Origin of the sequence: Flavobacterium cauense R2A-7, assembly GCF_000498475.1 — a bacterium.
In the GTDB taxonomy this organism is placed as follows: domain Bacteria; phylum Bacteroidota; class Bacteroidia; order Flavobacteriales; family Flavobacteriaceae; genus Flavobacterium; species Flavobacterium cauense.
The window spans coordinates 1-115,343 of sequence record NZ_AVBI01000001.1; the positions used below are offsets into that span (position 1 = coordinate 1).

At 39.0% G+C, this 115,343-nt stretch carries 101 protein-coding genes and 1 riboswitch (1 of these 102 running past the window's edge); of the genes, 39 read left to right on the forward strand and 62 right to left on the reverse strand.

What is annotated here, in order from left to right:
• Positions 1–22 precede the first annotated feature (22 nt).
• Positions 23–1,255, reverse strand: a complete 1,233-nt coding sequence (locus FCR2A7T_RS00005) for an ABC transporter permease (protein WP_023569204.1) — start codon at positions 1,253–1,255, stop codon at positions 23–25.
• A gap of 5 nt (positions 1,256–1,260) precedes the next feature.
• On the opposite strand from FCR2A7T_RS00005, the gene FCR2A7T_RS00010 reads away from it, so the two are divergent.
• On the forward strand, positions 1,261–2,499 hold the full coding sequence (locus FCR2A7T_RS00010) for an exo-beta-N-acetylmuramidase NamZ family protein (RefSeq protein WP_023569205.1): 1,239 nt from the start codon (positions 1,261–1,263) through the stop codon (positions 2,497–2,499).
• Positions 2,500–2,526: 27 nt separating this feature from the next.
• Here the strand turns inward: FCR2A7T_RS00010 and FCR2A7T_RS00015 are convergent, their stop codons facing one another.
• Genes FCR2A7T_RS00015 through FCR2A7T_RS00025 form a run of 3 tightly spaced genes read right to left on the reverse strand, consistent with a single transcriptional unit; the run spans position 2,527 to position 3,798 of the window.
• Positions 2,527–2,895: a VOC family protein gene (locus FCR2A7T_RS00015; protein ID WP_023569206.1), complete on the reverse strand. Its 369-nt coding sequence runs from the start codon at positions 2,893–2,895 to the stop codon at positions 2,527–2,529.
• Between the two features lie 2 nt (positions 2,896–2,897).
• Positions 2,898–3,299 (reverse strand): PH domain-containing protein, encoded by a 402-nt coding sequence (locus tag FCR2A7T_RS14550; protein WP_023569207.1) that lies wholly within the window; start codon positions 3,297–3,299, stop codon positions 2,898–2,900.
• Between the two features lies 1 nt (position 3,300).
• The gene (locus tag FCR2A7T_RS00025) at positions 3,301–3,798 is read right to left on the reverse strand and encodes a YkgJ family cysteine cluster protein (RefSeq protein WP_023569208.1); all 498 of its coding nucleotides are present in this window, start codon (positions 3,796–3,798) and stop codon (positions 3,301–3,303) included.
• A gap of 122 nt (positions 3,799–3,920) precedes the next feature.
• Here FCR2A7T_RS00025 and FCR2A7T_RS00030 point away from each other — a divergent pair, with 122 nt between their 5' ends.
• Entirely contained in the window at positions 3,921–4,631 is a 711-nt protein-coding gene (locus FCR2A7T_RS00030; protein WP_023569209.1) for a class I SAM-dependent methyltransferase, read from the forward strand.
• A 56-nt stretch (positions 4,632–4,687) separates the two neighbouring features.
• Here the strand turns inward: FCR2A7T_RS00030 and FCR2A7T_RS00035 are convergent, their stop codons facing one another.
• The 10 genes from FCR2A7T_RS00035 to FCR2A7T_RS00080 all read right to left on the reverse strand — a co-directional run bounded on the left by FCR2A7T_RS00035 (position 4,688) and on the right by FCR2A7T_RS00080 (position 12,271).
• Positions 4,688–5,095, reverse strand: coding sequence for a DUF2059 domain-containing protein (locus FCR2A7T_RS00035; protein WP_023569210.1), 408 nt, complete (start codon positions 5,093–5,095; stop codon positions 4,688–4,690).
• 25 nt (positions 5,096–5,120) lie between these two features.
• Positions 5,121–5,753, reverse strand: coding sequence for a 7-carboxy-7-deazaguanine synthase QueE (locus tag FCR2A7T_RS00040; protein ID WP_023569211.1), 633 nt, complete (start codon positions 5,751–5,753; stop codon positions 5,121–5,123).
• A 265-nt stretch (positions 5,754–6,018) separates the two neighbouring features.
• Positions 6,019–7,695 (reverse strand): tetratricopeptide repeat protein, encoded by a 1,677-nt coding sequence (locus FCR2A7T_RS00045; protein ID WP_023569212.1) that lies wholly within the window; start codon positions 7,693–7,695, stop codon positions 6,019–6,021.
• A 31-nt stretch (positions 7,696–7,726) separates the two neighbouring features.
• On the reverse strand, positions 7,727–8,656 hold the full coding sequence (locus FCR2A7T_RS00050; protein WP_023569213.1) for a PstS family phosphate ABC transporter substrate-binding protein: 930 nt from the start codon (positions 8,654–8,656) through the stop codon (positions 7,727–7,729).
• A 19-nt stretch (positions 8,657–8,675) separates the two neighbouring features.
• Positions 8,676–8,975 (reverse strand): energy transducer TonB, encoded by a 300-nt coding sequence (locus FCR2A7T_RS15105; protein WP_131473136.1) that lies wholly within the window; start codon positions 8,973–8,975, stop codon positions 8,676–8,678.
• A gap of 107 nt (positions 8,976–9,082) precedes the next feature.
• Positions 9,083–9,304 carry a hypothetical protein gene (locus tag FCR2A7T_RS00060; RefSeq protein WP_023569215.1) on the reverse strand — a complete coding sequence of 74 codons (222 nt, stop codon included), beginning with the start codon at positions 9,302–9,304 and terminating at the stop codon, positions 9,083–9,085.
• A gap of 1 nt (position 9,305) precedes the next feature.
• Positions 9,306–10,121 (reverse strand): energy transducer TonB, encoded by an 816-nt coding sequence (locus FCR2A7T_RS00065; protein WP_023569216.1) that lies wholly within the window; start codon positions 10,119–10,121, stop codon positions 9,306–9,308.
• Between the two features lie 29 nt (positions 10,122–10,150).
• A complete protein-coding gene (locus FCR2A7T_RS00070) occupies positions 10,151–10,717 on the reverse strand; it encodes an ExbD/TolR family protein (protein ID WP_023569217.1) in 567 nt (188 codons plus the stop codon).
• 18 nt (positions 10,718–10,735) lie between these two features.
• Positions 10,736–11,350, reverse strand: coding sequence for an ExbD/TolR family protein (locus tag FCR2A7T_RS00075; protein WP_023569218.1), 615 nt, complete (start codon positions 11,348–11,350; stop codon positions 10,736–10,738).
• Positions 11,351–11,440: 90 nt separating this feature from the next.
• Positions 11,441–12,271 (reverse strand): MotA/TolQ/ExbB proton channel family protein, encoded by an 831-nt coding sequence (locus FCR2A7T_RS00080; protein ID WP_035116704.1) that lies wholly within the window; start codon positions 12,269–12,271, stop codon positions 11,441–11,443.
• Between the two features lie 337 nt (positions 12,272–12,608).
• On the opposite strand from FCR2A7T_RS00080, the gene FCR2A7T_RS00085 reads away from it, so the two are divergent.
• Genes FCR2A7T_RS00085 through FCR2A7T_RS00095 form a run of 3 tightly spaced genes read left to right on the forward strand, consistent with a single transcriptional unit; the run spans position 12,609 to position 14,866 of the window.
• Positions 12,609–14,126 carry a helicase HerA-like domain-containing protein gene (locus FCR2A7T_RS00085; protein WP_023569220.1) on the forward strand — a complete coding sequence of 506 codons (1,518 nt, stop codon included), beginning with the start codon at positions 12,609–12,611 and terminating at the stop codon, positions 14,124–14,126.
• Complete coding sequence (locus FCR2A7T_RS00090; RefSeq protein WP_035116706.1) at positions 14,126–14,494, forward strand: DMT family protein; 369 nt, start codon at positions 14,126–14,128, stop codon at positions 14,492–14,494. Before FCR2A7T_RS00085 ends, FCR2A7T_RS00090 begins: the two co-directional genes overlap by 1 nt.
• 9 nt (positions 14,495–14,503) lie before the next feature.
• Complete coding sequence (locus FCR2A7T_RS00095) at positions 14,504–14,866, forward strand: cupin domain-containing protein (protein ID WP_023569222.1); 363 nt, start codon at positions 14,504–14,506, stop codon at positions 14,864–14,866.
• Positions 14,867–14,885: 19 nt separating this feature from the next.
• Here the strand turns inward: FCR2A7T_RS00095 and FCR2A7T_RS00100 are convergent, their stop codons facing one another.
• The 5 genes from FCR2A7T_RS00100 to kynU all read right to left on the reverse strand — a co-directional run bounded on the left by FCR2A7T_RS00100 (position 14,886) and on the right by kynU (position 21,631).
• Complete coding sequence (locus tag FCR2A7T_RS00100; RefSeq protein ID WP_023569223.1) at positions 14,886–16,229, reverse strand: FAD-dependent oxidoreductase; 1,344 nt, start codon at positions 16,227–16,229, stop codon at positions 14,886–14,888.
• Positions 16,230–16,373: 144 nt separating this feature from the next.
• On the reverse strand, positions 16,374–16,775 hold the full coding sequence (locus FCR2A7T_RS00105) for a glycine zipper family protein (RefSeq protein ID WP_023569224.1): 402 nt from the start codon (positions 16,773–16,775) through the stop codon (positions 16,374–16,376).
• Positions 16,776–16,913: 138 nt separating this feature from the next.
• The gene (locus FCR2A7T_RS00110) at positions 16,914–17,990 is read right to left on the reverse strand and encodes an agmatinase family protein (RefSeq protein ID WP_023569225.1); all 1,077 of its coding nucleotides are present in this window, start codon (positions 17,988–17,990) and stop codon (positions 16,914–16,916) included.
• Positions 17,991–18,181: 191 nt separating this feature from the next.
• Positions 18,182–20,266 (reverse strand): T9SS type A sorting domain-containing protein, encoded by a 2,085-nt coding sequence (locus FCR2A7T_RS14565; RefSeq protein WP_023569227.1) that lies wholly within the window; start codon positions 20,264–20,266, stop codon positions 18,182–18,184.
• A gap of 87 nt (positions 20,267–20,353) precedes the next feature.
• Positions 20,354–21,631 carry a kynureninase gene (kynU, locus tag FCR2A7T_RS00120; RefSeq protein ID WP_023569228.1) on the reverse strand — a complete coding sequence of 426 codons (1,278 nt, stop codon included), beginning with the start codon at positions 21,629–21,631 and terminating at the stop codon, positions 20,354–20,356.
• Between the two features lie 253 nt (positions 21,632–21,884).
• Here kynU and FCR2A7T_RS00125 point away from each other — a divergent pair, with 253 nt between their 5' ends.
• Positions 21,885–22,325, forward strand: a complete 441-nt coding sequence (locus FCR2A7T_RS00125) for an SRPBCC family protein (RefSeq protein WP_023569229.1) — start codon at positions 21,885–21,887, stop codon at positions 22,323–22,325.
• A 50-nt stretch (positions 22,326–22,375) separates the two neighbouring features.
• Here the strand turns inward: FCR2A7T_RS00125 and queA are convergent, their stop codons facing one another.
• Positions 22,376–23,425, reverse strand: a complete 1,050-nt coding sequence (gene queA / locus FCR2A7T_RS00130) for a tRNA preQ1(34) S-adenosylmethionine ribosyltransferase-isomerase QueA (protein ID WP_023569230.1) — start codon at positions 23,423–23,425, stop codon at positions 22,376–22,378.
• Between the two features lie 117 nt (positions 23,426–23,542).
• Positions 23,543–25,414: a LamG-like jellyroll fold domain-containing protein gene (locus tag FCR2A7T_RS15285; protein ID WP_023569231.1), complete on the reverse strand. Its 1,872-nt coding sequence runs from the start codon at positions 25,412–25,414 to the stop codon at positions 23,543–23,545.
• A 195-nt stretch (positions 25,415–25,609) separates the two neighbouring features.
• On the opposite strand from FCR2A7T_RS15285, the gene FCR2A7T_RS00140 reads away from it, so the two are divergent.
• From FCR2A7T_RS00140 to FCR2A7T_RS00150, 3 genes are all read left to right on the forward strand, one after another.
• Positions 25,610–26,053, forward strand: a complete 444-nt coding sequence (locus FCR2A7T_RS00140) for a two-component regulator propeller domain-containing protein (RefSeq protein WP_023569232.1) — start codon at positions 25,610–25,612, stop codon at positions 26,051–26,053.
• Between the two features lie 71 nt (positions 26,054–26,124).
• Positions 26,125–28,464, forward strand: coding sequence for a sensor histidine kinase (locus FCR2A7T_RS14575; RefSeq protein ID WP_023569233.1), 2,340 nt, complete (start codon positions 26,125–26,127; stop codon positions 28,462–28,464).
• Between the two features lies 1 nt (position 28,465).
• Complete coding sequence (locus tag FCR2A7T_RS00150; protein ID WP_023569234.1) at positions 28,466–29,212, forward strand: LytR/AlgR family response regulator transcription factor; 747 nt, start codon at positions 28,466–28,468, stop codon at positions 29,210–29,212.
• Here FCR2A7T_RS00150 and aroA read toward each other — a convergent pair.
• From aroA to FCR2A7T_RS00195, 8 genes are all read right to left on the reverse strand, one after another.
• Positions 29,202–30,434, reverse strand: a complete 1,233-nt coding sequence (aroA, locus tag FCR2A7T_RS00155) for a 3-phosphoshikimate 1-carboxyvinyltransferase (RefSeq protein ID WP_023569235.1) — start codon at positions 30,432–30,434, stop codon at positions 29,202–29,204. The two genes, FCR2A7T_RS00150 and aroA, sit on opposite strands and share 11 nt — an antisense overlap.
• Positions 30,435–30,436: 2 nt before the next feature.
• Positions 30,437–30,763 (reverse strand): nucleotide pyrophosphohydrolase, encoded by a 327-nt coding sequence (locus tag FCR2A7T_RS00160; RefSeq protein ID WP_023569236.1) that lies wholly within the window; start codon positions 30,761–30,763, stop codon positions 30,437–30,439.
• A 196-nt stretch (positions 30,764–30,959) separates the two neighbouring features.
• Entirely contained in the window at positions 30,960–31,412 is a 453-nt protein-coding gene (dtd, locus tag FCR2A7T_RS00170) for a D-aminoacyl-tRNA deacylase (RefSeq protein WP_023569237.1), read from the reverse strand.
• 23 nt (positions 31,413–31,435) lie between these two features.
• Positions 31,436–32,416: a ribosome small subunit-dependent GTPase A gene (gene rsgA / locus FCR2A7T_RS00175; RefSeq protein WP_023569238.1), complete on the reverse strand. Its 981-nt coding sequence runs from the start codon at positions 32,414–32,416 to the stop codon at positions 31,436–31,438.
• Between the two features lie 78 nt (positions 32,417–32,494).
• Positions 32,495–33,574 carry a bifunctional 3-deoxy-7-phosphoheptulonate synthase/chorismate mutase type II gene (locus tag FCR2A7T_RS00180; protein WP_023569239.1) on the reverse strand — a complete coding sequence of 360 codons (1,080 nt, stop codon included), beginning with the start codon at positions 33,572–33,574 and terminating at the stop codon, positions 32,495–32,497.
• 36 nt (positions 33,575–33,610) lie between these two features.
• Positions 33,611–34,432 carry a prephenate dehydratase gene (locus tag FCR2A7T_RS00185; protein WP_035116714.1) on the reverse strand — a complete coding sequence of 274 codons (822 nt, stop codon included), beginning with the start codon at positions 34,430–34,432 and terminating at the stop codon, positions 33,611–33,613.
• A gap of 236 nt (positions 34,433–34,668) precedes the next feature.
• Positions 34,669–35,976 (reverse strand): ABC1 kinase family protein, encoded by a 1,308-nt coding sequence (locus tag FCR2A7T_RS00190; RefSeq protein ID WP_023569241.1) that lies wholly within the window; start codon positions 35,974–35,976, stop codon positions 34,669–34,671.
• A 5-nt stretch (positions 35,977–35,981) separates the two neighbouring features.
• Positions 35,982–36,659, reverse strand: coding sequence for a TetR family transcriptional regulator C-terminal domain-containing protein (locus FCR2A7T_RS00195; RefSeq protein WP_023569242.1), 678 nt, complete (start codon positions 36,657–36,659; stop codon positions 35,982–35,984).
• 118 nt (positions 36,660–36,777) lie between these two features.
• Between FCR2A7T_RS00195 and gldA the strand changes: the two genes are divergently transcribed.
• Entirely contained in the window at positions 36,778–37,677 is a 900-nt protein-coding gene (gene gldA / locus FCR2A7T_RS00200) for a gliding motility-associated ABC transporter ATP-binding subunit GldA (protein WP_023569243.1), read from the forward strand.
• Here the strand turns inward: gldA and FCR2A7T_RS00205 are convergent, their stop codons facing one another.
• The 11 genes from FCR2A7T_RS00205 to FCR2A7T_RS15150 form a co-directional block, all read right to left on the reverse strand.
• On the reverse strand, positions 37,678–38,418 hold the full coding sequence (locus FCR2A7T_RS00205) for a head GIN domain-containing protein (RefSeq protein WP_051369477.1): 741 nt from the start codon (positions 38,416–38,418) through the stop codon (positions 37,678–37,680).
• Entirely contained in the window at positions 38,415–39,506 is a 1,092-nt protein-coding gene (locus FCR2A7T_RS00210) for an acyloxyacyl hydrolase (protein ID WP_023569244.1), read from the reverse strand. The genes FCR2A7T_RS00205 and FCR2A7T_RS00210 overlap by 4 nt, the downstream gene beginning before the upstream one ends.
• A gap of 137 nt (positions 39,507–39,643) precedes the next feature.
• On the reverse strand, positions 39,644–40,078 hold the full coding sequence (locus FCR2A7T_RS00215; protein ID WP_035119081.1) for a hypothetical protein: 435 nt from the start codon (positions 40,076–40,078) through the stop codon (positions 39,644–39,646).
• A gap of 191 nt (positions 40,079–40,269) precedes the next feature.
• Complete coding sequence (metF, locus tag FCR2A7T_RS00220) at positions 40,270–41,226, reverse strand: methylenetetrahydrofolate reductase [NAD(P)H] (protein ID WP_023569246.1); 957 nt, start codon at positions 41,224–41,226, stop codon at positions 40,270–40,272.
• Positions 41,227–41,246: 20 nt separating this feature from the next.
• Entirely contained in the window at positions 41,247–43,925 is a 2,679-nt protein-coding gene (metH, locus tag FCR2A7T_RS00225; protein ID WP_035116718.1) for a methionine synthase, read from the reverse strand.
• Positions 43,925–44,911 carry a homocysteine S-methyltransferase family protein gene (locus FCR2A7T_RS00230; RefSeq protein ID WP_023569248.1) on the reverse strand — a complete coding sequence of 329 codons (987 nt, stop codon included), beginning with the start codon at positions 44,909–44,911 and terminating at the stop codon, positions 43,925–43,927. The genes metH and FCR2A7T_RS00230 overlap by 1 nt, the downstream gene beginning before the upstream one ends.
• Before the next feature lie 209 nt (positions 44,912–45,120).
• Positions 45,121–45,224: riboswitch (SAM riboswitch) on the reverse strand.
• Positions 45,225–45,348: 124 nt separating this feature from the next.
• Positions 45,349–46,521: a trans-sulfuration enzyme family protein gene (locus tag FCR2A7T_RS00235; RefSeq protein ID WP_023569249.1), complete on the reverse strand. Its 1,173-nt coding sequence runs from the start codon at positions 46,519–46,521 to the stop codon at positions 45,349–45,351.
• Between the two features lie 141 nt (positions 46,522–46,662).
• Entirely contained in the window at positions 46,663–49,080 is a 2,418-nt protein-coding gene (gene thrA, locus FCR2A7T_RS00240) for a bifunctional aspartate kinase/homoserine dehydrogenase I (protein ID WP_035116719.1), read from the reverse strand.
• On the reverse strand, positions 49,077–50,075 hold the full coding sequence (locus FCR2A7T_RS00245) for an alpha/beta fold hydrolase (protein WP_023569251.1): 999 nt from the start codon (positions 50,073–50,075) through the stop codon (positions 49,077–49,079). Before FCR2A7T_RS00245 ends, thrA begins: the two co-directional genes overlap by 4 nt.
• 589 nt (positions 50,076–50,664) lie before the next feature.
• Positions 50,665–51,123: an OsmC family protein gene (locus FCR2A7T_RS00250; protein WP_023569252.1), complete on the reverse strand. Its 459-nt coding sequence runs from the start codon at positions 51,121–51,123 to the stop codon at positions 50,665–50,667.
• An 11-nt stretch (positions 51,124–51,134) separates the two neighbouring features.
• Entirely contained in the window at positions 51,135–51,311 is a 177-nt protein-coding gene (locus tag FCR2A7T_RS15150; protein WP_023569253.1) for a hypothetical protein, read from the reverse strand.
• Positions 51,312–52,029: 718 nt separating this feature from the next.
• Here FCR2A7T_RS15150 and metK point away from each other — a divergent pair.
• The gene (gene metK / locus FCR2A7T_RS00255; RefSeq protein WP_023569255.1) at positions 52,030–53,280 is read left to right on the forward strand and encodes a methionine adenosyltransferase; all 1,251 of its coding nucleotides are present in this window, start codon (positions 52,030–52,032) and stop codon (positions 53,278–53,280) included.
• 68 nt (positions 53,281–53,348) lie between these two features.
• On the opposite strand, the gene FCR2A7T_RS00260 is transcribed toward metK, so the two are convergent.
• Positions 53,349–56,060 (reverse strand): carboxypeptidase-like regulatory domain-containing protein, encoded by a 2,712-nt coding sequence (locus tag FCR2A7T_RS00260; RefSeq protein WP_023569256.1) that lies wholly within the window; start codon positions 56,058–56,060, stop codon positions 53,349–53,351.
• A 37-nt stretch (positions 56,061–56,097) separates the two neighbouring features.
• Entirely contained in the window at positions 56,098–56,985 is an 888-nt protein-coding gene (locus tag FCR2A7T_RS00265) for a GLPGLI family protein (RefSeq protein ID WP_023569257.1), read from the reverse strand.
• Between the two features lie 114 nt (positions 56,986–57,099).
• Between FCR2A7T_RS00265 and FCR2A7T_RS00270 the strand changes: the two genes are divergently transcribed.
• The 3 genes from FCR2A7T_RS00270 to FCR2A7T_RS00280 all read left to right on the forward strand — a co-directional run bounded on the left by FCR2A7T_RS00270 (position 57,100) and on the right by FCR2A7T_RS00280 (position 58,959).
• Entirely contained in the window at positions 57,100–57,891 is a 792-nt protein-coding gene (locus tag FCR2A7T_RS00270; RefSeq protein WP_035116720.1) for a hypothetical protein, read from the forward strand.
• Positions 57,891–58,505 (forward strand): deoxynucleoside kinase, encoded by a 615-nt coding sequence (locus tag FCR2A7T_RS00275; RefSeq protein WP_023569258.1) that lies wholly within the window; start codon positions 57,891–57,893, stop codon positions 58,503–58,505. Before FCR2A7T_RS00270 ends, FCR2A7T_RS00275 begins: the two co-directional genes overlap by 1 nt.
• A 61-nt stretch (positions 58,506–58,566) precedes the next feature.
• Positions 58,567–58,959, forward strand: a complete 393-nt coding sequence (locus tag FCR2A7T_RS00280) for a hypothetical protein (protein WP_131473135.1) — start codon at positions 58,567–58,569, stop codon at positions 58,957–58,959.
• A 1-nt stretch (position 58,960) separates the two neighbouring features.
• Here FCR2A7T_RS00280 and FCR2A7T_RS00285 read toward each other — a convergent pair whose 3' ends face one another.
• The 9 genes from FCR2A7T_RS00285 to FCR2A7T_RS00325 form a co-directional block, all read right to left on the reverse strand.
• Positions 58,961–61,426, reverse strand: a complete 2,466-nt coding sequence (locus FCR2A7T_RS00285; protein WP_035116722.1) for a beta-mannosidase — start codon at positions 61,424–61,426, stop codon at positions 58,961–58,963.
• Complete coding sequence (locus FCR2A7T_RS00290; protein WP_035116725.1) at positions 61,426–62,094, reverse strand: copper homeostasis protein CutC; 669 nt, start codon at positions 62,092–62,094, stop codon at positions 61,426–61,428. Before FCR2A7T_RS00290 ends, FCR2A7T_RS00285 begins: the two co-directional genes overlap by 1 nt.
• Complete coding sequence (locus FCR2A7T_RS00295; protein WP_023569262.1) at positions 62,094–63,122, reverse strand: isoaspartyl peptidase/L-asparaginase family protein; 1,029 nt, start codon at positions 63,120–63,122, stop codon at positions 62,094–62,096. Before FCR2A7T_RS00295 ends, FCR2A7T_RS00290 begins: the two co-directional genes overlap by 1 nt.
• Before the next feature lie 12 nt (positions 63,123–63,134).
• Positions 63,135–65,402: a glycoside hydrolase family 20 protein gene (locus FCR2A7T_RS00300; RefSeq protein WP_023569263.1), complete on the reverse strand. Its 2,268-nt coding sequence runs from the start codon at positions 65,400–65,402 to the stop codon at positions 63,135–63,137.
• A gap of 97 nt (positions 65,403–65,499) precedes the next feature.
• Positions 65,500–68,229, reverse strand: coding sequence for a sodium-translocating pyrophosphatase (locus FCR2A7T_RS00305; RefSeq protein WP_023569264.1), 2,730 nt, complete (start codon positions 68,227–68,229; stop codon positions 65,500–65,502).
• 115 nt (positions 68,230–68,344) lie between these two features.
• A complete protein-coding gene (locus FCR2A7T_RS00310) occupies positions 68,345–68,875 on the reverse strand; it encodes an inorganic diphosphatase (RefSeq protein WP_023569265.1) in 531 nt (176 codons plus the stop codon).
• Between the two features lie 109 nt (positions 68,876–68,984).
• Positions 68,985–69,587, reverse strand: a complete 603-nt coding sequence (locus FCR2A7T_RS00315; protein ID WP_023569266.1) for a DNA-3-methyladenine glycosylase family protein — start codon at positions 69,585–69,587, stop codon at positions 68,985–68,987.
• A complete protein-coding gene (locus FCR2A7T_RS00320; RefSeq protein ID WP_035116727.1) occupies positions 69,587–72,067 on the reverse strand; it encodes a DUF5686 and carboxypeptidase-like regulatory domain-containing protein in 2,481 nt (826 codons plus the stop codon). Before FCR2A7T_RS00320 ends, FCR2A7T_RS00315 begins: the two co-directional genes overlap by 1 nt.
• A 93-nt stretch (positions 72,068–72,160) precedes the next feature.
• Positions 72,161–73,141, reverse strand: coding sequence for a pyruvate dehydrogenase complex E1 component subunit beta (locus tag FCR2A7T_RS00325; protein WP_023569267.1), 981 nt, complete (start codon positions 73,139–73,141; stop codon positions 72,161–72,163).
• Positions 73,142–73,884: 743 nt separating this feature from the next.
• On the opposite strand from FCR2A7T_RS00325, the gene FCR2A7T_RS00330 reads away from it, so the two are divergent.
• The 8 genes from FCR2A7T_RS00330 (at position 73,885) to FCR2A7T_RS00365 (ending at position 80,140) form a co-directional block, all read left to right on the forward strand.
• Positions 73,885–74,631, forward strand: a complete 747-nt coding sequence (locus FCR2A7T_RS00330) for an electron transfer flavoprotein subunit beta/FixA family protein (RefSeq protein ID WP_035116932.1) — start codon at positions 73,885–73,887, stop codon at positions 74,629–74,631.
• A gap of 71 nt (positions 74,632–74,702) precedes the next feature.
• Positions 74,703–75,671 carry an electron transfer flavoprotein subunit alpha/FixB family protein gene (locus tag FCR2A7T_RS00335; RefSeq protein WP_023569269.1) on the forward strand — a complete coding sequence of 323 codons (969 nt, stop codon included), beginning with the start codon at positions 74,703–74,705 and terminating at the stop codon, positions 75,669–75,671.
• 271 nt (positions 75,672–75,942) lie between these two features.
• A complete protein-coding gene (locus tag FCR2A7T_RS00340; RefSeq protein WP_035116730.1) occupies positions 75,943–76,572 on the forward strand; it encodes a bifunctional nuclease family protein in 630 nt (209 codons plus the stop codon).
• Positions 76,573–76,649: 77 nt separating this feature from the next.
• Positions 76,650–77,474, forward strand: a complete 825-nt coding sequence (locus FCR2A7T_RS00345) for a thymidylate synthase (protein WP_023569271.1) — start codon at positions 76,650–76,652, stop codon at positions 77,472–77,474.
• Between the two features lie 10 nt (positions 77,475–77,484).
• Positions 77,485–78,456, forward strand: a complete 972-nt coding sequence (locus FCR2A7T_RS00350; RefSeq protein ID WP_023569272.1) for an extracellular catalytic domain type 1 short-chain-length polyhydroxyalkanoate depolymerase — start codon at positions 77,485–77,487, stop codon at positions 78,454–78,456.
• A 178-nt stretch (positions 78,457–78,634) separates the two neighbouring features.
• A complete protein-coding gene (locus FCR2A7T_RS00355) occupies positions 78,635–79,240 on the forward strand; it encodes a hypothetical protein (RefSeq protein ID WP_023569274.1) in 606 nt (201 codons plus the stop codon).
• A gap of 76 nt (positions 79,241–79,316) precedes the next feature.
• Positions 79,317–79,655 (forward strand): 2TM domain-containing protein, encoded by a 339-nt coding sequence (locus FCR2A7T_RS00360; RefSeq protein WP_035116732.1) that lies wholly within the window; start codon positions 79,317–79,319, stop codon positions 79,653–79,655.
• The gene (locus tag FCR2A7T_RS00365; protein ID WP_023569275.1) at positions 79,655–80,140 is read left to right on the forward strand and encodes a dihydrofolate reductase; all 486 of its coding nucleotides are present in this window, start codon (positions 79,655–79,657) and stop codon (positions 80,138–80,140) included. The genes FCR2A7T_RS00360 and FCR2A7T_RS00365 overlap by 1 nt, the downstream gene beginning before the upstream one ends.
• 76 nt (positions 80,141–80,216) lie before the next feature.
• Here FCR2A7T_RS00365 and FCR2A7T_RS00370 read toward each other — a convergent pair whose 3' ends face one another.
• Complete coding sequence (locus FCR2A7T_RS00370) at positions 80,217–80,534, reverse strand: hypothetical protein (RefSeq protein ID WP_023569276.1); 318 nt, start codon at positions 80,532–80,534, stop codon at positions 80,217–80,219.
• A 220-nt stretch (positions 80,535–80,754) separates the two neighbouring features.
• Here FCR2A7T_RS00370 and ubiE point away from each other — a divergent pair, with 220 nt between their 5' ends.
• Both ubiE and porT read left to right on the forward strand, forming a co-directional pair.
• Positions 80,755–81,486: a bifunctional demethylmenaquinone methyltransferase/2-methoxy-6-polyprenyl-1,4-benzoquinol methylase UbiE gene (gene ubiE / locus FCR2A7T_RS00375; protein WP_023569277.1), complete on the forward strand. Its 732-nt coding sequence runs from the start codon at positions 80,755–80,757 to the stop codon at positions 81,484–81,486.
• 1 nt (position 81,487) lies between these two features.
• On the forward strand, positions 81,488–82,192 hold the full coding sequence (gene porT, locus FCR2A7T_RS00380; RefSeq protein ID WP_023569278.1) for a type IX secretion/gliding motility protein PorT/SprT: 705 nt from the start codon (positions 81,488–81,490) through the stop codon (positions 82,190–82,192).
• On the opposite strand, the gene FCR2A7T_RS00385 is transcribed toward porT, so the two are convergent.
• Entirely contained in the window at positions 82,189–82,917 is a 729-nt protein-coding gene (locus FCR2A7T_RS00385; protein ID WP_023569279.1) for a TrmH family RNA methyltransferase, read from the reverse strand. The genes porT and FCR2A7T_RS00385 overlap by 4 nt on opposite strands.
• Positions 82,918–82,954: 37 nt before the next feature.
• Between FCR2A7T_RS00385 and tamL the strand changes: the two genes are divergently transcribed.
• From tamL to accD, 3 genes are all read left to right on the forward strand, one after another.
• Positions 82,955–85,516 (forward strand): translocation and assembly module lipoprotein TamL, encoded by a 2,562-nt coding sequence (tamL, locus tag FCR2A7T_RS00390; RefSeq protein WP_081709352.1) that lies wholly within the window; start codon positions 82,955–82,957, stop codon positions 85,514–85,516.
• 46 nt (positions 85,517–85,562) lie between these two features.
• Positions 85,563–86,630, forward strand: a complete 1,068-nt coding sequence (fbaA, locus tag FCR2A7T_RS00395; RefSeq protein ID WP_023569281.1) for a class II fructose-bisphosphate aldolase — start codon at positions 85,563–85,565, stop codon at positions 86,628–86,630.
• A 64-nt stretch (positions 86,631–86,694) separates the two neighbouring features.
• The gene (accD, locus tag FCR2A7T_RS00400; RefSeq protein WP_023569282.1) at positions 86,695–87,549 is read left to right on the forward strand and encodes an acetyl-CoA carboxylase, carboxyltransferase subunit beta; all 855 of its coding nucleotides are present in this window, start codon (positions 86,695–86,697) and stop codon (positions 87,547–87,549) included.
• Between the two features lie 220 nt (positions 87,550–87,769).
• Here accD and FCR2A7T_RS00405 read toward each other — a convergent pair whose 3' ends face one another.
• The gene (locus FCR2A7T_RS00405) at positions 87,770–89,035 is read right to left on the reverse strand and encodes an ABC transporter permease (protein WP_023569283.1); all 1,266 of its coding nucleotides are present in this window, start codon (positions 89,033–89,035) and stop codon (positions 87,770–87,772) included.
• 290 nt (positions 89,036–89,325) lie between these two features.
• On the opposite strand from FCR2A7T_RS00405, the gene purH reads away from it, so the two are divergent.
• Genes purH through rodA form a run of 6 tightly spaced genes read left to right on the forward strand, consistent with a single transcriptional unit; the run spans position 89,326 to position 96,545 of the window.
• Positions 89,326–90,852: a bifunctional phosphoribosylaminoimidazolecarboxamide formyltransferase/IMP cyclohydrolase gene (gene purH / locus FCR2A7T_RS00410; protein WP_023569284.1), complete on the forward strand. Its 1,527-nt coding sequence runs from the start codon at positions 89,326–89,328 to the stop codon at positions 90,850–90,852.
• Positions 90,853–90,907: 55 nt separating this feature from the next.
• On the forward strand, positions 90,908–91,936 hold the full coding sequence (locus tag FCR2A7T_RS00415; RefSeq protein WP_023569285.1) for a rod shape-determining protein: 1,029 nt from the start codon (positions 90,908–90,910) through the stop codon (positions 91,934–91,936).
• Between the two features lie 11 nt (positions 91,937–91,947).
• Positions 91,948–92,775 carry a rod shape-determining protein MreC gene (gene mreC, locus FCR2A7T_RS00420; RefSeq protein ID WP_023569286.1) on the forward strand — a complete coding sequence of 276 codons (828 nt, stop codon included), beginning with the start codon at positions 91,948–91,950 and terminating at the stop codon, positions 92,773–92,775.
• On the forward strand, positions 92,768–93,274 hold the full coding sequence (locus FCR2A7T_RS00425) for a hypothetical protein (RefSeq protein ID WP_035116734.1): 507 nt from the start codon (positions 92,768–92,770) through the stop codon (positions 93,272–93,274). Before mreC ends, FCR2A7T_RS00425 begins: the two co-directional genes overlap by 8 nt.
• Entirely contained in the window at positions 93,271–95,292 is a 2,022-nt protein-coding gene (mrdA, locus tag FCR2A7T_RS00430; protein ID WP_023569287.1) for a penicillin-binding protein 2, read from the forward strand. The genes FCR2A7T_RS00425 and mrdA overlap by 4 nt, the downstream gene beginning before the upstream one ends.
• Complete coding sequence (gene rodA, locus FCR2A7T_RS00435; protein ID WP_035116736.1) at positions 95,289–96,545, forward strand: rod shape-determining protein RodA; 1,257 nt, start codon at positions 95,289–95,291, stop codon at positions 96,543–96,545. Before mrdA ends, rodA begins: the two co-directional genes overlap by 4 nt.
• Before the next feature lies 1 nt (position 96,546).
• Here rodA and FCR2A7T_RS00440 read toward each other — a convergent pair whose 3' ends face one another.
• Entirely contained in the window at positions 96,547–97,356 is an 810-nt protein-coding gene (locus FCR2A7T_RS00440) for a DNA/RNA non-specific endonuclease (RefSeq protein ID WP_035116741.1), read from the reverse strand.
• An 80-nt stretch (positions 97,357–97,436) separates the two neighbouring features.
• On the opposite strand from FCR2A7T_RS00440, the gene FCR2A7T_RS15065 reads away from it, so the two are divergent.
• On the forward strand, positions 97,437–97,940 hold the full coding sequence (locus FCR2A7T_RS15065; RefSeq protein ID WP_023569290.1) for a hypothetical protein: 504 nt from the start codon (positions 97,437–97,439) through the stop codon (positions 97,938–97,940).
• Positions 97,941–97,992: 52 nt separating this feature from the next.
• On the opposite strand, the gene FCR2A7T_RS00450 is transcribed toward FCR2A7T_RS15065, so the two are convergent.
• Positions 97,993–100,164, reverse strand: a complete 2,172-nt coding sequence (locus FCR2A7T_RS00450) for a carboxy terminal-processing peptidase (RefSeq protein ID WP_023569291.1) — start codon at positions 100,162–100,164, stop codon at positions 97,993–97,995.
• Between the two features lie 164 nt (positions 100,165–100,328).
• Between FCR2A7T_RS00450 and surE the strand changes: the two genes are divergently transcribed.
• The 4 genes from surE to FCR2A7T_RS00470 all read left to right on the forward strand — a co-directional run bounded on the left by surE (position 100,329) and on the right by FCR2A7T_RS00470 (position 104,583).
• Positions 100,329–101,093 carry a 5'/3'-nucleotidase SurE gene (surE, locus tag FCR2A7T_RS00455; protein ID WP_023569292.1) on the forward strand — a complete coding sequence of 255 codons (765 nt, stop codon included), beginning with the start codon at positions 100,329–100,331 and terminating at the stop codon, positions 101,091–101,093.
• Positions 101,094–101,121: 28 nt separating this feature from the next.
• Positions 101,122–101,394 (forward strand): hypothetical protein, encoded by a 273-nt coding sequence (locus tag FCR2A7T_RS00460; RefSeq protein ID WP_023569293.1) that lies wholly within the window; start codon positions 101,122–101,124, stop codon positions 101,392–101,394.
• Between the two features lie 2 nt (positions 101,395–101,396).
• Positions 101,397–102,509: a lipid-A-disaccharide synthase gene (gene lpxB / locus FCR2A7T_RS00465; protein ID WP_023569294.1), complete on the forward strand. Its 1,113-nt coding sequence runs from the start codon at positions 101,397–101,399 to the stop codon at positions 102,507–102,509.
• A 61-nt stretch (positions 102,510–102,570) separates the two neighbouring features.
• Entirely contained in the window at positions 102,571–104,583 is a 2,013-nt protein-coding gene (locus FCR2A7T_RS00470) for a ComEC/Rec2 family competence protein (RefSeq protein WP_158634624.1), read from the forward strand.
• On the opposite strand, the gene FCR2A7T_RS00475 is transcribed toward FCR2A7T_RS00470, so the two are convergent.
• From FCR2A7T_RS00475 to FCR2A7T_RS00500, 6 genes are all read right to left on the reverse strand, one after another.
• Entirely contained in the window at positions 104,580–105,059 is a 480-nt protein-coding gene (locus FCR2A7T_RS00475) for a thioredoxin family protein (RefSeq protein WP_023569296.1), read from the reverse strand. The two genes, FCR2A7T_RS00470 and FCR2A7T_RS00475, sit on opposite strands and share 4 nt — an antisense overlap.
• Before the next feature lie 4 nt (positions 105,060–105,063).
• Positions 105,064–105,540 carry a thioredoxin family protein gene (locus FCR2A7T_RS00480; RefSeq protein ID WP_023569297.1) on the reverse strand — a complete coding sequence of 159 codons (477 nt, stop codon included), beginning with the start codon at positions 105,538–105,540 and terminating at the stop codon, positions 105,064–105,066.
• 52 nt (positions 105,541–105,592) lie between these two features.
• A complete protein-coding gene (locus FCR2A7T_RS00485; RefSeq protein WP_023569298.1) occupies positions 105,593–107,098 on the reverse strand; it encodes a peptide MFS transporter in 1,506 nt (501 codons plus the stop codon).
• A 1-nt stretch (position 107,099) separates the two neighbouring features.
• Positions 107,100–108,752: a peptide MFS transporter gene (locus FCR2A7T_RS00490; protein WP_023569299.1), complete on the reverse strand. Its 1,653-nt coding sequence runs from the start codon at positions 108,750–108,752 to the stop codon at positions 107,100–107,102.
• Positions 108,753–108,822: 70 nt separating this feature from the next.
• A complete protein-coding gene (locus FCR2A7T_RS00495) occupies positions 108,823–110,766 on the reverse strand; it encodes a peptide MFS transporter (protein WP_023569300.1) in 1,944 nt (647 codons plus the stop codon).
• A 34-nt stretch (positions 110,767–110,800) separates the two neighbouring features.
• Entirely contained in the window at positions 110,801–112,972 is a 2,172-nt protein-coding gene (locus tag FCR2A7T_RS00500) for a S9 family peptidase (protein ID WP_023569301.1), read from the reverse strand.
• A 230-nt stretch (positions 112,973–113,202) separates the two neighbouring features.
• Between FCR2A7T_RS00500 and FCR2A7T_RS14580 the strand changes: the two genes are divergently transcribed.
• A protein-coding gene (locus FCR2A7T_RS14580) for a PAS domain S-box protein (RefSeq protein ID WP_023569302.1) crosses the window boundary here: on the forward strand, positions 113,203–115,343 show its start. Its footprint extends 4,384 nt past the window's final position; the window shows 2,141 of its 6,525 coding nt (coding positions 1–2,141); the start codon lies at positions 113,203–113,205; its stop codon lies off the right edge, out of view.

Consider the following 115,343-nt stretch of genomic DNA (forward strand, 5'->3'; position numbering starts at 1 on the left):
AAAAAGCCCGAAACTTTCGCTTCTAATCGAATCGAATAGCTTTGACCGGAGAAATTTTGGTAATTATATAAGAAGGAATCAATAAAACCAAAAGACAAACCAAAACAGTTCCCAAGTTTAAGGCGACTATATAAGGTATATCAATGGCGACAGGCGCCTGAGTTACATAATAGTTTTCGGGATTTAGTTTGATTACTCCGAAATACTTCTGAATCAACAGCACTCCTATTCCTATAAGATTACCGAAAAGGAGTCCGCGAAGAATTAAATAGCCGGCGTTGTACAAAAATATTTTGCGGATACTCCAATTGTTGGCACCAACCGCTTTTAAAATTCCAATCATTTGAGTGCGCTCCAAAATAAGTACCAACAATGCCACTACCATATTAATGGTCGCCACCACAATCATGATGATTAATATCACTACAATATTAAAATCGAAAAGTTTCAGCCACTCGAAAATGTTGAAATATTTCTCTTCAATTGTTACACTATTATAGGTGGGTGGAATTTCGGCATAAATTTCCTCGCCTTTTTCTTTTATCTTGGAAAAATCATCCACGAAAACCTCAAAAGCGCCCACCTGATCTTTTTGCCATTTATTGATGCGCTGAATATGACGAATATCTCCTATTATATAGGTAGCATCAAACTCCTGAAACCCGGAATTGTAAATCCCGACAATTTTAAAATTACGAAGATTGGGCAACTTCCCTTCTTCCTTCATAAAAAAGGTATTGAATTTATCGCCTACTTTTAACTGAAGTCGGTTCGCCAGATATTCGGACAGGATAACTTCCGGATTGAGATTTGATTTCAAATTCGGAATTCTACCCTTAATAATATACTCCTGAAGGTTTTCCCACTGAAAATCTTTCCCCACACCTTTGAACACAATTCCTTCAAAAGCTTTTTCAGTTCTTATGATACCGGCTTTGGTTGCTACCGCCTGAATATGACTGATTCCTTCCACGTTTTTAAACTTCGGATAGAAATTCTGATGCAGTGAAATGGGCTCGACGCTCACTTCCGATTGGTTATCGTCATAATTGGTAATAATCACATGACCGTTGAAAGCCGATACCTTTTGGCGTATTTTTTGCTGCAAACCCATACCGGTCGCAATGGAAACAATCATCATGACCATTCCGATGGCAATGGCTGCTATGGCAATTTTTATAATTGGCGCAGATATACTACTTTTATAGTTTTTAGTAGTAATAAGTCTTTTAGCAATAAAATATTCTAATTTCAAAGTATATGATTTCAAATTCGGTTTTCAAAAATACAGTTTTATTCTTGTTTTTATCGATAGTCGCCTGCGGAAATTCCGTTAAGACACAAGAGAAAAAGGAAAAGAAAAAAGAAGAAATCCTTTCAACGAACCTAAAACCGATATCCGAAATTATAACCGGGGCACAAAATACCGATGCATACCTTCCGTTATTGAAAGATAAAAAAGTAGGCGTTGTGACCAATCAGACCGGCATTCTGTCTGAGAAAGTCCATTTAGTGGATTTTATGTTGGAAAAGAAAATAGCCGTTCAGAAAATTTATGCTCCCGAACACGGTTTTCGCGGCACTGCTGATGCCGGAGAATTAATTAAAGACGGAAAAGACACCAAAACCGGTTTGCCGATTATTTCACTTTACGGCAACAACAAGAAACCCAAACCGGAACAATTGGCAGGAATTGACATCATGGTTTTTGACTTACAAGATGTGGGAGCTCGTTTTTACACTTATATATCATCTTTGCATTATGTGATGGAAGCCTGTGCGGAAAACAATATTCCGTTAATCGTTTTAGATCGGCCAAATCCGAACGGTGGAATTGTTGACGGTCCTGTTTTAGAAAAAGAATTCACAAGTTTTGTAGGCATGCACCCTATTCCTGTTTTACACGGGATGACGATTGGCGAATATGCCAAAATGATTAACGGTGAAAAATGGTTAAAAAACGAAGTACAATGTAAACTGACTGTAATTCCGTGTTTGCATTACAACCGAAACATGCCTTACAGTTTACCGGTAAAACCATCGCCCAATTTACCCAACGATCAGGCTATTAATTTATATGCGAGTTTGTGTTTGTTTGAAGGTACTAACGTTAGTGTAGGAAGAGGAACCGACAAACAGTTTCAGATTTACGGTTCTCCATACCTGCCTATTACCAATTACAGTTTTACACCTAAACCAAACCTTGGCGCCAAAGATCCGGTTCACAATGGCCAAATTTGCTTCGGAGAAGACTTGTCCAAAATTGAAAAGGTAAAACAATTGGAACTAAAATGGCTGATTAAAGCCTTTCATACAACGGCAATGCCAAAAGACAAGTTCAAATTTTTCAATGATTTCTTTACGAAACTGGCAGGAACCAAAACACTGCAACAGCAAATCGAGTCGGGAACGCCGGAAATCGCCATTCGAAAAAGCTGGAACAAAGGCATCAATGAGTTTAAAGCGATGCGGAAACCTTACCTTATATATGGTGAATAAAAAAAGAGCTCTGTCCGAGCTCTTTTTTTATTCGTTTATTTCCTGACCAAACTGTAATAAGTAGCCGTTGTTATCGTAAACGGCAAATTCCCGCATGCCCCATTCGAAATTTTCAATCTCATAACAGATTTTACATTTGTCTTTTATGGTGTTCCAAAGTTCGTCAACAGCATCCACATTAAAATAAAAAGATCCGGTAAACAAGGGTTTTTCAAACGAACTGTGCTCATTGGGTTTTGCCAACATGATTTCGGCCTCGTCTTTATGCAAAGCGGCCCAGCCCCAATCTTCATTATATTCTCCGCAAGTAAACCCTAGTACATTTACATAAAATGCAATGGTTTCTTGGAGTTCGTTGGTCCAAAGCATCGGACGAATGGGCTGGAATTTGATCATAATTAAAATTTCACTTCAATATTAGGGTTAATTGTTAAAAGTTCGTCAATGAATTCCTGTTTCTCGTTTGGGGAAATCAAAATATCATCAAACTTATTATAAATCAATAAAAGTCGGTCTCTGGATAGTGCAGGTGCACTGATTATACTTTTCGAATGTTCAATTTTTCTGATGGTTTTTACATCAATTTTCTTATTAACCAGGAATCCGGATTTCACATTCAAAATACCTTCCGAAAGGGTATATTCCGTTTTTTGAATCATTAAACCGATCAGTACCAAAATAATTAATGTAATTACCGATATCAAGTAGTGTCCGCGAACAAAACCGCTAACACACAGAAAAATAGGATAGGCTAATGGCAAAAAGAAGAGCCAGTCTACTTTAGATTTGTATATTTTCATTTTACAGCGGTAATTTTTTCTTCATTTCTTCCACAATATTGTAAGCTGCCGGACAAATGGCTACATTTTTCAGTGTCAGATCAGAAATCTGCTGAAACTTTTTCCGGTCGGTGTGCGGGAATTCACGACAGGCTTTTGGGCGAACATCGTAAATCATGCAATAATTCTCAGCGTCCAAAAACGTACACGGCACACTTTGCAACACATAATCCTTGTCTTCATCGATTCGCAAATACTGATCGATAAACTGTTGGGGTTTCAAACGAAGGTGTTTTGCAATACGCTCAATGTCGGCAAGAGTAAACAGCGGCCCAGTGGTTTTACAGCAATTGGCACATTCCAGACAATCTGTTCGTCTGAATTCGGCATCGTGTAGATCCTGCATCACATAATCCAAATTCTTGGGCGTTTTCTTTTTCAGCTTATCGAAATACTTTTTGTTTTCGTTATGCTTATCTTTGGCCAACTTTTGAAGTTCGTTTAAGGAAGGTTTGAGCATTTTTGATTTGGTTATTCGTTTATTCGAAAAATAACACTGCAAAATTACTCAATTCAGACAAACACACGAGCAATTTATTGCGAACTGATGAAGTAAATAACCACCGTAAAAAATTTACAAGCATGAAAGACCTTTTCGGAAAAGCCATATTGGATTATCAAACCAACAATTCACCTGAAGATTTAATCACGGAAACCTCCATATCAGAAGCCGATGAAATGAGCGTTGCCTATTTGTTCCGCGGTTATGCCGAAATGCCGAAAATGGAACAAAAAACGTTGAATTTGGCGAAAGGAAAAGTATTGGATGTGGGTTGTGGCGCGGGTAGTCACGCTTTGTATTTGCAAAATGAGCGTAATTTAGACGTAACTGCCATCGATATTTCGGCCAATGCGGTAAAAGCCTGTGAACTGCGTGGGGTAAAAAAAGCCCTAGTACAAAATGTGATGGAACTCGAAAACGAAACATTCGACACCATTTTACTGATGATGAACGGAGCCGGGATGTGTGGGAAGCTGAATAAAATATCCGGATTTCTTCAAAAACTGAAATCACTGCTGAACGAAAACGGTCAGATTTTATTGGACAGTTCTGACATCATTTATATGTTTGATGAAGACGAAGACGGCGGCAAATGGATTCCGAGCGATAATGACTATTACGGGGAGGTAATTTTTAATGTTTCCTATAAAGGAGAGAAAGAAGAACCGTTCGACTGGATGTATATTGATTACAATACGTTACAGAATGCTGCTTATGCCAACGGATTGCAATGCGAATTGCTTTTGGAAGGCGAACATTTTGATTATCTGGCAAAACTGACACATGCTTAAATAAAAAAATCCCACCTGATTTTAACGGGTGGGATTTTTTTATTCCTTTAATGCGACTATTGCATGTATTTCATCATCATGCCTTGTAAGCTCATTGCCCATTCCTGACTTGCAGCCATGTTTTTCTCGGCAATAACTCCTGATTTTTCAGTCATTTTTTTTCCAACCGGAGTTTCATAGAACTTTAAAATCGCTTTTATATCCTCGTGTGTGTACTCAGACATCATTACGCCAGCCATTTTATCATACAAAGCAGGCAATGTCGATTCAAATTCCACCAAAAAGGCCGCTTGTTTTTCTTTTGGAACCATTTTCAGGATTTGATCTTTGGCCAATTTCATCTGACCGGCCGAACCTGTAAGTTCAATCATTTTCAATACATCTTTTTTGAACGCTTCGTTTGTTTGAGCCATTCCTAAATTCGCTACTAAAACAAGTGCGAACGTTACAATTAGTTTTTTCATTGTTTTGTTGGTTGATTATAAAAAATTATGGAATATTCAAATATTTATGGGTTTGTAAAGATACGCGCCATTTTGGATTTTGCATCACATAATCTACAATTAATGGGGTCATTTCTTCTTTTTTACTCCATTCGGGTTGTAAAAACAGGATAGCGTTTTCGTTCACTTTAGCAGCTTGCTCTTCGGCGAATTGGAAATCGTGTTTGTTGTGGATGATGACTTTCAGTTCGTGAGCAATTTCATAGGCTTCTGCTACCGGAAGTTTTGTTTTTTTCGGGGAAAGACAGAACCAATCCCAGGTACCCGAAACCGGATAAGCGCCCGAAGTTTCGATGTGCACTCGAAGATTTTGGTCTTTTAGTTTTGCCGTCAGTACGCTCATGTCCCATGTTAAGGGTTCTCCGCCGGTTACCACAACCGTTTCGGCATATTTTTTGGCGTTGGCTACAATAACATCCGTGTTTGTGGGCGGATGCAGCTCGGCATTCCAGCTTTCTTTCACATCGCACCAGTGGCAACCCACGTCGCAACCACCGATTCTAATGAAATAGGCTGCCGTACCGGTATGGTATCCTTCGCCCTGAATGGTATAAAACTCCTCCATTAAAGGCAGCATTTCGCCTTTTTCCACCGCAATTTGTATTTCTTTCTTTAACATTTGAATTTTAAATAGTCTGCAAAGATAGTTATTTTACCAATGATTCCCGACAATTCGATTTGTTTCCTTTTTAGCCCTGATGGAAGCGGCATCCTTTTTTCGGTGGCAAAGGTGATATGCTGAGCTTGTCGAAATACTCTCGAAGCCACCGAAAAAAGATATAGCGTACAGCAGGAATAGGGTTCCCAAAAACACGCCAACCATTCGCTCCAAAAAAAAAACCGACAACTTTCGTCATCGGTTTAATAATTTATATCAGAAAAACTTATGCTTTAAGCGCTTTTAAGGTTTTTGTTGCATAAACATTGGCAGGATCGATTACCAATAATTTCTCAAGGTTTTCGATGGCTTTTACTTTTTCTGCATTATTGGCATAGTGTGCACCAACAAATGTGTATGCTTCAATTAAATTTTTCTTCACCACCGGTTTTGCTTTTTCAGCATCTCCTTTAGCATTTACCAATTTCACATATTCTTCATAGCTGGCAAGTGCGATTTTTTTAGATTCCGGAGTATCCATTGCTTCGTTAGCTCTTGCTTTGAACAAATGAGCATCCTGAGTAGCAGGGTTCAATTCGATTACTTTTGAAAAAGCGGCATCGGCTTTCACCAATTGATCTTTAGGTGATGTTTTCGGGTCGTAATCGAAATACAATGCATAACCCAAATAGAAATTATCGGCGAAGAAGTTTTTCGATTTTGGATTTTTAATAGCTACTTCAAACAATTTAGTTGCGTTTTTGTATAATTTCTCTTTGAACATTTTTTGTCCAAGAGGATTTAACTCACTGGCAATAACCGGATCTTTTTCAACCGCTCTGTTCAATTCGACAACCCCTTCGTTGAAGATTTTCTCATCATAGGTTCCATCCGCTTTTTTAGCTTCTGCCATTTTAGTCAATCCTAAATAAAGGTAATCTCTGGCGATAATTCTTTTTGGCTCCACTTTGGCGAAAAATTCGGTAATCGCTTTGGAACTTTCTGCAAAGTTTCCGTTTTCATAAGCCGCATATCCTAAATAACGTAAAATACGCGGGTTTACTTTATCCAGTTTTTTCATTTCATTCGCTTCCGCTTCCAAGGCTTTGTAATCTTTTGCTAAGATTAAGAAATCGGCATGACGCATACGGGATTCTAAAGAATAATCGGTTAAGCTCATGTATTTTTCATAATACTGTAACCCTTTCTTAATGTATTCATCGTATTTAGCCGGTTCATTGCTTCCCCAGAAATAATACGTTTCAGCCAATTCACGGTAAGCTGGACCGAAATTCGGATCGGTAGTGATTACACCGTTCAGCAATTTAACAGCATCGGTGAAGTTTTTAGCACTTTTATTAATCGCTGCATATTTAACGCGTGCAATTAATAACGACTTATCAAAATCATAAGCGGTTTCATACGCTCTGAACGCCTCTCCCGCATTTTTATCTCCAAACTGAGCGTCTCCTAAGGTTAAAAAAGCCACAGGATTTTTGTCTTCAATCAACAATGCCTTATTGGTCACTTCGATTGCTTTTTTATAATCCGGGTTTTCAGAATTGTTATACGCTTTGGCAATCAGCAACAATTCTTCAACATCTTTTTTCTTGATATTAGCAGCCGCTTTGTCAAAATTGGCTTGTGCTGCAGCCACTTTTTTACTGTCTAAGTCGATTTGACCTAATCCGATATAATTTAAAGTTCCTTTGTCTTTTGCGGCCAATCCTTTATTAAAAATCACGACAGCAGAATCTGTCTTACCTTCTCTAAGGTATACATCTCCTAAATAAAAGAAGTTTTTTCCGTTATCCGGACTTGATTGCACTAATCCTTTTAATATCTTTTTTGCCTTGTCGTATTGTTCCGCATCAATAGCTTTTTTTGCCTGCGATAAATCCTGAGCAAAAGCTGCCGTTGTGATAACAGACAATAATAAACTTAAAACTTTAGCATTTTTCATTTCTAAACACATTTTATGGTTATTCAATATTTTATTCAACTTCATCCCTTACCGAAATCTGTCTGGTCGGGAAATGGGTAGGAATCAACCCGGACTTCAAAACAATACGTTGTCCTTGCTGTCCTGCAATATAAGAAGCAAATCCCATGCCTAAACCAGTTGCTCCCTGAAAATTTAACAAATATAATTTCCGTGTTACCGGATAACTGCCATCTGCAATATTAGTTTGGTTCGGTTTAATAAACTTGTTTTTTGCGTTAATTTTAACATTTTCAACGGCCAAGACTTGAATTTTCGAAGTATAAGGCAGTAAATCATCGGTAGGTTGTAATAACCAATTTATGCCTATAATTCCAACGGCACCCTCATTCTCAGTAACGTATTGCACTACCTCTTTATTGGAATGGGCCGAAAAAACATTTTGCTTGGGTAATTCTTTGATTCCAGCAAGTTTTTTCAACTCCCGTAGGGTACTTGAATTGGGATTGTCAAAAACCAATGTTTTTATTTTTCCGTTAGGTGTTCCTTTAAGCGCCAGTAGTACATCATTCAATACAAGGGTAGAGTCGGTGCGGTTTGTGCTTCCAATGAAAGCAACGGCATCTTTGGCAAACTCCGTTACTCTTGGATAAACTTTTTTTGTGTTGTTGTAATAGTTGATTTCCGTGGAATCCAAATCTTTTGCCAAAATGGCAATGCGTGCTTTGTCCTGTTGAATCATTTGAATGATTTCATTTTCAGGTTTGCTAACCAGATGTACTTTAGCGCGTTTGTATTCGTTTTCAAAAAGAATCGCAAGATCTTCTACCAGAGGAAAAATGGTTTCATCCACCAGAATCGTTGTAGAACCGGCTACCGCAGTTTCTTTAATCTCAGCAGGATCGGAAGGTTTCTTTTTACATCCGTTAATTGAAATCAACAGTGAAGCAATTATAACGGAGAAAAAAACATTTTTTTTCATATTTTTTTTAAAACTTAAATTATCGCACTTTAATGGTGATTGGAAATGTAAATTGACTACGTACCGGTTTTCCTTCCAGCAGACTTGAAGTCCAACGCGGCATCAACTGCAGTACACGAATCGCTTCTGCTCCGTCACCAAAACCAAGATCTCGCAGCACTTTTATATCACTAAAACTTCCGTCTTTTTCCACAACGAAGGCCAACATTATACGAAGTTGGGTAATCGAGTTGTCAGGAACATGCGGTGTTTGGAATGCTTTGGCAAAATCATAATAGAATTTCTGCAATCCTCCTTCGGGTGATGCGGGTATATCCACACCAGCATAAATCCGTTACTGTTTCGATTATCAATTGTGTTTACATCCTGTGCAAAACTGCCATAGGCCGCAAACATAAAAAACAAAACGATACTTTTAATTTTCATTTACTCTTGTGATTGTTGCAAACGCACAAAACGTATTGCAGCATAAACAATTAAAATAGTCCCCAAAATCATTCTTCGGGTATACGATATTTCTACCGGCATACTTTTCCAAACAAACAAAGTTACGCCTAAAAAAATATACAATCCTAAAAAGACAAGCCCTAAAACAAACAGAAATCGCTGTTGTGGCGATTTCTGTTTAAAATTTTGAAATATTTTCATATTACTGTGCTACCTGAATTGTAATCGGCAATGTAAATTGCGATCTAACCGGACGTCCGTTCTGGATAGCTGGTTTCCAAGCAGGCATACTTTTCAATACTCGGATCGCTTCTTTACCAGCTGCCTGATAACCACCGTCTCTAAGTACTTTTACATCTGTAAATCCACCATCTTTCTCAACAACGAAACTTAACATTACTCGGATTTGAGTAACCCCTTCGTCTACATCGGGAGCTACGAATGAATTCGCAAACTTCTTGTAAAACCCTTGCATACCTCCAGCAGGACCAGCCTGTACTTCTACAGCTACATATACTTTGTTATCGTCGACGATTTCAGCATTTTTATCTCCTTCACCGGTTGGCTGGTCGATAACAATTTCTGCATTTTTATCTCCTTTAACATCTTTTTGTCCTGGATCGGCATCTTTTAAATCTTCCACAGTAGGTGGATCTTCATCACGAACCAATTCCTTTTTCACTACCTCTGGCGGTGGGAATTTTACCTGATCGTTCACTGATTTAGGTGGTTCAGGTGGTGGTGGTGGTGGTAAATCTTCTTTTGGTGGCGGCGGTAATAATGCTGTTTCAACAATCTTGTCCTTACTTTCCTCTTCCCCTTTTGCCAATTGTTCGCTAATGATGTTTTTTACCACTGGACCTGCAATTGCAGCAGCAAATAAAAACGCACCGATTAGCAAAGCTCTTGTGGTAGTTTTTGGATTTTCAGAACGCAACTGATAAGCACCATAGGCCTTGTTACGGCCTTCAAAGACCATATCAATCCACTCGGTGTTAAATATGTTTAATTTTGACATAATTTTAATTTTTAATGATTGAAAAGAGATTATTTAGTAAACAATCCTTCTTTTTCTAACATTGCGTTTTCTTCCGGAGTAATGTCAACAATCGCATAGGTTGGTACTTTAGCGATAGCCATCTCATCCAATACATCCACCAAGTTTCTGTATGTGGATTTCTTACTTGCCTTGATAAGAACAATTAACCCTTTTTTAGGATCACCATATTTCGCCAAAACTGTTTTTTCTTTCGCTAACAGTTCTTTTCTGATTCCGTTTTTTCCGTAACCAACTTTAGTGGGTCCTTCAATAGGGTTATCCGGTAAACCGTAATACCAAACAATTTGATTTTTTTCACCTAATAACAAAGTCATTGATCTGTCATCGGCAACATCTAATTGCTCTTGTTGGTCTTTTGGTTTGTCTTCTTTATCCGGCATTGCCAAGTTCATGGACTGTGGTTTCGACAATGAAGTCGTTAGCATGAAGAAAGTAATCAAAAGGAATGCCAAATCCACCATCGCTGTCAAATCGACACCGGCGTTTTGTTTTTTACTCCTTACATGACCTTTCTTTTTGCCACCGCCGCCATCGCCGCTATTTAATTCTGCCATTTTACAGTATTTTTTTAATTAAAAATCATCACTTCTTAAACCGGTTACCAAGAAAAACTTGTTTACCTTCTGTTGCTGTAAAATATCGATTACTTTTTTAATAGTAGGATATTCTTCTTTCGCATCACCTTTGATTGCAATTTTCAACTCAGTCTGATGAGCATCTTTTGCAGCTAAACGTGCCGCCAAAACCCATTCTCTCAACTGATTGTCCAAAGAATCATAAGGAATCCCCGGCTGAACACCTGGCTTATTTCTCTCGTCACCTTTCAGTGCAATCAATTGTTTCAGATTTCCAACCGGAACTCCAAAACCATCAATTAAAGAAAAACGCTTGGTCTCTTCCTCAGTAAATGTTACACTGTATTTTTCAGCAATATTTCCCAAAGCCTCTCTTCGAAGATCTTGACCGGTAATTCCGAAGAATACTTTTTTATCTCCTACTGTAATAGTAGCCAAATCCGTATCCGGTAATTTGGTTTCTCTGGTAGAAGCCGGCGTATCAACAGGAAGTGGCTCGGGTATTTTAGCTGTAGATGTCATAACGAAGAAAGACAATAATAAGAACGCTACGTCACACATAGCCGTCATATCAATCTTCGTACTCTTTTTTGACATTTTTACTTTTGCCATTTTCTTTTGGTTTTAGTCGCAATTCAACAACGTCCCAAACGGACAGCCCCAATTGCAACAAATTAATAATTAACTCTCTTTATCGTGTAATTATACACGAGCTTTCATACGTCTGTAAGCTTGCGTGATAGCAAAACCAGCCTCGTCGATAGAGTAAGTTAATTTATCAATTTTAGAGGTAAACACGTTGTACATGATAATTGACAATGTAGAAGTACCAATACCTGTAGCCGTATTAATAAGTGCCTCAGAGATACCTGTTGCTAATGCAGCCTGGTCAGGAGCACCTGCAGCAGCTAATCCAGAGAACGCTTTGATCATCCCCGATACCGTTCCTAATAACCCCATTAACGTACCGATAGATACTAATGTTGCGATGATAGTCATGTTTTTCTCTAACATTGGCATCTCCAAAGAAGTAGCTTCTTCTATTTCTTTTTGAATTGTCTCAGTCGCTTTTTCGCTGTCGAAACCTTCTTTTTTCACTTCTTGATATTTAGTCAAACCAGCTCTAACTACGTTAGCAACTGAACCTTGCTGAACATCACACTCAGCAATAGCTTCATCAATTTTACCTTGACCGATTAAAACCTGTACGTTTTTAACAAAACTTTCAACATTTCCTTTTCCTGCAGCTTTAGTAATAACGAAGAATCTCTCAAAAGAGAAAACTACCGCCATTAAAAACAATCCCATTAACGCAGGTACGATAAATCCTCCTTTATAAACCATTCCTAAATAGTTTCCTGGTAGCGGGTGACCAGTATTGTCTCCATTTTCAAAGTTTGATGGGTGACCCATTACGAATTTCCAAACAAGGAATCCGATTACTAAACAGATTACAATTGCTAAACCTGCAAACAAGTTTGACCCTTTAGAGCTAGCTCCATTTTCAACAGTTTCGTTAGATACGTTTGTCATTTTTTTAATTTTTAGTTTTTTCGATTTATTTAACTGTTCTTATACACACAAAATATATATAAGTGTCGCAAATTTATGTTTTTAGAATAAATAAAAAAACAAAATCGCTTTTTTTTACGGCTGTTTTATAATTTATTTAACCGTGTAAACACGTTTTGTTTTAAATCGTTTAGCCTATATTAACACAAGTTTAATTTTATAACGCTTAATTGTTAATTTTATTCTTATTCTAATTTAGAATTTTTCACAATTTATTAAAAAAATCCAATTTTGAGTACATTTATTACTATTATATTTGTGAATAAAATCATTCTTACAAGAAAAACACTTTCAGAATATGTCAAACATAAATTTTTCAGAACATATTAATTCCGGTTACAACTGCAGTGGCGACCACATTATTTTGGGTGGAGCAATACTAAACGGGGAAGCAATCCCGGATACTCCAATTAAAATACCGCTCAAAACCATTAACCGTCACGGACTCATCGCCGGGGCCACCGGTACAGGAAAAACAAAAACCATTCAGGTATTGTCCGAACAATTGTCGCAAAACGGCATTCCGGTGCTAATGATGGACATTAAAGGGGATTTTTCAGGAATCGCAGCCAAAGGGGAAGAAAAACCTTTTATCACCGAACGTCATGCTAAAATCGGCATCCCTTATGAAACCAAGGCATTTCCGGTTGAGTTAATGACCTTATCCGAACAAAACGGAGTGCGATTACGAGCTACCGTTTCGGAATTCGGACCGGTATTGTTTTCCAGAATTCTGGATTTGAACGACACTCAGGGCGGTGTAGTGGCCGTTATATTCAAATATTGCGACGACAATAAAATTCCGCTTTTGGATTTGAAAGATTTCAAAAAGGTACTGCAATACGCCACCGATGAAGGAAAAGACGAATTCGAATCCAATTACGGAAGGATTTCCACTGCCTCCACCGGTTCTATTTTGAGAAAAGTCATCGAATTGGAGCAACAGGGTGCCGACCTCTTTTTTGGTGAGTTGTCTTTTGATATCGATGATTTAATGCGGATTGACGAAAATGGTAATGGCTACATCAATATTATCCGTCTGACCGATATTCAGGACAAACCCAAACTGTTTTCAACTTTTATGCTGAGCCTATTGGCAGAAGTTTATCAGCAGATGCCGGAAATTGGCGATAGCGGAAGACCAGAATTGGTTATTTTCATCGATGAAGCCCATCTGATTTTCGACGAAGCCAGCAAAACCCTTTTGGATCAGATTGAAACGATTGTAAAACTGATTCGCTCCAAAGGCATTGGCGTTTATTTCATCACCCAAAACCCTACCGATGTTCCGGCTGGCGTTTTAGCGCAATTAGGTTTGAAAATCCAACATGCCTTACGTGCCTTTACCGCGAATGACCGAAAAGCCATTAAAATGACAGCTGAAAATTATCCCTTATCTGATTTTTACAAAACCGAAGATGTGATTACACAACTCGGAATCGGAGAGGCTTTTGTAACAGCATTGAACGAAAAAGGAATCCCTACACCACTGGTAGCCTGTATGATGCGTGCACCCATGAGCCGAATGGACATTTTAACCGATGCCGAAATCAGCGCCATTACCAACAACTCTAAACTGGTCAAAAAATACAATCAGGTTATTGACAATGAAAGCGCTTATGAAATTTTATCCAAAAAAATAGAAACCGCAACAGAACAGGCCGAAGAACAGCAGGCTACCACAGCGGAAGAGAAAAGAAAAAAAGAAGAGCCCAGCACGGCAGAAGTAATTGGCAAATCGGTTACTAAAGTTGTAACGAGCGCTTCATTTATAAGAGGAGCATTTGGAATTTTAATGAAATTACTCAAAAAATAATGAGAGCTTTTTTCACCATCGGCTTATTGATTTTATCCAATGTTTTCATGACACTCGCATGGTACGGTCATTTAAAGTTCAAAGAACTGAAGTGGTTTGAAAACGCCGGCTTAATCACCATCATCCTTATTAGTTGGGGATTGGCGTTATTTGAATACTGTTTTCAGGTACCAGCGAATAAAATAGGTTTTGAAGGCAACGGAGGACCGTTTACACTGATGCAACTAAAAGTGATTCAAGAAGTGATCACCTTAATTATTTTTGTTATTTTCTCGATGCTGTTTTTCAAAAATGAAACGTTCCGCTGGAATCACGCCGTGGGCTTTTGTTTTTTGGTATTGGCGGTATATTTTATATTCAAAAAATAATGTAGTCTTATGAAAAAATATTTTATACAACGTAATCCGTTTGTGGTTCCTACGACTGACGGCAAAGTTATCGAAGAACACCACGGTTTGGCAACTACCAATAACAAGGAAATTTCCATTGCGCACATGATTGCGCCACCGGGATGGAGTGAACCCTTTCAAACTCCGGAATTTGACGAATACACCTATATCATCAAAGGCAAAAAGCAATTCATCATTGATGGGGAAACCGTGATTTTAGAAAGTGGTCAATCGATAAAAATTGAAAAAAATACCCGTGTACAATATTCCAACCCGTTTGCTGAACCTTGCGAATATCTTGCGGTTTGTACTCCGGCTTTCAGCATGGATTTGGTTCATCGGGAAGACTAAAAAAGAGGCCAAGCCTCTTTTATTTTTTTAACAATTCCAATATTCTTTGCTCGATTACTTCCGTTTCCCAGATTTGTTCGATGCTTTCCATATTCAGGATTTCTTCCATAATCCGGTTTTGTTTATCGCCTTCTGCTAATGCTTCTGAATACGGCTGATGGCTGAAGGTAACCCGACTGTACAACGGAACCCATTTGTCTGGATGTTTGTCTGAGAACCATTTTTCTATCTTTTTCTGCAAATGAAATTTAGCATCGGCAGTTTTCGAACTCATCTCCATAAAATTGCGATAGGAAAGTTCGGCGATGGCGTCGGCATTGGGTTTACGGGACTCCTGATATTCTTTAAAAATGGCCGTCCAATCGTCGCCATGTTTCTCCATCAACTGACTCAATATCGTAATATCTTCAAAACCGGCATTCATCCCATGCCCGTAAAACGGAACAATAGCATGTGCGGCATCACCTATAAGGGCCACTTTGTCCGCATAAGTCCACGGATAACATTTCATAGTAACCAGATAACTGGTTGGGTTTTTAAAGAAATCTTCGACCAAATCAGGAATAACATCTTTAGTATCGGGAAAATGTTTGGCAAAAAATGCGACTAAGGTTTCTTTGTCTTTTAGGTTTTCGAAGGAATTTTCCCCTTCGTGCGGCATAAAAAGCGTACAGGTAAAGGTACCGTCAGGATTGGCCAATCCCATCAGCATAAATTCGCCTCGGGGCCAAATGTGGAGCGAATTTTTATCGATTTTATGCGTTCCGTCTTCATTGGCCGGAATGTGAAGTTCCTTGTAACCCACACGGATAAAATCCTGCGAATAGTTGAACATGCTTTGGCGTTGCATACGGTGACGTACTCTTGAAAAAGCACCATCCGCCCCAAAAACCATATCGTAATCCAGCTCTTCCCACTCACCTCTTTCGGTATCGCCTTCATGCAGTGTTGCCGTTGCCAGCGTCACATCCCACACTTTTTTATTGAAAAAAAACTCCACTCCGGCGGCTTCGGCCAAATCCACCATTTTACGATTGAGTACTCCTCGTGATAATGAAAAAATAGCTTCGCCGTCTTTTCCGTAGTACTGATAACTCAACTCCTTGTCCAACATGTGAATGGCGCGCTTGTCTACCGGAATTCCGATTTTTTTAATCTCATCATCCAGTCCGATTTCCTGCAAAGTTCTCCAGCCTCGGTCCGACATCACCAAATTGATGGAACGTCCCGAAAACGCAACATTTCTAATATCCGGACTTCTGTCGTAGACATGTACAGTATGACCTGCTTTTTTGAGGTAAATTGCCAATAGCGTTCCTACTAATCCAGAACCGACTACGGCTATTTTTTGGGGAGTTTGCATTGCAGAATTAACTTTTTACAAATTTATGTTTTTTCAATGAATGTGGAGTTCTTTTTGGATTTATTTGCTTTGAAAACGAGTCCGATACCTAAAATAAAAAAGTGCATCTAAATTAAGATGCACTCTAAAAAATGACGAAACTATTTATTTTTTCTTATTTTCATCGATGATGGCTCCTGTACCGGCACCAACTCCGGCACCTGCAACCCCACCGATGATAGCGCCTTCGGCTTTTTTATCACTTACAATCGCTCCGGTTACCGCTCCCACTCCGGCTCCAATCAATGCTCCTTTGGCTGCACCACTCATTTTTTTTCGGGGAGCCGTCGATGTGTTCGATTGCGGACTGGTATTGTTTACCACAACGACTTCTTTTTTACTGCTTTCGGCCATTTTAACGGAATCAATTATTCTTTGTTTTTCCATTGCCATCTTCATCGAATCAATGGCAGCCGTTTGTACCGTCAGTTCCTGATTTTCTTTCTGCATGTCTTTACAAGAAACCAGTGCAAAGAAACTCATCACTATTATCAATAACTTTTTCATAACATTTAACTTTAAAATTACATTACAAAGTAAACTCTTGAAACCTTAATAAATGTTACAGGATTTTCGGTAAAGTTTATATTTTTTCAATCCACACCAAAAAAAAAGCGAACCTTTTCAGCTCGCTTTCTTCATGTATTATCTGTTGAATTGTATTTTCTTACCTACCGCTAGTTTTTGAGATTTAGCAAAAACACCACACATATGGAACAACATTCTGGCCCCTACATTTCCATCCCAATCATCGTCACCCGGAGCGACCTCTACCAAATCGAATCCGATAATTTCTTTATCGGTTTCTGCCAAGCGGCTCAACAAATAAGCTGCCTGTTCATAGGAGAACCCTCCAGGAACCGGTGTTCCCGTATTCGGACAATACCAAGGATACATTCCGTCGATATCAAACGAAACTGCAACTTTTCCCGGTAATGAAGCAATGATTTGGTCACATTGCGCTTCCCATGTTTTTCCTTCAAACGTTTCCTGTTTTAAATCCATATCAGTATGCACTAAAACACGATCTTTCAGGGCGACTTCTACTTCCTGTTCGCAGAAATCACGAATACCCACCTGAACGATTTTTGAGATTTGAGGAATCTGTAACGCATTATACATAATTGATGCATGAGAATACGTAAATCCTTCATAAGCGATACGCAAATCCATGTGTGCATCCAGGTGCAGGATTCCAAAACTATCATATTTTGTTGCCAATGCCTGATAATACCCAAGCGGAGTACTGTGATCACCACCTAAAAGTGCTACTTTTTTTCCTTGGTTCATCCAATGCAAAACACGGTCTTTTACTTCGGCGTTCATTCCCTTACAAGCCAAGTTGATTTTATCCAAATCCGATTGTAATGCCGGAAAAGCAGAAACATCTTCCCCTGCTTCCAGAGCTTCTATAATCGGCTGTGCCAATCCTTTGAATTTATGGGAATTTTTACTCCAATGTGCCGGAGCTTCATCCATATAAATCCCAAGTTTCCACAATTCCGGAAATTCCTGATGGTTTAAATCCACCTGAAAAGAAGCATCCATAATCGCTTCAGGGCCTTCCGAAGCACCAGCTCCGTAACTTACCGTCACTTCCCAAGGCACGGGAACAATGATAATTTCACTTTGTTCCGCTGAAAAAGGCAATCCAAAAACGGTTGCATCGGCCAAGCCGGGTTGACTCGGGTCAAAATTCTCTAAAATCTGTTCTTTTGTCATGATGTGTTTACTGCATAATTTCGAACCACAAAGATACTTTATTTCATATATGTAAAATTTATTTTTTAGCGGTCATATATGTTATCGCTTTTATTTTTTAGTATTTGCTTGCGCAAACCTTTTGTTAATGGCGATTTCACAAAAAAAGCCGAACGTTTTGTCCGGCTTTTGAAATATAAAATTAGCGTTGTTTATTGTTTCACAAATTTGTGAGACACTTTCGCATTGACAAAATAAACGGTATAAACCCCATTAGCCAATTTTGAAATATCAAGTACAGATTCATTGGTAACCAAAGCGCGCTGCATTACATTTTGGCCAAGCATATTGTAAATTTCCACTTCTTCATTATCGAAATTATCTCCTTTAATCGTAATGGTCGAAGAAGCCGGATTAGGATAAATCATAAAAGTGTTTTTAACAAAATCATTGACTCCTAAATTGGATTGTACAACCAAGCTGAAATTACAGTTTACAGAAGTTCCGCTGGTGGCTGTCATTGTAATTGTATGGGTTCCCACTCCAACTACACTACCCGGTACCGGACTTTGTGTTACAACCGCATCACAGTTTGAGTTGATGGCGTTGGCCAATCCAGAAAAATTAGGAATGGTATAATTTCCGGCACCGTCAGCCGATACCGTTTGTGTTCCGGGACAATTGATTCGCAAAGGAATTGCCGGCATTACATAACCTGTTGCCGTAAATTTATCGGTAAACACTTTTACATCGGCACAACTGTAATTCATATCGATAGCCGCCTGTCTTACAGCAATTGCTGCATTTTGCTGGTTTGTTGAGCTGTTTGTTAATGACAATCCTTCTAAGAAAGCCTTATCTGTTTTCTCGCGACCGATTACATCCCAAATTTTCATCAATGCAGTAGCCCATATCTGACCATCCGTATGGATCTGATTCACCAAACCGCCGGGGTACAATGCGGTATAGTTGGTTATTCTTCCACCCCAACAGGCATTGTGACCGTCCCAGTTAAACATCCAATGATAAGCTGCATCAGAAGAAGTCCACTGACCTAAAGCTCTACTGTTCGATTGTGCCCAATAATCACCACTCCCTTCACTCAGACCGTTAACTTGTGACAAAGAACCACCGGTAACCCAATCGTGCAAACCATGTCCCAGCTCGTGCCAAATTACATCCCCGTCTTCACCATCGTCTACACAACCTTCTCCAAACACCAGTGTTCCATTGGTATAATGGGAGTTATCCGCACCATTTTCACCAGAAGGATCAAACCAAAGCACACCGGAATTGGTTAAAGGCCTACAAGGAATCCCTAAGGTTTCATTGATATAGCGCAAACTTTTGTCGGTATGATAGAATACATTGGTCGCCTCGAAAGCATCATTGTTCCGATTAAAACTAAAATCGCTGGTGGCTTGCGTAAACAAACCTTTATTTGGGTTCTCCAGATTTTTAATTTCCACGTAAGAGCTTTTCAATTTATAAACCCCAGCCGTTAAATCAATTTCAGGCAAGGTTACTGAAGATCGTGCAGCATCCAGAGAAGCATTTGTAGCATCATTTCCGTCCACATAATTACCTCCGTAGGCAACATGTGCAACCGAAAGCGGGTCGGAACTGTAAACCATTCCCGTACCGCCTACAAATCCTAAAGCTGTAGCGCTTTCTTTAGGCATAAAATATTTCTGCTCTTTTTTATCTGACGCTTTAAAATTGTGATCGTGTGAAGCAGTACAGCTGTTTCCGCAGTAAATCGCTATATCTTTCACGCTGATAATTTCCCCTGTATTAGCATCAACGATGGTTTCCCAACTTCCGGATTTAGTTTCAAAATTGGTCACTACCCGGTATACTAATTTCGTAGCACCGGTTTTGTTATAAACAAATAATTTAGTTTCCTGATAAGTTACCATCCCGGAAACCTCTACGGCTTTGTCTGCCAATTCGATAGCTTGTTCTTTGGAAATTTGAGGTATGGTATTGATAACGTTCACACCTTTATCAACATTAAAATCGGAATGTGTAATTGCTCCCGAAGGCGAAAAATGAATTACGATTTCCGTATCAAAAACAGGAACTTCATTTATCATCTGCTGAAAGCGCAAAGTTTCCCCTGATACACTTTTGCGAACGAACCGAAGAGACAAGTCACGTTCTGAGGCAAGATTTAATTCTTTCGCATTGGATTTAATCCATTCGCGTGCAGTTTTTTCCTTCTCGGATGTTTGGGCGTTCGAAAACAACGAAAACCCCAACAATAAAACCGCTACACTAAGTAGTTGTTTTTTCATTTTTGGTTGTTTTTTAGTTAAGTTGTTACAAATAAAACAAAAATATTTGAAATTCAACACTATATAACTAAAAAACAACCGTATAACTTATTTACAGATTCCTTTTTTTAAAATCTGACCGAATTCATACATGTCTTCAAAAGAACAATAAAGTGGTGCCGGAGCCAAACGGATTACATTGGGTTCACGCCAATCGGTGATTACACCGTTTTTCATCAGATAATCAAACAAATCACGACCCTGACCATGAAGAAAAACAGACAACTGACACCCTCTTTCTTCCTGACTTGAAGGCGTAATCACTTCGAATTCGGTACCTTCAATCTCTTTGTCCACTTCATGAAGTATAAACTCGAGATATGCAGTAATCAGATTTCGTTTTGCGATTATTTTTTCCATTCCTATTTCGGAAAACATTTCCACGGAAGCCAAGTAAGGCGCTAATGACAATATCGGCAAGTTACTGATTTGCCATCCGTCAGCACCGTGAACAGGATCAAAATCAGGCTCCATTTTAAATCGGCGTTCTTTATTATGTCCGTACCATCCGGCGAATCTCGGCAAATCGGCATTGTTATGATGTTTTTCATGAATGAAACAACCCGATGCATTGCCCGGTCCTGAATTCATGTATTTGTAACTGCACCAAACGGCAAAATCGACATCCCAATCGTGAAGTTTCAATTCGATGTTTCCGGCGGCATGTGCCAAATCCCATCCCACATACGCTCCTTGCTTATGCCCTGCAGCAGTAATGGTTTTCATATCAAAAACCTGTCCAGTATAATAATTAACTCCTCCTATTAAAACCAAGGCCAGAGCATCGCCAACCTCCTCAATTTTAGCCAAAACATCTTCCAGACGGATGTTATGCTCTCCTTCGCGGCGTTTAATTTCAACTATGGCGTCTTTAGGATCCAACCCGTGAAATTTCACTTGGCTTTGAAACATATACTGATCGCTTGGAAAGGCTTTTTCCTCGCAAATAATTTTATATTTTTTTGCAGTGGGTCTGTAAAACGAAACCATCATTAAATGAAGATTTACCGTTAGTGTATTCATTACGGTGATTTCGCAGGGTTTTGCCCCTACTATGACGCTTAATGGAGCCGCAAAACGTTCGTGATAGTCCCACCAGGGTTTTTCGGAATAAAAATGACCTTCAACAGCAAGATTGGCCCAATCCGTCATCACCTCATCCACATAGGTTTTCGTACGTTTGGATTGCAATCCAAGAGAATTTCCTGTAAAATAAATCACCTCTTTACCGTTAACTTTAGGGAAAAAGAATTCATCTCTATAGTTTCGCAACTCGTCCTTAGCGTCGAGTTGTTGTGCAAATTCACGTGTATTTTCGAAATTCATCAATCATCTTTTAAAATAGGGGGTAAAAATAAGAAAAAATAAGAATTGGCACTTATATTTAGACGGAAGAATTTTAACATTTTTATAACACTTTAGAGAATTTCGTTAAGAAAGCCAATCACTTAATCACAATCGAAATCACAATGTTAAATCTTCTTGCTATTTGGGTTTCCAAGATGTTTTTCAAACAAAAACAATCAAACTATATTTTACCAGCAGATTAATTATATTTGATTTTCAAATCAAATACATCATGAAATATACTTGTGAGATTAAAATCAATAGGCCCATTGAAAAAGTAATTGCCCTGTTTGACAATCCTGACAACCTAAAGAAGTGGATGGAAGGCTTAGAGCATTTTGAGCACCTCTCCGGAGAAGCGGGACACCCCGGAGCAAAATCCCGTTTAAAATTCAAAATGGGAAAACGTGAAATGGAAATGATTGAAACCATAACCGTTCGTAACCTTCCGGAGGAATTTTCGGGAACATACGAAATGAACGGCGTATTTAATATTGTGAAAAATAAATTTATCACAGTTTCTGAAAACGAAACAAAATATGTAACCGAACAGGAATTCCGGTTCCAAAACACTATGATGAAACTCATGGGATTTTTATTGCCCGGCATGTTCAAGAAACAAAGCATGAAATACCTGGAAAGTTTTAAAAAATTTGTTGAAAGTCAGCCATAAAAAAAAGCGTTTGCCTAGGCGAACGCTTTTTTTTATTGTTTATCCTTTGATTATAAAATCAGCATGGCATCACCATAGGAATAGAATTTATACCCTTCTTTGATGGCTTCATCATAAGCTTTACGCATTAAATCGTGTCCGCAAAATGCTGAAATCATCATTAACAACGTAGATTTTGGTGTATGGAAATTCGTAATCATGCAATCCGCAACACTGAAATCATACGGAGGGAAGATGAATTTATTCGTCCAGCCTTCAAAAGCGTTTAAGGTTCTGGAAGACGAAACCGAACTTTCCATCGCACGCATTGTGGTGGTTCCCACAGCACAAACACGTTTCTTATTCACTTTGGCTTTGTTTACGATATCACAAGCCTCTTGAGAAATTTTCAATTCTTCAGAATCCATTTTGTGTTTTGATAAATCTTCCACTTCTACCGGATTGAACGTTCCCAAACCTACATGAAGGGTTACTTCCGCAAATTCAACACCTTTTATTTCAAGACGTTTCATTAAGTGCTTCGAAAAATGTAAACCGGCAGTTGGTGCCGCTACCGCACCTTCTTCTTTAGCATAAATGGTTTGGTAACGTTCGGCATCTTCCGGAGTTACTTCACGGTTGATGTATTTTGGAATCGGAGTTTCACCCAATTCTAATAATTTTGCTCTGAATTCTTCATAAGAACCGTCGTATAAGAAACGTAATGTTCTCCCACGGGAAGTTGTATTATCGATAACTTCAGCCACTAACGAATCGTCATCACCGAAATACAATTTGTTTCCGATACGGATTTTTCTTGCCGGATCTACCAATACATCCCAAAGACGTTGTTCTGCATTCAATTCTCTCAACAAAAACACTTCGATTCTTGCACCGGTTTTTTCTTTATTTCCGTAAAGACGTGCCGGGAAAACCTTGGTATTGTTAAGCACCATAACATCGCCTTCTCCAAAATAATCCAAAACATCTTTGAACAACTTGTGCTCGATGGTTTGTGTTTTTCTGTTCACAACCATTAAACGGGCTTCGTCTCTGTTTTCTGCTGGATATTCGGCTAAAAGTTCTGCCGGAAGGTTAAAATTGAAATTTGATAACTTCATTTTATATCTTTTAAATTGACTGCAAATATACTATCGCAAAATAGGGGTTGTCAAGTAAATGCCTATTTATTTTCAACATCCCTTGCCAACCCCACTAAAAACTAAAACTTAACGCAACTATTTAATGATAATTTTCTTTGTTGTGCTGTTATTTTCAACGTCCTGAATTGCAACCACGTACATTCCTGCCGCCAAACCGGAAACATTGATTTGTTTTTGATTGGATGAAAGTACTTTTTGCCCCTGAATTGTATAAATCTCAACCGATTGAATTTCTAAAGCGGTTTCAAGTGTTAAAATATTATGAACCGGATTAGGATAAAGCTTCACTTCTAAACTATTTTGACTGAAATTCGATGCCGATAAAGTGTTATTGGTATATAAATTTGAAATTTGTGTATCCGACAAAACATAATTATAAATTTTCAAATCGTCTATTGCACCGTTAAAGTTCAATTCACCCCCAACTCCAACTCCGAGTTTAAATAAATCATTATTATTTAGTGTATTCCACGTTTTTAGAACTCCTGTAAGCAACGCTCCGTTTTTATAGATTTTAGCAGTTGTTCCGTCATAAGTGTAAGTAAAATGATACCATACTCCTTGTACGTTTGCAGAAGGCGCTTGCAAATTATTAGCATAACCAAAAAAATCAACATAAGAAGCATTAAAAGAACCACCACAAGCGTTACTTGTATTAGATTGCCCATAAGAGAATGTCATATTATAAGGAGTTTGAATCGTATTTAATTTTGCCCAAAAAGCAATGGTTCTTGGTAAATTCCCGTAAGGAAGTCCGGTAACCGTAGCTGTTGTACCTGTGTTGGCAATATTAATGGCTCGGTTTGCAACACCATGCCTGTCGGTTGTAAAAGATATTCCTGCATTCGAGGCAAAAGGAGCTGCTCCTAATAAATTTGTATAAACATTGTCAAAACTATACTCAGCAATGGTTTGCGGACTTGGCGCTCCGGAAGGAGGCAGAATTTTTCTTATATTGTTATTGCCGTAATCTGCTAAATAAAGAATATTGTTTACCCTATCAATCGCTAAACCAGTTATTGTACCAAATGTTGCCACAGAAACATCGCCATTAGTTGTTCCATTAAAACCACGGCCGGCATAAGTAGTAACATCAGCAGAAGGTGTTATCTTTCTGATTCTATAATTATGTGTGTCAGCCACATAAAGATTGTTATTACTATCTGTAACAATTGCGCTGATTCCATTATTAAATCTAGCATTTGCACCATTACCATCAAGATAACCTTGAGTCCCTCCTGCAAAAGTAGTTACAACTCCGGCTGGTGTAATTTTTCTAATTCTGCAATTTTCTCCCACATAAACATTCCCGGAAGCATCTACTGCGATACCCGACGGATAGCTAAATTGTGCCGCTGACCCTGTTCCATCCGCATAGCCATTGGTAGAACCCGCTAATGTTGTAACAACACCCGCTGAAGATATTTTCCTCACCCTATTATTATACATATCCGACACATATAAATTACCCGATGCGTCAATGGTTAAACCATAAGGCATATAAAATTGGGCAGCAGTTCCAACACCGTCAGCAGTACCTTGTGTTCCTCCTGCAAAAGTTGTTACCACTCCCGAAGAGGTAATTTTTCGAATACAATTATTTTCGGGATCACACACAAATGTATTGTTAAATCCATCTCTGGCAACTCCGGCAACACTTCCGAATTTAGCAGCAGCTCCTGTAGCATTAACAAAACCATAAGTACTTCCCGCCAACAAACTTGTTGAATTGTCAGAAAATATTTTTCTCACTTTATAATTTCCTTGATCTGTTACTACAACAGCGCCACCTCCATCAAAAGCGATACCATAGGGATAACTGAATTGTGCCGCCGTTCCAATTCCTTCTGCATATCCCTGAGTAGCACCAGCCATGGTTGAAATTGTTTGAGCATTTAACATACTGCAAAACAGTACCAATAAAAAAGAGAATAATTTTGTTTTCATAATTAACCTGTTAAAATTTTGAGTAAAAGTAGTAGTCGCTTTCTTCTTAAAATGACAGAGTTAACGAAACCCCTTTTTGGGTTAACAAAACGCAAATCGGAACTATTTGCCACCTTTCCTTAACTGAAACCCGTTTTTCATTAACTCAAGATTTGATATCTTCGTTATATACTTACATTTGAACAAATTCTGACCTTGAAACCATTTTTCAGCATATCCTTTTTACTGCTGGTCCAAATTCTTTTTGGACAAAATCCTTATTTCAATAAAATTGACAAGTCTCAGGGTTTGCTAACCAACAGTGTTTACGATATCTTTCAGGATAAAAACGACTTTATGTGGTTTGCTACCGAAAAGGGTTTGTGCCGATTCAACGGCTATTCGTTTCGTTATTTCAGTTTGGAAGGCATGACTTTAAAAGCCGGTTCCTGCATCCAACAAGATACTTTTGGAAGGATTTGGTATGAAAATTTTGATGGCTATCTGTACTATGTTGAAAACAATCAACTGAAAAAACTCAACCAAAACAAATCGGTCGGATATTTTAAATTCGGATTTATAAAAGACCAATTGTACATCATCAACAACAATACTGTTGATGTGTATGATGTAAAAAATCTTCACTTAAAAAAAGAATAGCGTTAAACACCAATGAAATCAAATACATTTTTTTTAACGATGACACCATTTATGTTTTTACCAAAAAACTAATGGTTATCCAAAATGACACCATTCAAAAACAACTCGATTTTCCGGAAGATTTCTCAACGACTTTCAGTTCAATTTTGGTTGAAAAAACGAAAAACGGACTGATGATTGGTTCCAAATTCTCCAACTATTGTTACTTTTTTGAAAACGACACCTTTATCAAAAGAAATTTAGACGTTAACAATACGATCATCCAAAATTTAAGTTGGTGCAACAACAAAAACTGGCTGTGTACGACTTCCGGAATTATAGAAATCGACCGCGAATCCGGCAGTAAAAAAGAACTCTTCACCGGCACGAACATTTCCTATATCTACAAAACCAAAAACAACAACTTTTGGATTTCCACCTTAACAGAAGGCTTATTTTACATTGAAGATTTCAACACCAAACTAATTAGCTCAAACGAGAGTTTAACTTCTTTAATCTTTAAAAATGAGCAACTTTTAGCCGGAACAAAAGACGACAAGATCATTGCTTTGGACGACAATCGGTTTCACCTTATTTATAACGGAAAAGACAACCATCAGATGGGACAATTGTTTTATGACGAACCATCCGGGAAATTGTTTTTTACCTCATCGAAATTTAGAATCCTTGATGCAAACCGAAAACTATCCAAAGAATTGGCAATAGCAGTTAAAAACATCGCCTCGATTGATGCCAAATACATTGCTTTTGCCGCAAGCAGTAACTCTGGTCTTTTCAAAACCAACGAAAAAACGAACAGTGAGTGGGATGCGGTCTTTAGCTCATTTAAAGATTCAAGCACTTCAGATTACAACAATATCATCCTCAATGCCAAAGGAAAGGCCACTGCATACGACAACATCCGTAAAATCATTTATTATGCCACAAATAATGGTTTGTTTTATATCGGGCAAAAGGGTTTACTAACCGAATTAAAATACAAAAACGCATCGCTTAACGTTACAAAACTTTCTTTTGCCAACGGAATAATTTACGCTTGTAACGGTGATTTAAGGCTTTTTCGAATTGAGAACAATACTATTTCAGAAATTGATTTTCCAACGAACATCCAAAAAGGAAATGTTGAAAAAGTCATTCTTAAGAACGAATTGCTTTTTATCGTTACCAACAAATATATTTTCGATTACTCATTAAATTCTAAAAAGCTAAAGCGAATCATCCACATCAACAGCAATATTGAAGTGAATGACGTTATTCTTAAAGACGACAGCTATTACATCTCCTCCAATCGCGGTCTAATTATTAAAAAACAGGAAGTTTACAATCGGATCAAACCTACTTTTACAATTGAAGCGGTGAAAGTGAACAATCAGACAGCCGATGCCTTAAAATTAAACGATTTAACCTACGACGAGAACAACATTCAGATTGCGTACCGCTTTTTATCGCCAACCCCTTTTGAAGAACACGAATTGTTGTACCGAATTAACGAATCGCAATGGCAAAAAGCAGACATTTTAAATCCGGAATTGGTACTCAATTCTTTAAATCACGGAAAATACACCGTCGAATTTGCATTGAATTCCGATTTTAAAAACACTACCAAAATACAATTCACCATCAACCGGCCGTTTTGGTTGCAATTCCCATTTATTTTTGGCGTGTCCTTACTGATTTTAGCATTTATCTATTGGCTGTATCGCAACAACATCAAAAAAATCGAAAAGCGAAACCAATTGGTTTTAGATAAAATCAATCTGGAAAAAAATGTAAATCAGGCAAAACTGAAAGCCATTAAATCGCAAATGAATCCGCATTTCTTTTACAATGCACTGAACACCTTGCAATCGTATATCTTGTCCAATGAAAAAAAACAAGCTGTCGATTATTTATCGAAATTCTCCAATCTCACTCGTACAATTTTAGAAATGACCGAGAAAGAAACCGTATCCGTTAAGGAAGAAATTAAAACCCTGAAACTGTATTTAGACATTGAAAAAGCACGCTTTGAAGACGATTTCAGCTATACGATAACCACGGATACCGCAATTGATACGGACAATATTAAAATTCCTTCCATGTTATTACAGCCCTATGTTGAAAACGCCATTAAACACGGATTGCTGCACAAACAAGGCAAAAAAGAATTAAAAATCGCTTTCAACCTGAATAACGACGTATTAAAAATAACCCTGGACGATAACGGAATCGGGCGACAAAAAAGTACGGAGTTGAACGCAATCAAAAACAAAAATCACAATTCATTTGCCACAGCTGCCATGCAAAACCGAATTGAATTATTGAACCAATACACACATAAAAATATTTCTATTTTTTTTATTGATAAGACCAATCCGCTAAAGCAATCGTTAGGAACAACTGTTGTTTTTGAAATACCCCTATTCTATTAAAATGAAAGCAATTATAATTGATGATGAAAAAAGAGCGCGCGTAACCCTGCAATTACTTTTACAGGAATATTGCCCGAATGTAACAGTGGTAGCCGAATGCGAAAACTTGCCGGAAGGTGTAAAAGCCATCCGCAAGCACCAACCTGACTTGGTTTTGCTCGACATCGAAATGCCGGGACACAGCGGCCTGGAATTATTAGATTTTTTTGATGAAAACGACGTGAATTTTTCCATCATTTTTACAACCGCTTATAACGAGTACGCCATACAGGCATTTAAATTTTCGGCTATTGACTATTTATTAAAACCTATCGTCCCTGAAGAATTGGCCGATGCTGTAAAACGACTGGAAAGGCAAAAACAAAAACTGGAAAACTTTAGTGCACTGAAAGAAAACATGCAGCAGGAAAATCTAACCAAAATCGCGGTTCCCTCCGGAAACAGTCTTATTTTCCTGGATGTTTCCAAAATTGAATATATAAAAGGAGAAGGCGCTTATTCCGAAGTATTTTGCAGTCACAACATCAGTCACATGGTCAGCCGGAATTTAAAAAACTTTGAAGACATACTTTGCACCAACCCGCGTTTTCTAAGAGTGCACAAATCGTATATTGTGAATTTAAATTTTGTTGCAGCCTATAACAAATCAGATGGCGGCAGTTTGGAATTGGAAAACAAAAAAAGCATTCCGGTTTCCGCGGATAAAACCCTTCAGATTTTAGAAAAAACACAACTGATTAAACGATAAAGTCATTCATCCGTATTCCAATCGTTTTCAAATCCTTCCAGAAATCAGGATACGATTTGGAAACCACTTCGGCATCTTCTATAATTAGATTCGTTTTCAGAGCCAACGGCGCAAAAGCCATTGCCATACGGTGGTCCTGATAGGTTTTGATAGTGATATTTTCTTTTATATCGGATGAAGGTTCCAAAGTTAAACTGTCATCAGTTGTCGAAATGTTTGCTCCTAATTTGGTCAACTCGTTTTTCAAAGCTTCCAAGCGATCAGTTTCTTTAATCTTCAGCGTATGTAATCCAGTTAAATGGCAGCCGATTCCTAGTCCGAAACAGGTTACTGCAATGGTTTGGGCGATATCCGGAGCATTGTTGAGATGATACTGAACACCCGACAATTGACAATTATGTGTTTTGCGCAAAATGATGGTGTTGTTTTCAAACCTTGTTTCCACACCAAAATCCTGATAAATTGCAGCCAAAACACTATCGCCTTGCAGACTGTTTTCTTTGTAGCTGGACAATTGAATGGTTGTTCCGATTTCCGATAAAGCCACAATCGAATAAAAATAGGAAGCGGAAGACCAATCTGATTCGACGGTTATTTTAGATGTTTCAGCCAGTTCAGAATGCCCAACACTTATCTTGTTGTCTGAAAAAGACGTTTTTACCCCGATTTCATTCAGCAAAGCCAACGTCATTTTGATGTAGGATACGGAAGTTATTTTACCTTCTAAAGTCAGCTCCAAACCATTTTCCAATTTCGGCGCAATTAAAAGCAATGCGGAAATGTACTGACTGCTCACATCGGCCGGCAAGGTTACCTTATTCTGAATCAGTTTTTTCCCTTTAATTCGCAAAGGTGGAAAACCTTCCTTATTTTCATAGTGAATATCGGCTCCAAGTTGGCGCAAAGCCTCCACTAAAATCTGAATCGGACGCTCCTGCATTCGGGAAGAACCCGTCAGCACTACTTCATTTCCTACCTGAACAGCGAAATAAGCGGTCAGAAAACGCATGGCGGTTCCGGCGTGATGAATATCGATAGTTTCGGTCGGATGCTTCAAAGCCTTCAACATTACTTCGGAATCATCAGAATTGGAAACATTCTCCAAAACCAGATTCGGATACAAAGCCTGCAACAACAACAAGCGATTCGTCTCCGATTTGGAACCGGAAATACAGATTGCAGGTTGCAGGTTGCAGGTTGACGAATGAAGAAGGAGTTTCAAAACTATTTCAGTTTTTCGTTATTGTGATGACGGTCGTGATCGCGCTTGGTTTTCAGGTCCAGTTTCTTGTCGAAAGCGGCTTGCAAGTCCACACCGGTTTGGTTGGCCAGACACAGTACCACAAAAACCACGTCGGCCAGTTCTTCGCCAAGATCTTTGTTCTTATCGCTTTCCTTTTCGGATTGTTCGCCGTAACGACGGGCAATGATTCGGGCCACTTCGCCTACTTCTTCCGTAAGTTGTGCCATATTGGTTAATTCGTTAAAATAACGAACACCGTGGTTCTTAATCCAGTTGTCTACTTCCAGTTGGGCATTTTGTATGTTCATTGTTTATCCTTTTTATCTTTATTAAAACCAGGAAATAGTAAAGTTTGAAAAATAGCCATAAAAAACCCAAAAAAAGAAGCACTGAAAACGATTCCTTTTAAAGAGACATCGGACTCTATTAAATACTTTAACACGCCATATAATAAGCCGTTAATCAGAAACGCTTTAAAAAATGAAATGGCCTTATCCCTCATTACTACTCCTTGTTTTTTGTATCAATAATTATCGTTACCGGTCCGTCGTTTATCAAGGCTACTTTCATGTCGGCGCCAAATTCTCCGGTTTGTACTTTTTTGCCCAAATCGGCTTCCATTTGTTTGACAAAACTTTCATATAACGGAATGGCGATATCCGGTTTTGAGGCTTTAATATACGAAGGACGATTCCCTTTTTTGGTGGAAGCGTGCAACGTGAACTGACTTACCACAATTATCTCACCATCAATGTCTTTTACAGAAAGATTCATCACCCCGTTTTCATCGCCGAAAATGCGAAGGTTGGCAATTTTGGAAGTCAGCCATTGGATATCTTCTGTAGTGGAAGCATCTTCAATTCCGATTAAAACCAACAATCCTTTTCGAATATCGGCTACTTTTCTCCCTTCGATAGTTACCGATGCTTCGGAAACTCTTTGTATTACGGCTTTCAAATCAAGTGTGAATTAGGATTGCATTATGATTGTCTGGTTCGGTCACTCGCCTCACGATCATCACCGTAAATATCCGAACGATAATGTTCGTCGTCGCCTTCCAGGATCTGAAGATAGCTTTTATAGCGCGACCAGGCAATTTGATCTTTTTCCAAAGCCTCTTTCACGGCACAATGCGGTTCGTCTTTATGCAAACAATTGTTAAATTTACATTGGTCTTTCAACGCAAAAAACTCCGGAAAATAATCTCCGATTTCCTGTTTTTCCATATCGACGATTCCGAAGCCTCGAATGCCGGGCGTATCGATAATTTGTGCGCCAAACGACAAATCGAACATTTCGGCAAATGTCGTTGTGTGCTGTCCTTGCTGGTGTTGCTCGGAAATTTTTTTGGTCTTTAGATTTAAAGTCGGCTCCAAGGCATTTACCAAGGTAGATTTTCCCACACCGGAATGACCGGAAAACATCGAAACCTTTCCTTTCATCATCGCTTTCAGTTCTTCAATTCCTTTTCCTTCCGTGGAAGAAACGCGCAGGCATTTGTAACCGATGTTGGAATAGATGTATTGCAAGTATAATTGTTCGTCTAAAGTCGCCTCGTCAAACGTATCGATCTTGTTGAAAACCAAAACCGCTTCGATTCCATACGCTTCGGCAGTAACCAAAAAACGGTCAATAAAACTGGTAGTAGTTGGCGGATTGTTAATCGTAACCAATAAAAACACGATATCAATATTCGAAGCAATAATATGCATCTGGTGCGACAGATTGACCGATTTACGAACGATATAATTTTTCCGTTCATGAATATTCGTGATCGTTCCCGTAGTCACATCGGTGGTTTCTTCCAATTCGTAATCCACAATATCGCCCACAGCAATAGGGTTGGTGCTTTTGATGCCTTTCATTCGGAATTTGCCCTTAATACGGCATTCCAAAAACGATTTATCTTCGGTTTTTACGGTGTACCAACTTCCTGTGGATTTATATACGGTTCCTGTCATATTTAATTACGAATTATGAATTCCAAATTACGCCTTGCAAAATTACAATTATTATGGTTGATAATTTGAAATTCGGCCTTATCGCATTACTTTCTCCTGATGCGAGATACTTTCCTGATGAATGGCTTTAAACAATTTCAGTATAAATTCTTCGCTCAACCCTTTCTCTTCGCCTTCCAACACCATTTTTCCTAAAATCTCATGCCAACGGCTGCTTTGCAAAATGGAAACGTTCTTCTCTTTTTTCAGTGCTCCGATTTTCTCGGCAATTTTCATACGTTTTCCTAAAATTTCCAACAATTTGACATCAATATCGTCGATTTGCGTACGCAGTTTTGTCATTCGTATGTTGAAATCATCGGCTTCATCGGTTGCTTTTCGCACGCGCAGGTCGACGAAAATACGTTTTAAAGCATCGGGCGTAACCTGTTGTGCAGCATCGCTCCAAGCATGATCCGGATCGATGTGGGTTTCGATAATCAATCCGTCATAATTCAAATCTAAAGCTTGCTGGGAAACTTCCAGAATCATATCGCGTTTTCCGGTAATATGGGACGGATCGCAGATTAACGGTAAATCCGGGAAACGATTCTGCAAATCGATTGCAATCTGCCATTCCGGATTGTTTCGGTATTTCGATTTTTCATAGGTTGAAAATCCGCGATGGATTACGCCTAATTTCTTAATTCCGGCATTGTGCAAACGTTCCAATCCACCCAGCCACAACGATAAATCGGGGTTTACGGGGTTTTTCAGCAAGACAATTTTATCGGTGTTTTGCAAGGCATCGGCGATTTCCTGAACCGCAAACGGATTTACAGTTGTTCGGGCACCAATCCACAACACATCGATATCGTGTTCTAATGCTAATTTCACGTGTGCCGCATTAGCCACTTCCACCGCCATTAGCAATCCTGTTTCGGCTTTGGCTTTCTGTAACCATTTCAGACCGATTTCGCCTACACCTTCAAATCCGCCCGGACGCGTTCTCGGCTTCCAGATGCCGGCACGAAAAATACTCACATCGGAACCTTTCAGTTCGTGTGCGATTTTCAACACCTGTTCTTCGGTTTCGGCACTGCAGGGTCCTGCAATTACTAAGGGATGCGTCAATTTGAAATCATCCAACCAGGTTCTCAGTTCTTTTTTATTTTCCATAGTATTTATGCTGCTGTAAAATTAATTCATTCCTTTTTATCCTTGCTGATATTCTCCTAAAACTTTAAAATGCGTCGTCATAATTTCCATCAGTTTTTTAGCTTTTTCAAAGTGTTTGTATTTATCAAAAATGACATCTACGAAAAAAGAATACTTAAACGGGGTTTCAATCACCGGTATCGACTGTATTTTAGTGAGATTGAGTTTGCAGTTGTTCAACACATTCAGCACTGTTGCCAACGATCCCGGCGTATCGTCCAATTCAAAACGGAGGGAAGCTTTATTGACATTTTCTTTATCATAAGCCAAGTCTTTCGCTTTTAAAATCACAAATCGGGTCTTGTTACTTTTAACGGTATGCACACCGTCCGCCAAAATAGCCAGATTGTAAATTTCTGCTGCCGCAGGTCCTGCCAATGCTCCAATTCCCTTCAACTGCTGCTCCTGAATCCGTTTTGCTGTGATAGCGGTATCTGAACTTTCCACGAGCTTAATCTGAGGATATTGATTAAAAAAGTTCGCGCATTGCAACAATGCAATCGGATGGGAATGCACCTCTTTGATGTCGGCAATCGTTTGTCCGGGCAAGCCCATCAGGTTCATATGAATATTGAGGAAAAACTCTCCTGTAATCTGCAAATTACTGTTGTCAATCAGGGTGTAATTCGGCAAAATCGAACCCGCAATTGAATTTTCCAATGCCATTACAGCCTTTTGAGAAGTATTGTCCAGCACACTCGTAATAACCTCCCGGAAAGAAACACATTCTTCCAACACCACATTTTCCCCAAAACAGGATTGCGCCACCTGATGGTGAAACGATCCTTTAATTCCCTGAATTGCTACTTTTTTCTTCATTTTAGTCAAAAAAAAAAAAAATCCCGATGCTGCCATCGGGATTGTCTGTTTCTATTTTTTTCAAGCTTTTACTTTGATCAAATAACAATACGACAATCCCTCTCTCCGTTCCAGAAGAAATAAAAAGAAGTATTGCTGTAAAAAGTGTTATTGGTAAGCATTGCTTTTTTATGCGTTATTTGAATGGCAAACTTAGTGAAAAAATGTTTCGGATGTCACTTTTTTAAAATTTAAGTTTACTTCATGTATTTTTCGAAATCATTAATACGAATGGTGGCTTTCAAATCAAACATCAGATTATACAAGCCGAAAAACGTTCGGTTCACATAAATAAAATGCTTGGAACCCCTATTACCGTTCATTTTTCGCAATACTTTATCGTTGGCAAACTTATCGCTTAAAATAGCTATTTCACTAGAAAATGTCGGATCTGAAAAATCAAAAGTTTCTTTGTGAATCGGCTTGGTGAATACCGTTAACAATTCGTGGAACATTTGGGTAAAAAACGCAATTTCTTTCGGACTGTCCGTCGGTTTCAAAATTTCCAACTCGTATAATTTCTTGGCAAACAATTCCGAGTTATTCAATACTTCCGGCGAAGAAACTTCAAAATATGGTTTGTAAAAAGACTCCGGAATCTGTTTCATACAACCGAAATCAATAGCAATAAGATTGGCATCTTCGTCCACCAAAAAATTGCCCGGATGCGGATCGGCATGAAACTTCTTCAACTGATGAATCTGAAACATATAAAAATTCCAAAGCGTCTGCCCTACTTTATCTCTTTTTTCCTGAGAAGTTTCCTGCTGGCAGAATTCCGAAAGATGGATTCCGTGCATCCAATCCATCGTGATAATCCTGTCGGACGACAATTCCGGATAATACGCTGGAAATTTCAGATTTTCAATGCATTCGCATTCTTTTCGAGTGGCTTCACTTTGTTGGAGTTCGAGTTTATAATCGGTTTCTTCCGTTAATTTGTCTTCTATTTCCTTAAAATACTCATCGGAAGTACCTTGCAAATTGAACATTCGTACCGCAATCGGTTTCACCAAAGCGATATCAGTACTGATGCTTTCGCGAATACCGGGATACTGAATTTTCACCGCCAGTTCTTTTCCGTCTTTTTTGGCTTTATGCACCTGTCCGATGCTCGCGGCATTGATGGAATTGGGCGAAAATTCGTCAAAAAGGTTTTCCGGATAGGCGTTGAAATAATTTTTAAACGTTTTACGCACCAAAGGCGCCGACAAAGGCGGAACCGAAAATTGCGACAAAGAGAATTTATCCACGTACGATTGCGGGAGTAAATTTTTCTCCATGCTCAACATTTGCGCCACTTTTAACGCGCTTCCTTTGAGTTCTTTCAGGCCGTCGTAAATATCTGCGGCATTCTCTTCATGGAGTTTGTCTTTGGTCAGATTGGGGTTTACGGCTTTTTCCCCGTAATATTTCAGGTAATTTCCGCCGACTTTTACCCCGGTGGTCACTAACTTCGCTACACGTTCCATTTTATTGGTCGGAATGCGGTCTATTTTTTTCATTTTATTTATTTGGATGTAAAGGCATCACCCATTTTTTCTTTCCAGATGAATTTCCCGAAGTCGATGATACTTTCTACGGGAACATTGTACACCATATCAAAAGCAGCTTTGACTGATTTCTCAATATAGATGTCGGTTTTTTCAAAATTTGGCGACGTATCTTTCAGCCAGAATCCTATAATTGAGAGGAATTGAATCCAGGCGCCTTCGGCAACCAGTTTGTTTTGAAGCGATTTGATTTTCTCATTGTCTAATTTCAACGGTGCTTCCAAAACGGTTTTTACATAGCTTAGAAAATCCAGTCGTACTTGTTTCAGTTTGACAATGTTTTTCAACGGAACCGTACCGTTTTCCAACAGGAATTTTACGAAACTTCGGTTCGCCGTTGCCATTTCAAAAAAAGTGAAGTAAAAGCTGGTTAGTTTTTGAGCCGGATCGTATTTTGCATAGTCCTCATTTTCCGCCAACAATTCAAGCGTGTACTGGAACATTTTGGAGAAATAATCCGATTCTAAACTTTCAAACGACGAAAAATGTTTGTAAAAATCACTTTCTTTGAAAGCATTTAGCTTTGAAAATTCATAAACCGAACCTGGCTTTTTACCGTTAGTCAAACAGAAATCGGTGTACAATGACACTATTTGTTCGTCTGTAATGCTCTTCTTTTTTCTTTGCGCTGCCATAACATATTTTTTGTCTAACAAATTTAAACAAAGACTAAACATAAAAATGATTATTTAACTTAAAATTATCGAATAGGAATTAACGGTTATTTACTATTTTTGCTTCAAATCACGAATCATGTCTATTGAAGTTCAGAATATTTCTAAAAATTACGGCGAACAAAAAGCGCTGGATGCTGTTTCCTTTTCGGTAAAAAAAGGAGAAATCGTAGGTTTTTTGGGTCCGAATGGTGCCGGAAAGTCCACGTTGATGAAAATCCTGACCACCTATATCACTGCTGATTCGGGTGAAGCTTCCGTAAACGGACATAATGTCGCCGAAAACCCTAAAGATGTACAGAAATCGGTAGGCTATTTACCGGAACACAATCCGTTGTATCTGGATTTGTATGTTCGGGAATATCTTTCCTTTAACGCCGATGTGTATAAAGTAGCCAAATCGCGTATTGACGAAGTGATTGCCCTAACGGGATTAACACCGGAAAGTCATAAGAAAATCGGCGAACTTTCCAAAGGATACCGTCAGCGTGTGGGATTGGCTACCGCTTTACTGCACAATCCGGATGTGTTGATTTTAGACGAACCTACAACGGGTTTGGACCCGAATCAGTTGGTGGAAATCCGTGATTTGATCCGAAACATAGGAAAAGACAAAACCGTTTTTCTTTCCACACACATCATGCAGGAAGTAGAAGCGATTTGCGACCGTGTAATTATCATCAATAACGGAAAAATTGTAACCGATAAAAAACTGGACAATTTGGTTTCTGATGTTAAAGAACAGATAATTGAAGTGGAATTTGACAAAGAAATTTCATCTGAGATACTGGCTACCCTTCCGAATATCAAATCGTACCAAAACATTCAAAACACGATTTGGGTGCTGACTTTCGAAACCAATAAAGACATGCGACCAGCTGTTTTTGATTTCGCACAAAACAACGGCTTGAGAACACTGCAACTGGCGCTAAAAGGCAAAAATCTGGAGCAAATTTTCCGCGAAAAAACGAAGAAATAATTATTGGTACACGATATGTCCGGTATAATGTTGTACAACATTAACCGTTGGTGGCTGATTCAGTAAAATTACATTTCCGTTACTGTAGATGTTTCCTTCGATTTTATTGGAAGGTTTCAAAATCATATCGTTGGAACTGCGCTGAAAAATAAAGACATCCTGAACCGTCAGATTTGCACCTTCGAATCGGGAATCGCCGGAATAAAAAGAAACGTTTAGTGAAGCAGTTACACCTTTGATTCTGAAAATCGTCGTGTTGTTATTTTCCACCACTAAATTTTGGCAGTTTACACTCAAGTCAAAAATATTGGACGCTGTTTTACCGTATAAACCTTGTTGCAAATTTAATGTCGGGAAATTCAAAACTCCTTCTGAAACCACATCGTATTGTGACGAAGAGTAAATCTTAATAATATCGGGTGCCGTTACCGTAACTCTTGCCGGAACGGTTGTTCCTAAACTGCATTTCAGGTTGTTTTTTACATATAAAACACCATCAACAACCTCGGTGGTTACCTCATCCATAAGATTTTCGCCGGTTTCCACTTTTACTTCCTCAATTGCTCCCTGCTTAACAATTAAATTAACGCCTTCGCCAATATTAATCTGATTGAATACACCAACCGCATCAATACGAACAATACTCGCTCCCGGTTCGCGGTAACAATCCGGAATAATCTCAGAATCACAGGAAACAAAAAGCAATACAATTGCTAAACAAGATACTAATGCTGCTTTCATAATCTAACGCCTAAACCAAATTCAATTGCTTCGGCACGGGAAATGTGTGTTTTCAAACTCACGCCCGCCGAAATATTTTTTGTTACATAATATTTTGCTCCCAATCGCTGGTATAACGCCCCGAATTTATCGGAAGGATCATAAATATAATAGCCCATTTGCGTATCAATGGCTAATTTATTGATAAACAATTCATGTCCGGCAAAAATACCAACTCTTCTATAATCTGCGTTGCCGTCATAATTATTTTCGAAATACGCGATGGCCTGATATCGAATAAACTCTTTCATGTACATCATCCAGAAAACATCGGTCCCCAACTGAAGTGCACTTTTACGATTGATTCGTTTATCCACATAAGCCGAGGCTACATAAAAAGGATATTGCCCGCTGTTTACGACATCACTTTCATTTACACCACTTCGGAAAACCAAATTATAGCGAATCGGTTCTGTAAATTTTTCTTTCGGATGCGCTATATAACGAAGGGAATCTTTGCTTTCAATAGCATAATTTACCCCAATATTGAACGCAATGGTATTTGTACTTGTATTGGGCGCTTTCAGATTGGCATTGGAATGATGAATAAAAGCTGCTCCTGTTTGTATTCCAAATCCCTTCCATATATTAGGTTTGTTGTAATTCAACATAAAATAGGTCGACGGCATATAGCGGGCACCGTAAGCCAAATTCCGGTAATTCGTTTCCCGGTCGTACGGATTTGTATTGTACGCAACTCCTTGTCCTACGCGCAATTGCATACGTCTGCTTAGGAAATAAAAATTATAATGCGCATACAATCCGTATAAATCGCCCAACTCTGGGTTTTTATTGTTCTGATAGTGAAAGGACAGTCCGTAATCCGGATAATTGTACCAAGCTTCCCATTTTTTGGAACCAAAGGTTTTTCGGTTGATTCCAATGATGGTACCTTCCGGATGCCCCTTTATTAAATGAAAAATATTGGTATGATGCGGCAATATACTTCCGTAAAAGTAATTCACATCTATGGCGTATTGTTTAATTTCTTTTTCCTGAGCGCCAATCGCTACCGAAAAAAACAGTAAAATATAGGTTAGTAATCGCATTTTGGGTTTTGAAAATCAGGCAAATATAAAAGAATATTTATTCGACATCTATGCATTAAAGTCGAAAATATTTCAACACACAATAAAAAAGCCTGATTCGCAAATACAAATCAGGCTTTTCTGTCTTAAAAATATAGTTATTGCATCAGTTTAGCATATTCTTTTCTTTCAATTTTTTTTGATTTCAAAAGATAAATTCGATGCAAATCGTAAAAATCAGCGTCGATTGAAGCATCGGCTGTTCTTAAAAAATCTTTATTTAAAATTGTGCTGGCCGCAATATCCTCCAATGTGGCACCATAATTTCGAACTGCAGCATTGATGAATTTCAACGCACTTTTCTCATCTCCTTTACTGCGGAAACATTCGGATATCTCAAAGCAAAGATTTTGAGCAACTTCCAAATCCTCCTCTTTCTCTTTTAGCGCTTTCAGAAGATATTTAATCGCATTGGGATAGTCGGCCTCTTTTTTATATTTAAGAGCCATCTCATAATTTTGAAGGTATTCATTTGCAAACAGGTTTGTCGAAGCAAATAAAAACAACGCAACAAATAGTAGTAGTTTTTTCATAATAGTAGCTTTTTGGGGTGAACAACTATTGATTCCTTATAAAAATAATGATTTTTTATGAAAAAAAATATTTTTTAACTTAATTTCAATTAATATAACAAATATTACTTTTTTTTGTTAAAAATAAAAAACCTGAAAGGTAATTCCTTTCAGGTTTCACTTGGGTTAGGTTAAGTATAATTGGTTGATTATCAAAACACTGCGGTAGCAATTTGGCGGATGTTATCCGATTTTCCCATCGAATAATAATGCAACACCGGAATTCCGGCTTCTTTCAATTCTTTACTTTGTGCGACACACCATTCGATTCCGATTTGCGCCACCATTTCGTTATCTTTAGCTTTCACGACTTCCATAATTAAATCGTCCGGTAGATCCACTTTGAAACGATGCGGAATCAGATTCAATTGTTTTTTGGTGGAAATCGGTTTCAGTCCCGGAATAATCGGAACCGTAATTCCAGCTGCCCGGCATTTTTCAACAAAATCAAAAAACTTCTTATTGTCGAAAAACATTTGCGTGATGATGTAATCCGCGCCGTTTTTTATTTTATGCTTCAGAAAATGAATATCACTGTCTAAACTTGGAGCTTCCATGTGTTTTTCCGGATAGCCCGCTACACCGATGCAGAAATTCGTTTTGTTGGTATTTTGTAAGTCGGCATCCAGATAAATTCCGTTGTTCAGATTACTGATTTGCGTTACCAATTCTGATGCGAAATGATTCCCTTCCTTTTCGGGTTTGAAATAAATTTCGCTTTTCACGGCATCACCACGCAAAGCCACCACATTATCAATCCCGAGAAAATCCATGTCGATTAAGAAATTCTCCGTGTCTTCTTTGGTAAAACCACCACACAAAATATGCGGAATGGCGTCCACCTGATATTTATTCTGAATCGCCGAACAGATTCCAACCGTCCCTGGTCTTTTCTTTACAATTTTTTTCTCCAGCAAACCGTTTGGCAATTCTTTGAATTCGTATTCTTCTCTATGATAAGTTACATCAATAAAAGGCGGTTTGAACTCCATTAACGGTTCGATGTTATCAAAAATACATTTGATGTTTTGCCCTTTTAATGGCGGTAAAATCTCAAAAGAGAATAAGGATTTGCCGTTGGCGTTTTCTATATGTTGGGTTACTTTCATTTTTTAGTTTCAATTTACAGTTAGTCTGCGATGTTAGGGTTTAACCATTTTTCGGCGTATTCGTAGGTACATTTTCTTCGTTGGGCATAATCGCGCACCTGATCTTCTTTTATCTTTCCGAGACCGAAATACTTACTTTCCGGATGTCCAAAATAATACCCGGAAACAGAAGATGCCGGCCACATTGCCATGCTTTCCGTTAAGGTTACGCCGATATTCTCTTCCACGTTTAACAATTTCCAGATGGTTGGTTTTTCCAAATGATCGGGACAAGCCGGATAACCGGGAGCCGGACGAATTCCTTTGTATGTTTCTTGGATTAATTCCTCATTAGAAAGATGCTCTTCCGAAGCATAGCCCCAGATTTCTTTACGGATTTTCTCGTGTAAGTATTCGGCGAAAGCTTCCGCAAATCGGTCACCTAAAGCTTTTACCATAATGGAACCGTAATCGTCGTTCGCTTCTTCAAATGCTTTTGCTTTTTCATCCACACCGAAACCGGTTGTCACGCAAAAAGCGCCCATATAATCAGTTTTATTGCTTTCTTTCGGCGCAATAAAATCCGCTAAGGCAATATTCGGAGCGCCCGCAGTTTTTTGCGATTGCTGACGAAGGGTTAAAAACGTTTCCAAAGTATTTCCTTTTTCATTGTACACTTCGATATCATCGTCATTCACCTGATTCGCAGGGAAAATACCGTAAATTCCTTTGGCTTCCAACCAATTTTCATCTAACAATTGTTGCAGCATGTTTTGAGCATCGGCAAACAAAACTGTCGCCTGTTCTCCTACCACAGTGTCGGTTAAAATCGTCGGATATTTTCCGAACAATTGCCAAGACTGAAAAAACGGCGTCCAGTCGATGTACGGAACCAATTCCTGCAATGGTACTTCAATGGTTTTAGTTCCGATGAAGTTTGGCTTTTTGGCTTCAAAATTTTCCCAATCCAGTTGTAGTTTATTCACTCTGGCTTTTTCAATCGTATGATAACTTTTATCGCGCTGACGGTTTAAAAACGTTTCGCGAAACGCTTCGTATTCTGCTCTGATGGTGCTGGCGTATATTTTTCTATCCTTGTTTAAAAGATTTCCGGCTACGGTTACCGCACGGGAAGCATCGTTAACATGCACCACCGTTTGACGGTATTCGGGTGCAATTTTCACGGCGGTATGGGCACGTGAAGTCGTTGCGCCACCAATCATGATTGGAATTTCGATATTACGTTTGTCCATTTCTTTGGCCAAATACACCATTTCATCCAAAGACGGCGTAATCAGTCCGCTTAATCCGATGATATCGACGTTTTCTTTAACAGCAGTTTCGATGATTTTTTCTGGCGGTACCATCACGCCTAAATCGATGATTTCGAAATTATTGCACGCCAATACAACGGATACGATATTTTTACCGATGTCGTGTACGTCGCCTTTTACGGTAGCCATCAAGACTTTTCCTGCGGATGATGTTACGCCGTCTTTTTCCGCTTCTATATAAGGTAACAGATAAGCTACGGCTTTTTTCATCACACGGGCGGATTTCACTACTTGCGGCAGGAACATTTTTCCGCTACCGAATAAATCGCCTACCACATTCATTCCCGCCATCAGATTGATTTCGATGACCTCTATAGGACGTGCAGCCACTTTTCGGGCTTCTTCCACGTCAATTTCAATGAATTCGTCGATGCCTTTTACCAAAGCGTGCGTGATTCTGTCTTGCAATGAACCGCTTCGCCACTCCTGAACTGCTTTTTCATTTGATTTTACATCGTCTTTATAGCTTTCGGCTAATTCCAAAAGACGTTCGGTGGCATCGTCGCGACGGTCTAATAAAACATCTTCTACATATTCCAATAAGGTCGAATCGATTTCGTCGTACACTTCTAACATTTCCGGATTCACGATTCCCATGGTCATCCCGTGTTGGATGGCATGATACAAAAATGCCGAATGCATCGCTTCCCGCACTTTATCATTCCCGCGGAACGAAAACGACACATTGCTAACCCCGCCCGAAACATTGGCATACGGCAGGTTTTCGCGAATCCATTTGGTCGCTAAAAAGAAATCTAGGGCGTTACGGCGGTGTTCTTCCATACCGGTCGCTACCGGAAAAATGTTCGGGTCGAAGATGATGTCTTCCGCAGGGAAATTGATTTCGTTGACTAAAATATCATAGGAACGTTTACAGATTTCGATACGGCGTTCGTAGGTATCGGCCTGACCGACCTCATCAAACGCCATTACGATTACGGCTGCTCCGTAACGTTTGATTAATTTCGCATGGTGTAAAAACGCTTCTTTTCCTTCTTTTAAACTGATGGAATTCACCACGCATTTTCCTTGTGCCACTTTCAGTCCGGCTTCGATGATTTCCCATTTGGAACTGTCAATCATTACGGGCACCCTTGAAATATCCGGTTCGGAAGCAATCAGATTCAGGAATTTGGTCATCGCATAAACGCCGTCTAACATTCCTTCATCCATGTTGATGTCGATAATCTGCGCACCGCCTTCTACTTGGGCACGGGCGATATCCAGCGCTTCTTCGTATTTTTCTTCCTTGATTAAGCGTAAAAATTTTCGCGAACCGGTTACGTTAGTACGTTCCCCTACATTCACAAAATTAGTCTCGGGCGTAACGATTAACGGTTCTAACCCCGAAAGTTTTAAATATTTATGACAAACTGCTTCACTCATTATGCTTCCTCCAGTACTCTTGGTTTGTAATTGGCGGCTACCTCAGCAATTAGCTTGATATGCTCCGGAGTCGTTCCGCAGCAGCCGCCTATGATATTGATTAAATTATCGTCCAGATATTCTTTGATTAACGCCTGCATTTCTTCTGCCGTTTGATCGTATTGTCCGAAAGCGTTTGGCAATCCGGCATTGGGGTGCGCCGAAACATTGAATGACGTGTTGTGCGCCAAACGTTTCAAATACGGTTTTAACTGATCGGCACCTAGAGCGCAATTGAACCCAACGCTTAACAACGGAATGTGTGAAATCGAAATTAAAAACGCTTCCACGGTTTGCCCGGATAACGTTCTGCCGGAAGCATCGGTAATCGTACCCGAAACCATGATGGGAATATCGATATTGCGTTCTTCTTTTACTTCTTCGATGGCAAAAAGGGCGGCTTTGGCGTTTAACGTATCAAAAATGGTTTCTACCAACAACAAATCACAACCCCCATCGATTAAGGCTTCTACCTGTTCTTTGTAGGCGATGCGCAATTCGTCGAACGTGACCGCGCGGAATCCCGGATCGTTTACATCGGGTGACATGGATGCCGTTCGATTGGTTGGGCCGATAGAACCGGCTACAAAACGAGGGCAATCGGTGAATTCGTCGGCTACTTCACGGGCAATTTTGGCCGATTGGTAGTTTAACTCATACACCAAATCTTCCATGTGGTAATCCGCCATTCCGATAGTAGTGCCTGAGAACGTGTTAGTTTCCACGATGTCAGCTCCGGCTTGAAAATAGGCGCGGTGCACGGATTTTACAGCTTCCGGTTGGGTTAACGACAACAAATCGTTATTTCCTTTTAACGGATGCGCGAAATCCTTGAAACGCTCGCCCCGAAAATCTTCTTCTTCAAATTTATAGCGTTGCAGCATGGTTCCCATCGCTCCGTCGAGCACGAGAATTCTTTCTTTTATGGCTTCGTGTATTGTTGACATTTTTTTAAAAGCTTTTAGCTAACAACTCTTAGCCGTTAGCGTTTCCAAAAATTCAATTCGTTTTTTATCTAGCCCCGATAGCAGCGTTTCCAATTTTCAATTGGAAGTAGTGAATAGCGGGAACAAGGACCCAAAAAAGCCCAAGCCTTTCGCTTCCAATCCTATACTATATTGTTATCGTGAAATCAGAGAGATACCGAAAAAGTATCCTGTTATCTGTCCCGCCGTGACGAGGTAGAATGTAGCACCTTCTACAAGCGTAGGGTTGCTAAGGCTTCGTCGGGTCTAGTCCCTCTGCCTTTCGTGATAACGTCAGTTTGTATAAGAACGATGCAAAGCTAATCATTAATTTTAAATTCGGAAATATTTTCTAAATTTTGATTTAAAAAACAACTATTTTAGATTTTTATACTTATATTATATATTTATTCAGAATATTAATCTAACGCTTGACGCAAATCGTTAATAACATCCTGTACAGTTTCCAATCCTACGGAAACACGAACCAAACCGTCGGTGATGCTTACCGCTAATCGTTCTTCTTCCGACAATTTACTATGCGTAGTGGATGCCGGGTGCGTCACAATGGTTCTTGTGTCACCGAGATTTGCTGACAACGAACACAATTGGATTTTATCCAAAAATTTTCGCCCAGCTTCGATACCTCCTTTAATTTCAAACGCTACAATATTGCCGCCCAAACGCATTTGTTTTTTAGCAATCTCGTATTTTGGATGGGATTTTAAAAATGGGTATTTTACCTTATTCACATTCGGATGATTTTCTAGGAACTCAGCTACTTTTACGGCGTTTTCGCAATGTTTTTCGACGCGAACCGGTAGGGTTTCCAAACTTTTCGATAAAACCCAAGCGTTGAATGGCGACAAAGCCGGACCGGTGTTTCTTGAAAACAGGTAAATTTCACGGATTAAATCAGCCCGCCCAACTGTGATTCCTCCTAAAACACGTCCTTGACCGTCTATTAATTTGGTAGCGGAATGCACCACCAAATCCGCACCGTATTGGATTGGATTTTGCAGAAACGGAGTCGCAAAGCAGTTGTCTATAATTAAAATCAGGTTGTGTTTTTTGGCGATTTGCCCTAACAATTCCAAATCGATAATGTCCACTGCAGGATTTGTAGGCGATTCAGCAAAAAGGATTTTCGTATTCGGTTGAATGTAACTTTCGATGGTTTCCGGTTGGTTGATGTCGAAATAACTGGCGGTAATGTTCCATTTTGGAAAATACTTCGTGAACAAGGTATGCGTCGAACCGAACACACTTCCTACGGAAACGATGTGGTCGCCTGATTTTAACAAAGCGGCAAAAGTCGAATAGATTGCTGCCATTCCTGTAGCAAATGCATAACCGTCTTCTGCACCTTCCATTTGGCAGATTTTTTCTACGAATTCCGACGTATTCGGATTACTGAATCGGCTGTAAATATTGCGTTCCTTTTCTTCCGTGAAGGAAGCGCGCATGTCTTCCGCATCTTCGAAAACGAAACTGGAGGTTAAGTATAAGGGTACGGAATGTTCTAAAAATTGGGTGCGTTCGTTTTGGGTTCTTATGGCCTGGGTTTCGAAGCCGAATTCTGTATTATTCATAGTATTTTTATTTTGATTAAAAGTTATTTGGAAAGCGCAACAAGTTCATTTTTTGTCATTTCGCCCAACAGGAGAAATCTCATAATCAACGTTTTAAAATGATGGGATTCCTCCTTTCGTCGGAATGACAACGTTTTCGCTTTATTTGCTTTTTTCTGCCAGTCTTAAAATATCACCAAAAACCCCTCTCGCGGTTACAGCTGCGCCCGCGCCCGCGCCCTGAATTACAATTGGATGCTCGCCGTAGGATTCGGTATAGATTTCGAAAATGGAATCGGAACCTTTTAATTGTCCAAGCGAACTTTCCTGTGGAACAGAAACCAAACTCACATCCAACTTCGCTCCGTTTTCTACCGATAAATCACCGGACAAATCGCCTACGTAACGCAAGACTTGGTTTTCGGCTTGGTTGGTTTTAATGTTTTGATAAATCGGATTTAATTCTTCCAATCGTGCAAGAAAATCAGCCACACTACCTTCTCGTAAATTTTCAGGAATCAGGTTTTGGATTTTGATTTCAGAAAACTCATTGCTCAAATCCAGTTCGCGGGCAAGGATTAATAATTTCCTGCCGACATCGTTTCCGTTCAAATCTTCGCGCGGATCGGGTTCGGTGAAACCTTTTTCGATGGCCTCTTTCAGAACATCACCGAACGTTTTGTCGGTAGCGGAAAAAGTATTGAACAAATAACTCAGCGTTCCTGAAAAAACACCTCGAATTCGGGTAATATTTTCACCCGAATGGTGCAACAATCGAATCGTATCAATCAACGGTAATCCGGCCCCTACATTGGTTTCGTATAAATAATTCTTCTGATAAAAGTTTAAATTCTCGCGCAGGTTTTTGTAGAAACTGTATTCTTTGGTATTGGCTATTTTGTTGACGGAAACCAAGTCGAAACCGTTTTTGATCAGTTCGACATAATTAGAAACAAAATCTTTGCTCGCCGTAGCATCGATAGCGATTAAGTTGCCTAGATGTTGGTCTTTAACCGCTGCCAAAATATTTTCTAAGGATGATTTTTGAAGAGAACTTTCCAGTTCGGATTGCCATTGCACGGAAACGCCTTTTGCGTTGAAGATGAACTGACGAGAATTTGCAATCGCCACCACATTCAGTTCGATACCTTTGCGCTGAATGATATTGTCACGACTTTCCAACAACTGGTTGATCAGTGTTTTTCCAACCGTTCCATGCCCGAAGATTACGAGATTTATCTTTTTAGTGATGCCAAAAATTTCGCTATGTATGACGTTCAGCGCTTTTTTCAACTGAACACGTTCTACTACCAAACTCACATTTTTTCCGGTGACAGTATTGTTGAATAAAATCGGTACAATTTGGTTGCGGATTAACGCATCATACGGTTTGTTGAACGTGGCCAATTCCTGTCCGATGATGGAAATCACTGAAACATTTTCTGTCAGATACACACTGCTCACGTCATTGGTATAAAAATCTAATTCGAATTCAGCTTCGATGGCGGCTTTGGCTTTTAAAGCATCGGCAGCATTTACAATAAACCCGATACCTCTTTCCGAAGAACCTTGCGAAATGATGCTTACGCTGATGTTGTTCTGCGCCAATACCCTGAAGATTCTCGCATCGATGCCCGGTTTTCCTAACAAACCACGGCCTTCTAAATTCACCAAGGTTACATTTTCCAAAACCGAAAGCGATTTGATGCCTTTACGTGAGTTTTCGGAATTGATTAACGTTCCGTTGTGCGTATGGTTGAAGGTATTTAAAATGCGAAGCGGAATTTTCTTTTCAATTAGCGGGATGATGGTTTTCGCATGAAGAATGGTAGCGCCGAAAGTGGCTATTTCGTTGGCTTCTTCAAAAGAAAGCTGATCGATTTTTTTAGCATCCGGCACTAAATCCGGGTTGGCAGTAAAGATACCGTCTACGTGGGTGAAACTTTGCAGTTCTTCGGCATCTAAATAATTGGCTAAAAGAGAAGCGGTGAAGTTGCTGCCGTTGCGCCCTAAAGTGGTGGTTTCCCCGTCGGTACTGGAAGCGATAAAGCCGGTTACGATGTTAACCGTAGTTCCGTTGTTGGCAGCAAAATGGTTTTGAACGTTTTTTCGGGAAATGACATCTACCGGTTGTGCATTCCCGAACTTGGCATCGGTTTTAATCAGTTGGCGGGTATCGGAAAAATGGGCGTTGATACCCTTGTCTTTTAAAGTCTGAGTAACCACTTTTCCGGAAATTACTTCGCCTTGCGCCAAGACATTGTCTTTGATCTTTTTGCTGTAATCGCCCAAAAGCGCCACACCTTCAAATAATTTTTCCAGCAATCCGAATTCTGAAGACAAATCTGCCGACGAATTCCCTTTCTGATAGTTTTTGAAATTTTCTAATTGTACCTGATAGACTTCGTTTTTCTTGGCTTTTTCCAGAATTTCTTCCAGCTCATCGGTGGCATTTCCGATGGCCGAAACCACTACCGCAAACTTTTCCTGCTGTTTGACTTTGTCTAAAATAATGTTGATGGCTTTGTCGAATCCGTCGCCGTAAGCCAACGATTTTCCTCCGAATTTTAAAATTTTCATGCTTGTTTTGTTTTTAGTTTAGTTGTTGTGAATGTGTTTTTAAGAATTTGATTTAATTGTTCGAACTCGATTAGAAAAGCATCGTGTCCGTGAATCGATTGTATTTCGCTATAGTGTACTTTTGAATTGACGCGTTTCAGGATTTCGTAGGTTTCGCGGTTTTCATCGGCGGTAAAGAAATAATCCGAATCGACCGAAATCAGATGAATTTCTGCAGAGGTTTCTTTGGCGAAAGCTAAAAATTGGCCACAATTCGTACTTTCCCCAATCGTTTTCAGCAGATGATTCATCAGTTTATACGATTCTAACGCAAATCGGTTTTCCAGTTTTTGACCGTGATGCAACAGCCAACTTTCAATTTGGTACAACTCCTGATTATCGTTCTTGCTTCGGTTGAATTTGGCTTTTAACGATTGTGGCGTTCGATACAAAAGCATCGCATGTAATCTAGCATCATACACAGGATTTTCGGAATTGTTCAGAATTTTATCTTGTACTAAAACATTCGCAATCAGCCAATCCGAAGCTTTCCAATCCGAAGCCACCGGAATAAGGTGCTGAATATTTTTGGGTTGCAGAAAAGCCATTTCCCAAGCGATACCGCCACCCAAACTTCCGCCAATGACAGCAAAAAGCTGTGCTATTTTTAACGAATGAAGTCCTTCCCAAAATAATCTTGCAATATCTTTTGCGGTATACTCTTTGTAATTCTGAATTAGATTTTCGGCTTGACCGTCGAAACCGTTGCCCGGAATATTGAAAGCGATTATCGTGTAAAAACCGGCATCTATAGTTTTATTTTCACCAATTAGGTCATTCCACCAACCATTTTGACCAATTACTTGTGAGTTCCCGGTTAAGGCATGATTCACCACAACCACCGGAGCCGTTCCAATGAGCTGTCCAAACACCTGATAATACAAAGGCAACCAGCGTTTGTAAACACCCTGTTGCAAGGTGAAATCGAAAATATCTATCTTTTGTAAAGTGCTCATTTTATTTCTTTTAACGCTTAATTATTTTACAATTTTTATTGCTTTTCAGAATCCGAAATCAATTCCGATTTAAAAAAAAGTCCTTCCGGATTGTTTACCAAAAGGACTTTTACAGTTTGAACTATAACCTGAGATTAACTCATTCGCTTTTGGCAGTAACAATACAGCATTGGACACATACACATGTGCATCATCGTGTTCATAGCCATCATTGTTGTTGCTGTCGTTTTCATTGGGTTTCTAATTCGGTTGTAAATAATTAAAAATTGTGTTGTGTTTGGTTATGCTATAAAAAAAACCTCTGTGGAATGCAGAGGTTTTTGACAGTATTCGTTCGAATTAAGCAAAAAACATCCTCTGCGGAAATCCGCACATCATATCCATCATAAATTGCTTAACTGTTCTCATTATTAATTTTAATTCTGCGACAAAATTAGATATTTTTTCCGTTTAAAAAAATAAAGTAGATATTTTTTCTAAAATATTTTATTTAAAATCAATTTAACAGAATATTTTTCTTTTAAAAAATCTCCCCTGACGTTGTTGACAGACGGTATCAGGGGCGATTTAACAAACAAAACAACTATCGTTATGCAGCATCATGCTGCTTGTATTCTTTTAATAAAGTCAGCGAAACCGGAGTAGTATTCATCAGATTATCACGTAGCGGACATCGCTCTTTTACTTCATCCATCCATTGTTTCAAAAGTCCCAAAGGCGCATCAGAAACCGGTTTCACAACTACTTCAATTTTTCTGAAACCGGCTCTGGAGCGGGTTGGAATACCTTTTGCTTTCTTGGTTTCCAATTCCCCAACAATTTCCACCTGAACCGACTGCAATGCGATACCAAGCTCTTCTGCCACGAGCAAACCCACCGCGTTAATACTCCCGGCAAAACCCGCGAGTAAATAATCGGTCGGGCTAGGTCCTACTGCCGAATCACCCGAAACGGAATTGGTAATACTTACATCGAAGGTGTTCGTTTTCACCAAAAACTGATTATCATTTCCTGAAAACCCTGTAATTACAACTGTTTTACTACTCATGGTTTCGTTCTTTAGATGAAAAGGAATTCGTTTTCTTCTGCATTGATTTGCAGGATCAAAAGCTCTGAAGCAGAGATTATTTCTTCCTGAATTGCTGTGATTTGCTCCTCAAACAAGCTGTTTGGCGCGTTTTCTATGGAGGAAACTATTGATTGTATTCTTCTTATTTTTTCTTTTAAAGCTGTCATGATTTTTATTTTTTATTTGATTGAAATTGATTTAAATAAAAAAGTCCTTTCGGATACGTTACCAAAAGGACTTTTACAGTTTGAACTATAACTTGAGATTAACTCATCCGCTTTCGGTAACAACAATGGAAAATATGACGCATATAATTGCACGTAAATCGTTTATTGGATTTTTTAATTGTTACTGTATTTTTCATTTTTACTCTTTTCTTATTTTATTTTATTTTTTGATTCTGAAAACGGTTCAGAATAAAAAAAGCCCCTGCGGTTGGCAGAGGCTCTAATTGTATATTTTAAATTTGACTTTCAAATTAAACAACAGCACGCTCTGCGGAATTTTTCCACATAAAATTGCACATATATCGTTTAATTGAATTCATTTTTTTCTCTTTATTAATATTGCAAAATTGATAACTATTTTTGGATTGACCAAATAAAAAATCGAATTTTAACATTTTCAATTATTAAACAATAATTAAAGCCTTCAAAACCAATCTTTCATTACGAATATTTAAAAAACAAAAAAAAGTCAAGTTTCGCTTGCAGATTAAAATTGTTTCATACATTTGCAAACGAAAACAAGAGGAAAAATTTGAACTGATTGCAACCTCTGATACTAATCCGTTTGGTATCAAAAAAATGCTAAAGCAGTAACTACTACTCCTTTAGGCAATCCCTGCAATTTTTTTTCCTCGCTTAAATTTAAACTAATTTAATTATGGCTTATTTATTTACGTCAGAATCAGTGAGTGAAGGACATCCGGACAAAGTAGCGGATCAGATTTCAGATGCATTAATCGATAACTTTTTGGCATTTGATGCCGATTCCAAAGTAGCATGTGAAACATTGGTAACTACAGGACAGGTAATTCTTGCCGGTGAAGTGAAATCGAAAACCTATTTGGACGTGCAGGAAATCGCACGAGAAGTTATCAAAAAAATAGGTTATACAAAAAGTGAATACATGTTCGAGGCGAACTCATGTGGAATTTTATCAGCGATTCACGAACAATCGGCTGATATTAACCAAGGGGTTGACCGAGCAAGTAAAGAAGAACAAGGTGCGGGCGACCAAGGTATGATGTTTGGTTATGCTACCAATGAAACGGAAAATTTCATGCCGTTAGCCTTGGATTTATCGCATGCTTTGTTAATCGAATTAGCAAATCTAAGAAGAGAAAACAACGAAATTAAATATTTGCGTCCCGATGCAAAATCACAAGTTACTTTAGAGTATTCTGATGATAACAAACCGGTTAGAATTGACGCTATTGTAGTATCAACACAACATGATGATTTCGGTCCGGAAGCAGAAATGTTAGCTAAGATTAAAGCGGACATTGTTGCTATTTTAATCCCTAGAGTGAAAGCGAAATATCCGCAATATGCTCACTTATTTAACGACGACATCACTTACCACATCAACCCTACCGGAAAATTTGTAATCGGTGGACCTCACGGAGATACCGGTTTAACAGGAAGAAAGATTATCGTGGACACTTATGGTGGAAAAGGAGCACACGGCGGTGGTGCTTTCTCCGGAAAAGACCCTTCAAAAGTAGACCGTTCTGCAGCATACGCAACACGTCATATCGCTAAAAATTTAGTAGCAGCTGGATTGTGTGATGAAATTCTAGTACAGGTGTCCTATGCGATTGGTGTAGCAAGACCAACCTCTATCAACGTAAACACTTACGGTACTTCTAAAGTGAACTTGACAGACGGCGAAATCAGTAAAGTAGTAGAAGGCATTTTTGACATGCGTCCGTACTTTATCGAGCAACGTTTGAAACTGAGAAATCCGATTTACAGTGAAACGGCTGCCTACGGTCACATGGGAAGAAAACCAGAAACAGTAACCAAAACGTTCCAATTGCCAAACGGCGAACCAAAAACGGTAACGGTTGAATTGTTTACTTGGGAAAAACTGGATTATGTGGATCAAGTAAAAGCAGCTTTTGGATTGTAATCCGAAATCGATTTAAACATAAAAAAACATCCGCAAATGCGGATGTTTTTTTTTATACATAATTTAAATTACAATGCGTATTTCACACTCAAAATCAAATAGCGCGGCTGAACAATATAACTCGAAAAACTGCTCGAACCACCCAGCTGATTAAAACTGCTGTCGTTGATGGATTTCGTGTCCAACAGGTTGGTTCCGGACAATTTCCATTCCCATTTACTGTCTTTTTTCTGATACATCAAACTTGCCGTTAAGAAATCGTATTCGTTATTGGAGGTTTTAGCTTTGTTTCGGTTGTGATAGAAGGAATATTCCGAGGTAAACGAAAAAGCATCCAGGAAATAATACTCCAAGGTAACCGAAGGACTGTCTACATAAAATGTATCGCTCGAAAAATCATTCACTGTAAAATTATAAGCAAATTCCAAATTCGGGATCTTTTTATAATTTGTAGAGAAACGAGCGGTGTAATTCTGCGTAAACGATTCGGTAGTTTGAATACTTTCCTGCGTTGGCGAATAAACACGTAAGTTATTGAACTTGCTCCAATTCAAACTTGCCCCCAACGACGCTTTGTAATAGCGTAAAAACGAACGCCCGTAGGTTCCGCTTCCGGAAAAAGTTTCATCGGCAAATGCAGAATTCATGTTCACTGAAGACGACACCTGATTCAGCCCGGTAAATAAAACTTTATTCTTCACGGCATCAACTTGTCTCGTATAGGTAATATTCGCAAAAATATTTTCAAAATTGAACATATTGTACTTGAAATAACGCAATGAATGTACCTGAGAAAGTGAATTCTCGAGCATTCTGTTACCACTAAACAAACTGTTATAATTTGAAAACACGTAGCCTTGAGCCAACTTGTTAATATCGGTGAAATTATTATTCAACGAGAAATTATAGGTTAACGTTTCCGCTTTTTTCAATTGCCAAAGTGCGTAGAAATCCGGCAAAACCCTATTGAACGAACGTTTATTGGAAGTTCCCAACTGCTCATCATTGGTTTGATAATTGTGTACGCTAAATCCGGGATTGAAGGTGAATTTTCCGGTGATGAATTTATAATGCAAGCCCATAAACACATCATTGAACGAATAATTTACATCATTCGTATTCTCGGCAGCAGTCAGATCATTTTGAGTTCCGTTATCCAAAATCTGGAAAATGTTCGAGTTGAAATTCTGATACGAATATGTATTCCCCAACGTTAAATTGATATTACTTTTTGGCGTTACCATGTAGTAATAGTCGAATTTCCCGTCGATTTTATTGGTCTTCACATAACGGCTTTGGGTTAAATCATTTCGGCTTTGACCCGACTGATATCCCGTAAGCAAAAAGGGCTGATTCGCGAGATTCGCATTGTAAAACGGATCTTCATCCTGATACAAATGCTGCATTTCGAACGCAAACACGTTTTTATCATTCAGCGTATAGTAATAATTTATATTCTGATTGAACGAAAAAGGATTCTGCTTTTTATTCGTATAAATATCATCCAACAAACTAGAGAAAACCCCTGATCTTTCTTTCTGATCCGACAGTTTCAGTAAAGCATCATAATCGAAATGCACTTTTTCCGACGGCACATAACTCGAACTCAGTTTAAACAATCCTAACGATGATTTCTGATGGGAAACATCCTGACGTGTTTCATTGATCACTACAGAAGTTCCGTCGGGCAAACGGTCGGTTCGTGTAGATTTTGAATTGGTTTCGATATCAGTCACATTGGAAGAGAAAATTCCGAATCCGCTTAAAGTCCATGCTTTTGAAGGATTATAACTGAAATTTGCCGCTCCGAATTTAGTATCAATTTCTTTCGCCTGATTGTTACGAAGTCCTAAAATTCCCAAATCATTTGAGGACACATTGAAATTGGAACCGCCTTTTTTCATCATGTTTTTAAAACCACCGGTAAACTTGAAGTAATCCTGCATCGTTAAAGGCAACTCTCCAATATTATTGCGGTTTCCGATGACATTTAAACTGTATTTCGGACTGTAATAAAAGAGTTTCGGATTGACAATATAGCGTTCATCCGTATGCCCTACGCCAATTCCGGCCGTCATATCCCCAAACCAAAAGTTCTTTTTCCCTTCTTTCAGTTTGATGTTAATCGCTACGTTCTCTTCGTTGTTTTCAAGACCTTTCAAATTGGTTACTTCATTGTAGTTTCGAAGCACCTGAATTTTATCCAATGCATCGGCTGGAATGTTTTTGGTGGCAATTTTGGTATCCCCATCAAAGAAATCTTTCCCTTCCACCATCACTTTCTGCACCTTTTTCCCTTCCACCTGGATTTCGCCGTCTTTATTGACTTCTACTCCGGGAAGTTTTTTCAATACGTCTTCCAGCTTGCGCTCGGTACCGTTTCTAAAAGAATCCGAATTGTAAATAATGGTATCACCACTGATGGAAACCGGCATTTCTTTTACAATTTCAATTTCCTTCAGCAAGGTTCCTTCTTTCAGAACAATATTTTTTACGATATTTTCTGTTGTGGTTTTAATTGTTGTTGTATAGGGCTGAAAACCAACATAACTTACCTTAACCTCGTAAGTCGAATTGGCATTCAGAGAAATCTGAAACCGACCTTTATCGTTCGTAATCGAATAACCGTCCATGGCTTTTGTTGCCTGATTAACAGCCATAATATTGGCCATTTCCAGAGCCACACCGGTGGTATCTTTGATAACGCCTTCAAACTTCACATTTTGTGAAAAGCCTATGGTCGTAACCATAAACAGCACAACAAAAAATATATTTTTCATAAATGAAATGGGAATAAAATAAGTTTTTTCGAATTAATTAATGTCCCATTCTCATTCCCCCTCTGTTTCCGCCTTGCGATTGGAATTGCTCCTGCATTTCCTGCATTTTTTTTACAACGATTTCATCATACTCTTTCTGTTTGACTACTTTACCGTTTTTAGGCGCTTTAATTTCCACTTTATCTTTTGTATTCATCACCAATTTCGAACACATTACCACGGTTTTTCCGTCGTTAACTTCCAAAATCAGTCCCGGTAAACCCCAGTAACTTTCAGGACCTTGACTGATTGGAATTTCCGGTGTATACCAAGCGGTAATCTCAATTTCCTTCGGCATATCGAAATCCGTCATGAAATTGGTTCTTTTTTCTTTGCCTTCTTCGCCTTTTTTAGCTGCATCTTCTTTTTTCGGACGTGCATTTCTGAAATCGGAAGCACTTACCGGTTTTATTGCAGTCGCTTTAAAACAAGTATAATCACCAATTTTTTTGGTTTCACTGCCCAATTTCCAAGCCAATTTCGGCAGGGAATCCACCACCAAAAATTCTTTGCTCATAAATTCTTTATCCACGGTATAGGTTTTATCCTTAACGTTTTTGTAATAGGTTCCCCCACCGCCCATCATGGAACTCATCATACGAAATCCGCCACCGTTTTGCCCGGGAGCATCTAATTTCTCTTCCTCCTTGTAAATCGAACTGGTTTTATCAAAATTAAGTATGAATGTTTTTTCAAACATTTTTTTCATACGTTCTTCAATCATTTTTCGCATTTCAGGCGTTACATCTTTATTACCATCCATACGCGATTTGAAATCGGCAGTACTGGTTTTGGATTCATAAACTGCCATCCCTTGAAAATCTTGGGCAAATGAGGTTAATGAAGTACAAAAAAACACCATTAATGCTATTGAAATTTTTTTCATGATTTTATAAGTTAGTTACAAGACTATATAAGACGATTGAAAACGTTTTTTGTTACAAAAATATTCTTCTTAGACTACTGTTTTTGTAAAAGGTTTATTCGTAATTTGGCTTTTATGCAAAATTTAATACAGCTGTTATTTCTTTTCACCTTTTGTTTCGGTTTTGGCCAACAAAAAAGTATTGGAGTTACGCCTCTGGAAACTCAAAAAACACAAGCCCAATATTTTATTGGCAGAGATGCTTTTGGAAACAATTACACCCTTTATGACAATGTATTCCGAAAAGAAAACCGTCAAACCAAACTGGAATATAAAAACATTGCTTTAGGAAAAATTGAGCGGGTGGATTTACAAAATCCGCTTCAGACGGTAGTGTTCTACAAAACGATGAATGCCGTTGTACTGTTAGACAATCAGTTGAATGAAACGATTCGGATTAATTTCACCGAAACCAATCCTGAACTAATACCACATTGGGTTGGCTTGGCTTCTCAAAACCGACTTTGGCTATTCGATTTGGCTTCGCAGAAATTAGGTCTTTACGATTATCAGAAAAAAACATTCCATCCCATATCCGTCGTTTTTGAACTTCCAATTGTCTATGCGCAATCGGATTACAATTATTTTTACTGGACAAACAAAGAACAACAACTGATGGCCGCCAATGTATATGGGAAAGTGAATTTTTTAGGAATGGTTGCTGATTACGAACAAATGCAAATAATTTCTTCTAAACAAATCCTGTTAAAAAAAGGCGATACTTTAAGCGTTTATGATTTGGAAAAAGAAACTTCGCAAATCATAACGATTCCCGAAAAAAGCTTTCAAAGTTTTTATTATAAAGAACAAATTTTATCTATTTTTACCGACAACGAAATCAGGAATTATAAAATCTTTTTACCATAATGCATATAGCTGTAGCAGGAAACATTGGCGCCGGAAAAACCACTTTAACCCGACTTCTATCCAAACATTTCAAATGGGAACCGCATTTTGAAGATGTGGTGGACAATCCGTATCTTGACGATTTTTACCATTCGATGGACCGTTGGTCATTTAATTTGCAGATCTACTTCCTGAACAGCCGTTTCCGTCAGGTGTTGCAGATTCGCGAAAGCGGAAAAAAAATTATTCAGGACCGAACGATTTATGAAGATGCCCACATTTTCGCTCCCAATCTACATACTATGGGATTGATGAGTAATCGTGACTTCGAAAATTATTCATCCTTGTTCGAATTGATGGAAAATTTGGTAGGCGCTCCGGATTTATTGATTTATCTGAGAAGTTCCATCCCAAATTTGGTTTCACAGATTCACAAACGCGGTCGCGACTATGAAAATACCATCTCCATTGAATATTTGAGCCGATTGAACGAACGTTATGAAGCTTGGGTTCAAACCTACAACAAAGGGAAACTGCTCATTATCGACGTAGACAACATTAATTTTGTGGACAATCCGGAAGATCTGGGAATGATCATCAACCGCATCGATGCCGAAATAAACGGCTTATTTTAAAGCATACAATCCCGATGAAATCATCGGGATTTTTTTTTATCTTTAAATAAATTCCAAAACTATGCTTCTTTTAAAACGGTTCAAATGGATTTGCTGTATACTTACGACAAGTATTTTGATGGGAAGTTGCCATGTTTATGAAAAAATCCCATCGGACATTGAAAAAGCAACAGCCTCCAATATGCGGGTTAAAATAACCATGACCGACAACCAAAAGTATTTTTTTAAGAAAATTGAAAAAACAGACAGCCTCTATTATGGCGTTGAAGAAGTCGGATTGGATGTAATCAAAAAACCGCTTAAAAAAGAAGACATTAAAAAACTCCAAATCATCAACAAACCCAAGTCCAGATTTTTAACCGTTGCAGGCATTACCATTCCAATCGCCATACTTGTAATGTTGATAAGCTCCAACAGCTGGAGCTCAGGCGCCGGACCTGTGGGCGGTTTTTAAATCAATAATACAGACTTTTAATTACTATTTCCGACGTTTTTCCTTCGAAATGAATTTTCCTTTTCTCACCCGGAAGCAGATCGAAATAATTATCGCTGAAATGTGTCCCTTCAGAACTTAAAAAAACATTCTTTACCAAAATATCGGTTGATACTTCAAGAGTATTTTCATCTAAATGCTTAACCATGATTTTCGGTCGTTTCAGTTCCAAATCTTTCGGTTTTTCAAAATAAAACAAGGTTGATTTTACATCCGAATCGGAAAAAACAAACTTCACGGAAAGCACGGTCTGTTTGGAATTGAACTTTTCAAACATTTTTTTATCCATCGTATAATACACTTTTGCTGTATTTTCCGCTACCTGAATTTCCGAAGCCGATTGCCACAGTATTTTACCTTCAAAATCCAGAAGTTGCAGCACTAATTTTCCTTTTTTGGACGATACTTCATCACTGATTACATAGACTTTATACTGATTTTCTTCTACGGCAACCGAAACTAATACATTCTCAAAACTACGTTTCGCCTGATAATGAAACGCTTTCCAAGTGCCAAAATAATCCACCGAACTCCAAGAGGTTACCGGCCAACAATCGTTGAGTTGCCAATACAAAGTCCCCATGCAATAAGGCTTTGCTTGTCGATGAGCTTCAATGGCAGTTTTCATTCCTTCCGCTTGCAGCAATTGCGAAACATAGATGAAATCTTCAAAATTGGTCGGAAATTTATAGTCACGCTCCATATAGGTTTGAATGGTCTGATAGCCCGTTGGATGTTTCTGATGGTTTTTTACGACATCCGATTGCAAATTCAAATCGCTTTCATTGGCAAAACTCCGTAAGGTTTCCAAATCCGGCATGCCCTGAAAACCGTATTCCGACATGAATCGTCCGACTTTCTTCGTATACATTTCAAACGGTTCCATGCCCCACCAAACACCCCAATAATGCGAATCGCCCTGCAGCAGACTTTCTTTTCTTCCCCACCCGATTGATGGTGATGAAGGCCAGTAACTATTTTTTTCTTTCGACAAAAGACTGTTTAAGGTTTTCGGAATCAGTTCGTGAAACAGCTTTTCATAGTCGCTCCATATTTTTGTGGAATCGACTGCCGAATAGTTGTATTGTTTCTGCCAACCCCAATTGTGCCAGCCTTCATCGCTCTCATTGTTCCCGCACCAAAGCGCTACACTCGGATGATTTTGCAGACGATTTACATTATCGACAACTTCCTGTTTTACATTCTCCAAAAAAGCATCGTCTCCCGGATACATCGCACAGGCAAACATGAAATCCTGCCAAACCAGAATACCTTTTTTATCACATTCCTCATAAAAAGCATCATCGGCATACACGCCACCACCCCAAACGCGAAGCATGTTCATATTCGCATCCACGGCATTTTTTACAATACTTTTATAAACAGAATCCTTTGCTTTCGGAAGAAAACTATCGGGTGGAATATAATTCGCGCCTTTCATAAACACCGGAACACCGTTGAGTTTAAAATAAAAGCTTTTCCCGACCTTGTCCATTTCCTGAACCAATTCGACAGTTCGCAACCCAATGTTCATTTCTTTCTTATCCGAATTTCCTTTGGCATCCGAAAGTGAAATCGCAAACGGATACAAATACGCTTCTCCTAAACCGTTACACCACCACCGTTTCGGTTTTTTGATTTCATAATCGATTTTCAGTTGATTTTTACCTTTTTTAAGCGAATAGGTTTCCGATTTGTCATTGACTTTCAGTTGGTATTTTCCGGATTGCTGACAATGTACTTCCGTTGTAAAAACCAATTTTGCTACTTCATCCGACAGTAGTTTCTGTTCGTATTTTACATTTTCGATTGTAACCGAATTCCAGAAATTAAGCTTTACTTTTTTCCAAATACCCGCCGTTACGAATCGTGGCCCCCAATCCCAACCGTAGTGGTATTGCGCTTTTCGGGTAAATATTTTCTCATCGCCGGGTAATGTATAATTCAGTTTTTTTGCTGCTTCCTTTCCTTTTTTAACTGCCGATTGAAAAACAACCGTCAATTTATTTTGTCCGACTTTCAGCTGATTTTTAACATCGATTTTCCAGATTCGGAACATATTATCCGCTTTCAAAACTGATTTCCCGTTGAGAAAAACTTCGGCATAGGTATCCAAACCGTCAAATTGTAATTCGACAGTGTCGCTTTTCAGTTCTTTGGCGGAAACAGTAAAAGTTGTCTCATATTCCCAAGCCTCGTTTTCAATCCACTGCAGTTGTTTTTCATTCGCTCCGAAAAAAGGATTTGGAATTACGTTATTATTGAACAAATCCGTATGCACCGTTCCAGGAACAGAAGCCGGAAGCCATTGTACATCGCCTTTTTTTCTGAAAATCCAGTGTTCCTTTCCCAAATTTCGATCCGAATTCTGAGCCAGAACCAATAACGGTAAACAGAAAATCATCAGGAATTTCAAAAAAATTTTCATTACAATAAATTTGATTTCAACATTTTAACCTCATCAATATTAGCGGTTTCACTTCCGTCAGTTATCGCAGAAGAATGATAAAAACCGGCGTTGGTTTGTTTTTGAATCAGATTGATATTTGTCGAGCGCAATCCACCACCGGGCATAATGGTAATGCGGTTGTTTGCTTTTTCCACCAATTGTTGCAAAACCGTAATACCTTCCACCACGTTCGGCATGGTTCCGGATGTCAGAATGGTCGAAAATCCACATTGGATAACATTCTCCAATGAAAGTAAAATATCGGTCACGGCATCGAATGCCCTGTGAAACGTACACGGCAAAGGTTTCGCCATGGCAACTAATTCCGAATTCTGTTTCGTATTTATCGTTCGGTCATGGTTTAAAATTCCAAAAACAAAACCATTGACACCCAATGTTTTAAATTGCTGAATTTCTTTTTTCATCATTTGGAATTCCTCTTCCGAATACACAAAATTGCCGCCCCGAGGACGAATCATCACATATAAAGGAATTGTTATTTGTTCACGGATTTCACGGGTAATCTCAAAATCGGGTGTGGTTCCGCCTTCTTTTATATTATCGCAAAGTTCCACTCTGTCGGCTCCGCCTTGCTGAGCAATTAGTGCCGATTCGGAATTAAAACAAGCTATTTCTAATTTTCCCATTATCGTAAAAAGTAATCGGCGTCAATTAATTTATTTCCGGTGTCGTCGTATTTCGCATAATTGAATCCGCCCTGAACGCAATACGCTCCGTGTTCGCCTTTTTTGTTCAACGCGATAAATCCTACCTGAATGTCTTTCAGATTTTTATTTCTGTTTTTGGTCAGTTTCACAATTCTGGCAACAGCTTCTTCACAGGCTTTTTGCGGCGATTTCCCTTGACGCATCAGTTCCACCACCAAATGACAACCCGCGATTCGGATTACTTCTTCCCCATGACCAGTTGCGGTTGCGGCACCGATTTCGTTATCGACATACAATCCCGCTCCGATAATCGGCGAATCACCTATGCGTCCGTGCATTTTATACGCCATGCCGCTCGTAGTACAGGCACCCGACAAATTTCCGTGAACGTCCAATGCAATCATACCGATAGTGTCGTGATTTTCGATATTCGCAATCGGCTTATAATTGCTGGTTTTGAGCCATTCTTTCCATTCTTTTTCGGAAGCTTCCACCAACAGGTTTTCTTTTTTATGACCTTGTGACAAAGCAAATTGCAAAGCGCCTTCACCAACCAACATTACGTGTGGCGTTTTTTCCATCACGGCTCTGGCTACCATAATCGGATGTTTGATATGCTCCAAGCAAGCCACTGAACCGATATTAGAAAATTCGTCCATGATACAGGCATCCAATGTTACTCTTCCGTCACGGTCTGGTCGTCCGCCGTAACCTACACTGCGCTCGTTCGGATCGCCCTCAGGAATCTTCACTCCGGCTTCTACTGCATCCAATGCGCGTCCGTTATTTTTTAATATTTCCCAAGCCGCATTGTTCGCCGGAATTCCAAAATTCCAAGTGGAAAGAACGATTGGTTTAGCTCCGCTCCGTTCGCCAGTAGCTCGGGTTTTTACTTTTCCGGATGGAACAACAATTTCTTCTTCCTCCGTTTTCCCACGAAAACCGTTCAATGCTACCGCTACTGAAGCGATGGCGGTTGTCTTTATAAAATTTCTGCGGTTTGCCATATTCTTATTTTTTTATTCCACCATGATTTCATCCACGAAGAGCCAACAATCCGAACCGGCGCCTGGTTTTCCCTCAGGAATTTTACCCGCATTGGGTGCAATGACCTTGATGTATTTGGTTTTTTGTTTATCGAATTCGATGGTTACAATACCTTTCATTTTACGGATCTCTTCAGCAGTAATTTTCTTTATCGATTGGAATGTTTTTCCGTCTTTGGAAACCAGCACTTCAATGTATTTTGGATAGTGAATCCAGCTTCCGTCGTTGGTTAACACATCCACTGTTACTTTTGAAACGCATTGTTTTTTTCCTAAATCGATGGTAGCATTCAAATCTTTTCCCCAGAAACCAATCCAGTCACGACCGTATTTTTCCATGTTGCCGCGCATACCGTCTACTAAAGTAAAACTTCCACCAATTCCGTAATTCTCATGCGGTTGGTTAACCAAACTGATTTTCTTTCCTGTCGATTTGCTAATGAAAAACGGCTGCTCGATAACCGCACTTTTTTGCTTGCCGTTTTCAAAATAAGCTGCTTTTATGGTTTGGTTTTTCGTTACCAAAATGGATTCCGTGTATTTTTTGGAATTGGCGGTCGGATTCGTTCCGTCAGTAGTAAAACAGATTCCGGGATTTGCCGATTTCAAAGCAAAATCGACTCCTTTTCCTTTTTCGGACGGACTCACTTTGGAAGTCACTTCAAATAATGCCCGACTGTAATTGATTCCTTTTGTATCGTATACTGAGAAATGCTGAATCAACCGGTTTTGAAAATTCTGGTATTTTGAAGCATCAGAAGTTCCCCAAACCACTTCAGCCAAAGCCGCCATTCTCGGCATAATCATGTATTCAACATGTTCCGGCGTATTGATGTATTCGGTCCAAACATTCCCTTGTGCGCCTAAAATATATTTTGCTTCTTCAGAAGTCAGTTCTTTTGGCGTGGGTTCTAAGGAATACACTTTTTCCACGGTCGTATAACCGCCGATTGCCACCGGTTCGTTCTTCGGTTCACCCTGATAATGATCGAAATAGCAATGGGAACCCGGGGTCATTACCACAAAATGTTTTTGTTTGGCTGCATTGATACCGCCTTCGGTACCACGCCAACTCATTACGGCTGCGTTAGGTGCTAATCCGCCTTCGAGAATTTCATCCCACCCTATTATTTGACGCCCTTTTCCGTTGACAAATTTCTCGATGCGTTTAATGAAATAACTCTGAAGTTCGTGTTCGTCTTTTAAGCCTTCTTTTTTAATTAGTGCCTGACAGTGCGCGCAATTCTTCCAACGAACTTTCGGACTTTCATCACCACCGATATGAATGTATTCGGAAGGAAATAACGCAATCACTTCGGATAAAACAGCTTCTAAAAACTGAAACGTACTTTCTTTCGGGCAAAGCACATCGTCCAAAACACCCCATTGCATCGCCACATCAAACGGTCCCCCGGTACAAGACAATTCGGGATAAGAAGCCAACGCGGCCACTGCATGACCCGGCATTTCAATTTCGGGAACTACGGTGATATGGCGTGCTTTTGCATACGCTACAATTTCTTTTATTTCTTCTTGGGTATAAAATCCGCCGTATTTTTTATTGTCAAATTGCTGATCGTTATAATGTCCGACCATTGAGCCTTTTCGCCAGGCACCGACTTCCGTTAATTTCGGGTATTTCTTGATTTCAATGCGCCAACCCTGATCGTCGGTTAAATGCCAATGAAAGGTATTCATCTTATACATCGCCAGATAATCAATGTATTTTTTGATGAAGTCTATTGGAAAGAAATGACGACAAACATCCAAATGCATACCCCTCCAAGCGTATTTTGGTTCGTCTTTAATTTCGAGAGTCTGGATTTTCAGTTCTTCCTTATTGGTAACAGGAAGCAATTGCTGTAACGTCTGAAACGCATAAAACAATCCTAAATTACTTTTGGCATTGATTCTAATTTGAGTCGTGCTGACATTGAGTTCATACGCTCCGTTTTTCACATCATTGGGATTTTCTACCAGAATCTGAAGCGTATTTAGCGGGCTTTTAGAATTGGTGGTCGTTATCAGTTCGAAACCGTAATTGGTTTTCAGAAACTCATTGAACAATCTGATTTCGTTATTGCTTTCGGAATTTCCGATAAGGATTAATGTTCCTTGGTTTAACGTAAAACTCCCTTCTTTTTGAATCAGTGATTTCGGTTGCGGAATTAACGGCAATTGATTTTGGGCAAAACCAACCGTTGCTATTAAAAACAAAAAAAGGACAAATAATCTTGGCATTGTTGTTTGTGTGTTGTTTCGGTAAATTTAGTAAAATAAAAAAGTTCCATCTCATTTTTAATCACGAGATGGAACTTTTATTATCACAAAAAACGTTCTATTTGTCCCTAAATGCTGCAATTTTCGCATCTACTTCGGCGGCAGTACCTTCAAAAGTTTCCACTTTTTCCGTTTCCTTACCGTTTTCAACCGTTGTGATTTTTACCGTTGCTTTGGTTTTTCCGTTATTGGTTTCTTTTTCAACGGAAATACGTTTCATCATTTCCTTTTTCATTGCTCCTTTTTCGGCACAACATTTCATTTTACAGTCGCCTCCTTTGAACTTTCCGTTGGCATCGTAATGGGACATGCACATGGCTTTTTCTTCCGGAGAACAGCCCATTTCGTCACACATTTTCGCACATTCGTCTTTGGTCATAGTGGCACATTTTGACATGTCGCATTTCATCCCTTTTCCGCCGATGAATTTTCCACTTTCGTCATAATGCGACATACACATGGCTCTTTCGTCTTCGGAACAACCCATTTCATCACACATTTTGGAGCATTCGTCTTTGGTCATGGTAGCCATTTTAGACATATCGCATTTCATACTCTTGCCTTCACACATTTCTGTTTTGGCACAACATGCCTCTTTGCCTGCTCCGGCAGTATGTCCGCCTCCTAAAATCGGCGCCATTACCAATCCGATTAAACACGTTAATTTGATTAAAATATTCATCGATGGTCCTGAAGTATCTTTGAACGGATCCCCAACCGTATCTCCGGTAACCGCCGCTTTGTGCGCATCAGAACCTTTATACGTCATTTCACCGTTAATCATTACACCCGCTTCAAACGATTTTTTAGCATTATCCCAAGCACCGCCGGCATTGTTTTGGAAGATCGCCCAAAGCACACCAGAAACAGTAACTCCGGCCATATAACCACCCAACATTTCGGCAATTAATTGATTGTTATCAGCATACACCAATTTCCCTAAAAGTACAATTGCGATTGGGAAACCAATGGTTAAAATTCCCGGTAACATCATTTCGCGTAATGCCGCTCTTGTGGAGATTTCTACACATTTCCCGTATTCCGGTTTTCCAGTACCTTCCATGATTCCCGGAATTTCCTTGAATTGACGACGTACTTCATAAACCATATCCATCGCGGCTTTTCCAACGGAATTCATCGCTAAAGCGGAGAAAACAACTGGAATCATTCCACCCACAAATAACATTGCTAAAACCGGCGCTTTAAAAATATTAATTCCGTCGATTCCCGTAAACGTTACATAGGCTGCGAATAATGCTAAGGATGTTAATGCTGCCGATGCAATCGCAAACCCTTTTCCGGTGGCTGCTGTTGTATTTCCTACCGAATCTAAAATATCGGTGCGTGTTCTTACTTCTTTTGGCAATTCGCTCATTTCGGCGATTCCACCTGCGTTATCCGAGATTGGTCCGAAGGCGTCAATAGCCAATTGCATAGCCGTAGTCGCCATCATTGCTGAAGCTGCCAAGGCTACTCCGTAGAATCCTGCAAAAGCATACGATGCCCAAATTGCTGCTGCGAACAATAATACCGTTGGGAAAGTCGAAATCATTCCGGTTGCTAAACCCGCAATTACGTTGGTTCCGGCACCCGTTGAAGACTTTTGCACGATTGCTAAAACCGGTTTCGTTCCTAATCCTGTATAATATTCAGTTACCGAAGAGATTACACCCCCAACCGTTAAACCAACGATGGTAGCATAAAATACTCTCATGGATGAAATGTCTTTTAACCCTTCTCCGTAGAATTCCATTTTCATGGTTTCGGGTAACATGTATTGTACTAAGAAGAAACAAGCCACCAAGGTTAATCCGATAGAAACCCAGTTTCCTACGTTTAAAGCGCCTTGTACTTGTTTTTCTTTGGCATCATTGCTTGAGATTTTCACCAACATGGTACCAATAATCGAAAACAAAATTCCGAATCCGGCAATCGCCATTGGTAATAAAATTGGTCCAATACCTCCGAAAGCATCCTGAAGATTGCCTCCCATATCTTTGATAACATAATTTCCAAGCACCATAGCCGCTAAAACCGTTGCCACATACGAACCGAACAAATCGGCACCCATACCTGCCACGTCGCCTACGTTATCCCCAACGTTATCCGCAATGGTTGCAGGGTTACGCGGATCGTCTTCCGGAATTCCGGCTTCTACTTTTCCAACCAAATCCGCACCGACATCGGCTGCTTTGGTATAGATACCTCCCCCTACACGGGCAAACAAAGCAATAGATTCCGCTCCAAGAGAAAATCCTGCCAAAGTTTCCAATACTACGGTCATGTCTTCGGTTGAAGTCCATGCTCCGCCCATGAAATAATTGAAGAAGAAAATAAAGAAAGAGGTTAACCCCAATACTGCTAAACCGGCTACGCCAAGCCCCATTACGGTTCCGCCGCCAAAAGAAACTTTTAACGCCTGTGGCAAACTGGTACGGGCGGCCTGAGTGGTTCTGACATTGGTTTTCGTTGCGATTTTCATCCCCATGTTTCCGGCCAAAGCTGAAAAGATGGCGCCGAAAACGAAAGCGACCACTATTAATATATGTGTAGTTGGCACTATAAAAGAAATCGCTGCTAAAGCAATACTTGCCCCAACAACGAAAAGTGCTAATAATCGGTATTCTGCTTTAAGAAAGGCTAACGCTCCTTCGTAGATGTGATCTGAAATCTCTTTCATCTTTCCATCTCCTGCATCCTGCTTTAAAACCCAACTCCTTTTGACTGCCATAAAGGCGAGCCCCAACAATGCCATTATCACCGGCACGTAAATCATCATTGATTCCATAAATTTGTTTTGGTATTTGGTTAATATATTCGTAAATATATAGAAACAATAACAAATAAAAAAGCAATACTCTCTTCAGAATATTGCTTTTTTTATAAAATTTTAGGAAATCGTATTATTTAATACTGAATAACCCGGCAGGTTTATTTTCTAAAGCATTGAAACGATCCACGCATTCTTTTAAAATTCGTTTAGCATCGTTTACATCTCCCCATCCTTCTACATCAACTTGTTTGTTTTCCAAATCTTTGTAAACCTGGAAGAAGTGCTCGATTTCTTTTACCAAGTGTGGGTTCATGTCTGACAAATCGTCCAATTTATTCCAGATAGGATCTGAAACCGGCACACAGATGATTTTTTCATCCGGACCTTTATCATCGGCCATGTGGAAAACTCCGATAGGCTTCACTTCCATTACACATCCAGGGAAAGTTGGCTCGTTTACCAAAACCAATACATCCAACGGATCACCGTCTAATGCTAAAGTTTCAGGAATAAAACCGTAATCGGCAGGATACATCATCGATGAAAATAACATTCTGTCGAAACGCATTCTTTTTAATTCGAAATCGTACTCGTATTTATTTCTGCTTCCTCTTGGAATTTCGATTAAAACATCGAAAGTTTTTACTTTATCAGCTGTCATTATTTTAAACTTTTACATTTTTTGAGGGTGCAAAAGTAGGACAAAAACAACTGACTTACAAGTAATTTTACCGTTAAAAAAACAGATTTAGCAATATGATAACGAAGTTTTAATACGGTTGTTTCCGTCCTCTTTTCTGTAGGTAATAATGCCAAAGAAAAAAAGTAGCTGCCGAACGGTGTGGCTTCCAGTTTTCCGCATAAACGGCCATCGCCTCCTTATCGTGAATGTCAAAAAGTTCTTTAATCGTATTCACCACTGCAATATCGCCCAGCGGAATAATATCCGGTGATTGCAGGCAAAACATCAGATACACATCGATCGTCCAATGGCCGATACCTTTGATTTTAATCAACTCCGCACGAACGGTTTCGGCATCCAGATCTGACAGCCCTTCAACATCGAGAGCCCCTTCAAGAATTGCTTCTGATAAGGCTTTCAGGTAGTTTGTTTTTTGTCTGCTGACGCCACAACTGCGAAAATCTTCATCGGAAAACACCAACACCGTTTCGGGTGAAAAATCGGGAATTGCGGCTTTAATTCGGTTAAATGTAGCTTTGGCTGAATCAATCGACACCTGTTGCTCCAATATCAGCAGACAAAGCGTTTCGAATCCCGGCGGGCGTTGTACGAAAGTCGGCTCGCCATACAAATCGACGATACTTTGGAATTTCTGTTCACATTTAAGAAGATATGCAATGGCGTTTTTCATTAGAAATAGAATCCGAATGACCCTTTAACTCCGAATTTATTGGCATCCGGCAAATTCAGATAACTGCCTCTCCAGCAGAAATCCAATCGAAAACATTTGAAAATATTCCCCACTCCCGCGTGGTATTCCCAATATCCGTTTACCGGAGCACGGTATTCCAATCCGGAAGCATTAAGTGCAATATTTTGATCCGAAACAGAACCATACACTCCTTTTACACCAACAATTTCCCTCCAATTCAATTTTCGCAACAACGGTACTCTTGAAAACAAGCGGCCGTTAAAATGATGTTCTAAGTGAATCGAAGCGTATTCATCGGCAACGAATTCATAATAATTCATCAGGTTGTACGTGTTTTCAATCTGGAAATACGATTGGTTTCCGGGAATAACCCCCATCAAGCCCAACGGTACTTTTCCGAAAATCTTACCGGTTTCAAAGGTTGGAAACAAGCGCCCGAAGCCACCGATCAATATTGGATGACGGTAATAGAACTGTAATTTCTGATACGAGAAATCACTGTCAAAAACCCCTTTCATGCCATGACTGTAATTCACAAAAACCCTTGGGAAATTATAATCCACCACCATTCGTTCCACTCCATGACCTACTGTTTTTCGTTTCGGGGTATAATCCACCATTAAATTAATATCGGCTTGTTTGACCTGACTCTGAATTCCTCCGTTAGCATCAAAATAATCCAGACTGAATTTTGACCAAGCCGATTTCAACGTACGATACGTTAAACCTGTCTGAATTGTCAGGTTTTTTACCGGCTCCATCTGTAGGGAAAGCATCGATAAATTAATCGATGAAAGTTTGTCGTTATTTCCGCTTGAAAACAAAGTACTTGAAGCAAAACTTCTTCCCAAGACATCGTTGGTAGCCGTCAAACTCACTCCCAACTGTTCGATATCCCTTCTGTTTCCGCCCGAAAGAATCAAACGGTTTTTCTTATTTAGAAGCCATTTTCCGGAAATGCCGTATTTAAACTGATGATCGTTAAAGCCGTAAGCCGTATAGCCTTCGATACGCCACATATCATTGGACCCGAAATAGGTTCTTCCACCCGCGCGCAAACGCATTCCTTCTACATTATTGTAGCCGTAAGAGGAAAATATCGGCCCGTAGTCCATCTTTAATTTCGGAATTTCGATGTAACCACTGGCTAAAATAGTCGCAACATTATAGATTCGTTTGAATTTCGGAATCGTGTTTAAAGTATCTAAAAGTCCGTAAACACTTTTCTCGTTTTTATTCAGGTTTTCAAAGCGGTTTTCCTCCCAAAATTCATCGGTTTTATTATACGCTTCGCTGTCATAATTGTCTACTTCCTGTTTGTAGAATTTATCATCTTTAGGAATATTGAATTTATGATTTCGCACTAAAGTGGTACGCTTTCCGTAAACTCCTTTTGATTTTTCTTTTTTGGAGAAACTGAAATCCGACATCATGTGATCGCGTTTCAACAGGAACACCGAATCGTTCAATACCTCAAATTCCTGTTCGATATAAATTTCCTTTACCCAGTTGATGTTGGCACTTTTGCTGGCTTCCATGTTGATTTTCTTGATGGCCCATGTAGAATCATTTACCCAAAAATCCCCTTTAAAAGTCAGCTCGTTTTTTCTTCTCGGATAGTAAATAATATTGTAACACCATTTGTTGTCGATATAAGCACTGTCGGACAACACGTAATTGTATACATTGATTCCCGTGCGCGATAACGGACTCACGAAATCCTTATCGAAGAACTTCAGGTAATTGTTGTAAATATCGTAATCGGCATACAAATCTTTGATAAAAGTACTCACACCATCGCCGGTACCTAAGCCCGAATTTTTATTCGCTTTTACGATTTCTTTCTTTTTCCCGTTAGTATTATCGGCGTAGACTTCACTCAACGTTTCATTGATAAAAATAGGCAGAAAGGCTTTCCCGGTTACTCTGGAGGTATCGATTCGGTCCCAGATAAATTCCATTCCTTTGAAAATCTTATTGGCTTTGAAAGCACTGTCGATGGAATTCAGGTCAAATTCTACTTTTTCGTATTTATCGTATTGGTACTGATTGAACATATTCAGTCCGTTTTTCTTTTTACGCGCCCATATTTTTCGGAGAATATCAATGGCCGGATTGTTCTTTTTGGAGGTTTTCCCGGTGTAAATTTTCACTTCCTGAAGCTGATTATCCGGTTTGATCTGAATTTTCATTTCCAAATCCACCGCTTTTACAAGCGTAATTTCCACGGCTTTATATCCTACAAACGAAGCCACTAACGTTTTATATGTTTTATCCGATTGCAGGTAAAAACGTCCGTTCTCATCGGAAACCACACCTTCGGTAGAACCTTTAAAATACACGTTGGCATACCCCATCGGCTGGTTGTTTTCATCATAAACCACCCCGCCCACTTTGGTTTGCGCCATCATGTTCACAAATGATAAAACGAAACTTAAAAACAGAAATAACTTCTTCATAGAATTGTAAAAAAAAACTTCATCAGCAAATTACTGATGAAGTTCAAATATAGTCATTTTATTAATTGTCAATTATCAATTGATAATTATCAATTATTTTTTATACATCACTTTTTTAACCGCCTTGATTACATCGTTAGCATTAGGCAACCATTCTTTCAACAAAGTTGGAGAATACGGCGCCGGAGTATCGGCAGTTGTGATTCTTTGTACCGGCGCATCCAAATAATCGAAGGCTCTTTCCTGAACCATATACGTGATTTCTGAAGCCACCGATGCAAACGGCCAAGCCTCTTCCAAAACCACCAATCTATTTGTTTTTTTCACCGAATTGATAATCGTTTCGTAATCCATCGGACGAACCGTTCTTAAATCTACGATTTCACAAGAAATACCTTCTTTAGCCAATTCCTCAGCTGCCGCTAACGCTTCTTTGATGATTTTTCCGAAAGACACAATCGTTACATCGGTTCCTTCGCGTTTGATATCGGCAACTCCTAACGGAATCGTGTAATCGCCTTCCGGCACTTCCCCTTTATCACCATACATTTGTTCCGATTCCATGAAGATTACCGGATCGTTATCACGGATAGCTGCTTTTAATAATCCTTTAGCATCATATACCGTTGATGGCACCACTACTTTTAATCCCGGAGTATTTGCAAACCAGTTTTCGAAAGCCTGAGAGTGTGTTGCCCCTAACTGACCAGCCGAAGCTGTCGGTCCGCGGAACACCATTGGCATAGGAAACTGTCCGGCCGACATCTGACGCATTTTTGCCGCGTTATTGATGATCTGGTCGATTCCCACCAACGAGAAATTAAACGTCATGAATTCCACAATTGGGCGGCAACCGTTCATCGCTGAACCTACTGCAATTCCGGCGAAACCTAATTCGGCAATTGGGGTATCGATAACTCTTTTTGGTCCGAATTCATCCAGCATTCCTTTCGAAGCTTTATAGGCTCCGTTATATTCCGCTACTTCTTCACCCATTAAATATACCGATTCGTCGCGACGCATTTCTTCGCTCATCGCCTCACAAACCGCTTCTCTAAACTGTATCGTTCTCATGTATTTTTCTTTATCCAAAAATTATTGAAAGGCAAAAATAAAAATTTTATGTTACTTATTAGTTATATGTTAGGGATTAAGGTGAATTTATTTTGTTTTACCATTATAATGTTCGATACAAATTCATTTAACTGCCAAAGTTCCCACTGAAATTTGTTTCGCCTGTGTTCTGCACTGACTTGCCTTTCATCTGCATTGAGCTACTTTTCTTCTGCATCGACCTACTTATCTTCTACATTGACTTGCTTGTCTTCTGCATCGACCTACTTCTTGTCTGCATTGCCTCACTTTCCTTCTGCATTGCTTTGCCTTTCTTCCGCATTACCCTTTCGAATTCATTTTCTGTCACGATGCATTCATTTTCTGTCACGATGCATTTATTTTTTACCGTATTGCATTCATAACTTACCTTACCGTATTCATTATCTGACTCGGCGCATTCACTACTTGTAGTATCGCAATCATGATTTGCTTTCCCGCATTCCTTTTCTGGCTCGACGCAATTATAATTTCACCCAACGCACTCTTTTTTTAAACTGTCGCCCTTCTATTCAAAAAAACCAAACTTCACCACTGAAAATTCTGCAATCAAATCGCGTTTCAAAACTTCACTTTTGCGTTTAATCAGAATATTTTCGCTATTCCCTGATAATTTCACATTTATTATGCGTGCATACTATTTTATTGAAAATATTTCCTTAAATTCGTCCCTCGAAAATAATCAACTTTATAACCTTATAAAAATGAAAATATTAGTTTGCATCAGCCACGTGCCTGATACTACTTCAAAAATTAACTTCATTAACGGAGATTCGGAATTTGACACTAATGGTGTTCAGTTTGTAATCAACCCAAATGATGAGTTCGGTTTAACCAGAGCCATTTGGTTCAAAGAACAACAAGGTGCTAATGTAACTGTGGTAAACGTAGGCGGTACCGATGCAGAAGCAACTTTAAGAAAAGCGTTAGCCATTGGTGCTGACGAAGCAATCCGCGTAAACGCAAACCCTACTGACGGTTTCTTCGTGGCTAAGCAATTGGCAGAAGTTGTAAAAAACGGCGGGTACGATTTAGTGATTGCTGGTAAAGAATCGTTAGACTACAACGGTGGAATGGTTCCGGGAATGCTGGCTGCCTTAACAGGAGCAGATTTCGTAAACTCTTGTATCGGATTGGACATCAACGGAACAACTGCAAAAGCGGTTCGTGAAATTGACGGTGGTAAAGAAACCATTGCTGCGAACTTACCGTTGGTAATCGGCGGACAAAAAGGTTTGGTGGAAGAAAAAGACCTTCGCATCCCGAACATGAGAGGTATCATGACGGCCAGAACTAAAGCGTTAACGATTTTAGAACCGGTTGGAGCGGACAACACTACAAAAGCAGTGAAATTCGAAAAACCGGCAGCAAAATCAGCCGTAAAATTGGTGAACGCGGATAACTTAGACGAATTAATCAACTTATTACATAACGAAGCGAAAGTAATTTAATTACGAATTGAAAATTACGAATTACGTTTTTTTCAATCTTTTAAATCTTTCAATTTTTAAATAAAACAAATATGTCAATTTTAATATACGCGGAATCCGCAGAAGGAAAATTTAAAAAAGTAGCTTTCGAGTTGGCTTCTTATGCTAAGAAAGTTGCAGAAATGATGGGAACAACGGTTACAGCCGTTACGGTAAACGCAGGCGATGTTTCCGCTTTATCAAAATACGGAGTAGACAAAGTATTAAAAGTAACTAATGATAAATTAGCGTCTTTCAATGCCAAAGCTTACGCAGATGTTGTAAAACAGGCGGCTCAGAAAGAAGGAACCAAAGTGGTAATCCTTTCTTCAACAACCGATTCTTTATACTTAGCGCCACTTGTAGCTGTTGGGTTGAATGCAGGATATGCTTCTAACGTAGTGGCATTACCGGAAAGCACTTCGCCTTTCACTGTAAAAAGAAACGCGTTCTCTAACAAAGCGTTCAACATTACAGAAGTAACTACCGATGTAAAAGTTTTAGGAATTGCTAAAAATTCTTACGGTGTTTTCGAATCGGCTTCTTCTTTAACGGAAGAAGATTTCACACCATCTTTAAACGATGCTGATTTCTCTGTTAAAATCGAATCGGTAGAAAAAGTAACCGGAAAAGTAACCATTGCCGATGCTGAAATCGTGGTTTCTGCAGGTCGCGGAATGAAAGGCCCTGAAAACTGGGGCATGATTGAAGAATTGGCTTCCGTTCTTGGTGCAGCAACAGCTTGTTCTAAACCGGTATCCGATTTAGGATGGAGACCTCACAGCGAACACGTAGGACAAACCGGAAAACCGGTAGCGGCAAACTTATACATTGCCATTGGTATTTCTGGAGCGATCCAGCACATTGCCGGAATCAACTCTTCTAAAGTAAAAGTGGTTATCAACCCGGATGCTGAAGCACCTTTCTTCAAAGTAGCGGATTACGGAGTTGTAGGAGATGCTTTCCAAGTTGTTCCGCAACTAATCGAAAAATTAAAAGCTTTTAAAGCAGCGCAGCACTAAAATTCTGCATACCTTTTAAAAAAAACCATCTTATTTTTTTAAGGTGGTTTTTTTATTTTTTGAAGCGAAAGTTTTTCGTTTCTTTGCAATACACTATCTGACTTTGACTCTCATTTCTTACTTTTAAAGAAGATACACCGATTCAATAAGGAGATAGACGCAATTGTATTCTAATTTTATACTTTTTAAATATAATTGCCGTAAATTAGTACTATCCGTAGCAATTAACAAACAAAAACTTTGTGCCTTAGGGCCTTAGTGGCTAAAAAACATGAGCTTAGTAAAACTAACTATAAAGGGAATTTCATACAGCCAGACTCAAAATGGCGCGTACGCATTGATTTTAAATGAAGTTGATGGCGAAAGAAAACTACCCATTGTTATTGGCGCTTTCGAAGCACAATCCATTGCGATTGCTTTGGAAAAGGAAATTCGTCCGCCAAGACCCTTAACACACGACTTATTTAAAAACTTCGCCGATCGTTTTGATATCGTGGTAAAACAGGTAATCATCCACAAATTGGTTGACGGTGTTTTCTTCTCCAGCATTATCTGTGAAAGAGACCGTATCGAAGAAATTATCGACGCCCGTACTTCTGATGCGATTGCCTTGGCTCTACGCTTTAATGCTCCGATTTTTACTTATAAAAACATCTTGGACAAAGCGGGAATCTATCTAAAAATCAATCCTACAGAAGAAGGAAAACACCCTGAAGAGAGCGATGATCCGTTAACCAGCCCGGAAACCTTCGGATTGGTAGGCGAAGAAAAGGTAACAGGAGAATCCTATACACAATATTCCTTAGCCGAATTATACGAATTACTCGAGGCCGCCGTTCAGAATGAAGATTATGAAAAAGCTGCCAAAATTCGGGACGAAGTATCTAAAAGAGAATCATAGTCCGACAGCAGTTTTCCTGTGGCAGTAAACAACAACCATTCGAATAACCAAATAACCGCAGCAACGAAGCAACAACAATGAAGCAGTATTTAGATTTAGTAAAGCACGTTTTAGAAAACGGAAATCAGAAAGGCGATAGAACCGGAACGGGAACCAAAAGTGTTTTCGGGTATCAGATGCGTTTTGACTTGAGTGAAGGGTTTCCGATGGTAACTACCAAAAAACTGCATTTAAAATCGATTATTTACGAATTGCTTTGGTTTTTGAAAGGCGACACCAATATCGCTTATTTAAAAGAAAACGGTGTAAAAATCTGGGACGAATGGGCCGATGAAAACGGCGATTTGGGTCCGGTATACGGTTATCAGTGGCGCAATTGGAATGGCGATGAAGTCGATCAGATTAAAGAACTTATCGAAATCCTAAAACGCAATCCGAACAGCCGTCGTATGTTGGTTTCCGCTTGGAATCCTTCGGTTTTACCCGATGACAAAAAATCATTTTCCGAAAATGTTGCCAACGGAAAAGCCGCTTTGCCTCCGTGTCATGCCTTTTTCCAATTCTATGTGGCCGATGGAAAACTATCCTGTCAGTTATACCAAAGAAGCGCCGATATTTTCTTGGGCGTTCCGTTCAATATCGCTTCCTATGCCCTGTTTACCATGATGGTGGCTCAGGTTTGCGATTTGCAACCGGGTGAATTCATCCATACTTTTGGTGACGCACACATCTACAACAATCATATGGAGCAGTTGGAACTACAACTTTCCCGTGAACCGAAACCGCTTCCGAAAATGATTTTGAATCCGAATGTAAAAGACATCTTCGCATTTCAGTTTGAGGATTTCACATTAACCGATTACGATCCGCACCCTCACATTAAAGGGCAGGTGGCGGTTTAAATTTCCCAGCATGAAACCCGTAATCAAATTTTTTCTGCTTTTCTTGATTTGTACCAATCTTTTATACAGTCAGGAAGCTGTAGAAGTTGAGCATTTCGGGAAAAATCCGGGCAATTTAAAAATGTTTGTTTACAATCCTGTTCCAACAGAAACTACCAAAAAACCTTTGGTAATCGTTCTGCACGGTTGTACCCAAAATGCAAAAGAAGTTGCGGAATTAACCGGTTGGGACAAACTGGCAAAGAACAACAATTTTGTAGTGCTCTATCCGCAGCAAAAATTCATCAACAACCCGAATTCGTGCTTTAACTGGTTTAGGGAAAGCGATGTTGAAAAAGGAAAAGGCGAATGCGAATCGATTTTTGAAATGATTCAATACGCAAAAATCAACTACAATATTGATTCTGATAAAATCTACATAACCGGACTTTCCGCCGGAGCTTGCATGTCCATGGCAATGCTGGCAACTCATCCGGAAATTTTTCAAAGTGCCTCTGTTTTTTCAGGTGGCGGCTATAAAATTGCAACTGGTTTTTTTGATGCCTTGCAAGCCATGTCGGGTAAAAAAAATTACACTCAGAACGAACTTACCAAAGTAATTAAAGAGCAGAATCCAGAATACAAAGGCGCTTACCCTACGCTTATCATTTATCATGGGAAAGATGATGGTCTTGTTAATTATAAAAACGCTTCGGTTGTTGTCAGTCAGTGGGCAGGTATTCAAAACATCGACACCATCCCTGATAAAACAGAAAATTCCTTTATGGGCATTAACGACATCTGCAGAAAAGAATTTCAAGACTCAGCCGGCCATCCTAAAATAATTTTGTACGAAGTTGCCAATTTAGGACATAAATTACTGATAAACCCAGGAGAAAAAGAAGAGGAAGGCGGAAAAAAAGGCCGCTCTTCTGTAGAGAAAGGTTTTCATTCCACTTATCAGACCGCCAAAGAGTTCGGTTTGCTCACGTTAAAACCATAACACTTATTTGTACGCAGAAAATTTATCAATCGGTTGAGAATTAAAAAGCAGCTTAAAAATTACGATTGAATTACAACCAAAAAAGCCTCAAAATCATTGAAAAACTTTCCCATATAAGCAGATAATTTGCTAACTTTAATCGGATTACGTGAAATCCCTGTTAAAACAGAAACCATTTATGAAAACACTGAATCAGAAAAAAAACTTTGTCCAACGGGAAGTCAGACTTACGGATTCAAAGATTTTCTGCAGTGTAACACGATTTGGAAATACAAACGAAATAGACATTCCTTTTGAAAATATTGACGGGGAAAAAGTGTCGCACAAAACAGCCAACCTTTATTTTTTATTGCTGGCTTTCGGATGTTGTGTTACTGCAATTCTCATCTCAACTGCGTCATTTAAAGCAACTCATATTCAGGATTTAGCTGCCGGAACAGGCTTTTTCCTGGCGCTATCATTTTTCATATTGTATTGGTTTTCCCGTGCCGATTTCTGGCAAATCAAACTCAGTGACGGCAACAGCATCCTGATCCACAAAAAAATTCCAAACGAAAAAACCGTCACCCTTTTTATCGACGAAATCATCAAAGCACGCAACAGCTATTTGAGAGAAAATTATGCAACGATTGATGAAAATCTGGATTATGAAAGTCAACTTAACAATTTCAAATGGCTCAAATCCATCAAAGCTATTTCAAAAGAAGAATACGATAAAAAATATTCCGAATTAAAAAAAACCATTAACCCTTCGGATATGAATATCGGGTTTAACAAAGCCTGATTCCCCAAAAAAACGAAAAGATTTTTTTATTGTTATCAGTCATTTTTTTTATCTTTAATTCCGTAAAAATGAATTTATGGAAATCAATCAACACGAACTGTATGAGTACGCCAGACAGCGTTTAAGACAGAAAAAACACCTGTATTTTCATTTTGTTTTGTTTTTTGTCGGCAGCCTTTTCATGATTACCGCCAATAAACTTCTCGGCATACGACCCGATATTGACTGGTATCCTTGGGGAATTACCATTTGGGCATTTTTATTTATCCTGCATTTCATCCGGGTTTTCATTACCGACAGTTTCATGAACAAAAAATGGGAACGCGCCCAGATTGACAAACTGATTATGAAACAGGAACGGAAATTGGAACAAATCGAAAAAGACTTCAATAAGAAAAACAACATTACCGAATAATGATTACAATAATCGCTGCCGCTGCAGCAAACAATGCTCTGGGAAAAGACAACGATTTGATTTGGCATTTACCCGATGATTTCAAACGATTCAAACAAATTACGACCGGTCATTTTATCGTAATGGGAAGAAAAACCTTTGAAAGTTTTCCGAAACCTTTACCGAATCGTACCCATGTAATTATAACACGCCAAGAAGACTACACCGCTCCCGAAGGTTGTATTGTGGTGAATTCATTAAAAAAAGCAATAGATACTTGTCCGAAAGACGAAGATATTTTTATAATAGGCGGAGGAGAAATATACCAACAATCAATGAGTATTGCCGATAAAATAGAACTTACAAGGGTTTTAACCACTCCGGAAGCCGATACTTTTTTCCCGGAAATAAACCCTGAAGAATGGGAACTGGTTTTTGAGGAATTTCATCCCAAAGACGAAAAACATGCTTTTGACTATACTTTTCTGACTTACATCAGGTTATAAAAAGAAAAACATCCCGATAATGACTACCGGGATGTTTCAACTAACAAACTAAAAATGTATCTAACCTACTATCGGATTATTCGGGGAAAAGTACCTGAAAACATAAAATAAAAATTACCACTGTTAACAATAAACCTGATATGAATATAATAACATTGGCAAATTTGTGAGAATACATCTCAAAAAAGCCTCTAATACCAAATACCACAAAAGTACTAAAGACAAAAAAAACTAAAATTTCCAAAAACAAATTTAACCCAAAGAACGTTTGCGGCACCCCTGATTCAGCAGCGCTAAAAAAAGAACTGCTGTTGATACTTTCCACCAGAACCAATGAGACTACAAGTGCCAGTAGAACCCATTTAATTTCCGATACCAAAAGTTTAGAAAACATATTCAGCCTGTTTGTAACTAGATTGTAAAATTGCAACGAATTACAACACCAAACAATCGCTAAATTCTTGTATTTTTCACCTCACTAAATTTAGTGAGGCCATTAGTTTGTTTCTTTCATAATGTATAAGAACATTCCTCTAAGGGAATTAAATTTACAACTATTTCACAAGATGAATATGATAAAGAATATATTATCTTTGTACAAATTAATTTAATCGATGAACGACAACATTACCCCCTATAAAGCTTCCAATCTTGGTAAAAAAGAGCAAGTTACACAGATGTTTGATACCATATCGGGCAACTATGACAACCTCAACCGTGTGATTTCTTTCGGGATTGATGTGAAATGGAGAAAAAACGTTCTGAAGCTCATCGCCGAAAAAAATCCTTCCACCATTTTGGACATTGCTACCGGAACCGGAGACCTTGCCATTTTGATGACAAAAACTAATGCCGAAAAAATTATCGGGTTGGACATTTCAGCCGGAATGCTGGAAATCGGAAAACAGAAAATCGTTCAGCAACATCTGGAAAACAAAATTGAGATGGTTTTGGGCGATTCCGAAAAAATTCCGTTCGACGATAATTATTTCGATGCCATCACCGTAGCGTTTGGTGTCCGTAATTTTGAAAACCTTGAATTAGGATTGTCTGAAATTTTACGCGTACTGAAACCCAACGGACGATTCGTGATTCTTGAAACCTCTGTACCTACTAAATTCCCTTTCAAACAGGGATATCATATATACACCAAAACCATCCTACCACTTATCGGCAAACTGTTTTCCAAAGACAAAGTGGCCTATTCCTACTTATCGGAATCCGCCTCTCATTTTCCTTTTGGAGAAGCCTTAAACAATATTTTGCGAAAAGTTGGGTTTATAGATGTAAAAGACATGCCTCAAACCTTTGGAGTAGCAACTATTTATTCGGCTTCAAAAAAATAACATGAAGAAATTATTTGTTTTACTTGTATTCATTGTTTCAGCAAACAGCTTTGGTCAAAAAGGACTTGGCATGTTTGGGAAAGATCCGATTATCAATCTGGAGAATTTCGACAAACAAAGAGTACATTGGGGGTATTATTTAGGATTCAATTCTTACGATTTTAAATTCGACTACATCGAACCGGACAAAGATATTGAAGTACAAAGTACTACCGGATTTAACGTTGGGCTAATCGGAAACCTTCGCATAATGGAGTATATCGACCTGCGTTTCGAGCCCGGCTTGTATTATGCTCAACGAAATTTAACGTATCCGAACATCGAGGATTCGTTTGACCGACTGCGGGAAGTCAAATCCACATACATCCACTTTCCTTTATTATTGAAATTTTCTTCGAAACGAATCGGAAATATTCGCCCGTATATAGTAGGCGGCTTGTCGCAATCGATGAATCTCGGCAGTAATTCAAAAGCGAAAGACGACAACTATAATGAACGCTTCCGAATGCAGAAAATGACCTCGAACTACGAATTAGGCTTTGGAATCGACCTGTATTTCGAATATTTTAAATTTTCACCTTCCATTCGTGGGGTTTTCGGCTTAAAAGACGAACTGATTCGCGACAATACGCCGGACAGTCCGTGGACCGGAAACGTGGCTTCCATGAAAACCAGAGGGATTTTCATTAATTTTGCATTTCATTAAGCCTCTCGCTTAAATTCGCTCAAAATTATTGCGGTAGCCGTTGCTACATTAAGACTTTCCGTTTGTTGTAAATCACCAAAACGCGGAATAGAAATACGGTATTTTGTCAGTTTTTCTATTTCCGATGAAATTCCGTTCGCCTCATTTCCCATCACAATAACGCCTTCATTGGGAAGTTTACTCTTATAAATATTTTCACCATCCATAAAGGTGCCGAAAACAGGAAGTTTTGTCCCTTTAATGAAATCCGCTAAATCCGTATACACGACATTAACACGTGTAATCGAACCCATAGTTGCCTGAACTACTTTTGGGTTGTAAATATCTACCGTTTCTAAGGAACACACCACCTGCGTTATCCCAAACCAATCGCACAACCGCAAAATGGTTCCGAGATTTCCGGGATCGCGAACATCGTCCAAAGCAACAATCAGTCCGTTTTCACGAATGGGCGCTTCGGCAGGAATCTTAAACAATGCTAAACAATTATTAGCCGTGGTAAGTGCCGAAATCTTTTTCAGTTCAGCATCGGTAATTATCGAAATTTTATTTTTAGGAACGGTAGGAAAAACGGCATCGGTTACAAAAAGATGTTCCAACTCAAAATTGGAATTCAGCAATTCCTGTATTACCTTTATCCCTTCAGCAAAAAAGAGCTGCTGCTGTTTTCGGTACTTTTTTTGCTGTAAACTCGTTATTAGCTTTATTTGGTTTTTACTAAGCATAAAAAAACGTATTTTTGACCTACCTTTTGTAATTGATTTGAAAAAGAATTCACCAAAAATAGCACTATTATTTGTATTAGGTGCAATAATATACTCCTGTTCCCTTGTAAAAAGAGTACCGGAAGGAAAGCATCTTTTGACTAAAACCGAAATTTTAGTTAATGACAAAAAGACCAGTGATGAAATTATTGTCAATCAGCAATATCAAAAACCCAACAGTCATTTAATACTTGGTTTTCCGTTGCGTTTGCAGATGTACAATCTGGCCAGAAAAAATGCCGACTCATCCTATCATGTTTGGCTGGAAAGAAAACCCAATCGTCATAAAAACCTAACCGCGGTATTATCCGAAAAGCAGGTAAACCGTCTCGGACAATCGTTTTTCGTTTCGGGATTGAGTAATTTTCTGAAAAAAAACGGCGAGGCTCCAGTTATTATCGACGAAAAGAGAACTCAAAAAACCAAAAACCGTTTTTTAAATTACTATTTCAACAAAGGGTATTTCAAAACAAAAGTCAACTACAAAATTGACACTTTAAAAAACAAGCGTGGGCATATAACTTATACTATCGACACCGGAAAACCTTACACCATTGACAGCATCGACTCTGAAGTAGAAACTCCAGCCTTGGATTCTTTATATCAGAAAATAAAAGGTGGTTCTCTAATCAAAACCGGAAAACAATACGACACTAAAGATTTTGCCGACGAACGCAAACGCATTTCAACCTACTTCCGAAATAATGGTGCTTATCGCTTTCAGGAAACCAATATTTCCTATAATGTAGATACCGTTAAAACGGATTACAAAGCCAATGTGGATATTCTTATCGAGAATCAAACGATAAAAAAAGGCGATTCCTTATTACAGGTTCCTTTCAAACTCTACAAAATCAGCGAGGTAAATATTTTTACGGACAATACTTCGAGTCGAAACAAACTTAAAATTGCCGACAGTATTACCTATAAAAACTTCAATTTATACAGTTCCGACAAATTGGCCTACCGCCCAAAAGCGATTACCGATGCTATTTTTATCACCAAAGGAAGTACTTTCAGCGACAATAGACGACTGCTGACTTCCCGCGCGCTGAGCAACCTGAGGGTTTTCAGCTACCCTTCCATTGAATATGTGGAAGATGCAAAAGATTCGACAGGGACGTCATTAATCACTAATATTTATTTAAGTCCGAGAAAAAAATACAGCTGGATTCCTTCCGTGGATTTCATGCATTCTAACATACAGGATTTCGGAATTGCCGGTAACATGACTTTTACCTGGCGAAACGTTTTCAGAGGTGCCGAAATTCTTGACATCTCCACAAGAGGGAACATCGGTTCTTCCAAAGACATGGCCAATCCGAATAACGTATTCTTTAATGTTTCCGAATACGGTGCCGACATTAAACTGACCATTCCGCGCATATTATTCCCGCTCAAAACTGAAAGGATTATTCCAAAAATCATGTTCCCCACTACCATTACCAGTTTTGGTTTTACAAGACAGCGTAATATCGGTCTGGACAAAGAAAATTTTACCGGAATTATCAATTACAATTGGCAACCTAAAAAAAACAATACGGCACGATTAGACCTTATAAACATTCAGTATGTACGAAACATCAACCCGTACAACTACTTTAATGTTTACCGTTCTTCCTATTCGACGCTGAATGATTTTGCACAAACGTATAACGTGAATCCTTCCTTTGTTGATGCAAATGGCAATCTGACGATTTCAGAAGGGGGTGCCGATAATTTCATCAATGATGTTATTCAGGGCAATACCGTATTAAATCCTGACGATTCAGCTTATAAAAACATACGCAGCATTAACGAAAGAAAAAAGAGACTTACAGAAAACAACCTTATTTTTGCCTCTAATTTCACGTTTACCAAGTCCACCAAAACCGATTTATTGGACAACACCTTCAGTATTTTCAAAACAAAAATCGAATCGGCCGGAAATTTTCTAAACCTTTTACACGGAATCAGTAAAGTACCATTGAACGCAAACGGTAAAAAAACCTTCCTGGATGTGGAATATTCACAATATATAAAAACCGAATTCGATTTCATCAAACATTGGGATTTGGGAAGAAGAAACGTTTTTGCCACAAGAGGTTTCTTCGGAATTGCGATTCCTTATGGGAATTCCAACAGTATTCCGTTTTCAAGAAGTTATTTCGGAGGAGGATCGAACGACAACAGAGCTTGGCAATCGTACGGTTTAGGACCCGGACGCAGCGGCGGCATCAACGACTTCAATGAAGCCAATATGAAAATTGCGTTAAGTGCCGAATACCGTTTAAATATTTTTGGAAAATGGAATGCAGCGTTGTTTGCTGATGCCGGAAACATCTGGAATGTTTGGGACAATGTGGAAGACAAGAACTATACCTTTAACGGCTTTAAATCGTTAAAAGATTTAGCATTGGGAACCGGAATGGGAATCCGTTATGATTTCAGCTTTTTCATTGGCCGATTGGACTTCGGCTTTAAAACCTACAACCCCGCCAAACCGGAAAGCGAACGCTGGCTGAAAGACGTACGTTTCGACAAGTCGGTCATAAATATTGGAATTAATTATCCGTTCTAAGTATAGAAATTATTATTTTTGTCAACTGAAATAAAAACACAACACCATGGCTCACAATATTAAACCCGGAGTAGCTACCGGAGATCAGGTTCAGGAAATTTTTAATTATGCGAAGGAAAAAGGCTTTGCCTTACCGGCCGTAAACGTAACCGGATCAAGCACTATTAATGGCGTTATGGAAACGGCTGCCAAGCTTAACGCACCGGTTATCATTCAGTTTTCGAATGGTGGCGCTTCATTCAATGCGGGAAAAGGACTTTCAAACGAAGGACAAAAATCTGCAATATTGGGTGGAATTGCCGGCGCGAAACACATTCACACTTTAGCCGAAGCATACGGTGCAACTGTAATTTTACATACCGACCATTGTGCGAAAAACCTATTGCCGTGGATTGACGGTTTATTGGATGCCAGTGAAGAACATTTCAAACAAACCGGAAAACCGCTATTCAGCTCCCACATGATTGATCTTTCGGAAGAACCGATTGAAGAAAATCTTGAAATTTCTAAAAAATATTTAGAGCGCATGAGCAAAATGGGCATGACATTGGAAATCGAATTGGGAATTACCGGCGGTGAAGAAGACGGTGTGGACAACTCTGATGTGGACAGTTCAAAACTATACACCCAACCAGACGAAGTAGCGTATGCTTATGAGGAATTGATGAAAATCAGTCCGCGTTTCACCATTGCCGCATCTTTTGGAAACGTACACGGTGTTTACAAACCGGGGAACGTAAAACTAACTCCGAAAATCCTGAAAAACTCTCAGGAATTTGTACAGCAGAAATTTAACACCGGTCACAATCCGGTTGATTTCGTATTCCACGGAGGTTCGGGTTCTACTTTGGAAGAAATCAGAGAAGCGATTTCCTACGGGGTAATCAAAATGAATATTGATACCGATTTACAATTTGCGTTTACCGAAGGCGTACGCGATTATGTAACGGACAAAATAGACTATCTAAAAACACAAATCGGAAGTCCGGACGGACCAGATTCTCCAAATAAAAAACATTACGATCCGAGAAAATGGATTCGTGAAGGAGAATTGACCTTCAACAAACGATTAGAGCAGGCTTTCGCCGATTTAAATAACGTTAACACTTTGTAATTAACAATTGATAATTGACAATTAATAATTATCCATTGTCAATTATCCATTATACATTAAAATTATGGCTTGGTTTAAAAGAACAGAAAAAGGAATTCAAACCGCAACTGAAGATAAAAAAGACGTACCGAAAGGACTTTGGTACAAATCACCAACCGGTAAAATTGTAGATGCGGAAGAGTTGGCAAAAAATCTTTGGGTAAGCCCGGAAGACGGTTTCCATGTTCGTATCGGGAGTAAAGAATATTTCGAAATATTATTCGACAACAACGAGTTTACGGAATTGGATGCCAACATCACATCAAAAGACACCCTTGGATTTGTCGATACAAAAAAATACAGCGACCGTTTGAAAGATGCAATGGACAAAACCAAACTGAAAGATGCAGTCCGTACAGGCGTTGGAAAATCCAAAGGTAAAGACTTGGTGGTTTGTTGTATGGATTTTGCTTTCATTGGTGGATCGATGGGAGCTGTTGTGGGAGAAAAAATTTCCAGAGGAATTGACTATTCCATCAAAAACAACATCCCGTTCCTGATGATTTCAAAGTCAGGGGGTGCCCGTATGATGGAAGCAGCGCAATCGTTGATGCAGTTGGCCAAAACTTCCGCAAAATTGGCACAGTTGGCAGAAGCCGGAATCCCGTATATTTCATTATGTACTGATCCTACTACCGGAGGAACTACTGCTTCTTATGCTATGTTAGGCGATATCAACATTGCAGAACCGGGCGCTTTAATAGGATTTGCAGGACCACGTGTGGTAAAAGACACGACCGGTAAAGATTTGCCGGAAGGTTTCCAAACGGCCGAATTCGTTTTAGAGCATGGTTTCCTTGATTTTATTACACCGAGAAAAGAGTTGAAAGACAAAGTGAATCTGTATTTAGATTTGGTTTTGAATCAACCTATCCGATAAAACAAAAATCCCGTCTGGCTTACTAGACGGGATTTTTTTATTTATTTTGATTTTGTAAAACAGTGCAGTTGTCATTTCAAAGAAGTAGCAACATTTTCTAATGGTTCAAATTATGAGATTCTTCGACAGGCTCAGAATGACAAAAATACCGATTTCACTCTGTACGCAACAGTTATAAACTGCCGACTGATTACTAAATACTGATTACTGAACACTTAAATTACATCCCACTGCGAATCGCTTCCACAGGATCCAGTTTGGATGCTGAAATAGCAGGTACAATTCCGGAAATCAATCCAATAAAGGCCGCTAAGGAAGTTCCAATCACCACGTTCCAGAAACCGAGTACGAACTCAAAATCCAACGCTTTGGACAAACCTAACGCAATAACCCAAACCAGCAACATCCCCACAATCCCTCCTATTACGGAAAGAATAACCGCTTCAAACAAAAACTGGAAAAGGATAAAACGATTTTTGGCGCCTAAGGCTTTCTGAATTCCGATAAGATTGGTACGCTCTTTTACCGAAACGAACATGATATTGGCAATTCCGAAACCACCTACCAACAATGAAAATCCACTGATAATCCAGCCCACCAGATTCATCTGCCCTACAATGCCGTCAATCATTTCGGTAAAACCGGAAAGAATATTGATGAAAAAATTATCCGGATCACTGGTTTTCAGTCCTCTGAAATTACGGAGTTTATAGGTTAGTTCGCCTTTAAACTCTTCGATATCGGTTCCTTTTTCGGGTTTTAGTTCGATTACCGGAGTTAAAGCATCGTTGTTGTCTCCGAAGATGCGTCGGAAATTATTGCTCGGAATGTACGCCCGGGTATCGTTACTCCCGAAAATGGACTCCCCTTGTTTTTTCATTACCCCAACCACACTGTAACGTTGTCCGTACAACCGAACGTCTTTACCAATAGGATTCATGTCGCCAAAAAGCGTATTGGCCACTTCACTCCCAATTACAATTACCCCCAATCCGGCATTGGATTCGGCTTCCGAAAAAAATCTTCCTTCGGCCACTTTAACGTCGTCGATGACTTCAATTTCGTTGGTAGAAGGCACAATTTCAATGGCACTGGCCGTTTGTTTTTCAAATTTTATGTTTTCCCTTTTAGTAAAATACGCAAAACAACTCTTGTCCAAATGGGTTAAGGAACGACGCAGATGCAAATATTCGTCGTAGGTTACATTGGGAAACTGTCCGATTTTCCAATCCGGAACATCGGAAGGTCCGAAAGAATATTTAAACAGGTAGATGGTGTTTTTATCCAGTCCGCTCAAATCGCTTTTAATTTTCCGGTCCATTGAATCTACAGCCGTTAAAACCGCAATAATGGAAAAAATACCAATGGTAACACCCAACAAAGACAGTAACGTACGCAACTTGTTGTTTCGAAGTGCGTTCATGGCAAAACTCAGACTTTCCTTTAAAAGTCGGACGTAAAGAATCGTATTGTTATGTTGGCTCATGGTATCCGGATTTTGATATGCTTTGAAAGCGAATGAATATTGGTATTAAAACCGACAAAAATGTTACAGAAATTCAAGACAAATCGTAAATAGCCCTGATGGGAATGTAAATCCTGTTATTGTGAGATTGTCCCGCAAGCTCGCACTAACAGATTGCAATGGACAGCAGGAAAATGGCCTCCAAAAAAGCCCAAACCAACCGCTCCAAAAAAATATAAAAAACTATGTTATAATGTTTTGAATCTTAAGTGTACAATACCTACTTTTGCACCTTTAAACACAACAACACAATGAACACTGCAAAAACAATCCAATCCGCCTTAATTTCGGTATTTGACAAAGAAGGTTTAGAACCTATCGTAAAAAAATTACACGCCCACAACGTAACCATTTATTCTACTGGAGGAACAGAAGAGTTTATTAAAAGCTTCGGTATTCCGGTTGTGGCGGTGGAAGATGTTACTTCGTACCCCTCCATACTTGGCGGACGCGTAAAAACGTTGCACCCGAAAATCTTCGGTGGTATCCTGAACCGTCAGGACCATGAAGGCGATGTGGCACAAATGGAAGAATACCAAATACCGCAGATTGATTTAGTGATTGTAGATTTATATCCTTTTGAAAAAACAGTAGCTTCCGGAGCGAGTGAAGCCGATATTATCGAGAAAATCGACATCGGTGGGATTTCCTTAATCCGTGCAGCGGCGAAAAATTTTAAAGATACCGTTATCGTGGCTTCGGTTAACGAATATGCTTTGTTCCTTGACATGATTACCAACGGAAACGGCGCAACAACATTGGCGGAAAGAAAATTACTGGCAACCAAAGCCTTCCACGTTTCTTCGCACTATGACGGCGCTATTTTCAATTACTTCAACTCAGACGAAACCGTTTACAAAGCGAGTATTGCTGACGGCCAGGTGTTACGTTACGGAGAAAACCCGCACCAGAAAGGATTTTTCTTTGGCGAATTTGACAAAATGTTCAATAAAGTCCACGGAAAAGAGCTATCTTACAACAACCTATTGGATGTGGATGCGGCAGTGAATTTAATGAACGAGTTTAAAAACGATAAAGCCACTTTTGCGATTTTAAAACACAACAATGCTTGTGGTTTAGCTACAAGAAACACAGTTAAAGAAGCGTATTTGGATGCTTTGGCGGGTGATCCGACTTCGGCTTTCGGAGGTGTTTTGATTTCCAATTCAAAAATTGACGAAGCGGCTGCAGAAGAAATCAATAAGTTGTTTTGCGAAGTGGTGATTGCACCGGCGTATGACGAAAAAGCGATTGCAATTTTAGAAGAAAAGAAAAACAGAATCATCCTGATTCAGAACGAGGTGGAATTACCTACAAAACAAGTGAGAACTTGTCTTAACGGTTTGTTAATTCAGGAAAAAGACAATATTACAGACAATAAAGAACATTTAAAAGTCGTTACTCATACAGCTCCGACAGTACAGGAAATCGATGATTTGCTGTTTGCATCCAAAATCTGTAAACACACCAAATCCAATACGATTGTTTTCGCTAAAAACGGACAATTGCTAGCTTCCGGAACCGGGCAAACTTCAAGAGTGGATGCCTTGCGTCACGCTGTTGAAAAAGCAAACGCCTTTGGTTTTGATTTGAATGGTGCCGTAATGGCAAGTGATGCGTTCTTCCCATTCCCGGATTGTGTGGAATTGGCGAAAAATGCAGGAATTACTGCGGTAATCCAACCGGGTGGTTCCATAAAAGACGAATTGAGTATCAACTATTGCAACGAAAATAAAGTTTCGATGGTATTTACCGGAATTCGCCATTTTAAACATTAATTTTATTATTTTTGTAGGCTAATTATTTATAAATAAATTAAACCCTCTTTTGAGTATGGGATTTTTTGATTTCATGACCGAGGACATCGCGATTGACCTTGGAACCGCAAATACCTTAATCATTCATAATGACAAGGTTGTTATTGACAGTCCGTCTATTGTTGCCCGTGACCGCATCACCGGTAAGATCATTGCTGTCGGTAAGGAAGCGAACATGATGCAGGGTAAAACCCATGAGAACATCAAAACCATTCGTCCTTTGAAAGATGGGGTTATTGCTGACTTCGATGCGTCGGAGAAAATGATTAGCATGTTTATAAAAAGCATTCCTGCCTTAAAGAAAAAAATGTTTACACCGGCACTTCGTATGGTCGTTTGTATTCCATCAGGGATTACCGAAGTGGAAATGCGTGCGGTAAAAGAATCGTGTGAGCGTGTAAACGGAAAAGAAGTATACTTAATCCACGAACCGATGGCTGCGGCTATCGGTATCGGGGTTGACATCATGCAGCCGAAAGGAAACATGATTGTAGATATCGGAGGGGGTACCACAGAAATTGCTGTTATCGCATTAGGCGGTATCGTGTGTGACAAATCGGTTAAAATTGCCGGTGACGTGTTCACAAACGACATCATCTACTACATGAGAACGCAGCACAACCTTTTTGTTGGGGAAACTACCGCTGAAAAAATTAAAATTGCCATCGGTGCTGCCACAGAAGATCTGGACACACCGCCGGATGAAATGGAAGTACAAGGACGTGACTTGTTAACCGGAAAACCAAAACAGGTAAACGTTTCCTACCGTGAGATTGCCAAAGCGTTGGACAAATCGATTCAGCGTATTGAAGATGCGGTAATGGAAACCTTATCCCAAACGCCTCCGGAATTAGCAGCAGACATCTACAACACTGGTATTTATCTTGCAGGTGGAGGCTCGATGTTACGAGGACTGGACAAGCGAATTTCACAAAAAACCGACCTACCGGTGTATATTGCTGAAGACCCCCTAAGAGCAGTAGTACGCGGAACCGGAATGGCATTGAAAAACCTACAAAAATTTAGAAGTATTCTTATCAAATAAAGAAATAATACATGCAGCAAATAATTAATTTTATATTTAAAAACAGCAATCGATTGCTGTTTTTGCTGCTTTTGATAACCTCGTTAACACTGACTATTCAGTCGCATTCCTACCATCGAAGCCAGTTTGTAAGTTCGGCTAACGATGTAACGGGCGGTGTATACCAACGCATCAACAATGTGAAGGAATACTTTAATCTGCGCACACAAAACGACAATCTGGCAAAAGAGAATGCTTATCTGAAACAATTGCTTTACAACAAACCCGATACGGTTATCGCTTCCACCGAACTGATTCCGAGAGGATATGAAGACATTAAAGTAATCCAATCCAAAGTCATCAACAATTCCTTCAACGTTCCTGAAAATTACATCACCATCAACAGCGGAAGCAAAGACGGCATTAAATCCGATATGGGTGTGGTCAACAGTCTGGGGATTGTGGGTATCGTTGAAAAAACCTCTAAAAATTACGCTACGGTTCAAAGCATCCTGAATATTAAATCACAGATTAATGCCAAGATTAAAAAATCAAATCACTTTGGTTCCTTAATCTGGAATGCTAAAAATGTGGGCTATGCACAATTAATTGATGTGCCTCGATTGGCGACCGTTCGAAAAGGAGATACGATTGTAACCGGCGGACGTTCGGTAATCTTTCCTGAAAACATTCCAATTGGAAAAATCGACCGTATCTTCATCGACAAAGCTACAAACTACTATACCATTAACGTCCGTTTATTCAACGACATGACAAATCTGGGTCACGTGTATGTAATCGAAAATGTAAAACGCAAGGAAATCATTAAATTAGAAGAAGAAACAAAACCAGATGAATAGTACCTTTCTCCTAAATACTTTCCGATTTGTGGCGCTGCTTGCCCTTCAGGTTGTTCTGTTTAACAACATCAACTTTCTGGGGTATGTCAATCCGTTTCCCTACATTCTGTTTATCATTTTATATCCTGTAAACGGTAACCGAGCAGGACTATTGGTCGCCAGCTTCCTGTTGGGACTCACCATGGACATGTTTTCCAATTCGGGAGGCGTTCACGCTACGGCTTGTCTTGTTTTAGCCTACTTGCGCCCGTACATATTCAAATTTGCCTTCGGTATCAGTTACGAATATCAAACGGTAAAAATTGCCGATAAAATGTCGCCGGAACGCTTCACTTTTATCCTTATTGCGGTTTTAATTCACCATTTGGTGCTGTACCTTTTAGAAATCTTCCGATTTAATTTCTTTTGGGAAATTTTATGGCGAACTTTGTTATCAACTTTGTTTACCTTATTACTTTGCATCATAAGCATCTACTTAATTAAGCCAAGCAAACGATGAGAAAGCTTTTTTTACCCGGTTTGATTGTTGTTACGGCAGTGCTGTTAATAGCAAGGCTTTTCTATTTGCAGATTCTCGACGATTCCTTTAAAATCAAGTCGGACAACAATGCCATTAAAATAGTGTACGATTATCCGGAACGCGGCTACATTTACGACCGAAACGGAGAATTATTGGTAGCCAACCAACCTTCCTATGACATCATGGTCATTCCAAAGGATATCAAAAACCTTGACACTTTAGAATTTTGTACTATCCTCAATATCACTAAAGAAGATTTTATCAAGAAAATTGAGAAAGCAAAAATCTACAGTCCGCGTTTGCCTTCCGTATTTCTGCCCCAACTGAACAAGATGGAATATGCTGCTTTTCAGGAAAAAATCAGAAAATACGAAGGGTTTTATATTCAGAAACGTTCTTTAAGGGATTATCAGGTGAATGTAGGCGCCAACGTTTTCGGCTATATCACTCAGGTAAACGACGCCATCATCAAAAAACATCCTTACTACAAAAGCGGGGATTTGATTGGTATGCAGGGCGTGGAACAGACCTATGAAGAAATTCTGCGCGGAATTAAAGGGGTTAAGTACCGTCAGCGCGACCGTTTCAACAAAGACATCGGTCCGTATAAAGAGGGGATTTACGATACAATTGCCGTTCAGGGAAAAGACATTACCCTGACGTTGGATGTCGAGCTTCAGAAATACGGTGAAGCCCTAATGAAAAACAAACGCGGCGGAATTGTAGCAATCGAACCTAGAACCGGTGAAATATTGGCTTTAGTGACGGCTCCGTCTTATGATCCTGCCATTTTGGTTGGAAGAGAACGCTCTAAAAACTATACAGCTTTATACAACGACTCCATTTCCATGCCTTTGTTTGACAGGGGGTTATTGGCGGAATACCCTCCGGGTTCTCCCTTTAAAATCTTAACCGCACTGGTTGGCTTACAGGAAGGCGTTATAGACGAAAAAACACAGTTTGTTTGCAATCACGGTTTCTCCTATGGTCGCGGATCCTTTATGCGCTGTCACTGCGGTGGTGGAGTTAGGGATTTGCATGTAGGTATTTACAAATCCTGTAACGCCTATTTCGGGAACGTATATAAAAGAACGATAGACAAGTTTCAAAAACCAAGATATGGTGTTAATGCCTGGAGTGGCCATTTAAAGAGTTTTGGACTGGGGAATTTCATGGGCTACGATCTGCCGCCAGGAAGAAAAGGACACATCCCAACCTCTAATTACTATGATCGCTGGTATCCAAATGGCGGTTGGAGAAGTACTACCATTATTTCCAATTCCATCGGACAAGGAGAGGTTCTGATGACTCCGATTCAATTGGCCAACATGATGGCTACCGTTGCCAATGAAGGGTATTATTATACACCTCATATCATCAAAAAAATCAAAGGACAGCCCATCGATAAAAAATTCCGAACCAAACACATAACAACCATAGACAAGCAATACTTCAAACCTATTATTAACGGTTTGTTTGACGTTTACAACTTGGGTACAGCATACGGTTCGCGTGTGGAAGGAATAGAAATATGCGGAAAAACGGGTACCGCTGAAAATTTCACCAAAATTAACGGCAAACGAGTACAGCTGCAAGATCATTCGGTTTTTGTTGCTTTTGCTCCAAGAATTAATCCGAAAATAGCAATCGCCGTGTTAGTAGAAAACGGACATTACGGTGCAACATGGGCCGCCCCAATAACCAGTTTGATGATTGAAAAATACATCAAGAAAGACACCATAACAAGAGTTGATTTAGAACGCCGTATGATGGAAGGCAGTCTGCAGGCAGAATACGACAAAGTTGTTAATGGCTTTTACTTTGAACCAAAAGACAAGAAAAAGGATTCAAAAGAAAAAACCGAAGTAACGGAAAAAAATAAAGGCGATAAAAAAACAGGTACTCAAAAAGAAGACAAAAAAGACGATTCGCAAAAAAACAATGCGAATATAAAAGTGACTGCAACGGATAATAAACAGAAGCCTAAAAACAAATGAAAAACCAAAGTGTAATCAACAATATCGACTGGATTACCGTTATTATTTATACCATCCTGGTTATCATGGGATGGATGAATATTTATTCTGCTTCTTTACCGATTGAAGAAACTTCCTTTTTCGATTTGTCTCAGACTTATGGAAAACAAATGCTTTTCATCATTTTGGCAATTCCTTTGATTTTTGTAATCCTCTCCATGGATGCTAAAATATTTGAAAAATATTCCACTGTTTTTTACATTCTCGGCATCTTTTCACTTTTGGGATTGTTTGCATTTGGTAAAACCATCAAAGGGCAAACCAACTGGTATCAGTTCGGGGGTTTTGGTTTTCAGCCTTCTGAATTTGTTAAAACCGCAACGGCTTTGGTATTGGCGAAATTGGTAAGTGACACCCAAATCAATTTAAAAAAATTCAAACACCAACTTTTTGCGTTATCTGTTTTCTGCTTCCCTATTTTACTTATTATGATGCAACCCGATGCAGGAAGCGCCATGATTTTTCTCTCCCTGATTTTTGTACTCTATCGCGAAGGCTTACCCAGCTGGTATTTATGGACCGGATTTATAGGGATTGCACTTTTTATATTGGCATTAGTGGTAAAACCGATATTTCTCATCGGATTTGTTTTGCTGGTTATGATTATTCATTTCATCCTAAACACCCGAATTACTAGAAATCCAATTATTTACGGAATTATATTTGTCTTAATTACCGGAATGGTTTTATCAGTGGATTATGTTTATGAAACCGTTCTGGAGCCACATCAGAAAGACCGAATCAATGTATTAATTGGTGAAGATGTAAACATGCAGAAAGAAGGATACAATCTAAACCAATCGATGATCGCCATTGGTTCCGGAAGCTGGCTTGGAAAAGGTTATTTGGAAGGCACTCAAACCAAAGGAGGCTTTGTACCGGAGCAACACACCGACTATATTTTCACAACCGTTGGTGAAGAATGGGGTTTTGTGGGGGCATCGGTAGTTATTTTTCTGTTTGTATGTTTATTTCTGCGGATTATTTACCTCGCCGAACGACAAAAAACAAAATTCAGTAGGATTTACGGGTATTGTGTCGCCACTTATTTGTTCACCCACTTTTTTGTAAACATTTCAATGCTTATCAAACTATTCCCTACCATTGGGGTTCCGTTGCCTTTCTTTTCGTATGGAGGTTCCAGTTTGTGGGCCTTTACGATTATGCTTTATATTTTTATCAAGATGGATGCCAACAAAGTAAACGAATGGTAATTTAGAAACTCCATTCTTTATAATCACTTGTTTTTTCCAAACGATTTTCTGAGGCATCCGGAAGCTTGGGAAAGAAATCAATGCCTGTCATTTTTTCGATAAGATCCACTTCCACTACAAATTCATATAAGGGTTTTTCCGAATCTTGGTGTGGCACTAAAAAACCTATCATTTTTTTAGTGTCTTTGGTCATCAGTATTTTGTAAAAATAATTGGGTACCGCAACCTTTTCCTGACCAATCGTTTTTAAATTATCACTTAAAACACCGCCGGTTACCACGTAAAGTCCATTGTATTTTTTTGCCCAATAGCGGGTTTTCTGCTCCAGACGATTCCAAATGCCATCATTAAAATCATGACGCTGTGGTGAAATATTAGAAGTATAAAATGTTTCTTCAAAAGCTTTGTACGAACTTTTCCTGTCGCCGGCCGGACACAAATGTCCTTTGTCATAACCCGATTTTTTATAGTTCCTCCAATCGGCGGAATGTGTTTTCACTTTCGGATCATCAATAAAAAAGGGACGGTTGAAATTACGATTGGAAAAATCCTGCTCCGTTAAAACATAGGCAACCCATTCTGATTGTTCAAATTCTTCCGAATACGAAAAAGCAAATCCTTCCCGCTGCACTACAACTCCGGTAGTAGAAGTTGGAAAAAAATCAAAAGAAGCCGTAACTGAAGGCGCTACAGTTTCGATTGAAGGCTGCAATACTTCATTTGGTGCAGTTTCATTTTCCTTGCAAGAAGGGAAAATAATAAACAAACCCAACACAGCTTTAAAAATCAGTTTTCTCTTATTTATCTTCATCCTAACGTATATATGATTCAATATTTCTTAATTTTGTAAAGGTATTAAATCAGAAATGAAGTATATTAAAATTTAGAACTATGAGAAATAAAATCATCCTTGCCATAGCAATTTGCGGATTTCAGTTTGGATTCGCACAAGAAGTAGTAAATGAAACCACTCCAAAACCTATTGACAAGGTAGAAGCGGAAAAAAAAGCAGCCGATGAAAAAGCAAAAGCTCTTGAAGCGGAAAAAATCGAAAAAGAGCGCATTCAGATTTTGAAAGATGCTGAAAAGCAACGAAAAGAAATGGAGCGTGAAAACCAAAAAATGGAGAAAGAGCTGAAAAAAGCAGAAAGAGAAAAAGAAAAACTGGACAAAGCCAAACGCAACGTTGAAAAAGCAAAGGACAAATTGGAAGACAGCAAAAAAGATCTTTCCAACGCACAGGAAAAATTCGACAAACAGATGCGCAAAGGAAAGCTTGATGCAGAAAAAGAATTGAAAGCCAGGGAAAAACTTTTAAAACTGAGCAACAAACAAAAAGAACGTCAGTTGGATTTGGAAAAAGCACAAATGAAACTGGACAAATTATTGAAATAACAAAAAAAGCCATTCAGAATCTGAATGGCTTTTTTGTTATGGGGAAGGCTTCTTATTTCACTTCCGCCAATTTATTTTTCTTGTCTTTAATATTAATGTTTCCTTTCATTACCGGAGTGGATTTCATATCGGAAAGGATGTTTAACGCTTCTTCCACATACACGTCGCTGGCAAGACTTTCATGCCATCTTTCTCTCTTTTGAGCCAAAAGCGTATCTTTTTTGAAAATTTCCTGCTCATAAGGCAAAGAAGTGAATTTCAAATTGCTTTTATAATCAACCAACGCTTTGAATTTCTTAGCCGTTGCTTCCACCGCATTTTCTTCTTCTCTGAATTTTTTATAGTTCAGACTGTAGGTATTTACATCCTTACGTTCGTTAATCCATTTTGCGTTTTCATCAATTAATTTAAATTGTTCGCTGTTGGCCATTCGCGCTTTACTTTTGGCAATAACGTCGTCAAAAGTTGCGTTTTTGGCAACCTTATAAGAGGCTTCATCAATTTTATCCCAAGGCATCGCGTTTTCCACATCACGTTCTCCCATTTCGATATACGAATAACGATCCGGCATAACGATATCACTCAACACCCCTTCTCTTTGGGTAGAACCGCCGTTAATTCGGTAGAATTTCTGTGTAGTAGTCTTTAATGCGCCCAAATCTCCGAAAGAACTGCTTCTTACAAACTGATTCAAATCGATTAAATTCTGAACCGTACCTTTACCATAAGTATGTTTACTTCCAATCACGATACCGCGTTTGTAATCCTGAATGGCTGCCGCAAAAATTTCGGATGCCGAAGCCGAGAAGTTGTTCACCATCACTACTAAAGGTCCATCCCATTGCACGCGGGAATCTTTGTCGTACAAAACGTCTTTCTTTTTACCGGCAGATTTTACCTGAACAACCGGTCCGTCTTCGATAAACAAACCAACCATATCCACTACGGTTTGAAGCGATCCGCCGCCGTTGTCACGCAAATCCATTACGATACCTTCAACGCCTTGTGCTTTCAGCCTTTCGATTTCCTGCGCCACATCTTTAAAAGCATCGCGTTTGTCTTTATTTTCGAAATCGATATAGAATTTCGGAAGATAAATGATTCCGAATGTTTTACCGCCTTCTTTCACGACACTTGATTTCGCGTACGTTTCTTCCAGCTCTACCACTTCACGAATGATTGAAATCACTTTAATGGTACCGTCTACTTTTTTAACCGTCAAACGTACCTCAGTTCCTTTTTTACCTTTAATCTTTTTAACAACGTCATCCAAACGCATTCCAACCACATCAACAGGTTCTTCACTGCCTTGAGCAACCTTCATGATTAAATCGCCTTGCTCCAGTTGTTTGCCTCTCCAAGCAGGTCCGCCGGGAATCAGTTCTGAAATTTCAGTGATGTCGTTTTTCTTTTGCAAACGCGCACCGATACCTTCCAAAGTTCCGCTCATACTGATGTCAAACTTGTCTTTTTCTTCCGGAGCGAAATAAAAGGTATGTGGATCAAAACGTTCCACGATTGAATTCAGATAAATGGAAAACCAGTCATTTCTATCCAATTCGCCAACGAAATCGAAATAATCGTTCAATGATTTCAGAGTCGTTTCACGGGAATCTTCTTCTAGTTCCGCAAAGGTTTTCTCTTTATAATTCGCGTCTTTTTTCTTTTTATCCTCTTCCAGCTTCAGTTTGTCTGTTATGGAAGACAAAACCGATAATTTCAACTGTTTCTCCCAACGCGTTTTCAACTCCGCTTTATTTTTAGAGAACGGCATTTTATCATAATCTGTATTGATATTATCTTCCTTATTGAAATCCAGAGGTTTGTCTAAAATTTCTTTGTAAATTTTTCTGGATTCGGCCATGCGCTCTAGCAAACGGGAATAGGTTAAATCAAAGAATTTAAGATCTTTGCTTTTAATCATATCGTCAATCTGAGTTTCGTATTTCTTAAACTCATCAATATCCGATTGCACGAAGAATCGTCTGGAAGGATCTATACCATTAATATATTCCTTATACACACTTTTTGAAAACGCATCATCCATTACTATAGGATCGTAATGCCCTTTTTCCAAAACAAAAGTCAGCAGCTCTAATAAAAGTCGGTCTTTTTCGGGGTCTTCTTTTTTGTTAGGCACAAAACTCCACAGTATTGCTGATAAAGCAGTTATCAACAACACAATCTTATAATTTCTCTTCATAAATTGCCAAAAAGTATTCATTACTATTTTTCACTAAATTACATAAAAAACAAAGCGTCTTTCTTAATGTTCCAATAATTTTTTGTTAAAGATTCTTTTATGTTGTTAAAACCTTAAATCAAATATTGTACCAACATAAATTTAGAAAATGCTTACTTTAGCGAATGTAAAAAAATATTGCCACAATGAAACAAAAACCTTTGATATTAGTGACCAACGACGACAGTATCGTCGCGCCGGGAATCCGTGCTTTAATTGAAGTAATGAAAGAAATCGGTGAGGTTATTGTAGTCGCACCCGACAGTCCGCAATCCGCCATGGGACATGCTATTACCATCAATAATACACTACATATCGAAAAGGTTACAATCGATCCAAGCCTGGAAAACGAATACAGCTGTTCCGGAACGCCGGTGGATTGTGTTAAAATTGCCGTGCATGAAATCCTGAAACGAAAACCCGATTTGTGTGTTTCCGGCATCAATCACGGATCAAATTCATCCATTAACGTAATTTATTCGGGAACGATGTCGGCCGCCGTGGAAGCCGGTATTGAAGGTATTCCGGCCATTGGATTTTCCTTATTGGATTTTAGTTGGAATGCCGATTTTGAACCCGTTAAACCGTATGTAAAGAAAATCGTCATGGAAGTTCTGGAAAAAGGACTACCGGATGGCGTTATTTTAAACGTGAATCTTCCGAAAACAGAAATTAAAGGTATCAAAGTCTGTCGTCAGGCGAAAGCCGTTTGGGAAGAACGATTTGACAAGCGAACCAACCCGCAAGGCAAAGAATATTATTGGCTTACCGGAGAATTTGTAAATCTCGACAAAGGAGAAGACACGGATGAATGGGCTTTAAAACACGATTATATTTCCATTGTTCCGGTACAATTTGACCTGACCGCGCATCATGCCATTCAGCAGTTGAATACTTGGGAGTTGCAATAATTACGAATCAGAAATAAGAACAACCGTTATGAATAAAAAAGACCTCTTTATAGGAGTACTGATAGGATTGCTCACCGCTTCCTTAGGCTGTATTTTATTTTTATACCTTTTCACCGAAGCCCGTTCGCTATCCGACTTGCAAATGGTTCGTGCACAGGGTCTAATGGGGAAACTCATTACGCTCGGCGCCATTTTTAACCTGATTGCTTTCTTCATTTTATTGAAATTTGAAAAAGAACTCATGGCAAAAGGCATTATTTTGGCCACCATTATTTTGGCAATACTAACGGTAATTCTGTAACCATGAAATACTATATTATAGCTGGAGAAGCTTCCGGCGATTTGCACGGTGCCAATCTGATGAAAAACATCTTCAAACACGATCCTCAGGCCGACATCCGTTTTTGGGGCGGTGATTTGATGCAGCAAACCGGCGGTACTTTAGTAAAACATTACCGCGATTTAGCGTTTATGGGATTTGCCGAAGTAGTGATGAATCTGAAAACCATTCTCAACAACATCAAAATCTGTAAAGCTGACATTCTGGCTTTTCAACCCGATGTCATCATTTATATCGATTACCCCGGATTCAATATGCGCATTGCCGAATGGGCCAAAAAGTTGGGCATCAAAAACCATTATTACATTTCACCGCAAATTTGGGCCTGGAAAGAAAGCCGCATCAAAGCCATCAAACGCGATGTCGATAAAATGTACGTGATCTTACCTTTTGAAAAGGATTTTTATGAAACAAAACATCATTTTCCGGTAACTTTTGTAGGACATCCGCTGATTGACGCTATTCATAACCGCACCAAAACCAATCCGGAAGTTTTCAAAAAAGAAAACGGTTTAGATGAAAGACCAATTATTGCATTGCTTCCGGGAAGCCGTAAACAAGAAATTGCCAAAATGCTCTCGCAGATGCTTTCCGTGATAAAAGATTTTCCGGAGTATCAGTTTGTAATTGCGGGTGCTCCGAGTCAGGATTATTCCTTTTACCAGCAGTTTTTAACCAACGATCAGGTGCATTTTATTTCAAACAAAACCTATGATTTGCTAAGTGTTGCTCATGCTGCATTGGTAACATCCGGTACCGCAACACTCGAAACTGCGCTATTCAAAGTTCCGGAAGTGGTTTTATACAAAGGAAACTGGATTTCCTATCAGATTGCCAAAAGGATCATCACCTTAAAATACATTTCGCTGGTTAATTTGATTATGGACCAAGAAGTGGTAACCGAGTTGATACAGGACGACTGCAATCCGAAAAGAATTAAAGCCGAATTACAGAAGCTGTTACAAACGGAAAGTCGCACCAAACTTCTGAAAAATTACGATTTATTGGAAGAAAAACTGGGTGGTGAAGGCGCAAGTGAAAAAACAGCACAGCTGATTATTACTGCTTTAAAATAAATTATGTAAGATTTTTCTTTTTTATATTGCTTTTTTGCGTACATTCGACCGCATGAAAGTAATGAAATTTCCTATAATACCAATAGCCCTGTTTTTCGTATTGGGCATCGTTTCCCATTTTTATTGGAAACCTCCCTTAATGTGGCTTGTGGTTACGACAAGCGTAGCGCTTTTAATTTTCGGATTCCTTTTTTGGACATCGAAAAAACACTTCATCCAAAAAAATCATTTTGGAATCGGCACCTATTTCGTGTCGTTTTCAATTGGAATACTGACACATGCGCTGCATTTCGAACCCGGATTCAAGAATCATTACAGTCATTTTCTCACCGAAAACAATACGCTGCAAGGCACTATCGCAGAGCGATTGAAACCCAATGCCTTTTCCGAAAAATACTATTTCAGGATTTCTAAAATAGACAAAAAAGCAGTTTTTGGGAAAATCCTCTTAATGGTTCCTAAAAAAGAACTCCCAAAACAATTTCATGCTGGAGAAAAAATCACCATTTTAACAGCATTACAACCCATTACGAAATCCTCCAATCCCTATCAGTTTGATTATGCCGCTTATCTGGAAAGACAACAGGTCTATCATCAGCTCAATTTAAAATCGGGGAATCACATTAAAAACGGAATCGTTCACAACTTTGATTATTATGTTGAACGGTACAGAAGTACGCTTCTCAACAGTTTCAGCATACATCATTTTTCGTCGGGAACAGAAAATATTATACGGGCCTTATTGCTTGGACAACGGCAGGATATGGATATCGAAACGTCTGAAAACTATACCAATGCCGGTGTGATTCATATTTTAGCGATTTCCGGATTACACATCGCCATTTTATACGCCATGTTATTGTTTTTGCTCAAGCCACTACAGCGTTTTCGAAATGGGAAACTGCTACAATTCGTAAGCATTTTAGCATTTTTATGGTTGTTTGCAATTCTCTCAGGTTTATCAGCTTCCGTGGTGCGTTCCGTAGTGATGTTTAGTTTTGTGAGTTTGGGATTGTACCTGAACAAATCGGGTAATATTTACAACATTCTGACAGTTTCAATGTTAGTGATGTTGCTTTTCCAACCGGATTTTCTTTTCGATGTTGGGTTTCAGCTGAGCTATATTGCCGTATTTGCCATTGTGTGGTTGCAGCCGTTCTACAAATCAGTAAAACCATCCCGATACAAAATCGTGAATTATTTTGTCGATGTGCTCGTGATTTCCTTTGTGGCGCAACTTGGTGTTTTGCCTTTGAGTTTGTATTATTTCAATCAGTTGCCGCTCTTGTTTTTTATGGCAAATTTGGTGGTTATTCCGCTTTCTAGTTTTGCTCTGATCTTGGGAATCATTGTACTTGTTTTCAATTTCATTGCGCCAGCATTGGCTATTGTATTGGGGAAACTGCTTTCTGTATTCATAGAAATCATGAATCAATACATTGCCTGGATTGCTTCTTTCAAAGAATATGTAATCAAAGACATTCCGTTTTCTTTTTCACTGCTGCTTGTCTCCTACCTTGCTTTAATAGGATTTATTCTTTGGCTGTACAAAAAACGATTTTCAAGATTGATTTTCTTTTTACTTACGGCAATTGCTTTGCAACTTTCCTTACTAAGCACTTTCAGTGAAACCAAAAAAGAAAATCAATTTGTGATTTTCAACAATAAAAAAAGCACGTTGATTACCGAAAAAAACAACCAAACGATTTTAGTATACACCAACGACAGTCTGCCGCTACAAAACAAAAATCTCATCGCCTACAACCGCGGCAAATTCAATCGACAAATTGAAATACGTCCGTTGCAGAATGTTCTGGTGTACAATGATAAGAAAATATTGATTGTGGACAGTATCGGCGTTTTTACCACGAAACAAAAACCGGATATTGTACTGCTCACCCAATCCCCAAAAATCAATCTGATTCGGTTAATCAATAACGTGCATCCGAAAGCAGTCATAGCAGACGCTACAAATTACAAAAGTTATGTAAAACGATGGAAGGCAACTTGTGAAAAAGAAAAAATCCCTTTCCATGCCACAGCCGAAAAGGGATTCTATACGATTGAAAATTAATTGATTTTCTTGAGTTCTTCGATAACCTGATCAGCAGTTCGATAACCCACGATTGGAGATTTTACTTCGCCGGTTTTGTCAAAAACATACATCGAAGGATAACCTTGCACCTGCAAAAACATGGTGAATTCGTGTGCCGAATTACGTCCTTTTCTATTAGCATCATACCCCGGATTTGCATATTTTTTATCTTTATACGTCACTTCAAAATTACCTTCTCCGTTAAACTTCACCGGAAAGTAATTGGCATTGATATACTCTACGAATTTGGGATCGTGAAAAGTATTCTTGTCTAACATTTTGCAAGGTCCGCACCAATCGGTGTACACGTCCATGAAAATGGGTTTTGCCTTTTTGGGTTTATCCTTCTGAAGTTTTAAGGCCTGATCCAGTGTCATCCATTTAATTTCAGCCTCCTGAGCCTGAACCGCTAAATTTCCGAGAACGAAAAGTACGGCAAATAGTATTTTTTTCATCTTGTTATCCTTTTTTATTATTTGCTAAAATTTGATTGGCGCCGGAAATCCAGGCTTCCGGTCCTCCGGCTACATAACCGGTACTGCCCAATTGGGTGAAATTGGTTTTTCCTTCCTTGGTTTCCGAATTCACGAACCAAACCGTTGGATATCCCTGAACGCGAAAAGCATTCTGTAAGGAATAATTTTGTTGCTGTAAAGACGGTTCTAACTGCTTGTTTCTTGGAAAATCCAGTTCGACAAGTACCACATTGTCTTTAGCCCATTTCACAAACTCTTTCTTAAAAAAAACTTCTTTTTGCAAACGAATGCACCAGCCACACCAGTCACTTCCGGTAAAAAACAACATCAACGGCTTTTTCTCCTTATTGGAAATTGCCATTGCTTTATCAATATTGGTATGCCATGTTAGTTCGCTATCCTGAGCGCTAACAGCCAACGAACCGAAAGTAAGCAATAAAACTATAAGTATTTTTTTCATGGTGTTTTTTCGTTTTTTAACTGCTACTAAATAACAAAAATAATGCCGAAGATTACTTAACGTCTTGCATTAATTTTTTCACCAAAGGCGAAATTGCAATCAGAATCACTCCGGCTACCAATGCATAAATGGCCAATTGTTCGTAGCCGTCGGCATAAACATTTAGTTTGTCCAGGTTGGAAGCATTTTCAGAAGCCTCTGCAATGTTAGCCCCCAGCAATCCGGCAAAATATTGTCCGTAAGCACTGGCCAAAAACCACATTCCCATAATAACCGCCTGTGTTTTTTGCGGCGATAATTTGGTCATGGCACTCATCCCGATTGGCGAGAGGCACAATTCTCCAAAGGTAATGACAAACCAACCAAAGGTAAACAGATCCAGAGATGTTCTTCCAGAAGCGTCGGCAAAGAATTTGGTGTAATAAAACACATAAAAACCGCCGGCTAAGAAAAGGAATGCCAATCCGAATTTCACTACCGTATTGGGTTCAATTTTTCTTTTGTTCATCCAAAGCCAAACCATTCCGATTAAGGCCGCAAAGGCAATTACAAAAAGGGAATTGGCAGAATTATTCACGCCATTCGGATCCAATTTGATTCCGGCTACAGTATTATCAAGATTGTTGGCCGCGAATAAACTTAAAGAACCACCACTTTGTTCGAAAAAGGCCCAGAAAAAAATAGAAAATATGATAAAAACCAAAGCAGCCATTAATTTCTTGTTTTCCGCTAAGGAAAAATTGCGCATTTCGTAGAACAAATACAACAACGAAGCCGGGCCGATAACAAACATGAAATAATCCGTGTATTCTGTTTTGGCCACCATGGTCATAATAACCGGGATAATTACTAATGACCCCACATAGGTTACCATTTCAAACGTTCTTTTTTTGGAAGGCTCCAAATGGTTTAAGGGAGAAAGTCCGATTTCGCCCATACTTTTCTGGGTTTGCGTAAAGGTAAGTAAGCTGACAATCATAACGATGGCAGCAAAACCAAACGCCACATTCCAACGCAAATGTTCCGGTATGTAAGAGGCAAACATATTTCCGTTCGCCACAGCAATACAGATGTATCCTCCGATTAACGCCCCAAGGTTAACCCCCGCATAGAACAAGGAAAAACCAGCATCCCTTCTGTTGTCATCGTCTTTGTATAATTTCCCCACCATGGTGGAGATATTCGGCTTGAAAAAACCGGTTCCGATAATGGTAAAACTGATTCCGAAGAAAAAGAATTGTTTTGGATCCAATGCCAGAATAATACTTCCGACAATCATTAGCAATCCGCCCCAAAACAAGGACTTTCTGTAACCTAAAATCTTATCTGCAAACAATCCTCCGATAAACGTGAAGGCGTAAACAAATGCTTGTGTGGCGCCGTATTGTAAGTTGGCTGTTTTTTCATCCATCATCAATTGGCTAACCATAAAGATTACCAACATCCCGCGCATTCCGTAGAAACTGAAACGTTCCCACATTTCGCTGAAAAACAAATACCACAGTTGTTTCGGGTATTTTCCTTTAAAATTCTGAATCTCTTCTAATGTTGCACTCATCTTAATTTATTCCTTTTTCTTTCATTACAGCATTCAAACGTTTCAGGATTGACAATCCCAACAAAGTGGCAAACAATAACAATAAACAGTTCACCAAAAAGAAATTGGCTTTGTTTTCATAATCATACCACATACTGGCCAATACACCCGATAGCTTATTCCCTATGGATATCGACAGGAAGAAACCTCCCATCATTAAGGCGGTTAATCGTGGCGGACTTAATTTGGAAACGATAGAAAGGCCCATCGGAGACAGACACAATTCGCCTATCGTAATCACGCCGTACGTTCCCACCAACCAAAGCGGAGATACTTTAACAGCGCCGTTACTTCCGATATAAACAGCAGCCACCATAAACAAACAGGACAATGCCGATATGAATAAGCCTAAAACAATTTTGGATGGTGTGGAAGGTTCTTTTCCTTTTTTGCGCATGAACGCGAAGAAACCAACCACTAAAGGTGTCAGTAAAATAATCCAGCCCGGATTTACCGACTGGAATAATTCGGTGTTAATTAACGAAACCTTTTGCTCTGGATTTTTCTCCAATTCGGCGCGTTGCTCATCGGAGATATTGGTAAAATACACGTCTTTCCCCTGTACTTTTACAGGTTCTCCTGCCTCGTCTTTTTCTGCCTGGAACTGACTGTCGTATTTTTGAACTTCTTTCGTCTGGAAATCTTTCTGATCCACCAGATAAATTCCTGCCAATGCCTTCTCGGTAGTTCCGGTTACCTGTCGGTCAGTATAATAATTGGCCCAACGTGTTAAGGCAGTACCGTTTTGTTTAAAAACTGCCCAAAACAACATTCCGACCGCAAAAATTGCCAATAAAGCCCCTAACGGCCGCTTGTCTTCGTGATTTGCTTTTAAATAGAGACGAACATAGAAAATGATAATCGGGATACACGCGAAAATAAACGCATCCGTAGAATCACTTTTGAAAATATTACCCGGAATCATCCATCCTAAGGCACCGCAAAGAATGGCCGGTAAAAACACCACACCAAGAATTCGGCCCAAACTGATATCGCCTTCCTGAACCGGCTTCATTACATTGGCGCTTTCCAGATGTTTTCTTCCCAAAGTAAAAATGATAAGACCAATGAACATTCCGATTCCTGCGGTTATAAAAGCAGCGCTCCAACCGTATTGGTTACGCATAAAAGCAGCAATGATATTACAGATGAAGGCACCGATATTGATTCCCATATAGAAAATGTTGTATCCTGCATCTTTATTCGCTTTGTATTCTTCGGTTGAATATAAATTACCTACTAAGGTTGAAATACTGGGTTTAAAAAATCCGTTACCGATAATGATTAGTGCCATCGACACATAGAAAGCTGTCGTATTATGGAATCCTAATCCGATATACCCTAATCCCATCAGGAATCCTCCGAGATAAATGGCTTTAAAATAACCCAACACACGATCGGCTAAATAGCCTCCTAAAAACGGAGTCAGATACGTTAAGGCGATATACGTCCCGAAAATATCATCGGCGTATTTATCGGAAAAAGCCAATCCACCGGTAGCAGCTGGGTCAATCATGTATAAAACAAAAATTCCGATAATCAAATAATATCCGAAACGTTCCCACATTTCGGTAAAAAACAAAAACAATAATCCTTTCGGATGTTTATTTCTCATAGTAGTTATATTAAAAAAGCCCGCAGCAATTGCTACGGGCCTGAAAGATATAAAATATTTTCGAAATGAATTAGATTACTCCATTCATCATTTTTTTCAATTTTGGTGATAAAATCGCTAAAATTACAGCAGCAATTCCACAAAGAACAACGAATACCATGAAGAACTCAAATAAGTTATGAATGGTAAACCCAGCAAATGTTTTGTGTTCACATTTGATTAGTTTTCCACTTTCCATTTTACTTAAATTTTCATCCGTAGGGAATTTTAATTTTGTTATGTCTATTTTAAATTTCTCTTTTGATTCTTGCTTTAATTTCTTTAATTCTTCCTGTTTTTTATCAAATTCTTTTCTTTGAGAATCAATAATTTTAGCATTTTCAGCTTGTAATTTTTCAAAATCTTTTTTCAGTTTCAAGTCATTACCAAAATTTGCTTCTGCTAAATTTGATTGTGCTAACAAGAATAATTCTTTTGTGGTTGGCTGGTATGTTTTATCTAATACTTTCTGTAAATCTATATTTTGTTCTTGAGCTACCACAAATTTGTCACCAGTTGCCGGCATAATTGCTCCTAATGAACCCGCTAAAGCATAACCAGCGGCATTAGCGATGAAGAAAACTCCATACAATAAAGAAGCAAAACGTTTTGGTGCTAATTTACCTACTAAAGATAATCCAATTGGAGATAAACAAAGTTCACCCATCGTTTGGATTAAGTATAATAACATTAACCATTTGATAGCTAATAATCCAGAATTACCTAAATCCTTAACGTTATGTGCAATAATGAAATAACTCAAAGCAATTAAAGCCAATCCCATAGCTTGTTTCATTGGAGAAACGGGTTCTTTGCCTTTAGCTCTTAATTTATCCCACAATAAACTGAATGGTAACGCTAAAGCTACAACGAATAAACCATTGAAAATTTGCACCATTGATGGTGGCATATTCCATCCAAAAATATTTCTGTCTGTTTGGTTGTCCGCTATAAAAGTAAGGGAAGAACCTGCTTGTTCGAATGCAGCCCAAAAGAAAATAATAAAGAATGAAACGATATAAATTACCCAAATTCTTTGTCTTTCTACTTTGTTTTCAGCCGAACTCATAATCAAATACGCCAAAGCAATACCGGCAGAATAAATAAACGGATATATAATTCCTTTAATTAATTGACCCATTTCCAAAGAGTTAACTCCGAATTCGCCAACTAACAAAAATCTGAACACAAAGAATAAAGCAACAAATATTCCAATTGCAACACCAATAGCTTTTCCTGAAAATTTTGCGGTTTGAGTCTCTCCTTCTTCAAAATCTTCACTTGTATTGTGTTTTGGCAAACCACCAATTGGTCTTCCTTCAGGAGTTACCACATATTTATTCTTAAGTATGAAAAATGTAACCGTTCCGATAATCATTGCTAATGATGCTGCCAAGAACCCCCATTTGAAAGCAAAAATATCCCTAACTCCAGTTTCAGCATCTTTAACATCACCTAAATAAGGACAGATAAATTGCCCTAAAAACGCACCAATATTGATACCCATGTAGAAAATTGTAAAAGCCGAATCCAATTTGCTTTTTTCTTGTTTAGGATATAAACTTCCTACCATGGAGGAAATATTCGGTTTGAAGAATCCATTTCCAAAGATGATAATGAATAACGCAATCCACATAAACAATTTTGCACCACCTAAATTAGATGAGAATGTTGAAGCACTCAAGAACAATAAAAACTGGCCAATTGCCATTAGTGATCCCCCTACCAAAATACAGTTTCTGTTCCCTAAATATTTATCGGCAATAAAACCCCCTAACAATGGTGTTAAATAACACAATGCTAAAAAGCCACCATAAATAATTGCAGCATCGGCTTCTTTTATTAAGAGAGAATTTACCATAAACAATGTAAGTAACGCTCTCATTCCGTAGAAATTGAAACGCTCCCACATCTCGGTTCCGAATAATACCCAAAGTCCTTTTGGATGTCCTTGTTTAACTGCTGTTTCGCTCATTTTATTGTTTTTGGTTAGTATTTAAAGTTGGTTATTATAGTTTCTCTTTAATGAAATTCGTCATTTTTGTATACAATTGCAAACGGGTTTTACCACCGTAAATTCCGTGGTTTTTGTCCGGATAAATGGCCCAGTCAAATTGTTTGTTGGCTTGTACCAACGCTTCAATCATTTTCATGGTATTTTGCACGTGTACGTTATCGTCTGCCGTTCCGTGGATCAAAAGGAAATTTCCTTTCAGTTTACTCACGTGGTTGATTGGCGAATTGTTATCGTATCCTCCGGCATTCTCCTGTGGCGTTTGCATGTATCTTTCGGTATAAATACTGTCATAGTATCTCCAGCTTGTTACCGGAGCTACCGCAATTGCAGTTTTGAACACATCAGCACCTTGGAAAATACAGTTTGAGGCCATGAAACCACCGTACGACCAGCCAAAAATACCAATTCTGGATTTATCCACATAGGCATAAGACCCGAAAACTTTAGCGGCATCAATCTGATCTTCCACTTCGAATTTCCCCAATTCTTTTTGAGTACATTTCTTGAAATCAGCCCCTTTAAAACCAGTTCCGCGACCGTCCACACAAGCTACGATATACCCTTGTTGTGCCAACATCATAAACCAATAATCATCGGATCCGTTCCAGTCGTTGTTCACTTGTTGCGAACCCGGGCCAGAATACTGATACATGAAAACCGGATATTTTTTAGTAGCATCAAAATCTTTTGGTTTAATCATCCAGGCATTCAACTTATGTCCTTTTTCGGTAGTCAGTTCGAAAAATTCTTTGGAAGGCAAATCATATTTTGTCAATTTCGTTTCCAAAGCTTCGTTGGACACGATAGTCTTAATTAGTTTTCCGGATTTTGTTTCGTGCAACGTGTGTTTTGGAGCATTTTTAGCACTGGAATACGAATTGATGAAGTATTGGAAATTCGGACTAAAAGTAGCTCCGTTCGTTCCTGTTTGTGTAGTTAAACGTGTTTTAGCACTTCCATTCAGCTTAATACTGTAAACATCTCTGTTGATTGAGCCGTTTTCGGTTGACTGGAAGAAAATCATACCCGTTTTTTCATCAAAACCGTAATACGAAGTCACTTCCCATTTTCCTTTGGTAACCTGATTTTTCAGTTTTCCGTTTTTGTCGTAATGATAAATGTGGTTGAAGCCGTCTTTTTCGGAAGTCCAGATGAAACTGTTATCCTTTAAGAACGTTAAATTATCAGTTACATCAACATACGCTTTGTCTTTTTCGTTCAAAACCACTTTTGTTGCTCCGGAAGTACCGTCCACAAACAACAAATCCAGATTGTCCTGGTGGCGGTTTAGCACTTGAGCACTTAATGTATTGGCTTCGTTAGTCCACTCAATTCTTGCAATATAAAAATCGTTGTATTTGTCTAAATTGATTTTTTTTGTCGCTGCCGATTTTACATCATAAACGTGCAACGAAACCAAAGCATTTTTTTCACCTGCTTTTGGATATTTGAATACGTTTTGTGTTGGATACAATCCCTGATTGTACATATCCATTGAAAATTCCGGAACCGCGGTTTCATCGAAGCGGATGAATCCTATTTTATCGCTTGACGCATTCCAGTCGAAGGCACGCACAAACGAAAATTCTTCTTCATACACCCAGTCCGTAACCCCATTGATGACAGCATTTTTCTTTCCGTCAGTCGTGATTTGCGTGTGTTTTTTAGTCGTTAAATCATAAACATACAGATTGTTCTGGTACACATATCCGATTTTATTTCCATCAGGTGAAAAGGTCGGTTCCTGTACTTTATACTCGGCTAATTTTGTCAATGATTTTGAAGCGATGTCGTAGATGAAATAATCGGCCACAAATGAATGGCGGAAAATCTGTTCGGAATTATTGGCAATTAGAATTTTCTTTTCGTCTTTGCTGAAAGTATAACTATCAATCCCTTGTAATTCTTTGAAATCTTTGGAATCGATTAGTACCGATACTTTATTTAAGGTGGCAAAATCGTATAAATCAATTTGTGACGATCTTGTGGCACGGTCAAAATTTAGCACCGTATACTGATTGGTATTCTTCATGGCCTCCAAAGCGGTCATTCCCTGTGTTCTGAAAGCTCCTCCCCAGATTTCTTCAAGGGTGATTTTTTGTTGCGCTACCGCCGATAAGGACGTTAACAACAATAAAAACAAACATTTAGTGATATTTTTCATAAGATTGATGATAAAAAAACCCCCAATTTTAGTGAAAATTTATCAAATAGGTGCAATTTAATTTGTTAAAAGGAAAAAAGAAGTGTTTTTTACCGAATCAACTCATCGATTTTTTAAGTAGTTAATCGATAAAAAATCAAAATATTACAAAATATAAAGAAAACTATTGCTTTAATCGTTAAATTTATTGTAATATTCTGTTGCCAAAATATTGACTATAGCCTATCCCCATGATTAAAAAATTAGCGTTTTTTACCTGTCTTCTTTTTGTATTCCAAAACGCTATTGGACAAGTTTTTGATTATGAGATTCTTAATCAAAAAAACGGATTACCCTCCTCTTCAATTTTCTCCGTAATACAAGATAGTCGCAATTTAATCTGGATAGGAACCGATGGTGCCGGACTGGTTCGCTATGACGGAAAAAACTTTGAAATCATCAATAAATCGGAGCGCTCTGAAGGTTTTGTGGTTACTGACATTGCGGAAGACAGCAATAAAAACATTGTCTTCGGCACAAAATACAGTGGTTTACTGGTCTATAACGGTCAGAAATTCATTAAAGATTTAGATTTCAGCAATTCCCCCATTACCGGACTTTATGTTCAAAAACTTTTGGCAACCCCTTCCGGTATTTATTGCTTCACGGAAAAAGAAGTTTTTCTTTTAAAAAAGGATTACTCGGTAAAAATCATTGCGCGCTTTACAACAGAATCCCTGACCATAAATTCTGTTTTTGAATATGCCCCTTCCAGCTTTCTTTTAGGAACTAACGAAGGCATACTTCAGGTTGAAAAAAATCAGGTTTCAGCATTTGAAACAACCCGTTTTTCGGGATACAGTTGCATTGTATCAAACAAACCGAACGAAGCATTTATAGGCACATACAAAGGCGAACTTTTTAAAATAGGCTATAGAAAACCCAGCTTTGAAGTCAGTCTCGAAACCCAGATAACCTTACCAAACAAGGAGCCTTTTTTCATAAAAAAAATGCTGAAAGGACGCAGCGGATTCATCTGGTTAGCCGGCGAAAAAAAACAGGGACTGGCCATGTACATGAAAGGCTACACCAGTTTCATCAATGAAAGCAATGGTTTTACAGGGGAAAACACCCTGTGCATGTATCAGGTTAAAAGCGGGGATTTATACATCGGGACTTATGGTACGGGTTTGTTCCGAAGCAATTCGCAAACGTTTTACAGCTACAACAACATTCCGGAATTAAAGTCGCCCTACATCTTCTCGATCCTAACCACCGAAAAAGGGCTTTATGCCGGAATTTTAAACAGTGGCATCTATTATTTCGAAGGGGACGAATATTATGAACTCCGGTTGAAAAAAAAATACCTGAACGGAAAAGGCGCTTACAGCCTGTTCAGAAATGCTAAAAATGAGATTTTAGCCTGTACCGCAGATGGAATTTTTATAGTGGGTGAAGACCGACTAATCCCAACCCCCATAAACACTCAGGTTAAAAAAAATCTGCGCTTACAGATTCTTAAACAGGATTCCCTGCAACGGTATTTTGTGGGCACATCCGCCGGATTACTGGTTTTGGATAAAAATTTCAATCGGATTGCTTCCGTGGACAAAGTGGAAGAATTTTCGTTTTCCCTGCAAAACATCGGCAGTTTGGAGCAAATCGATAAAACGCACTGGTACATTGCAACCAATACCGGCCTTTACAAACTTAAGGAAACCGAAAAAAACGTTTTCTCCATCTCAAAACCTATTATCGCTAAAAGTTTAAACAATTCTTGTAAGGACAGTCATGGCAATTTCTGGTTTAGCGGTTCGAATGCTTTGTATTTTGTAAAAAATGATTTTACTAAAAAATACACAGTTGAAAACGGCTTAACTTCAACGTTGATATACACACTCTCAGCAGACAAAAACGCTAACATTTATTTGGGAACGAATCTGGGTATAGACAAAGTTACCATTACCCCGGAAGGAAAAATTACAAAAATTTACAACTACAATTCCGACAATGGCTTTGAAGGTTTGGAAACCAATTCCAGAGCACAGACCACTGATGAATTTGGAAACATCTTTTTCGGTACGGCAAACGGCCTTTTTAAATATTTAACCAACTACATTCCGAAAACCAAAGAAGAACCCATTTTAAAGATTACGAATATTGATGTTTTAAATCAATCCAAAAACTGGAATGCAGAAAACAAATCTGACGATTTCTGGTTCAATATTCCCAAGCAGGGATACACCTTCGATTCGAGAGAAAATCAACTTACATTTAAATTCGGCGTAATTAATTACCGAAAAAATAATGAGGTTTATTATTCCTATAATTTAAAAGGGGTCGATGAAAACTGGTCGTTACCCGACAAACTAAATGAGGTAACGTATTCGAA

Excerpts from the sequence above, each read along its gene's own strand:
- FCR2A7T_RS00010 (WP_023569205.1), top strand. The coding sequence starts at position 1,261 with ATGATTTCAAATTCGGTTTTCAAAAATACAGTTTTATTCTTGTTTTTA.
- FCR2A7T_RS00015 (WP_023569206.1), bottom strand. The coding sequence starts at position 2,895 with ATGATCAAATTCCAGCCCATTCGTCCGATGCTTTGGACCAACGAACTC.
- FCR2A7T_RS14550 (WP_023569207.1), bottom strand. The coding sequence starts at position 3,299 with ATGAAAATATACAAATCTAAAGTAGACTGGCTCTTCTTTTTGCCATTA.
- FCR2A7T_RS00025 (WP_023569208.1), bottom strand. The coding sequence starts at position 3,798 with ATGCTCAAACCTTCCTTAAACGAACTTCAAAAGTTGGCCAAAGATAAG.
- FCR2A7T_RS00030 (WP_023569209.1), top strand. The coding sequence starts at position 3,921 with ATGAAAGACCTTTTCGGAAAAGCCATATTGGATTATCAAACCAACAAT.
- FCR2A7T_RS00035 (WP_023569210.1), bottom strand. The coding sequence starts at position 5,095 with ATGAAAAAACTAATTGTAACGTTCGCACTTGTTTTAGTAGCGAATTTA.
- FCR2A7T_RS00040 (WP_023569211.1), bottom strand. The coding sequence starts at position 5,753 with ATGTTAAAGAAAGAAATACAAATTGCGGTGGAAAAAGGCGAAATGCTG.
- FCR2A7T_RS00045 (WP_023569212.1), bottom strand. The coding sequence starts at position 7,695 with ATGAAAAATGCTAAAGTTTTAAGTTTATTATTGTCTGTTATCACAACG.
- FCR2A7T_RS00050 (WP_023569213.1), bottom strand. The coding sequence starts at position 8,656 with ATGAAAAAAAATGTTTTTTTCTCCGTTATAATTGCTTCACTGTTGATT.
- FCR2A7T_RS00060 (WP_023569215.1), bottom strand. The coding sequence starts at position 9,304 with ATGAAAATATTTCAAAATTTTAAACAGAAATCGCCACAACAGCGATTT.
- FCR2A7T_RS00065 (WP_023569216.1), bottom strand. The coding sequence starts at position 10,121 with ATGTCAAAATTAAACATATTTAACACCGAGTGGATTGATATGGTCTTT.
- FCR2A7T_RS00070 (WP_023569217.1), bottom strand. The coding sequence starts at position 10,717 with ATGGCAGAATTAAATAGCGGCGATGGCGGCGGTGGCAAAAAGAAAGGT.
- FCR2A7T_RS00075 (WP_023569218.1), bottom strand. The coding sequence starts at position 11,350 with ATGGCAAAAGTAAAAATGTCAAAAAAGAGTACGAAGATTGATATGACG.
- FCR2A7T_RS00080 (WP_035116704.1), bottom strand. The coding sequence starts at position 12,271 with ATGACAAACGTATCTAACGAAACTGTTGAAAATGGAGCTAGCTCTAAA.
- FCR2A7T_RS00085 (WP_023569220.1), top strand. The coding sequence starts at position 12,609 with ATGTCAAACATAAATTTTTCAGAACATATTAATTCCGGTTACAACTGC.
- FCR2A7T_RS00090 (WP_035116706.1), top strand. The coding sequence starts at position 14,126 with ATGAGAGCTTTTTTCACCATCGGCTTATTGATTTTATCCAATGTTTTC.
- FCR2A7T_RS00095 (WP_023569222.1), top strand. The coding sequence starts at position 14,504 with ATGAAAAAATATTTTATACAACGTAATCCGTTTGTGGTTCCTACGACT.
- FCR2A7T_RS00100 (WP_023569223.1), bottom strand. The coding sequence starts at position 16,229 with ATGCAAACTCCCCAAAAAATAGCCGTAGTCGGTTCTGGATTAGTAGGA.
- FCR2A7T_RS00105 (WP_023569224.1), bottom strand. The coding sequence starts at position 16,775 with ATGAAAAAGTTATTGATAATAGTGATGAGTTTCTTTGCACTGGTTTCT.
- FCR2A7T_RS00110 (WP_023569225.1), bottom strand. The coding sequence starts at position 17,990 with ATGACAAAAGAACAGATTTTAGAGAATTTTGACCCGAGTCAACCCGGC.
- FCR2A7T_RS14565 (WP_023569227.1), bottom strand. The coding sequence starts at position 20,266 with ATGAAAAAACAACTACTTAGTGTAGCGGTTTTATTGTTGGGGTTTTCG.
- kynU (WP_023569228.1), bottom strand. The coding sequence starts at position 21,631 with ATGAATTTCGAAAATACACGTGAATTTGCACAACAACTCGACGCTAAG.
- FCR2A7T_RS00125 (WP_023569229.1), top strand. The coding sequence starts at position 21,885 with ATGAAATATACTTGTGAGATTAAAATCAATAGGCCCATTGAAAAAGTA.
- queA (WP_023569230.1), bottom strand. The coding sequence starts at position 23,425 with ATGAAGTTATCAAATTTCAATTTTAACCTTCCGGCAGAACTTTTAGCC.
- FCR2A7T_RS15285 (WP_023569231.1), bottom strand. The coding sequence starts at position 25,414 with ATGAAAACAAAATTATTCTCTTTTTTATTGGTACTGTTTTGCAGTATG.
- FCR2A7T_RS14575 (WP_023569233.1), top strand. The coding sequence starts at position 26,125 with ATGGTTATCCAAAATGACACCATTCAAAAACAACTCGATTTTCCGGAA.
- FCR2A7T_RS00150 (WP_023569234.1), top strand. The coding sequence starts at position 28,466 with ATGAAAGCAATTATAATTGATGATGAAAAAAGAGCGCGCGTAACCCTG.
- FCR2A7T_RS00160 (WP_023569236.1), bottom strand. The coding sequence starts at position 30,763 with ATGAACATACAAAATGCCCAACTGGAAGTAGACAACTGGATTAAGAAC.
- rsgA (WP_023569238.1), bottom strand. The coding sequence starts at position 32,416 with ATGACAGGAACCGTATATAAATCCACAGGAAGTTGGTACACCGTAAAA.
- FCR2A7T_RS00180 (WP_023569239.1), bottom strand. The coding sequence starts at position 33,574 with ATGGAAAATAAAAAAGAACTGAGAACCTGGTTGGATGATTTCAAATTG.
- FCR2A7T_RS00185 (WP_035116714.1), bottom strand. The coding sequence starts at position 34,432 with ATGAAGAAAAAAGTAGCAATTCAGGGAATTAAAGGATCGTTTCACCAT.
- FCR2A7T_RS00190 (WP_023569241.1), bottom strand. The coding sequence starts at position 35,976 with ATGAAAAAAATAGACCGCATTCCGACCAATAAAATGGAACGTGTAGCG.
- FCR2A7T_RS00195 (WP_023569242.1), bottom strand. The coding sequence starts at position 36,659 with ATGGCAGCGCAAAGAAAAAAGAAGAGCATTACAGACGAACAAATAGTG.
- gldA (WP_023569243.1), top strand. The coding sequence starts at position 36,778 with ATGTCTATTGAAGTTCAGAATATTTCTAAAAATTACGGCGAACAAAAA.
- FCR2A7T_RS00205 (WP_051369477.1), bottom strand. The coding sequence starts at position 38,418 with ATGAAAGCAGCATTAGTATCTTGTTTAGCAATTGTATTGCTTTTTGTT.
- FCR2A7T_RS00210 (WP_023569244.1), bottom strand. The coding sequence starts at position 39,506 with ATGCGATTACTAACCTATATTTTACTGTTTTTTTCGGTAGCGATTGGC.
- FCR2A7T_RS00215 (WP_035119081.1), bottom strand. The coding sequence starts at position 40,078 with ATGAAAAAACTACTACTATTTGTTGCGTTGTTTTTATTTGCTTCGACA.
- metF (WP_023569246.1), bottom strand. The coding sequence starts at position 41,226 with ATGAAAGTAACCCAACATATAGAAAACGCCAACGGCAAATCCTTATTC.
- metH (WP_035116718.1), bottom strand. The coding sequence starts at position 43,925 with ATGAGTGAAGCAGTTTGTCATAAATATTTAAAACTTTCGGGGTTAGAA.
- FCR2A7T_RS00230 (WP_023569248.1), bottom strand. The coding sequence starts at position 44,911 with ATGTCAACAATACACGAAGCCATAAAAGAAAGAATTCTCGTGCTCGAC.
- FCR2A7T_RS00235 (WP_023569249.1), bottom strand. The coding sequence starts at position 46,521 with ATGAATAATACAGAATTCGGCTTCGAAACCCAGGCCATAAGAACCCAA.
- thrA (WP_035116719.1), bottom strand. The coding sequence starts at position 49,080 with ATGAAAATTTTAAAATTCGGAGGAAAATCGTTGGCTTACGGCGACGGA.
- FCR2A7T_RS00245 (WP_023569251.1), bottom strand. The coding sequence starts at position 50,075 with ATGAGCACTTTACAAAAGATAGATATTTTCGATTTCACCTTGCAACAG.
- FCR2A7T_RS00250 (WP_023569252.1), bottom strand. The coding sequence starts at position 51,123 with ATGAGTAGTAAAACAGTTGTAATTACAGGGTTTTCAGGAAATGATAAT.
- FCR2A7T_RS15150 (WP_023569253.1), bottom strand. The coding sequence starts at position 51,311 with ATGACAGCTTTAAAAGAAAAAATAAGAAGAATACAATCAATAGTTTCC.
- metK (WP_023569255.1), top strand. The coding sequence starts at position 52,030 with ATGGCTTATTTATTTACGTCAGAATCAGTGAGTGAAGGACATCCGGAC.
- FCR2A7T_RS00260 (WP_023569256.1), bottom strand. The coding sequence starts at position 56,060 with ATGAAAAATATATTTTTTGTTGTGCTGTTTATGGTTACGACCATAGGC.
- FCR2A7T_RS00265 (WP_023569257.1), bottom strand. The coding sequence starts at position 56,985 with ATGAAAAAAATTTCAATAGCATTAATGGTGTTTTTTTGTACTTCATTA.
- FCR2A7T_RS00270 (WP_035116720.1), top strand. The coding sequence starts at position 57,100 with ATGCAAAATTTAATACAGCTGTTATTTCTTTTCACCTTTTGTTTCGGT.
- FCR2A7T_RS00275 (WP_023569258.1), top strand. The coding sequence starts at position 57,891 with ATGCATATAGCTGTAGCAGGAAACATTGGCGCCGGAAAAACCACTTTA.
- FCR2A7T_RS00280 (WP_131473135.1), top strand. The coding sequence starts at position 58,567 with ATGCTTCTTTTAAAACGGTTCAAATGGATTTGCTGTATACTTACGACA.
- FCR2A7T_RS00285 (WP_035116722.1), bottom strand. The coding sequence starts at position 61,426 with ATGAAAATTTTTTTGAAATTCCTGATGATTTTCTGTTTACCGTTATTG.
- FCR2A7T_RS00290 (WP_035116725.1), bottom strand. The coding sequence starts at position 62,094 with ATGGGAAAATTAGAAATAGCTTGTTTTAATTCCGAATCGGCACTAATT.
- FCR2A7T_RS00295 (WP_023569262.1), bottom strand. The coding sequence starts at position 63,122 with ATGGCAAACCGCAGAAATTTTATAAAGACAACCGCCATCGCTTCAGTA.
- FCR2A7T_RS00300 (WP_023569263.1), bottom strand. The coding sequence starts at position 65,402 with ATGCCAAGATTATTTGTCCTTTTTTTGTTTTTAATAGCAACGGTTGGT.
- FCR2A7T_RS00305 (WP_023569264.1), bottom strand. The coding sequence starts at position 68,229 with ATGGAATCAATGATGATTTACGTGCCGGTGATAATGGCATTGTTGGGG.
- FCR2A7T_RS00310 (WP_023569265.1), bottom strand. The coding sequence starts at position 68,875 with ATGACAGCTGATAAAGTAAAAACTTTCGATGTTTTAATCGAAATTCCA.
- FCR2A7T_RS00315 (WP_023569266.1), bottom strand. The coding sequence starts at position 69,587 with ATGAAAAACGCCATTGCATATCTTCTTAAATGTGAACAGAAATTCCAA.
- FCR2A7T_RS00320 (WP_035116727.1), bottom strand. The coding sequence starts at position 72,067 with ATGAAGAAGTTATTTCTGTTTTTAAGTTTCGTTTTATCATTTGTGAAC.
- FCR2A7T_RS00325 (WP_023569267.1), bottom strand. The coding sequence starts at position 73,141 with ATGAGAACGATACAGTTTAGAGAAGCGGTTTGTGAGGCGATGAGCGAA.
- FCR2A7T_RS00330 (WP_035116932.1), top strand. The coding sequence starts at position 73,885 with ATGAAAATATTAGTTTGCATCAGCCACGTGCCTGATACTACTTCAAAA.
- FCR2A7T_RS00335 (WP_023569269.1), top strand. The coding sequence starts at position 74,703 with ATGTCAATTTTAATATACGCGGAATCCGCAGAAGGAAAATTTAAAAAA.
- FCR2A7T_RS00340 (WP_035116730.1), top strand. The coding sequence starts at position 75,943 with ATGAGCTTAGTAAAACTAACTATAAAGGGAATTTCATACAGCCAGACT.
- FCR2A7T_RS00345 (WP_023569271.1), top strand. The coding sequence starts at position 76,650 with ATGAAGCAGTATTTAGATTTAGTAAAGCACGTTTTAGAAAACGGAAAT.
- FCR2A7T_RS00350 (WP_023569272.1), top strand. The coding sequence starts at position 77,485 with ATGAAACCCGTAATCAAATTTTTTCTGCTTTTCTTGATTTGTACCAAT.
- FCR2A7T_RS00355 (WP_023569274.1), top strand. The coding sequence starts at position 78,635 with ATGAAAACACTGAATCAGAAAAAAAACTTTGTCCAACGGGAAGTCAGA.
- FCR2A7T_RS00360 (WP_035116732.1), top strand. The coding sequence starts at position 79,317 with ATGGAAATCAATCAACACGAACTGTATGAGTACGCCAGACAGCGTTTA.
- FCR2A7T_RS00365 (WP_023569275.1), top strand. The coding sequence starts at position 79,655 with ATGATTACAATAATCGCTGCCGCTGCAGCAAACAATGCTCTGGGAAAA.
- FCR2A7T_RS00370 (WP_023569276.1), bottom strand. The coding sequence starts at position 80,534 with ATGTTTTCTAAACTTTTGGTATCGGAAATTAAATGGGTTCTACTGGCA.
- ubiE (WP_023569277.1), top strand. The coding sequence starts at position 80,755 with ATGAACGACAACATTACCCCCTATAAAGCTTCCAATCTTGGTAAAAAA.
- porT (WP_023569278.1), top strand. The coding sequence starts at position 81,488 with ATGAAGAAATTATTTGTTTTACTTGTATTCATTGTTTCAGCAAACAGC.
- FCR2A7T_RS00385 (WP_023569279.1), bottom strand. The coding sequence starts at position 82,917 with ATGCTTAGTAAAAACCAAATAAAGCTAATAACGAGTTTACAGCAAAAA.
- fbaA (WP_023569281.1), top strand. The coding sequence starts at position 85,563 with ATGGCTCACAATATTAAACCCGGAGTAGCTACCGGAGATCAGGTTCAG.
- accD (WP_023569282.1), top strand. The coding sequence starts at position 86,695 with ATGGCTTGGTTTAAAAGAACAGAAAAAGGAATTCAAACCGCAACTGAA.
- FCR2A7T_RS00405 (WP_023569283.1), bottom strand. The coding sequence starts at position 89,035 with ATGAGCCAACATAACAATACGATTCTTTACGTCCGACTTTTAAAGGAA.
- purH (WP_023569284.1), top strand. The coding sequence starts at position 89,326 with ATGAACACTGCAAAAACAATCCAATCCGCCTTAATTTCGGTATTTGAC.
- FCR2A7T_RS00415 (WP_023569285.1), top strand. The coding sequence starts at position 90,908 with ATGGGATTTTTTGATTTCATGACCGAGGACATCGCGATTGACCTTGGA.
- mreC (WP_023569286.1), top strand. The coding sequence starts at position 91,948 with ATGCAGCAAATAATTAATTTTATATTTAAAAACAGCAATCGATTGCTG.
- FCR2A7T_RS00425 (WP_035116734.1), top strand. The coding sequence starts at position 92,768 with ATGAATAGTACCTTTCTCCTAAATACTTTCCGATTTGTGGCGCTGCTT.
- mrdA (WP_023569287.1), top strand. The coding sequence starts at position 93,271 with ATGAGAAAGCTTTTTTTACCCGGTTTGATTGTTGTTACGGCAGTGCTG.
- rodA (WP_035116736.1), top strand. The coding sequence starts at position 95,289 with ATGAAAAACCAAAGTGTAATCAACAATATCGACTGGATTACCGTTATT.
- FCR2A7T_RS00440 (WP_035116741.1), bottom strand. The coding sequence starts at position 97,356 with ATGAAGATAAATAAGAGAAAACTGATTTTTAAAGCTGTGTTGGGTTTG.
- FCR2A7T_RS15065 (WP_023569290.1), top strand. The coding sequence starts at position 97,437 with ATGAGAAATAAAATCATCCTTGCCATAGCAATTTGCGGATTTCAGTTT.
- FCR2A7T_RS00450 (WP_023569291.1), bottom strand. The coding sequence starts at position 100,164 with ATGAATACTTTTTGGCAATTTATGAAGAGAAATTATAAGATTGTGTTG.
- surE (WP_023569292.1), top strand. The coding sequence starts at position 100,329 with ATGAAACAAAAACCTTTGATATTAGTGACCAACGACGACAGTATCGTC.
- FCR2A7T_RS00460 (WP_023569293.1), top strand. The coding sequence starts at position 101,122 with ATGAATAAAAAAGACCTCTTTATAGGAGTACTGATAGGATTGCTCACC.
- lpxB (WP_023569294.1), top strand. The coding sequence starts at position 101,397 with ATGAAATACTATATTATAGCTGGAGAAGCTTCCGGCGATTTGCACGGT.
- FCR2A7T_RS00470 (WP_158634624.1), top strand. The coding sequence starts at position 102,571 with ATGAAATTTCCTATAATACCAATAGCCCTGTTTTTCGTATTGGGCATC.
- FCR2A7T_RS00475 (WP_023569296.1), bottom strand. The coding sequence starts at position 105,059 with ATGAAAAAAATACTATTTGCCGTACTTTTCGTTCTCGGAAATTTAGCG.
- FCR2A7T_RS00480 (WP_023569297.1), bottom strand. The coding sequence starts at position 105,540 with ATGAAAAAAATACTTATAGTTTTATTGCTTACTTTCGGTTCGTTGGCT.
- FCR2A7T_RS00485 (WP_023569298.1), bottom strand. The coding sequence starts at position 107,098 with ATGAGTGCAACATTAGAAGAGATTCAGAATTTTAAAGGAAAATACCCG.
- FCR2A7T_RS00490 (WP_023569299.1), bottom strand. The coding sequence starts at position 108,752 with ATGAGAAATAAACATCCGAAAGGATTATTGTTTTTGTTTTTTACCGAA.
- FCR2A7T_RS00495 (WP_023569300.1), bottom strand. The coding sequence starts at position 110,766 with ATGAGCGAAACAGCAGTTAAACAAGGACATCCAAAAGGACTTTGGGTA.
- FCR2A7T_RS00500 (WP_023569301.1), bottom strand. The coding sequence starts at position 112,972 with ATGAAAAATATCACTAAATGTTTGTTTTTATTGTTGTTAACGTCCTTA.